Here is a 92,989-nt window from a genome sequence, read left to right as displayed (position 1 = left end):
AACATCAAGCCGGATGTGAAACCAGCGGTTCAGGACCTTGCGCCCAAGGTTCAGGCGGACAGCAATCCAGCGGTGCCGACCCCGGCAACTAACGTCAAGCCGGATGTGAAGCCAGCGGTTCAGGACCTTACGCCCAAGGTTCAGGCGGACAGCAATCCAGCGGTGCCGACCCCGGCAACCAACGTCAAGCCGGGTGTCAACCCAGCAGTTCCGGCGCCGACGCTTAACGTCGCGCCTGAAACGAATGCGTTATCAACGCGACACAGGATCGACCCTGGCTTCCGGCCGGACGCATTCCCGGACAATAGGGTGACTACCAATGTCACCGTTCAAGTTATGAACTGTCCCTGCCCTCATCCCGAGGTGCAACCCGGGTCGCAAGATCGAATGACGCGGCGAGTCGATGGCAAAAAACCGATTACTCCTAACACGTCAGTAACCCCGGGTGTCGATAACCAGACTCCAGTTGTTCCTAACAGGCCAGCAACGCCAAGTGTTGATAACCATGCGCCAGTTGTTCCTAACAGGCCAGCAACGCCAAGTGTTGATAATCAGGCGCCAGTTGTTCCTAACAGGCCAGTAACGCCAGGTGTTGATAACCACGTACCAGTTGTTCCCAACAGGCCAGTAACGCCAGGTGTTGATAACCAGGTACCAGTTGTTCCCAACAGGCCAGTAACGCCAAGTGTTGATAACCGGACGCCAGTTGTTCCCAACAGGCCAGTAACGCCAGGTGTTGATAACCGAACGCCAGTTGTTCCCAACAGGCCAGTAACGCCAGGTGTTGATAACCGAACGCCAGTTGTTCCCAACAGGCCAGTAACGCCAGGTGTTGATAACCAGGCTCCAGTTGTTCCTAACAGGCCAGTAACGCCAGGTGTTGATAACCAGGTACCAGTTGTTCCCAACAGGCCAGTAACGCCAGGTGTTGATAACCGGACGCCAGTTGTTCCCAACAGGCCAGTAACGCCAGGTGTTGATAACCAGGTACCAGTTGCTCCCAACAGGCCAGTAACGCCAGGTGTYGATAACCAGGTACCAGTTGTTCCCAACAGGCCAGTAACGCCAAGTGTTGATAACCGGACGCCAGTTGTTCCCAACAGGCCAGTAACGCCAGGTGTTGATAACCGAACGCCAGTTGTTCCCAACAGGCCAGTAACGCCAGGTGTTGATAACCAGGCTCCAGTTGTTCCTAACAGGCCAGTAACGCCAGGTGTTGATAACCAGGTRCCAGTTGTTCCCAACAGGCCAGTAACGCCAGGTGTTGATAACCAGGTACCAGTTGCTCCCAACAGGCCAGTAACGCCAGGTGTCGATAACCAGGTACCAGTTGTTCCCAACAGGCCAGTAACGCCAGGTGTTGATAACCAGGTGCCAGTTATTCCTAACAGGCCAGTAACACCAGTCGTTGATGACAAGACGCCAATCGCCCCCCGGCCTCCAGTAACGCCGGACGTGACGGCTCCAGGACCTGCCGAGAACGACTTTTTTGAGTCGTCCGGCAACCGCGGGAAACAGGCTTCCAACAACGATTGGCGCTTCAATCCAGGTCGTCGGATAAGTCGATAAAACGGCAACCTCTCAAGGTTTATCAAGGAAATTGCTTCCCGGTCGTCAAGACCGGGGGGCTTCTGGAAAAGAGTGGATTTATGTCTTGTTTACCTATTAGACAAAGGATGCAGGCAAGCACGGAGTATCAGCATCTGGCCTCGTGTCCAGTACGACCAAGGACGGTTTCGACGGACGAGAGGAAAGTTGATAGGGATCCTGTCCCGGCATTCAACAATAACGATCGAGGCGGCATTGGCGATGCAACAAACAACGGCCCGATGCTGACGAAGTTGCTCGAGGTCTTTACGCAGTTCTTTTCCCTGTTGCAACGTGTCCTGGCCGGGACGGATCCGACGAACACGGTTCCGACCCCGGTAACACCGTTGCCTATGCCTCCGGTGACACCCCTTCCGGCAACACCGTTGCCCTCGCCTCCGGTGATCCCCCGTCCTGTTTTACCGCTCCCTGATCCACGTGCACAGGTTCTTCGAGACCTTTCCAGCAAGCGTAATGGCGCAAAGCCCGACAATATCTGGAACGGTTTTCGCCAGGGCCCCGATGGTAACTGCGTGACGATTTCGGCGATCAAGGCGGCGATGATGAAGTTTGGGCAAAGCCCGACCGATATTTTCAAGTCTGTTCGAGGCGTAGGTGATGGCTATCACGTGGAGATGCGTGACGGATACAGGCTGGACCTGAAAAAGGATGAGCTGGAAAAGGCGACAAGGGCTTCAAGGTTTGTCCTAATGACTGACTCCGGCATGCTCAAGGACGCGCACTTCCTGTTTGCTGTCAGTGCCAAACGGGCAATGATGGAAAACAACGACGGGACTGCCGGGAGAAGTATTGAGCATGCCATACACAGCCTTAACAATGGTGAGGATGAATTGGTGGCGGGTGAAGGCTTCTTGCGGCTGGGTTTGCGCCAACACATGCGGACAGTCTCGGTAACAGCCTTTCGAGATAAGTCATTGATAGGGATGGTCAACAGGCAGCGTCACTCGGTGGCTGTGATTGACGGGTGTGAGGAGCTGTACGGCAAGAAGGGGGGGGCGCCGCGTTTCGGAGATGCCATCGCGTTGGTCTGACGTTTTCGCAGGTTCACAACTGGATTCAGCGTGTGGTGGTGTTTCAGAGGATTGTGAACATGAATGTCTTGAACTCCGGTTTTGCGATGAGTGTCGGCCGCAACGTTTTTCATGGCTTGCAGGAAGCACAAGAAAGGCCGGTCGATATCGTCAATGCCTTCAGTTCTACCGAACGTAGATTTGCTGAGCACTTTGATACCAGTACTCATTCGGCGGTCATCAAGATGATGATGGTTACACTCGGGTCTCGCCGCGCCGATATGTTCAGCGAGGTCCGGCACGTCGGCGGCGGCTACGACATCACCCTGAAAGACGGCTACAAGTTGCATCTTGCTGAACATGAGCTGCGCCGCACCACGGCCGCGTCGAGGTTTGTCGGCAGCGATGCAGGGGCAATGGAAAATGCCAATTTTGCGTTGGCGGTCTTTATCAAACGCAAACAGTTGTCCAGCGCGGACAGCAGTATCAACAGCAACTTTGATGCGGCCTTGTCGACGTCTTTACAGGGAGAGACCACCTTTAATCTGCTCAAAGGCATGGGGATGAAGCAGTTTATGCGGCGTATACCTGCGCAGCAGCTCATCGGCAAGGACGCCGTTGGTGTTATGGAAACTCATGACTTTGGCGCCTCATTGATCCGTAATGGGGTGGCGCATCGGTTTGACCGTCAATACCGCCCCGACCGCCATTACGTCTATGTGTTGGACAACGCCGAGCAGGCGAGGCGCAACCCTGAGAAACCCTCCGGCATCCTGAATGGTTTTAATGCGGTTGAACCAAGGTTTGGCGAGTCGTTTGATGTCAGCAGCCACGCCGCCGTGATCAAGATGCTCATGCTGAGATTTGGCCAAAGCCCGGCGGATATGTTTGAGAAAGTCATCCCGGCAGGAGGGGGCTATAACATCACGATGAAGGACGGCTTCGCGATTCACCTTTCCGAACAGGAATTGAACCAGGCGAGCGAAGCGTCCCGGTTTGCCGGACCTGACAGGCAGGCCCTGAACCAGGCCAACTTCATGTGGGCGGCCTACGTAAAACGCAGGCAACTGACCCGTTTTGATCCCGCGCCGGACAAATCATTTGGCAGGGCTTTATCAAACGCTCTGGAAGGCGATACGCCCTACAGGATCTTGAAGGGGCTTGGGATGGTCGGTTTTTTGCGGCTCGTTCCCCCCGGCAAGATGATGAAGCAAGGCGCTGTCGCGGTAATCAATACCTTCGGCTATTCGGGCGCCTTAGTGCTGGATGGCGTCCAGCACAGTGTTGGAAAACCAGCGTCTGTCGCCAGGTCGTATGGCTACATGCTCGCCGAGGAGGTGCCTGCCGGGTTACCGACTGATTCAATCCCCACGGTTTCTCCGACGTCCGATGTCCCGGTGGGGATCAAGCCCGCCAATATCTGGAGCGGATTTTATCAAGGGGTCGAGGGTAATTGCGTCACGGTATCCGCGATCAAGGCGGCGATGATGAAGTACGGTCAAAATCCCCGGGGCATCTATAAAAGCATCATCCCGACGCGCGAGGGTTATACCGTGACCATGCGCGATGCCTGTACGGTGCGCTTGACCCATGAAGAGCTGAAAAAGGCCCGGGAAGGCTCACACTTCAAGGGCGCTGACCCCGGGTTGCTCAAGGACGCGACGTTCTTGTACTCCGTCAGTGCCAAGCGGGCGCAAATGGAGAATCACGAGTTTCGCGCCGCCGTCGGTTTTGAAGCGGCCATGGGCACGCTCAATGATGGCGAGAGCCCCGGTGATGCGCTGCAGCGGCTGGGACTGTATGCCTTTACACGGCAGAGCAGCGTCCAGGAACTGGCCAGTGGCGTGGCCGGCACGCTGGCAAACTTCGGGCACTCTGTAGCGGTGGTTGATGGCGTTTTTGATGATTACGGGGCCAAAACCTCACTGAGGACATCGGGCTGGATGCGTGACGATGGCATCGCACTAAAGTTGGTTTAACTGCAACGGCCCGGCCTGCACCAGCCGTTGCCGGAAACCCTCCATAGGCAGCGGCCGGCTGTGCAAATACCCCTGGTACAAATGACACCCAAGCCCCTGCAAAAACGCCAGTTGCTCGGGGGTTTCCACTCCCTCGGCAATCACCTCCAGGTTCAAGCTGCGGGCCATGGCCACAATCGCGCGGATGATTTCCGCGTCGTTGGGGTCATGGGTGGCATCGCGCACAAACGACTGGTCGATTTTCAGCGCATCCACGGGCAGGCGCTTGAGGTAGGTCAGTGACGAGTAGCCGGTGCCGAAATCATCCATCGCAAAGCTCACGCCGAGCTTTTTCAGGCGGCGCATCTTGCTGATGGTGTCGTCCAGATTCTGAATCACGATGCCTTCGGTGATTTCCAGTTTCAACAGCGTAAAAGGCAGTTGGTGGGTGCGCAGGCTGCGCTCCACCCGCTCGACAAAATCGTTCTGGCGAAACTGCCGTGGGCTGATGTTCACGCACAGGCTGAAATTCAGCGGGTCCACCAGGCCCTCGGCGATCAGTTGCGCGAAGGTCCCGCAGGCTTCATCGAGGATCCAGGTGCCGACTTCCAGAATCAGCCCGCTGTCTTCCAGCACCTTGATGAATTCAGCCGGCGATTGCGCGCCCAACTGCGGGTGCTGCCAGCGCACCAGGGCTTCGGCGCCGACGATCCGGTTACCCCGGGCATCCACTTGCGGTTGGTAGTGCACGCTGAATTCACCGCGGGACAGGGCCAGGCGCAGGTCGGTTTCCATACGCAGCCGCTCGCTGGCGGTTTTCTGCATGCTGTTGTGGAACATCTGGATCGTGTTGCGTCCCGAGTCCTTGGCTCGGTACAGCGCGATATCGGCGCGCTTGAGCAAGTCCGCGGGGGTTGAACCGTGATCGGGAATCAGTGCCACGCCAATGCTCGGCGTGACTTGCAGGCGTTGGCCATCCAGAAACATCGGTTCGGATAACAGTTCGCGCAGGGTGTCGGCCAACTCCGAAACCTGGGCACTGACCTGCTGGCGCGAACCCTCCAGGCCGCTGAGCAGGACTACAAATTCATCGCCACCCAGGCGCGCCACGGTGTCTTCCATGCGCACGCTGGCTTCGAGGCGAGCGGTGACGATTTTCAGCACGGTGTCGCCCACCGGGTGGCCGAGGGAGTCGTTGATGTGCTTGAAGTGGTCCAGGTCGAGGAACAGCAGGGCGCCCCGCAGGTTATGGCGTTTGAGCAAGGCGATTTGCTGGCTCAGGCGGTCCATCAGCAGGGCGCGGTTGGGCAGGTTGGTCAGCGGGTCGTGATAGGCCAGGTGGCGAATCTGCGCCTGGGCGTTTTTCAGCAGGCTCACGTCCCGGGCGGTCAGCAGCAGGCACGGGGTTTCATTGAGGGTGATGGGTTCCACCGACACTTCAACCGCCAGTACTTCGCCGCGCTTGTTGTGCCAGAGCATTTCCAGGTGATGAATGCGGCCCTTGATCTGCAGCTCGGCCAATAACGCAGCGCGCTGGTTTTCGTCGGCCCAGATGCCGATCTGATACAGCGTCAGGCCGATCGCCTCTTCGGCGCGGTAGCCGGTCAAGCGGCAGAAGCCGTCATTGACCTCTACATAGCGCCCGGTATCGCGTTCGGTGATCGACACCGCGTCGGGGCTGGAATGAAAGGCCTTGGCGAACTTCTCTTCGCTGGCCTTGAGCGCCGCTTCCGAGCGTTGCTGCTGGGTGATGTCCCGCAAGGTGGTGACGATGCAGGGTTGGTCGCTGACCTGGATCAGGCGGCTGGAGATCACGCAGTTAAGGGTTTGGCCGTTCTTGTGATGAACGGTGATTGCCACGTTGCTCAGGGACTGTTCGCGAATCACCTGCTCGATGCGTTGCAGGCGCCTGCTGGGTTCATCCCACAAGCCGATCTGTTCGGCGTTGTTATTGAGCACCTCGGCGGCGGTCCAGCCGAAGGTCTGGGTGAAGGCCGGGTTGATCTCGATAAACTGGCCGGTCTCCAGGCGTGTCACGCAGATCGGGTCGGGGCTGGCGAGAAACAGGCTGGCGAACTTTTCTTCCGACGCGGTCAGGCGTTGTTCGCGCTCGACCTGGTCGGTGATGTCGAGCAGCGTGCCGGCCATGCGCAGGGGCACGCCCAAGTCATCGCGATACAGGCGGGCGCGGCTTTCCAGGTAGCGCGAACTGCCATCTTCCAGTTGCACGCGATAGGTCAGTTGGTAGTTGCCCGCCGGGCCTTCGCGCAGGGTCCGGTAGGCGTTGCGCATGCTCTCACGCTCTTCCTGGGGCATGCCTTCAAAAAACGCCTCGAAGGATTCGTGGAACGGCTGGGGTTCCAGCCCGTGCAATTGCGCGGCGCGGGCCGAGCCGTAGAGCATGCCGCTGGGAATGTGCCAGTCCCAGGTACCCAGTTGTGCCGAGTCGAGGGCCAGGTCCAGGCGTTCCTGGCTGTCCTTGAGGGCTTGCTCGGCGTTCTTGCGGTCGGTGGTGTCGAGGAAGGTGCTGATCAGGTAGTCCTCGCCGTCCAGCTCGACTTTCTGGGCGCTGAGGGTGCCATCGTGGATCTGCCCGTTGCTGGCGCGAAACTGCACCTCCATGGTGATGGGGGTGCCTTTGCGCTGGGTGGCCTTGATCAGTAGCGCGCGTTGTTCGGGGTGTACCCAGAGGCCCAGCTCCAGCGTGCTGCGGCCCATGGCATCGGCCAGCGGCCAGCCGAACAGGCTCTCGAAATACTGGTTGGCTTCGCTGATCAGGCCGTCCGCCTGGCGGGTCAGCAGGACCATTAGCGGGCACAAATGAAACAGGGTGGCGAAGCGCTTTTCCGAATGGCTGAGGGCGTGTTCGCGCTCGCGCTGGTGGGTGATTTCGCGGATCACTCCGATCATCCGCCGGCGACCGGCCTTGTCCGGCAGCAGGCTGCCGTTGATTTCCAGCCAGTGCAGGCTGCCATCGGGCCATTGGATACGGTGGTGCATGGCTTGGGCTGCGGGTTCGCCGGCCAGCACCGCATGAAAGGCCCGGACCACCTTGGCGCGGTCCTCGGGGGCCAGCAGGTCCAGGTATTCCAGGTCTTTAGGCAGTGGGTGGTGCGGGTCGAAGCCGAACAGTGCCTGGGTGCCTCGGGACCAGCTTATCCGGCCGGTATCGATTTCCCAGCTCCAGGCGCCCAGCCGGGCAGCGTTGAGCGCCGCCAGCAGTTGCGGCGCGCTGTCCCAGCTTTGCTCCGCCTCCTGTGGGTCCAGGGCGTAGATGCGAGGCAGAGGTGGCACGGAATTGACGGGGTTGCGCATTATCACAGGGCCTTGGCTCGATGGGCGTTCGGCGCGGGTTCATGGTCTACGGGCCACAGCGATTCATGCCTGATTCCCTGGCAGATCGACCTGTGCATCCAATAGGCTCATGAAAGCCCGCGCAGCGTTCGACAGCGTCCTTTCGGTGTGCACGATATAGCCTAGCTGGCGACTGAGCTGTATGCCCGGCAAAGCGATGCGTGCCACCTGATCATCGAGCATCGTGCGCGGCAACACGCTCCAGGCCAGGCCAATGGAGACCATCATCTTGATGGTTTCCAGGTAGTTGGTGCTCATGGCGATATTCGGCGTCAGGCCCTGGGCCTCGAACAGCCGCTGCACGATATGGTGGGTAAAGGTGTTGCCGCCGGGAAACACCGCCGGGTGCCGGGCGATGTCCGCCAGGTTGACGTTGCCATTGCTGATCAGGCTGTGTTCCGGTGCCACCACGAAATCCAGCGGGTCGTCCCACACCGGGGTGGCGCGCACCAGTGTGTGGGGCTCCGGCGCGAGGGTGATGACCGCCACTTCGGCGCGGCCATGGAGGATTTCTTCGTAGGCCACTTCTGAATCGAGAAACTGAATATCCAGGGCGACGTTCGGGTATTCCCGGGTAAACGTTCGCAGTACGGGCGGCAGGCGATGCAGGCCGATGTGATGGCTGGTGGCCAGTGTCAGGCGCCCGCTGACTTCGCCGGTGAGGTTGGTCAGGGCGCGGCGGGTGTCGTCCAGCACGTTGAGAATCTGATAAGCCCGCGGCAGTAACGCTCTCCCGGCTTCGGTAAGGCCGACTTCACGCCCCAGCCGGTCGAACAGACGCACCTTTAATTGCTGCTCCAGGCCGGCGATGCGCTTGCTGATGGCGGGTTGGGTCAGGTGCAGGCGTTCGCCGGCACCGGAGAAGCTGCCAGTCTCGGCGATGGCAATAAAGGCATTGAGGTTGGCCAGGTCCATTGTGCTATTCCAGTTGGTAATCCAAAGCATAAAAAATATGAATTTGAGTTATTTAATGTAGCGCCATACCATCAGCCTCACAAGCCAAAGGGTTATTGAATCGTTCAAGGCCCGGGGCATAGAAACACCTGATGAGGACCGCGTGATGGCCGGCAAAACGCTTTACGACAAGCTTTGGGATTCCCATGAAGTGAAACGGCGCGATGATGGGTCGTCGCTGATCTACATCGACCGTCACATCATCCATGAAGTGACCTCGCCTCAAGCGTTCGAAGGCCTGCGACTGGCCGGGCGCAAGCCTTGGCGCGTCGACTCGATCATCGCCACCCCGGACCACAACGTGCCGACCACCCCGGAGCGTAAAGGCGGGATCGAAGCTATCGTCGACACCGTGTCGCGCCTCCAGGTGCAGACCCTCGATGATTACTGCGACGAATATGGCATCACCGAATTCAAGATGAATGACGTGCGTCAAGGCATCGTTCACGTGATCGGCCCGGAGCAGGGCGCCACCTTGCCCGGCATGACCGTGGTCTGCGGCGACTCCCACACCTCCACCCACGGGGCGTTTGGCGCGTTGGCGCACGGCATCGGCACTTCCGAGGTGGAGCACGTATTCGCCACCCAGTGCCTGGTTGCCAAGAAAATGAAGAACATGCTGGTGTCGGTGGAAGGTGAGTTGCCTTTCGGCGTCACTGCCAAAGACATCGTCCTGGCGGTGATCGGCAAGATCGGCACCGCCGGCGGTAACGGCCACGCCATCGAATTCGCCGGCAGCGCGATTCGCGACCTGTCCATCGAAGGCCGCATGACCATCTGCAACATGTCCATCGAAGCCGGTGCCCGTGTGGGCATGGTGGCGGCGGACGAAAAGACCATTGCCTACGTCAAGGGTCGCCCATTCGCACCGAGCGGTGCCGATTGGGACGCCGCTGTCGAAGCCTGGAAAGACCTGGTGTCCGATGCCGACGCGGTGTTCGACACCGTGGTTACCCTCGACGCCGCGCAGATCAAGCCGCAAGTCAGCTGGGGCACTTCGCCGGAAATGGTGTTGGCCGTTGATCAGAACGTGCCGGACCCGACCAAGGAAACCGACCTGGTCAAACGCGGCTCCATCGAGCGCGCCTTGAAGTACATGGGCTTGAAAGCCAACCAGGCGATCACCGACATTCAGTTGGATCGCGTGTTTATCGGCTCCTGCACCAACTCGCGGATCGAAGACTTGCGCGCTGCGGCGGTGATCGCCAAGGGCCGCAAAGTCGCCTCGACCATCAAGCAGGCGATCGTGGTGCCAGGTTCGGGTCTGGTTAAGGCCCAGGCTGAAGCCGAAGGCCTCGACAAGATCTTCCTCGAAGCCGGTTTTGAATGGCGCGAGCCGGGCTGCTCGATGTGCCTGGCAATGAACCCGGACCGTTTGGAGTCAGGCGAGCATTGCGCGTCCACCTCCAACCGTAACTTCGAAGGGCGTCAGGGCGCCGGTGGCCGTACCCACCTCGTTAGCCCGGCCATGGCTGCTGCGGCTGCCGTCAACGGTCGTTTCATCGACGTTCGCGAATTGATCTGAGGAATACCCGATGAGAGCTTTTACCCAACACACCGGTTTAGTCGCGCCGTTGGACCGTGCCAACGTGGACACCGACCAGATCATTCCCAAGCAGTTCTTGAAGTCGATCAAGCGCACCGGTTTTGGCCCGAACCTGTTCGACGAGTGGCGCTACCTGGACGTGGGCTACGCCTACCAGGACAACTCCAAGCGCCCGTTGAACAAGGATTTTGTGCTCAACGCCGAGCGTTACCAGGGTGCCAGCGTGTTGCTGGCCCGGGAAAACTTCGGTTGCGGCTCCAGCCGTGAACACGCGCCGTGGGCCCTGGAAGAATATGGCTTTCGCAGCATCATCGCGCCGAGCTACGCCGACATCTTCTTCAACAACAGCTTCAAGAACGGCTTGTTGCCGATCATCTTGAGCGATGCCGAAGTAGATGAGTTGTTCCAGCAAGTGGAAGCCAATGTGGGCTACCAGTTGACCGTCGACCTGGCGGCTCAGACCGTGACCCGTCCTGACGGCAAGGTGTATCACTTTGAAGTGGACGCCTTCCGCAAGGACTGCCTGATCAATGGCCTGGACGACATCGGCCTGACCTTGCAGGACGGTGATGCGATTGCAGCGTTTGAAACCAAGCACCGGGCGAGCCAGCCTTGGTTGTTTCGCGACGCGTAACCCACTGTAGGAGCGAGCTTGCTCGCGAAAAACCTGAGATCGCCACGGGGTGTCAGATGCCCAGCGTCATCGTTGGCGACCTTCGCGAGCAAGCTCGCTCCTACAAAAAGCACAACAACGAGGAGCTTCCCATGACCAGCACCGCCCACACCCAAGTCGTGCAAAAACAATTCGGCGAACAGGCCTCGGCCTACCTGAGCAGCGCAGTTCACGCTCAAGGCACCGAATTCGCGCTACTCCAGGCCGAACTGGCCGGGCAGGGCGCTGCGCGACTGCTGGACCTGGGTTGCGGCGCTGGCCATGTGAGTTTCAACGTTGCACCGTTGGTTAAAGAAGTGGTGGCGTACGACCTGTCCCAGCAAATGCTCGAGGTGGTCGCGGCTGCTGCGGTGGACCGTGGCCTGGACAACATCCGCACCGTGCACGGCGCCGCCGAGCGCCTGCCGTTTGCCGATGGCGAGTTCGACTTTGTGTTCAGCCGCTATTCGGCCCACCACTGGAGCGACCTCGGCCTGGCCCTGCGTGAAGTGCGCCGGGTGCTCAAGCCGGGTGGCGTGGCCGCTTTTGTGGACGTCTTGTCACCGGGCAGCCCGCTGTTGGACACTTACCTGCAAACCGTGGAAGTGCTGCGCGACACCAGTCATGTGCGCGATTATTCCGCCGGCGAGTGGATGCACCAGCTCAGCGAAGCCGGTTTGCATGTACGCAACAGCAGCCGCCAGCGCCTGCGCCTGGAATACACCTCGTGGGTTGAGCGCATGCGCACCCCAGAGGTATTGCGCGCCGCGATTCTGGAGCTGCAAAAGGCGATGGGCCAGGAAGTGCGCGATTATTTCGAGATTCAAGCCGACGGCACCTTCAGCACCGACGTGCTGGTGGTGTGGGCCGAACGCTGATTAATTTTTCCCGACCTGCCCACGGGCGGGTCGCTTGATGAAATGAGGAACCCATGAGCAAGCAGATTCTGATTCTCCCTGGCGACGGCATTGGTCCGGAAATCATGGCCGAAGCGGTCAAGGTCCTGGAAGTGGCCAACACCAAGTACAGCCTGGGCTTCGAACTGAGCCACGACGTGATCGGCGGCGCGGCCATCGACAAGCACGGCGTGCCCCTGGCCGACGAGACCCTGGACCGTGCGCGCGCAGCCGACGCCGTGCTGTTGGGTGCCGTGGGTGGCCCGAAATGGGACAAGATCGAACGTGACATCCGCCCGGAGCGCGGCCTGCTGAAGATCCGTGCGCAACTGGGCCTGTTCGGCAACCTGCGCCCGGCGATCCTTTACCCGCAACTGGCGGACGCTTCCAGCCTGAAGCCGGAAATCGTCGCGGGCCTGGACATCCTGATCGTCCGCGAACTGACCGGCGGTATCTACTTCGGCTCGCCACGGGGCGTGCGCGAGTTGGAGAATGGCGAGCGTCAGGCCTACGACACCCTGCCGTACAGCGAGAGTGAAATCCGCCGTATCGCCCGTGTCGGTTTCGACATGGCCCGTGTGCGTGGCAAGAAGGTCTGCTCGGTGGACAAGGCCAACGTATTGGCGTCCAGCCAGCTGTGGCGTGAAATCGTCGAGGAAGTCGCCAAGGACTACCCGGACGTCGAGCTGAGCCACATGTACGTCGACAACGCCGCCATGCAACTGGTGCGTGCACCCAAGCAATTCGACGTGATCGTCACCGACAACCTGTTTGGCGACATCCTGTCCGACCAGGCCTCGATGCTCACCGGTTCCATCGGCATGCTGCCGTCGGCATCCCTGGATGCCAACAACAAAGGCATGTACGAGCCGTGCCACGGTTCGGCGCCGGACATCGCCGGGCAGGGCATTGCCAACCCGTTGGCGACCATTTTGTCGGTGTCGATGATGCTGCGTTACAGCTTCAACCTGACCGACGCGGCGGATGCCATCGAGAAGGCTGTGAGCCTGGTGCTGGACCAAGGCCTGCGCACCGGTGACATCTGGTCCCAGGGTTGCACCAAGGTCGGTACGCAAGAAATGGGCGACGCAGTAGTCGCCGCGCTGCGGAATCTGTAATCTCTCGGGCCCGCTTGCAGATGTTGCTGCAAGGCGGCCCACTTTTGAACAAGGTGTAGTTGCGATGAAACGTGTAGGTCTGATCGGTTGGCGCGGTATGGTCGGTTCCGTGCTCATGCAGCGGATGCTGGAAGAGCAGGATTTCGATCTGATTGAGCCGGTGTTTTTCACCACTTCCAATGTAGGTGGTCAAGGGCCGTCTGTGGGCAAGGACATTGCTCCGCTCAAGGACGCCTATAACATTGAAGAACTGAAGACCCTCGACGTCATTCTGACCTGCCAGGGTGGCGACTACACCAGCGAAGTCTTCCCCAAGCTGCGCGAAGCCGGCTGGCAGGGCTACTGGATCGACGCCGCTTCCAGCCTGCGCATGCAGGATGACGCGGTCATCGTCCTGGACCCGGTCAACCGCAAGGTGATCGACCAGCAACTGGACGCAGGCACCAAGAACTACATCGGCGGCAACTGCACCGTCAGCCTGATGCTGATGGGCCTGGGCGGCTTGTTCGAAGCCGGCCTGGTGGAGTGGATGAGCGCCATGACCTATCAGGCGGCCTCCGGTGCCGGCGCGCAGAACATGCGTGAACTGATCAAGCAAATGGGCGCGACTCACGCTGCGGTCGCCGATCAACTGGCTGACCCGGCCAGCGCGATCCTCGACATCGACCGCCGTGTGGCTGAAGCCATGCGCAGTGAAGCCTACCCGACCGAAAACTTCGGTGTGCCCTTGGCCGGTAGCCTGATCCCGTGGATCGACAAGGAACTGCCTAACGGCCAGAGCCGTGAAGAGTGGAAGGCCCAGGCCGAGACCAACAAGATCCTTGGTCGCTTCAAGAGCCCGATCCCGGTGGACGGTATCTGCGTGCGCATCGGCGCCATGCGTTGCCACAGCCAGGCGCTGACCATCAAGCTGAACAAAGACGTACCGATCGCCGATATCGAAGGGCTGATCAGCCAGCACAACCCTTGGGTCAAGCTGGTGCCGAACAACCGCGATATCAGCATCCAGGAACTGAGCCCGAACAAGGTGACCGGTACCCTGAATGTGCCGGTTGGCCGTCTGCGCAAGCTGAACATGGGGACTCAGTACCTGGGCGCGTTCACCGTCGGCGACCAACTGCTGTGGGGCGCGGCTGAGCCGTTGCGTCGCATGCTGCGGATCTTGCTGGAGCGGTAATCGCTGCTGGTAATTGGAAACCCGCGCTCTGGTGACAGGCGCGGGTTTTTTATTGCGCGCTCGGGCCTCTTCGCGAGCAAGCCCGCTCCCACATTCGACCGAGTTTCTTCAGTTGAAATGCGATCAAATGTGGGAGCGGGCTTGCTCGCGAAGAGGCCATCAGCCACACCACAACCCCCAGGTTAATTGCCTCACCCCCAACCACCCGGTAAAGTGCCGCTCCCCCCGCAATGCCCGAGGCAGCCCCCATGACCCAGACCTTTGATATTGCCGTGATCGGCGCCACCGGCACCGTTGGCGAAACCCTGGTGCAGATCCTCGAAGAGCAGGACTTCCCGGTAGGCAACCTCCACCTGTTGGCCAGCAGCGAGTCGGCCGGGCATTCGGTGCCGTTTCGGGGCAAGAACGTGCGGGTACGGGAAGTCGACGAATTTGATTTCAGCAAAGTCCAACTGGTGTTCTTCGCCGCCGGCCCTGCGGTCACCTTGAGTTTTGCCCCGCGCGCCACCGCCGCTGGCTGCACGCTGATCGACCTGTCCGGCGCCTTGCCGGCCGATCAGGCGCCGCAAGTGGTTCCGGAAGCCAATGCCCACGTCCTGGATGGCCTGAAAAAGCCGTATCAGGTCAGCAGCCCAAGCCCATCGGCCACCGCCCTGGCCGTGGTGCTGGCGCCACTGCGCGGTTTGCTGGATATCCAGCGCGTCAGCGTCACGGCCAATCTCGCTGTTTCCGCCCAGGGCCGTGAAGCGGTCGCCGAACTCGCCCGGCAGACCGCCGAGTTGCTGAACGTGCGCCCGTTGGAGCCAAAATTTTTCGATCGGCAGATGGCCTTCAACCTGCTGGCCCAGGTCGGCAAGCCTGACGCCCAAGGCCACACTGCCCTGGAAAAGCGCCTGGTGCACGAATTGCGCGCCGTGCTGGAAATGCCTTTGCTAAAGATTTCCGCAACCTGCGTTCAAGCCCCGGTGTTTTTTGGCGATAGCCTGACTGTGTCACTGCAATTGGGGGCAGCGGTCGATCTTGCCGCCGTCAACCTTGCCCTGGACTCGGCGCCGGGTGTCGAGCGGGTGGAAGAGGGCGATTACCCCACGGCGGTTGGCGATGCGGTCGGTCAGGACGTGGTCTACGTTGGCCGGGTGCGTGCCGGTGTCGATGACCCGGCGGAACTAAATGTGTGGCTGACGTCAGATAACGTACGCAAAGGCGCCGCACTTAACGCCGTACAGCTGGCGCAGTTGTTGATAAAAGGCCTTGTGTAAAAGATACTTGGCGGCAATTTGTAGATTGATTCTAGCCAAGCGCTATGCTTGGCCCCAAGCTGGAAAGATTGCGCGTCGGTGACCTATCGGCTCGCCATGCCTTATGGCAGCGGTTACCACCCTTCTCGCAGGCCGGGGAGTGTTCAAAAAGGATGAGGCTATGGTTCAAGTTCGCAAACTGGTGTTAGCAATAGCGGCCGCCTCGGCGCTGTCCTCCGGTATGGCGCAAGCACTGCAACTTGGGGAGATGACTCTCAAGTCGAAGCTGAACCAGCCGCTGTCGGTGGAGATCGAGCTGCTCGACGTCGGTGGCCTGACCGCCTCCGAGATCACCCCCAGCCTCGCTTCGTCCCAGGCCTTCGTGGATGCGGGCGTTGATCGCCAGGCTTTCCTGAATGACCTGACCTTCACCCCGGTGGTCAACCCGAACGGCCGCAGTGTGGTGCGTGTCACCTCCAGCCAGCCGTTGCCTGATTCCTATGTGCGTTTCCTGTTGCAGGTGCAATGGCCCAACGGCCGCCTGATGCGCGACTACAGCGTGTTGCTGGACCCGGCCAAGTTCGACCAGTCGACCCCGACGGCCGGCGCGCCTGCACCTGCACCGCGCCTGACGTCGCCTGTGACGTCGGCTCCGCCAGTCACCAAGCCCAAGGAACTCACCACAACTTCCCACGACACCTTGTGGGAAATCGCCGCGAAGAACCGTAACGGCGCCTCGGTGCAGCAAACCATGCTGGCCATTCAGGCACTGAACCCTGATGCCTTTGTCGGCGGCAACATCAACCGCATGAAAACCGGCCATGTCCTGCGCCTGCCAGATTCTGGGCAAAGCACCAGCCTGCCGCAGCCCCAGGCGGTTGCTGAAGTGACTGCGCAAAATGCGGCGTGGCGCGAGGGGCGTCGCGGCGCCAATCAGCCCGCCGGCAAGGCGCAACTCGACGCCACCAAGCGTACCCAGGCCGGTAACGCACCTGCGCAGACCAATACCAAGGACAACTTGAGCCTGGTTTCCGCCGAAGCCGCCAAGAAAGGCGTGAAGGGCGGGGCTGGTGATAGCCGGGCCTTGAACAACAAGCTGGCGGTGACCCAGGAAAGCCTGGATTCGACCCGTCGCGAGAATGAAGAACTGAAAAGCCGCATGGCTGACCTGCAAAGTCAGCTGGACAAACTGCAGCGGCTGATCGAGCTCAAGAACAATCAATTGGCCAAGCTGCAGACCCCAGGTGGCGCTGCGGCGCAGCCTGCTGCCACGGCCGCGATGCCGGCTGAAGTGGCTGCACAACCGGCCGCGCCGGTTGCGGCAACCCCGGCGGCAACCCCCGCGGCTGCGCCGGTCGAGACGCCGATCAAGGCTGACGCGGTGCCTGCTACCACCGAAGGTAAATTCAACGACCTGCTGACCAACCCGATTGTGCTCGGCGTGATCGGCGGCGCGGCGGGTTTGCTGGTGCTGTTGCTTCTGCTGTTGTGGGCGCGTCATCGCAATGCACGCCTTGAAGAAGAAAAGCACCTGCGCATGGCGCGGGCCCTGGCTGAAGAGCCGGAATTTGCGCCGAACATTGATCACGATCTGCCATCCGACAGTTTCGAAGGCCTTGATGTGCCGCCGCCGAACGTCAAGCTGGCTCCAGCTCCAGCTCCGGCAGCAGTGGTTGCTCCGGTGATTGCACCGGTTGTCGCTCCTGTTGCTGCTGAGCGCCCGGCCGACGCCCTGGCTCAAGCCCAGTCGCACATCGACCGTGGCCACCTGAACCAGGCCGCTGAAGTACTGGAAGATGCGATCAAGCAAGAGCCTGCCCGCAGCGACCTGCGCCTCAAGCTGATGGAAGTCCACGGTTTGCAGGGCAACAAGGAAGGGTTTGTCACCCAGGAGCGCCAATTGGTCGCCAATGGTGACAACCATGCCCAGGTTGAACAGCTGAAAAGTCGCTTCCCGGCCATGGCCGTGCTCGCGGCTGGCGTCAGCGCTGCCGTTGCTGCGGCCGCCCTCGACGCCCAATACGTCAAGGACCTGCTCAAGGACGAACCCGCGCCGCCTGCTCCTGCGCCGGAACCTGACGCGTTTGACACCGACTTCGACCTGAGCCTGGACGATCTGGAAGCCGCTTCCCCGGCCGTGGTCAAGCCAGCGTCGGACGACCTGAGCTTTGAGTCGGTGCTGCAACAGCAGACCGAGGCCAAGGCCAGCGAGGAAGACATCTCGGACTTCGACCTGGACCTGCAGCTCGACCCGCCATCGTCGACCCAGTCCGACGACGAGTTCCTCTCCGGTCTCGAAGACCAGATGAAGGGCCAGCCACCGGTAGAGCCGCCGACCCTGACACCAGCCGACCTGGACGACCTCGAGCTGCCGGAAGATTTCGACCTGTCCCTGGCCGACGAACCCGAGGCACCTGCCGCGGCCAAGCCGGATGCATTCGCCTCGGAACTTGACGACGTCAACGCCGAGCTGGATCGCCTGTCGCAAAGCCTGGAGCATCCGCCCATCGAGCCGTCCTTCACCGAGGCAGACGCAGCATTGGGTGGCGATGAGCCGGAATTCGACTTCCTCTCCGGCACTGATGAAGTGGCGACCAAGCTTGACCTGGCCCAGGCCTACATCGACATGGGCGATGCCGATGGCGCGCGGGACATTCTTGGCGAAGTGCTTAAGGAAGGCGACGACGGTCAAAAAGGCGAAGCCAAGGAAATGCTCAGCCGGCTGGCTTGATCCCTTCCCCCTGTAGGAGCGAGCTTGCTCGCGAAGAACTCCCAGGCACCGCGTTCATCCAGGATGGGCGCGTTATCGTTAACGACCTTCGCGAGCAAGCTCGCTCCTACAAAAAGCCCCAAGCTCGGCGCACGGCCTTATAATGGCCGCCTTTGCGCAACTCATCAGGCTCTCAGTTCTTGGCAAATATAGATAACGCGGCCGCCGAAATGGCGGCCGCAGGCTTTTTCAGAATCGCCCTGGGCGTGGAATACAAAGGCTCACGCTATCGCGGCTGGCAGCGCCAGGCCTCCGGCGTGCCGACGGTGCAGGAAACCCTGGAGAAGGCCCTGTCGAAAGTCGCCGACTCACCGGTGTCGCTGATGTGTGCCGGGCGTACCGACGCCGGCGTGCATGCCTGCGGGCAAGTGGTGCACTTCGATACCCAGGCCGAGCGCTCGATGAAGGCGTGGGTGATGGGCGCCAATATCAACTTGCCCCACGACGTCAGCGTCAGTTGGGCCAAGGTGATGCCGGCGGATTTTCATGCGCGCTTCAAGGCCATTGCCCGGCGTTATCGCTATGTGATCTACAACGATCAGATCCGTCCGGCCCATCTCAACGAAGAAATTACCTGGAACCACCGCCCCCTGGACGCCGAGCGCATGGCTGAGGCCGCCCAGCATCTGGTGGGTATCCACGATTTCAGCGCGTTTCGTGCCGGCCAGTGCCAAGCCAAGTCGCCGATCAAGGAAGTCCATCATCTGCGGGTGACGCGCCACGGCAAGATGATCGTGCTGGATATTCGCGCCGGTGCCTTCCTGCACCATATGGTGCGCAATATCGCCGGGGTGCTGATGACCATCGGTACCGGCGAGCGTCCGGTGGAGTGGGCCAAGGAAGTGCTGGAAAGCCGGATTCGTCGCACCGGCGGCGTCACGGCGCATCCGTTCGGCCTGTACCTGGTGGATGTGGAGTACCGCGACGAGTTTGAGTTGCCGCAGCGGTTCATCGGGCCACACTTCCTCACAGGTTTCAGCGAACTTGGCGGCTGACTCCCTCAAAAGCATTTGTTACCATCCGGGACTTTCTCGGACACGCCCTGAGGTTTAATCGACATGTCTGCCGTTCGCAGCAAGATTTGCGGGATTACCCGCATAGAAGACGCGTTGGCGGCGGTCGAGGCGGGGGCCGATGCCATCGGTTTCGTGTTTTATGCCAAAAGCCCGCGGGCGGTGAATGTGTTGCAGGCGCGGGCGATCATTGTCGCGTTACCGCCGTTCGTGACCACCGTTGGATTGTTCGTCAACGCCAGCCGTTGCGAGCTGAATGAAACCCTCGATGCGGTGCAGCTGGACATGCTGCAGTTCCATGGCGACGAAAGCCCTGATGAGTGCGAGAGCTATCAGCGCCCGTATATCAAGGCGTTGCGGGTCAAGGCCGGCGACGATATCGCTGCGGCATGCGCTGCCTACACCGGGGCGCGCGGGATTCTTCTCGACACCTACGTCGAAGGTGTTCCCGGTGGCACCGGTGAGGCGTTTGACTGGACGCTGATTCCCGAAGGCCTGAGCAAGCCGATTATCCTGGCGGGCGGCCTGAATCCGGGCAATGTCGCCAGCGCCATCCAGCAGGTTCGCCCTTACGCCGTTGACGTCAGCGGTGGGGTAGAGCAGGCCAAAGGCATCAAGGATCACGCAAAGATTCGCGCATTCATGCAGGCCGTGCGCGACAGCAGTGGCACGATGTGACGGCTGGCAGTCTGCCGCCGTCCATAACTACCACTGTGTAAAACAGCCCGGCGCCGCCTGTGGGAGGCCCGGAAATGAAGTGGCAACCCTGCACTGCAGGTTGTCTGGAAGGCTGAGGGCACAGGCAGGAAATGGCAGGTCGAACGTCTGACCCCGTCCAGTTTGTGTCATCGCCACATATGAATTTAGCTCAAGGGCATACGCGGGGCTGTGTTCAAGCCACCGGTACTGGAGAAAGAAAGCATGAGCAACTGGTTAGTAGACAAACTGATCCCCTCGATCATGCGTTCCGAGGTGAAGAAAAGCTCGGTTCCTGAAGGTCTTTGGCACAAGTGCCCATCCTGCGACGCGGTGTTGTATCGCCCGGAGCTGGAAAAGACCCTGGACGTTTGCCCCAAGTGCAACCACCACATGCGTATCGGCGCCCGCGCCCGCATTGATATCTTCCTCGACGCCGATGGTCGCGCTGAACTGGGCGCTGACCTGGAGCCGGTTGACCGTCTGAAATTCCGCGACGGCAAGAAGTACAAAGACCGCCTGACCGCTGCCCAGAAGCAGACCGGTGAGAAGGACGCGCTGATTTCCGTCAGCGGCAAGCTGCTGGGCATGCCCGTGGTGGTTTCGGCCTTCGAATTCTCCTTCATGGGTGGTTCCATGGGCGCCATCGTCGGTGAGCGTTTTGTACGTGCCGCCAACTACGCCCTGGAAAACCGCTGCCCGATGATCTGCTTCGCAGCCTCCGGCGGCGCGCGGATGCAGGAAGCGCTGATCTCCCTGATGCAAATGGCCAAGACCTCCGCGGTACTGGCGCGTCTGCGTGAAGAAGGTATTCCGTTCATCTCCGTGCTGACCGACCCGGTCTACGGCGGCGTTTCCGCCAGCCTGGCCATGCTGGGTGACGTGATCGTCGGTGAGCCAAAAGCCCTGATCGGTTTCGCCGGCCCACGTGTTATCGAGCAAACCGTTCGCGAAAAACTGCCGGAAGGTTTCCAGCGCAGCGAGTTCCTGCTGGAGCACGGCGCGATCGACATGATCATTGCCCGTTCCGAGCTGCGTCCACGCCTGGGCAACCTGCTGGCCCAGATGATGGGCCTGCCGACGCCTGTGTACGTCGCGCCTAAAATCGAGCCGATCATCGTGCCGCCGGTGCCTGCAAACATATGACCCAACGTACCCTGGGCGAATGGCTCGCCTACCTTGAGCAGTTGCATCCGTCAGCCATCGACATGGGCCTGGAGCGCTCGCAACAGGTAGCGGCCCGCCTCGGGTTGGGCCGGCCGGCGCCGCGCGTGATCACGGTGACCGGCACCAACGGCAAGGGCTCTACCTGCGCCTTTGTCGCGGCCTTGCTACAAGCCCAGGGCCTGAAGGTCGGCGTGTACAGCTCGCCGCACCTGCTGCGCTACAACGAGCGGGTGCAACTCAATGGCGTCGAAGCCACTGACGAGCAACTCTGCGATGCCTTCGCCGCACTCGATGCCGGGCGTGGCGAGACTTCCCTGACTTATTTCGAGATGGGCACCCTGGCGGCGTTCTGGCTGTTCGAGCGTGCGCAACTCGATGTGGTGGTGCTGGAAGTCGGCCTGGGCGGGCGTCTGGACACGGTCAACGTGGTAGATGCTGACCTGGCGCTGATCACCAGCATTGGTGTCGACCACGCCGACTATCTGGGTAACACCCGTGAGTCCGTGGCCTATGAAAAGGCCGGGATTTTCCGCCAGGGCAAGCCTGCACTGTGCGGTGACCTGGATCCGCCGCATACCTTGCTGGACAAGGTGCGCGAGCTGGACTGTCCGTTCTTCCTGCGTGGACGTGATTTCAATCTCGAGATTGGCGACCTGCATTGGCAATGGCGCGGGCTCGATGCGCGCGGCCAAACCGTTGAATTGCGCAACCTGCCGCTGCTGAACCTGCCAATGGAAAACGCCGCGCTCGCGCTGCAAGCCTATTTGTTGCTGGATTTGCCCTGGCATGCGGAGCAGATTGCCGCTACGTTGCAGGCTACTCGTGTGGTGGGGCGTCTTGATCGGCGCAGCTTCGACTGGAAGGGCAAGCGCCTGAACCTGCTGCTGGATGTGGGGCATAACCCTCACGCCGCCGAATACCTGGCCAAGCGCCTGGCACGTACGCCGCCCGTCGGTCGCCGCCTCGCGGTGTTCGGGTTGCTGTCTGACAAGGACCTGAACGGTGTGGTTGCGCCATTGCTGGGTGACATCCAGGCCTGGGCGGTTGCACCGCTGGATACGTCCCGCAGTCGTCCCGCTGTCGAGTTGCAGGTTGCGTTGCAGAACCTTGGCGCGTCGGTGACGTCCCATGCAAGCGTGACAGCCGCCCTGGAAGCCCAGTGTGCGGTTGCGACGCCTGAGGATGAGATTCTGTTGTTCGGATCATTTTATTGTGTTGCCGAGGCACTCGAGTGGTTGGCCCGGCGCTCCACGGAGGAAGCTGCACATGGCATTACTGGATAGCGCATACAAGCAGCGAATGGTTGGAGCCCTGGTTCTGGTGGCGTTGGCGGTGATTTTTCTGCCGATGCTGTTTTCCCGCCAGGACGAGCAGCGCCAGGTGACCGTCGAGGCCCCCGCTGCGCCCCAGGCGCCCGCGGTGCCTCAGGTTCAGGTTGAGCCGGTGGTGGTTCCCGAGCCGCAGGCGCTGCCGGAAGAAGAGCCGGTGCCGACCGATGACGAAGTGGCTGCGCAGCAGGCGCCGTCGATGCCGATTCAGCCGAGCGTGCCGGTGGTGAAGCCTGCACCGGCTGCACCGGCTGCTCCGGCAGTCGCGGTCAAGCCTGCTGCGCCAGCGCCAGCGCCAAAACCTGTGGCGCCGCAACCGGCTGCACCGGGCAAGCCAGACGTCGGTCAAAGCCGCATTGATCCGAATGGCCTGCCGATCAGTTGGTCGATCCAGCTGGCCAGCCTGGCTAATCGCGAAAGCGCCGAAGCGTTGCAGAAAACCCTGCGCAGCCAGGGTTACAACGCCTATATCCGCAGTGCTGACGGCAAGAACCGGGTATTTGTCGGACCGCTGATCGAGCGCGCCGAGGCGGATCGCCTGCGTGACTCGCTGGATCGCCAGCAAAAACTCAAGGGTTTTGTGGTTCGCTTCCAGCCCGAAAAAGGCTAAGGCTGCAAGGATTCAAGTTGGAATGCGGTCAATGTGGGAGCGGGCTTGCTCGCGAAGGCGGTGAATCAGTCAGCAGATTTATTGGCTGGCCCATCGCCTTCGCGAGCAAGCCCGCTCCCACAGGTGTTTTGGGTGTGCCGCGACACGCCGGTTTCCATTCCCCTATAACTCATTGATTTCAAATGCACAGCCAATCACAGCTTACCGATAGCCCGACGCTCTGCTAAAATGCGCCGCCTCATATGTCTGTAGGCTGAACTGTGCCATTTACCTGGGTTGATTGGGCGATCGTTGCAATCGTCGCCATCTCCGCTTTGATCAGTCTGAGCCGCGGCTTCGTTAAAGAAGCGTTGTCGCTGCTGACATGGATCATCGCAGGGGTTGTAGCCTGGATGTTCGGCGGTTCATTGTCCGTCTACCTGGCCGGATACATCGAAACACCTTCGGCTCGCGTCATCGCGGGCTGCGCCATCATGTTCATCGCCACATTGTTGGTGGGGGCAATGGTCAATTATCTTATCGGCGAATTGATACGCGTCACCGGCCTCTCCGGGACCGATCGATTTCTCGGCATGGCCTTCGGCGCCGCGCGTGGCGGCTTGCTGGTGGTTGTGGCGGTCGGGCTGTTGAGCCTGGGGCCGGTACAGCAGGATTCGTGGTGGCAGGAGTCTGTACTCGTGCCAAAATTTCTATTGGTTGCAGATTGGTCCAAAAACCTCATTTTGGGGTGGAGCAGTCAGTGGCTGGCCAGCGGGATCAGCGTACCCGCTGATCTTCCGTTCAAGGAACACCTCTTGCCGGCCAAAACGCCTCAGTAAGTTGTGTTCAGTCAAGATTCATTAAGTAGGGGTTGCGTCGCATGTGTGGCATCGTCGGTATCGTCGGTAAGTCGAACGTGAATCAGGCGCTGTATGACGCGCTAACCGTCCTCCAGCACCGCGGCCAGGATGCTGCCGGTATTGTGACCAGCCACGACGGCCGGTTATTCCTGCGCAAGGACAATGGTCTGGTGCGTGACGTGTTCCATCAGCGCCACATGCAGCGCCTGGTCGGGCACATGGGCATTGGCCACGTGCGCTACCCGACAGCGGGCAGCTCGACCTCGGCCGAAGCCCAGCCGTTCTACGTCAACTCGCCGTATGGCATCACCCTGGCGCACAACGGCAACCTGACCAACGTTGAACAGCTGGCCAAGGAGATTTACGAATCTGACCTGCGCCACGTCAACACCAACTCGGACTCCGAAGTCCTGCTGAACGTGTTCGCTCACGAGCTGGCCCAGCGCGGCAAGCTGCAGCCGACCGAAGAAGACGTGTTCGCTGCCGTGACTGACGTGCACAACCGTTGCGTCGGTGGTTATGCCGTCGTAGCGATGGTGACCGGCTACGGCATCGTCGGTTTCCGCGACCCCCACGGCATCCGTCCAATCGTGTTCGGCCAGCGTCACACCGACGAAGGCGTCGAGTACATGATCGCCTCCGAAAGCGTGTCCCTCGACGTGCTGGGCTTCACCCTGATCCGCGACCTGGCGCCAGGCGAAGCGGTCTACATCACTGAAGACGGCAAGCTGCACACCCGTCAGTGCGCGCTGAACCCGAAACTCACCCCGTGCATCTTCGAACACGTCTACCTGGCGCGTCCGGATTCGATCATCGACGGTGTTTCGGTGTACAAGGCGCGTCTGCGCATGGGCGAGAAGCTGGCGGACAAGATCCTGCGCGAGCGTCCTGATCACGACATCGACGTGGTTATCCCGATTCCGGATACCAGCCGCACCGCAGCGCTGGAGCTGGCGAACCACCTGGGCGTGAAGTTCCGCGAAGGCTTCGTCAAGAACCGCTACATCGGCCGTACCTTCATCATGCCCGGCCAGGCCGCTCGCAAGAAGTCGGTGCGCCAGAAGCTCAATGCGATCGAGCTGGAATTCCGCGGCAAGAACGTGATGCTGGTGGATGACTCTATCGTGCGCGGCACCACCTGCAAGCAGATCATCCAGATGGCCCGTGAAGCCGGTGCGAAGAACGTTTACTTCTGTTCTGCCGCGCCTGCCGTGCGTTACCCGAACGTGTACGGCATCGACATGCCGAGCGCCCACGAACTGATCGCCCACAATCGTTCAACCCAGGACGTTGCGGACCTGATTGGCGCCGACTGGCTGATCTACCAGGACCTGCCGGACCTGATCGAGGCCGTCGGTGGTGGCAAGATCAAGATTGATGAGTTCGACTGCGCGGTGTTCGACGGCAAGTACGTCACCGGCGATGTCGACGAGGCCTACCTGAACAAGATCGAGCAGGCCCGTAACGATTCCTCGAAGATCAAGACCCAGGCGGTCAGTGCGATCATCGATCTGTACAACAACTGAGTAGACACTGGCCCTGATACCGGTGGCTGATAATGTAGGAGCGAGCTTGCTCGCGAAGGTCATCAACGATAACGCGGGCATTCTGAATGAGCGCGTTATCCTTGAGCTCTTCGCGAGCAAGCTCGCTCCTACAGGTTATCCCTGGGGCGTTTGAATCGTTAAAGCATTCGAGTTGAGGAGTAGAGCATGAGTCAGGAATGGGATGCCGGTCGCTTGGACAGCGACCTCGATGGCGTAGCTTTCGATACCCTGGCTGTGCGCGCCGGCCAGCACCGCACCCCGGAAGGTGAGCACGGTGACCCGATGTTCTTTACCTCCAGCTATGTGTTCCGCACCGCAGCCGATGCGGCCGCGCGTTTTGCCGGTGAAGTGCCGGGCAACGTGTATTCGCGCTACACCAACCCGACCGTACGTGCGTTCGAAGAGCGTATCGCCGCGCTGGAAGGCGCCGAGCAAGCTGTCGCCACTGCCACCGGCATGGCCGCGATTCTCGCGGTGGTCATGAGCCTGTGCAGCGCCGGCGATCACGTCTTGGTGTCGCGCAGCGTGTTTGGTTCCACCATCAGCCTGTTCGAGAAGTACTTCAAGCGCTTTGGCATTGAAGTCGACTACGTGCCGTTGGCGGACCTGTCCGGCTGGGATGCGGCCATCAAGGTCAACACCAAATTGCTGTTCGTCGAGTCGCCGTCCAATCCTTTGGCTGAGCTGGTGGATATTGCCGCATTGTCCGAAGTGGCCCACGCCAAGGGCGCGATGCTGATCGTCGACAACTGTTTCTGCACCCCGGCGCTGCAACAGCCGCTGAAGCTGGGTGCGGACATCGTTGTGCATTCGGCTACCAAGTTCATCGACGGCCAGGGTCGTTGCATGGGCGGCGTGGTTGCCGGTCGCAGCGAGCAGATGAAGGAAGTGGTGGGCTTCTTGCGCACCGCCGGCCCGACCCTGAGCCCGTTCAATGCCTGGATCTTCCTCAAAGGCCTGGAAACCCTGAGCCTGCGGATGAAGGCACATTGCGCCAACGCCCAGGCCCTGGCCGAGTGGCTGGAACAGCAGGACGGCATCGAGAAAGTCCACTACGCCGGCCTTAAGAGCCACCCGCAACACGCGTTGGCCCAGCGCCAGCAGCGAGGTTTTGGCGCGGTGGTGAGTTTCGAAGTCAAGGGCGGCAAAGAGGGCGCGTGGCGCTTTATCGATGCAACCCGCCTGATTTCCATCACCGCCAACCTGGGTGACAGCAAGACCACCATCACGCACCCAAGCACTACGTCCCACGGGCGTCTGGCGCCGCAGGAGCGTGAAGCGGCCGGTATCCGCGACAGCCTGATCCGCGTTGCCGTGGGCCTGGAAGACGTTACTGACTTGCAGGCCGATCTGGCCCGTGGGTTGGCTGCCCTGTGATCGAGTGGTCCATGGAAGCTGCGGGCCCCAGTAACGGGCGCGTCGCATTGGTGACTGGCGCGGCGCGGGGCATCGGCCTGGGGATTGCCGCCTGGCTGATCAGCGAAGGCTGGCAGGTGGTGCTTACCGACCTGGATCGCGAGCGCGGTTCCAAGGTGTCCAAGGTGCTGGGCGACAACGCCTGGTTTATCACCATGGACGTGGCGGATGAGCGGCAGGTTGCCCTGGGCGTGGCCGAGGTGCTCGGCCAGTTCGGGCGCCTGGATGCGCTGGTGTGCAATGCGGCGGTGGCCGATCCACGCAACATCACCCTGGAAAGTCTCGACCTGGCTTACTGGAACCGCGTAATGGCGGTCAACCTCAGCGGGCCGATGCTGCTGGCCAAGCACTGTGCGCCGTATCTGCGGGCCCATGGTGGTGCCATCGTTAACCTGGCGTCGACCCGGGCCCGTCAGTCGGAGCCGGATACGGAGGCTTACGCGGCGAGCAAGGGTGGTTTGCTGGCCCTGACCCATGCGCTGGCCATGAGCCTTGGGCCGGAAGTGCGGGTCAATGCCGTCAGCCCGGGATGGATCGATGCCCGTGACCCGGCTGCACGCCGTGCCGAGCCCCTGACGGATGCCGATCACGCCCAGCACCCGGCGGGCAGGGTAGGCACTGTGGAAGACGTGGCGGCGATGGTGGCATGGTTGCTGTCGCGCAATGCCGGGTTTGTCACGGGGCAGGAGTTCGTGGTCGACGGTGGCATGAGCAAGAAGATGATTTACAGCGAGTAGGGTGGGTCACGGTCTTGAAGTGATTTTGTCTTTTTCAGAAAAACTTCAAGCAGGCTATTGACTTAGGTCCGCTACCTGCGTAAATTTCGCGGCCTCAACGAAGCAAAGGGTGATTAGCTCAGCTGGGAGAGCATCTGCCTTACAAGCAGAGGGTCGGCGGTTCGATCCCGTCATCACCCACCACTTCTTGAGAGTTTTGCCTTCGGGCAAGACGCAACGTTAAAGGTTGCACCGACGCGCAGCGGTAGTTCAGTCGGTTAGAATACCGGCCTGTCACGCCGGGGGTCGCGGGTTCGAGTCCCGTCCGCTGCGCCATATTTTCCAGGTCTGATGTTTCAGATTTGAGATTGAACAGCCAAGGCTGATCAGTCAGATGTTTGAAGACGGTTGAAGGTGACACTTCAGCAGTCTGAGCGATACGCAGCGGTAGTTCAGTCGGTTAGAATACCGGCCTGTCACGCCGGGGGTCGCGGGTTCGAGTCCCGTCCGCTGCGCCATATCTGTTCCAGGGCACACTGAACGCCCTGAGACGCCAAAGCAAGCCGCTGGCTTGGTTGGATCGATAGCAAAGACCCTGGTCGAAAGACCGGGGTTTTTTGTGTCTGCGATTTGGCTCGGAGCATGGTGTGCAGGGCCGGCAAGCCAGCCCTGCGATCCGGGATTAGAACCCCAGCTTGTCCCGCAGCCCGTAGTACCAGGCCCCCAGCGCCGCAAACGGCGTGCGCAACAGTTGCCCGCCCGGGAACGGGTAGTGTGGCAGGTCGGCAAACGCATCAAAACGCTCAGCCTGGCCTCTCAGTGCTTCCGCCAGCACCTTGCCCGCCAAGTGGGTGTAGGTCACGCCATGGCCGCTACAGCCCTGGGAATAGTAGATGTTATCCCCCAGGCGACCGACCTGCGGCAGACGCGACAGGGTCAGCAGGAAATTGCCGGTCCAAGCGTAGTCGATCTTCACGTCCTTGAGCTGCGGGAACGCCTTGAGCATCTTCGGCCGGATGATCGCTTCGATATTCGCCGGGTCTCGCGCGCCATACACCACGCCACCGCCGAAAATCAGGCGCTTGTCGCTGGTCAGGCGGTAGTAGTCCAGCAAGTAATTACAGTCCTCGACGCAGTAATCCTGCGGCAGCAGCGTCTTCGCCAGCTCATCGCCCAGTGGCGCGGTCGTGATGACCTGCGTACCGCACGGCATCGACTTGGCTGCCAGCTCCGGTACCAGGTTCCCGAGGTAAGCATTGCCCGCGACAATAATGAACTTGGCCCTGACCTTGCCGTGGGCTGTATGCACCACCGGATTGGCGCCGCGCTCAATGCGAATCGCCGCCGACTGCTCGTAGATCGTGCCGCCGAGGGATTCCACCGCCGCCGCTTCGCCCAGCGCCAGGTTCAGCGGGTGAATGTGCCCGCCGCTCATGTCCAGCAGGCCGCCTACATAGTTGTCACAGGCGACCACTTCGCGAATGCGGCGCTCATCCAGCAACTCCAGTTGGGTGTGCCCGTAACGCTCCCACAGGCGCTTCTGCGACTCCAAGTGGCCCATGTGCTTGCTGTTCAGGGCGGCGAACACACCGCCGTCCTTCAAGTCGCACTGGATCTGATACTTGGCCACACGCTCCCGAATGATCTTGCCGCCTTCAAACGCCATCGCGCCCAGCAACTGCGCCTGCTTGGGGCCGACACTGCGCTCAATCACATCGATATCACGGCTGTAACTGTTGACGATCTGCCCACCGTTGCGGCCCGACGCGCCAAACCCCACCTTGGCGGCTTCCAGCACTGTCACGCGAAAACCGTTCTCCAGCAGGAACAGCGCGCTGGAAAGCCCGGTATAGCCAGCGCCAATCACACACACATCGGTTTCGACTTCACCTTGCAGCTCAGGGCGAGGAGGTACCGCATTCGCAGACGCGGCGTAATACGACTGGGGGTAGGGGGTGTTCGCCATCCTGGAACCTCTGTTTTATATTTTTTACGAGTGCGCCGATCCTACCTGAGTTGAAAATCCGCTGCCAGCCACCGAAAAAATACCGGCGTGCCGCCCACAAATAAAAAATTCGCATATTCATAGGCTTAGCTGCAAAAAAGGTGTTGACACCCCTCGGGAATTCCGTAGAATGCCGCCTCACAGCAGGCACGTAGCTCAGTTGGTTAGAGCACCACCTTGACATGGTGGGGGTCGTTGGTTCGAGTCCAATCGCGCCTACCAAACAAAATCCGCTCTGCTGGGCGGTCTAGAAGGGCTCACCGAAAGGTGGGCCCTTTTTTGTTGCCTATCGTTTGGGTATGCCGCTACGAAAAGCCAGGCAACCCTTTCAGGTTCGGTTGGTATTCAAGAGGGCGTACATTTCAAAATCCCCGGGGCTGCCCCGCACCATACGGAATGACCTCAGCGTTCCTTCATATTGATATCCGCTTTTTTTCAGGACGTTGGCCGAGCGAGGGTTCGTAACGAGAACGGTGCCTTGTACCCGGACAAAACCATATTCCAGGAATGCCCACTGAGTTATCGCAGCGCACACTGCGCTGGCAATGCCTTTGCCCCAGTAAGCAGGTGAGAGGTCATAGGCTATCTCCGCGCTTCGGTTCGTTTCGGAAATCGTGTGAAAACCGATTGTGCCGATGAGTTCGCGGTCTGCCCCTTGAGTGATAGCCAGACGCCTGTTTGAAGAAGGACGGGACGAGTCCAGTTCGTCAAATAATGGCAAAAGGTCATTCTCGTTTTTCAAGTCCCAGCTTGTATGTTGAATGACTTCTCTTTGTGAAAGGTAGGCATACCACGCGGGAATATCTGATCGCTCCAGTTGTCGCAGGGAGATATCCAGATGGTCCACGGCAGGAGGTTTTTGAATTCGCATGTTGGCGCTGATCCTTAGCCTGGGCGCAAAGCAGTCAGGGTAACGCCGTTGCATGCCATTTATGAAGGCGTACCGCTTTGGCGCTGCCTGACTGGAATCACAGGCAAAGAAAAGCCCGCGATGGGGGCGCGGGCTTTAGAGTTTCACCAGGAGCAGGCAAACCATAGGTGTTCATCTGTGAAAGGAATGTGAAAGGGTTTCAGCGCCCAACGTTTTCGCTCGCCAGAGCCAGGTTACCCAGCACCTCATCAATCAGCCCAAGCTGCCAGTTGAAGTACGGATTGAACGTCAACCGCGCGTGCATCTTGCCCGGCTCGCGATAACCCCAGTCCGAATACCACACCTCTGACCCTTGCTCGCAGGCGCGGGTGGCGTCTTCCGTCTGGCCGTTCCAGCAAAACCGCAGGCTGCCCTGTTCGCCGTAGAGCGCGTTGTCGGGTGAGAACAGCAACCCCATGTGCGAGAACTGGCTGATCCGCAGTTCCGGCACGTAGTCGGTGCGCGCTTTTACCCGCTGTGTGTCCCAGGCGCTCTCCGGCAGTGTTCCGTACCAGGCCAAGCGGCTGTGGGGGTTACTGAAGCGCTGTTGGAAGGTCTCCAGCACATAGTTCGTATCGAGCACTGAGTCGTGGGCTGCGACGGCAATGAACACCGGCTTGTCGTAGGGACGACGCTCCAGGTCCTGGCGGGCCAGCCGGCTGCTGCGGTAGAACTGGGCGAAGCCATTGGTGGGGACGGTCATGTAGCGCACCAGGCTCTGTTGTGGCCGGCTTGCGTCTGGCGCCAGCAGCCACGGGCGTGCCCAACTGATCAGGGGTGTCAGCCAGTCGTAGGTCATGCTGGACTGGAAAGCGGGGGAGAACAGCAGCAGCCCGGCGACGTCGTCGTGTTTGTAGGCGTAGTCGAGAACCAGGTTGGCACCGGTGGAGAAGCCGCCGAGGTAAATCTCGCCCACTTCTGCGCGAAGTATCGCGGCCTGTTCGTCCACCACTCGGCGCCAGTCTTCCATACGTACTTGCAGCATGTCGGCCGGTTGTGTGCCGTGGCCGGGAAGCAGCACGGTCCTCACCAGGAAGCCGCGGGCAGCCAGTGCGCTGCCGATATCGTGGAACGACCACGGAGAGTCGCCCAGGCCGTGCACGAGAATGATCCCGCGTTTGGCTGTTCCCGCCGGGCGCCATTCCTGCGGCGCGTTCCAGTTGAGTTCGGCTTCCCTGTCGGTGCCCTGGAAGTCGCGATGCTCCCGCAGCCATTGCAAGGTATCGAGGCGATATGACTCGAACGATTTCTGGCCCAAAGGCATGGCCGATTCGGCGATGGCGCTATTGGCAAATAGAAGGGCAATGATCGCGAAGGCGGCGCTTCGCAGCATCGTGCGCATGGAAAAGGAGTGGGTGTTGTTCAAGGCGGGTTCCCGGCGTCGCGTAACCGTAAAGTCATGCACGATAATCACCGGGCTGCCGCTGCTGGTAGTGCAAAACCGTCGCAAGACATTTCGCCTGTAACGCTGGCCGGCGCCGTAAAAGGCGCCACCGCAGCGGGCCTGCTCACTGCTGGGAAAGGATCGCCTGGACCAGCCCTGGAAACCGGCTGTCCATTACTTCGGTGCGCAACGAGTTCATATGGGTCGTGCCAACACTGCGGGTGTGTACAAGCCCCGCATCCCTTAACACCCGGAAGTGATGGGAGACGCTGGATTTCGGCCGTCCGCCGTCCAACTCGCCGCAAGTGGCCTCGGTGACGCCAGCCAGGCAGCGAACGATTTCCAGTCGAACAGGGTCACTTAACGCGTAGAGCACGCGTTCGAGAATCAGGTCTTCGGCATTGGGGTGTTTGAAGGCTCGCATGGGGCGAATGATAACAGGGCTATCGCTTAACACCATAGTTCGATTAACATCGAACAATCGAAAGCTAACCTACCTTCGCTTCAGGAGACTTTTCATGGCTGCATTGTTCGAACCCTACAAGCTGAAAGACGTGACGTTGCGCAACCGGATCGCTATCCCGCCGATGTGCCAGTACATGGCTGACGACGGCATGGTCAACGACTGGCACCACGTGCACCTCGCCAGTATGGCCCGTGGCGGCGCGGGTCTGGTGGTGGTCGAGGCGACCGCTGTAGCGCCTGAAGGGCGCATCACACCTGGCTGTGCGGGGATCTGGAGCGACGCGCATGCGCAAGCCTTCGTGCCCATGGTCAACGCCATCAAGGCCGCAGGTTCGGTCCCTGGCATCCAGATTGGTCACGCCGGTCGTAAGGCCAGTTCCAATCGTCCGTGGGAAGGGGATGACCATATCCCGGCTTCCGATGCCCGGTCCTGGCAGACCATCGCGCCATCGGCCATCCCATTTGGCGCACACCTGCCGAATGTTCCCCGCGCCATGACCCTGGAAGACATCGCACGGGTTCGCCAGGACTTCGTCGATGCTGCCCGCCGTGCCCGTGACGCCGGTTTTGAATGGATCGAACTGCATTTCGCCCACGGTTACCTGGGCCAGAGCTTTTTCTCCGAGCATTCCAACCAACGCACCGATGCCTACGGTGGCAGCTTCGATAACCGCAGCCGTTTCCTGTTGGAAACCCTTGCCGCGGTGCGCGAGGTATGGCCAGAAAACCTGCCACTGACCGCACGTTTTGGGGTGATCGAATATGACGGTCGCGACGAGCAGACCCTGACGGAATCCATCGAGCTTGCCCGTCGTTTCAAGGCCGGTGGCCTGGACTTGCTGAGCGTCAGCGTCGGTTTCTCCACGCCCGATGCCAACATTCCGTGGGGCCCGGCATTTATGGGGCCGATCGCCGAGCGTGTGCGTCGCGAGGCCGGTTTGCCGGTGACGTCTGCCTGGGGCTTTGGCACGCCGCAACTGGCCGAAGGCGCGTTGCAGGCCGGGCAACTCGACCTGGTATCGGTAGGGCGCGCCCATTTGGCCGATCCACATTGGGCGTACTTTGCGGCCAAGGAACTGGGGGTCGATAAGTCATCCTGGACCTTGCCCGCGCCTTACGCGCACTGGCTGGAACGTTATCGCTAAGTAGCACCACCAGACGGGCGGCCCCGAATTTGGGTGCCGCTCCGGTCAGAAACGACTCAGCCGATAGGGTTCCAGCGCCGGCAAGCCGTGGCTGAAAGCTCCTGGCGACACCAGTTGGCCAATCAACTCCGCCGTCACCGCCGCCTGCGTCAGCCCCAGATGCTGATGCCCAAACGCAAGCAAGACCTTGCCATCGCACAGCTTGTCGATGATGGGCAGCGAGTCCGGCAGGGAAGGGCGAAACCCCATCCACGGCGTCGCATCTTCAGCACTCAAATCACGACGAAACAGCCCCTGACTCAGCCGGTGCAACTGCCACGCGCGCTCCATGTTCGGCGGGCGATCGAGGCCTGCAAACTCGACGGTACCTGCCAGCCGCAATCCTCCATCCATGGGCGTCATGATGAACTTGCGCTCCAGTGACGTGACGGCGAACGGTAGCCGCCCATGCTCATTGGGCAGCATCAAGTGATAGCCGCGCTCTGTATCCAGCGGGATCTTTTTGCCGGTCAGTTCGGCGGTCAATTTGGCCGAATGCGCACCGCAGGCGATCAACACCTGACGCGCCGCGACCACGCCTTGGTCAGTCCTCAGCGAAACACCATGCTCGCCCAACTGCCCACCCAAAACCGGTTGTTTGAGAAATTGCACACCACAGGCCTTGGCCGCTTCCACCAGTTCGCAAACCACCCGGTAAGGATCGAGAAAATGCCCGGTGCGGGGAAAGAACAACCCGCCCTGAATTCCTTCGCTGAGTTGCGGCGCCACCTCCTGTACCGCACTGGCCTGCCAGTAATCCACCGGCACTGCTTGCTGGCGCATGCGTGCCTGCAAGGCGTCCATGGCCTGACGGGAGTCGGGGCGCTCGAAGATCAGCAATGAGCCGTCTTCGCGCATCAGTTCGGTACGGTCGATACTTTCCAGCAGACGGTGCCAGGCGCCCAGGCTGCTTTCATTCAGCGCGCGGATCCCGGCGACGGTGCGCTGGAATGGCGCCGGGCGCAGGTTCAACAGCAGCCGGGTAAACCATGGCAGGGCGCGCGGCAGGTATTTCCAGTCCAGGCGTAGCGGGCCCATCGGGTCCATGAGCATGGCCGGCAAGCGGCCAAGGATCGACGCATCCGCGATGGGAAACACTTGCTCGGTCGCCAGGTGACCGGCGTTGCCGAACGAAGCCCCGTGGCCGGGTTGCTGTTGGTCGATGACCACCACTCGCCGCCCCTGGCGTGCCAGTTGCAGCGCGCAGGCGACGCCGATGATTCCGGCCCCGACCACGGCGATGTCTGGAATGACGTTATCGGTCATGGCCTAGGCTTCTCTCTGACCGTCGAGCAGGCGCCGCAGCAGCAATGGATTGCCGTGTTGCAGCGCCGTCGGCAGCAAGCTATCCGGGAAGTCCTGGTAGCACACCGGCCGCAGGAATCGCAGGATCGCGGCCGTGCCCACCGAGGTGGTGCGCGAGTCTGACGTTGCCGGGAAAGGCCCGCCATGCACCATCGCATCACATACTTCCACGCCGGTCGGCCAGCCGTTGACGAGCAGGCGACCGGCCTTGCGTTCCAGGGTCGGCAGCAGCGCGCGGGCGGTTTCCAGATCGTCGTCATCCAGATGCAAGGTGGCGGTCAACTGGCCTTCCAGGTGTTCACTGACCTGGCGGACTTCATCGGCATTGGCACATTGCACGATCAAGGAGGCGGCGCCGAATATCTCGGCCTGCAAGCTGTGGTTGGCGAGAAAATCTTGTGCGTGGGTCACGAACAGGTGGGCCTGGCCCTGGTTCGGGCCTTGTGCCGCCAACCCTTTGCCTGCGACATGAGCCTGCTTGGCCAGGGCGCTGACGCCGTCGTCATAAGCCTTGAAGATTCCCGGTGTAAGCATGACCTGGGCAGCGCTGCGCTGAAGCAGATTGGCGGCGTTGTCGATGAAGTGGTCCAGCGCCTGCCCCGCAACGGCAATCACTAGTCCGGGATTGGTGCAGAACTGGCCGGCGCCCTGGGTCAGGGATGCGACAAACCCCTGGGCCAATGCTTCACCGCGCGCGTTCAATGCGGCGGGAAACAGGTAGACCGGATTGATTGAACTCATCTCCGCATACACCGGAATCGGCTCGGGACGTGCCTGGGCTGCCTGGCACAATGCGATGCCGCCGCTGCGCGAACCGGTGAAACCCACGGCCTTGATGCGTGAATCGCACACCAGTGCGATGCCCACTTCGCGGCCCGAGCCGTACAACAGCGAAAACACACCGTCAGGCAGACCACAGTGCTTAACGGCCTTGGCCACCGCGCGACCCACCAGTTCGCCGGTGCCAGGATGCGCACTGTGTGCCTTCACGATCACCGGGCAACCGGCCGCCAGTGCCGAAGCGGTATCACCGCCGGCCACTGAGAATGCCAGCGGAAAATTGCTCGCGCCGAACACCGCCACTGGCCCCAAAGGTACCTGGCGCTGACGCAGATCAGAGCGGGGCAGGGGCTGGCGATCCGGCTGAGCGGAATCAACCCGCACATCCAGCCATTCGCCCGCGCGCACCGTGCGGGCGAAGGTGCGTAATTGGTGACAGGTGCGCCCGCGCTCGCCCTGGATACGTGGGCGGGGCAGGCCGGTCTCGGCCATCGCCCGTTCAATCAGCTCATCGCCCAGGGCTTCGATTTCGTTGGCAATGCTTTCAAGGAATTCCGCGCGAGCCGCCAACGGCGTTTCGCGGTAGCTATCGAAGGCGCTCCATGCCAACGCACAGGCTTGTTCGACATGCTCGGCGGTGCCGCCGGCGTAGGCGGGTTCCAGCGCAATATCGGTGGCCGGATTGATCGCCCGGATTGCCTCGCGGCTGCCTGGAATGGAGTGCTGACCAATCAGCATGGTGCCCGTCAGAGTCATGGCGTAGTCCTGAGAAAGTAAAGAGGGGCAGACAAACAGAATCTCTGTAGGAGCTGTCGAGCCAGAGCGAGGCTGCGATGCAGGCGCTGCGGTCTGGCAGGTACACCGCGTTGATCCCATCGCAGCCTCGCCGGGGCTCGACAGCTCCCACATTTATCTTTGCTGCCTTGAATAGTGTTAGGCGACGTTCTGCTCGGCCGACCAGTTGGCGTACCACTGGCGGAACAGCGCGTACTGGTTCTCGGCATACCGACGTTGGGCATCGCTGAGGGCATCGGTCTCGTTGAAGTGCAGGGTGTATTCCTTGTCGCCGTTGAGCACCATCAGATGTTTATAGAACAGCACCAGGTCGCAGCCTTCGTCGAAGGACGACAACACCGCCAGCGCCGACTCCAACTCCCGTGCCTGGCGGCGCGCGGTGGCGTCACCCTTGGCGGCTTTCTTGCTCAGGGCCACCAGTTGCAAAACTTCCCGTGGCAGCGCGTTGCCGATGCCGGTGATCGCGCCAGTGGCGTTGCAGTTGACGAAACCGTGGACCACCTGGGTGTCCACGCCCACCATCAGGGTCACGTCATCGTCCTTGGACGTGATGTGTTCGGCCGCGTAACGCAGGTCTGCCGCGCCGCCGAATTCCTTGAAGCCGATCAGGTTCGGGTACTCGCGACGCAGCTCAAAGAACAGGTCGGCGCGGGTGGCGAAGCCGTAGTAAGGGCTGTTGTAGATCACCGCCGGCAGGTTCGGCGCCGCCTTGAGGATGGCCGCAAAGTGATCCTTCTGCGCCGTCGCCGAGGCGCCACGGGACAGCACACGCGGGATGACCATCAAGCCATGGGCGCCGACTTTCGCCGCATGCGCCGCGTGGGCCACCGCTTCACGACTGTTGACCGCGCCGGTGCCGACGATGGTCGGTACGCCGGCAGCCACCAGGCGCGCCACGCCTTCCTGGCGCTCGGCTTCCGTGAGCAACGGCCAGTCGCCCATGGAGCCGCAGTACACCACCGCGCTCATGCCGATATCGATCAGTTCGCGGCCCTTGGCGACCAGTGCGTCAAAGTCCGGTTTGCGCTCGGTAGTGCACGGGGTCATCAGGGCGGGGATGCAGCCGGTGAAGATGTTGGTGTTCATGGTTTCAGCTCCAGTTTGATTGTAGGGGCGGGGGCGGTTCAGATGCCCCACGCGAAGGGATCCTGTTCGTCGATCAGCAAGGTGCTGTCGGCGGTCATGTAGGCGCGGCCGGTGATGGAAGGGCGCACACGTTCGCCTTCCCATTCGTAGCTGCCTTCGAATTGGCTGCCGGTGATGCTGGCCTGTACCCACGGCTCACCGGCGGCGAGTTTGCCGTCGGCCGCCAGGCACGCGAGCTTGGCGCTGGTGCCGGTGCCGCAGGGCGAGCGGTCGTAGGCTTTGCCCGGGCACATGACGAAGTTGCGGCTGTCGGCCTGGTCGTCGTCGGCGAACAGTTCGATATGGTCGATCAGCGCGCCTTCTTCACCGTGGATGCCCTGGGCCTCAAGGGCCTTGAGCATCGCCCAGGTGTAATCGGTCAGGGCTTCGACGTTGTCCATTTGCAGCGCTTGCCCGTGCTCGGAAACCAGGAAGAACCAGTTGCCGCCCCAAGCGATATCGCCGTAGACCCGACCATGTCCAGGCACATCCACCGGTACCTGTTGGCGATAGCGGTAGGCAGGCACATTGCGCAACGTCACCGCGCCGTCGGCGTGCAACGCGGCGCTGACCGTGCCCACCGGCGTGTCGATCTTGTGCACGCCCGGCGCGATCCGCCCCAGGTGATGCAACGAGGCAACCAGGCCGATGGTGCCGTGGCCGCACATGCCGAGGTAGCCGGCGTTGTTGAAGAAAATCACGCCGCAGGTGGCATCGGCCGAGACCGGCGCGCAATACAGCGCGCCCACCAGTACATCGTTGCCACGGGGCTCCAGCAGGCACGCCCTGCGCCATTGGTCATGCTGGGTGCGCAGGTTGTCGAGCTTGTCGACCATGCTCTCGCCGGCAAGCTCGGGGAAACCTGTCATCACCAGGCGCGTGGGTTCGCCGCCGGTGTGGGAATCGATGATGTGAACTCGTTTCATAACACTATCCATTCAGGGGTGGGCTGATGTTCAGGAAGCCAACTGCACGCGGCCGATGTCGGGCTCAGGCACTTCACTTTCGTCATCTTCGGTTTCCAGGCGAACCAGATGCGCCGGCACGCCGGTGGCCACGCCCCAGTAATAAATCCCCAGTGCACAAGCGGCGACGACCACGGTGTCGAACGGATGGCTGAGGATGCCCAGGCCACCAAAGCTGCCGAGCTTCGACAGGATGATGGTCACGGCGTAGAAGCCGATCAGCCACGCAGAGGAGCGAACCTGGCGGCCGAGGCTGAGGTGCAGGGTCGGCACAAAACGGCCGCACAGCAGGTACACCACGAACATCAGGATTTGCAGGCCGAGCAGCCACGACACAGTGCTCCAACCAGACCAGTAGACGATCAGCGCGGCGATGATGAACGACAGTGGGCCGAGCACACCCATCCACTTGACCCGGAACGGGCGCGGCAGGTCAGGCGCATTGCGGCGCAGTGCGGCCACGGACACCGGCGCCACGGCGTAGCTCAACACCAGTGCGGCGGACACCACGTTGATCAGCGCTTCCCACGACGGGAAGGGCAGGGTCCAGAACACCGACAGGCCAAAGGTCAGCCACAGCGCCGGGCGCGGGATGCCGGACTTTTCATCGATGCGCGTGAAGATCTTGAAGAAGGTCCCGGTTTGCGCCCAGCCGTAGATCACCCGCGGCGTGGCGTTCATGTAGATGTTGCCGCAACCGCTGGGGGAGATCACCGCGTCGGCCACCACCAGGTAAGCCAGCCAGCCCACACCCAGGGCGAGGGCGATATCGCGGTACGGCAGGGCCAGTTCCTTGGCGACGCCGGCCCAGCCGTTGGCGAGCATTTCGGTGGGAATGCCGCCGAGGAATGCGGTCTGCAACAACACGTAGATTGCGGTAGAGAGCAGCACCGACAGGATCAGCGCAATCGGAATGGTGCGTTGCGGGTTTTTCACTTCGCTGGCCACCGAGATGATCGGTGTCAGGCCCAGGTACGCGAAAATCACCCCGCCGGCGGACACGGCCATTTCAATGCCCGACAGCCCGAACGGCGCGAAGCCCTGGGCGTGGAAATTTTCCGGTTTGAAGAAGGTGAACAGCACGCCGATCACCAGCAATGGCACGATGAACTTGAACACGCTGACCAGGTTATTGGCCATGGCGAAGGTCTTCACGCTGCGGTAGTTGAGGGCGAAAAACAGCGAGAGCAGCGCAAACTGCACGAACCAGCCGAGGACGGTGGGGTTGCTGGAACCCGCCTGCGTCAACTCGGGAAACCAGGCCGCGGCGTATTGGCGCGAGGCGACCACTTCAATCGCCACCAGGCTCGAAAACGCGATCAGCGTGATAAAGCCCATCAGGTAGCCCAGCAGCGGGCCGTGGGAGTAGACCGGATAGCGCACCACGCCGCCGGCGCGGGGCAATGCCGCCCCCAGTTCGCAGTACACAATGCCCAGCAGCAACACGGCGAACCCGCCCAGCAACCAGGAAAAGATCCCCGCCGGCCCGGCGATGGCAGAGACGTGACTGGCGGCGAACAGCCAGCCCGAACCGAAGATCGCTCCCAGTCCGATAAAGGTGAGGTCGATCAATGAAAGCTGTTTCTTGAACTTGCCTTGGGCTGACATGGCGGCGCCTTCTTGTGGGTTATTGGATAGGCATGCAGTGGCCATACAGTGAACCCATCAATGGCGCCGCGATTGATGTTTTGCGCAGGCTGATATGACGAAATCAGCACAGTTTCGAGCGCTCGACATGGCGGCGCCCATGGGGCAATCTGCTCGCCAGGCACCGCCCGCCGGGCGCCTGGCCTGTCCGCTGAAAGCAGGAGAAAGCGTCATGATGCAGAGCGCGTTCGCGACCCTTTGCCAAGGGAGCGAGGCCAACCGCCCGCACACCATCGAAGAATTACTGGCCAGCGTAGGGCTGTTGTTGCCGATGCTGGACGTGATTCCGAATGCCGCGATTTTTATCAAGGACGTGCAGGCGCGCTACGTATTGGCCAACCGCACCTTGGTGCAACGGTGCGGGTTGAAGCACTTGCAACCGCTGCTGGGGAAAACCAGCGCCGAGGTCTTTCCCGCGCAGTTGGGGCCTGGCTATACCGAACAGGATCGACGGGTGCTGGAGCAGGGATTTGTCCTGGAGGACCAGCTGGAATTGCACCTCTACGGCACCCGCGAGCCGGGCTGGTGCCTGACCCACAAATGGCCGCTGTACAGCCGTGACGGTGCGATCATCGGCCTGGCGGGCATCTCGGTCGACCTGCAAACGGCCAGTGAAACTCACCCGGCCTATCAACGGCTGGCGGCGGTGGACGAGCACATCCGGGCGCATTTCAATCGGCGTGTCACCCTGGGTGAATTGACGCGGATTGCCGGGATTTCAGTGGCGCAACTGGAGCGCTACTGCAAGCGCGTGTTCCACCTCACGCCGCGTCAGATGATCCAGAAGGTGCGCCTTGAGCATGCGCACCGACTGCTGCATACCGAGCTGCCGATTACTGACGTGGCGTTGCAGTGTGGGTATACCGACCACAGCGCGTTTACCCGGCAGTTCAAGGCGTCGACCGGGTTTACGCCGCGCCAGTATCGTCAGGCGACCAGTGTGCGGTGATGTCTAATTGATATTGTCTGGGTACAATCGCCCATGGCCAACGTCGGCCGGGCTGTTTTACAGGGAGGTTTTTCTTTGAAAAAGATCTTATTGGCGCTGTGCTGCAGCCTGAGTGCCGGTTGTGTCGGTTTCTATCAACAACCTGCCGCCACTGCGCCCCACGCAACGCTCGAAGCCATCCAGGGACCTAACACCCTGTTGAACGGCGGCGTCCAAATGTACTGGGCCTACTATGATCCGGGTTGCAACGACACGGCAGAAACCGGCGTGCTCGGCACTCGCAAAGGCGAGGTCAGCGAGCGGTTTTTACTGATCCCCGATCGACGGATCTACGTAAATGTCATGAGCAGCGGTGGCGCCAACAAGGAGGGCGCCAACGCTCTTCGCAGTTGCGCAAACCTGGTCAGTTTTATCCCTGCCGTTGGCGCGACTTATCAAGTTATCCAGTCCGTGCCGGTGAGTGGCTGTGTGGCGGATATCACCGACAAAACTACCGGGCGCTCGCCTGATTCGTTCAGAAGAGAAGCGGTCGTGGGTGGGTGTTCGCCTTGACTAGATGAGCTGCGTGCCCGTCTTCAAACGTGGGCGTCTTCAAACTATCAGGAGTTCAGCGAGATGGAATCAGGGATAGAGTTATCTTTCGACATTACCGAGCAAGAGCGCCAGGCCATCCTTCAGCCGCTCCGGGCATACAACATCAGCCAATGCGGCGAGAACCCGTTCGAAACCTTTGGGCTGTTACTGCGTGATCCCGCCAGCCAGGAAGTGGTGGGCGGCCTCTACGGGAAAATTTCCTATGGCTGGATGTTCGTTGAGCTGTTGAGCGTGCCTGAGTCAATGCGCACTCAAGGCATGGGCTCGCGGCTGATGCACGCGGCTGAGGAGCTGGCACGGGAGAAAGGGTGTGCGGGGATCTGGCTGGATACCTTCAGCTTTCAGGCACCCGGGTTCTATCGGAAGCTGGGCTTCAGCGAGTTCGGGCATATTGCCGAGTACCCGCCAGGGCACAAACGCCACTTTTTCGAGAAGCGTCTGGGTTGAGGGCTAGCGTGTCACCGACCGCCAGGTCACCAAGCCGTCCAGCCCCTGATCGGACTTCAAGTACCTGAGCACGTTCTGCGCCTGGGCCTTCTCTTCAAACGGGCCGACAAAGGCGTGAGGCGGCTCATCGAGCACGGTGGGCACATCGAGCGCTCGCAGTTGCGCAACCAGTTCGCCAAACGCTTTGTCGGTATCGGCGGTAAGGCGCACCACCCAGCCGCTGCGATATTTCAGGGCGATAGGTTCCACCTCGGCGCCACAGTGTTTGCATTGCGCGGCGGTTGCTTTGATCGGGCTTTCACACGCGGGGCACGGGCGCAGGTCTTCGTGTACCAGGGCGTCCACACCGGTCTTGGGAACGCGCGGCATCAGCAGGAGGGCGATCAGGGGGATCACCGGCACGAACAGCCCAATCGCAAACCATCTTGGCCCTGACCTGCCGCGCTGACTGGCCAGGTAGGCAGTCACAACGGTGAGTGCCAGCCATAGGGAAAGGTAAATGCTCATGTGCACGTCCTTGTCTTGATTTAGCAGGAGCGATGGCGGCGCTGAGCCTGTTCAGCCCCGCGTCGCCATCGGCAGCGCGAACAACATGGATGCCGCCAGGTGCTTACTGCGCCTTGGCGTTCTTGATGTCCGCAATCACCTGCTTGGCAATCGCCTGGACCTGCTTCTGCGTCATGGCCGACGCCACGCCTTCCCAGGCCGATGACTCGGTTTCATAAGTCCGTGCGCCCAGCGGTGCGCCGGATTTCAAGTCGCAAAAGTCAGCTTTCGAGAACACCCAGGCATTACCCACCAATGCTCCAGCAGCGTAGCGGCTGCCAGCCGTCAGGTAACGAAACTTGCTGACGTTAATGGTGATGCCAACTCCGTCTGCACTGCCGGTGTTGATGGTGGGTGTTTCCTTGAGGCTATAACCGGCCTGTTGCGCCTCGGTTTGCAGGGCCGCGCCCCATTGTTGCTTGAGCAGTGGCCAGTCCTGGTTTTGCTCGACAGTGGTGTTGCCCTTGAAGCTCACGACCAGGTTTTGTTTAGCCGATTCCGGGATGGCCAGGGTGTCTGCACCACCGCTTTTTACCTTGGCTGCGCAGCCACCCAGCATCGAGAGGGCAACAGCGAACGACAGGGCGTAAAGCGCCTTGGAGGTTTTCATTGAATTTCCGTATCCACAACAATTGAGAAAGGGGGAGGCCACCGCATCGGATGGGGCGGCTACGATGCTTGAACCTCCCGCCGTCTGGCAAGCGATGACTGCCAAATGCCCTCTAACGCTTCAAACACCCACAAACTTTATTGGATTGCAGCAACAATTTTTCTTGTTGGACACCTCCCTCCCCAAGCAGCAAAGATGCCGCCACTGACGCTCGACCTTCCAGGTCAACAATAAAAAATCGAGCCGGGCTGCACGCCGTTTTCTTGCAGTGAACCCTTTGTTCACTACCTGCTTTACTGGCGCCGCAGCGCGCACTTAAGGACCTCACCACCATGCAAACTGTTGTGAACCTATGGCCGCTGATTGGCGTACTCGTCATCGTGGTCGGCTTTGTGTTGCGCTTCAATCCGCTGTTGGTCGTCACGGCGGCAGCGATTGCCACCGGGTTTGCCGCCCACTTCCCGCTGGAAAAGATCCTCGCCACCATGGGCGACGGCTTCCTCCAGACTCGCGCCTTGCAATTGATCCTGTTGTTGCCCCTGGCCGTCATCGGCTTGCTCGAGCGCCATGGCTTGCGCCTGCATGCGCAAAACTGGATCGCGCGCTTTGAGCGGGCCACGGTCGGGCGCTTGCTGATCATCTACCTGTTTGTGCGTGAATCCACTGCGGCCATGGGCCTGACGAGCCTGGGCGGGCACCCGCAGATGGTGCGCCCGTTGCTGGCGCCGATGGCGGAAGGCGCGGCGGAAAAGCGCTATGGCAAACTCCCCGACAAGCTTCGCCACAAGGTCCTGGCCATGTGTGCCGCGACCGACAACGTCGGGCTGTTTTTTGGCGAGGATATCTTCGTCGCCTTTGGTGCGATTGCGCTGATGCACACCTTCCTGCTGGGTTCGGGGATTGATGTCGAGCCTCTGCACATTGCGGTCTGGGGCATCCCGACGGCGATCTGCGCCTTCATCATTCACGCCATCCGCTTGCACCGCTTTGACCGAATGCTGACCCGAGAGCTGTCACCGGCCAACAAAGCGGAGGCGGCGCAATGATCATTTCCATTGAATACCTGTACTGGCTGGCCGGCATTCTGCTGGTGATCACCTCCGGGATGATCCTGATGGATCGCACCCACCCCAAGCGCTGGTCGAGTTCGTTGTTCTGGCTGCTGTTTGCCATTCCGTTCCTGGTGGGGGAGCGTCTGCCCTCGGTGGTGGTCGGCGTGGGCGTGGTGGTGATGGCGCTCATTGCGGGCCTGGGCGGCGTAGGCCGCGGCGCGCATGCCCAGTTGCATGACAAGGCCGCACGGGCCAGCGCTGGTCGCCTGGGGCATAAATTGTTTATCCCGGCATTGGCCATTCCGTTGACCACGGTGATCGGCTCGGTATTACTCAAACACACCGAGATCGGCGGCGTGCCGCTGCTGGACCCGAAGAACACCACCTTTGTTTCCCTGGGCATCGGCTGTCTGATTGCACTGGCGCTGGCCTGCTGGCTGACGCGGGACACCCCGGTGCAAGCGCTTCGCGAATCCCGACGCCTCACCGAAGCATTGGGCTGGGCGATGGTGCTGCCGCAGATGCTGGCGATGCTCGGGCTGTTGTTCAACGAAGCGGGCGTGGGCACGGCGGTTGCGCACATCACCACCACCTACATCAACCTGGATTACAAGCTGGTTGCGGTGATGGTGTATGTGCTGGGCATGGCACTGTTTACCGTGATCATGGGCAATGGTTTTGCGGCCTTCCCGGTGATGACTGGCGGCGTCGGCGTACCGGTGCTGGTGGGCATCTACGGCGGCAACCCGGCGGTGATGGCTGCCATCGGCATGTTCTCCGGTTACTGCGGTACGCTGATGACACCGATGGCGGCCAACTTCAATATTGTCCCGGCGGCGTTGTTGGAGCTGCCGGATAAAAACGCGGTCATCAAGGCACAGATGCCGACGGCGTTGATGATGCTGGTGGTGAATATTGTCCTGCTCTACCTGCTGATGTGAGGCTGTAATGCGCACTGTATTGCTGACGGGTTTCGAACCGTTTGACCACGACCTTATCAACCCGTCCTGGGAGGCGGTACGCCTGTTGGAGGGTGTGCAGTTGGGCGCTGATGTGCGGATTGTCACGCGGCAGTTACCCTGCGCCTTTGCCACGGCGGGCGAGCGTCTGGCTCAGCTGTTGGCCGAACATCGCCCGCAGATGGTCATTGCTGTCGGGCTGGGCCCCGGGCGCAGTGATATTTCCATCGAGCGGGTCGCGATCAATCTCAACGACGCGCGGATTCCGGACAACCTGGGCGCGCAGCCTATCGATACGGAGGTGGTGCCCGGCGGCCCTGCGGCCTACTTCGGTACCTTACCGAGCAAGGCCATGGTGAAGGCCGTGCGCGAGGCCGGCATTGGGGCCTGCGTGTCGCAAACCGCCGGTACTTTCGTGTGCAATCAGGTGTTCTATCTCTTGCAGCACGCGCTCGCCGGGTCAGCGGTACGCAGCGGTTTCATCCATGTGCCGTGGCTGCCTGAACAGGTGGCGGGCCGCGTGCCCGAGCCGGCCTCGATGGCATTGCCGATGCAGGTTGAGGGCTTGCGGATTGCGCTGCTGACCGCCTGGAATACCCAGGTGGATATCGCTGAAGCGGGTGGGCAAGTCAGCTGAGGTTTTCGGCTTCGCGTCCCGGGAAAAACAACGCGAAGCACGTCACACCGTCCTCGCTGCTGACGCTGTAGCGCCCGTTGTGCAACTGCATGATGGTCGCGACGATGGACAGCCCCAACCCGTTGGAATGCGCCGATCGCTCCCGGGATTCATCCACCCGATAAAACCTCTCGAACAACCTCGGTAAGTGCTCCGCCGGGATGGTTGCCCCTTGGTTGGTCACTGTCAGGCTGATGCCTTCGGCGCTGGGTGTGGCCTGGATCAGCAGTTCAGAACTTGGCGCACCATATTTGATGGCGTTGGCGCACAGGTTGGCCAGGGCACGGCGCAACAGCATCGGTTCGGCCCAGATCACGCCTTCGCCCTGGGCAAGGATGTGGATGTCGACATCGCCCGCGAGGCCTTCGAAGTAGTCGGCCATGCGCTCCACTTCATCGGCGGCATTCAGTTCCTGGCGTTGGCGCAGGGCGCTGGCGGGGTCGGTACGGGCCAGGAACAGCATGTTGTCGAGCATGCGCGCCAGGCGTTCAAGCTCTTCGACATTGGAGGCCAGCAGTTGCTGATAGGCCTCGACGCTGCGGTGTTGTTGCAACGCCACCTGGGTTTCCCCCAGCAAGTTATTGATGGGCGTGCGCAGTTCGTGGGCCATGTCGGTGGAGACCTGCCCCAGTTGCACAAAACCCTTGGCCAGGCGTTCGAGCATGGTGTTGAACGAGTCAATCATCGGCAGCAGTTCTTTCGGTGCGCCCTGGCTGTCGAGGCGCGCGGCGAGGTTGCCGACACCGATGCCCTGGGCATGCACCGCCAGGCGCCGCAACGGCAGCAAGCCGCGATGCACCATCAGGTAACCGACCACCGCCAGTACCAACGCGGCGATGCTGGCGAGGATATAGACACTCAGCCGGTAGCTGGCGAGCACGGCGGTGCGCTCGGTCATCAGGCGCCCGGTGGTGACTTGCAGGCTGCCCAGGTCGCCGGAATCGATGGTGGCAGCCAGCATGGAGAAGGGCACTCCGTTGACGCCAGGCAAATGCTGCACATCGGAGAAGTCCAGGGCATGGTTCCGGGGCACCGGTGTCACGGCGGGCATATCGATGTTGCCGGGGTTCACCTCCAGCAACGGCTTCTGCCCCGGCGCCGCGATGCTCAGCACCGATTCGCGATTGCCCAGCATGTTCTGGAACAGCTCTGGCTTGGTCTTGATCAGGTCCAGGGTGTTGCTGTCGTTCAGCAGATTGCGCAGTTGGTCGACGCGGTAAATCAACGCGGCGTCATCGCGGCGGATCAGTTCGCGCTCAAGCTCGCGGTACAGCGCCACGCCGAGGGTCGCCAGCAGGGCGAACGCCAGCAAGGCAAAGATCAGCGCCAGGCGCAGTGTCAGGGAGTAATGCCGAGGCTTGCTCATGGCTGCGTATCGAAGCGGTAGCCGATGCCGCGCACGCTGTGGATCAGCTTGAGCTGGAACGGGTCGTCGATTTTCAGGCGCAGGCGGCGCACGGCCACGTCGACCACATTGGTGTCGCTGTCGAAATTCATGTCCCACACCCGCGAGGCGATCAGCGAGCGCGACAGCACCTGGTCCTGGTGGGTGGCAAATAAGTGCAACAAGGCGAACTCCTTGTTGGTCAGGGTGATGCGCACGCCGCCGCGGGTGACGCGGCGCTTGAGCACGTCGATCTGCAGGTCGGCGATCTGCAGTTGTTCTTCTTCACGACTTGGCCCGCGCCGGGTCAGGGTGCGCAGGCGCGCCACCAGTTCGGCGAAGGAAAACGGCTTGATCAGGTAATCGTCGGCGCCCAGTTCCAGGCCCTTGATGCGGTCGGCAATGTCGTCCCGGGCGGTGAGGAACAGCACCGGGGTGTCGGCCTCCTTGCGCAGGCGACGCAACACTTCCCAGCCGTCCATTTTCGGCATCATCACGTCCAGCACGATCACGTCGAACGGGGTTTCCAGGGCCTGGTGCAAACCGTCCACACCGTCGCGGGCGAGGCTCACGGAGTAGCCCAGTTCCTGCAGACCGTTAAGCAGGTAGTTGCCCGCCTTGGGCTCGTCTTCGACTACGAGGATATTCATGGGAGTTGCCCTGATGATGTGCCGGTGTTTCGTGGCGCAAGTGTAGCCCGATCAATTGTCATTGGGGCAGCCGATGCCCTGTACCTGATAGTCCAGCAGGTGTTCGCGGCCCTGGCTGTCGAGGTAGTCGAGGCGGGCGGGGACGATGCCGCACTGGCCGTAGGTGTCGGTGCTCGACAGCACTTTGGCCACGTCCATGTGCATGAAGAAGCCGGGCGTGTCATGGATCACCGAGGTAGCGGCAGTGGTGCCGGCAAAAGCCGAACCGGTGGCGAGGAGGGCAGCAAAGCCGAGGATAAACAGTTTCATGGCGGTATCTCTCTTTAAGGGTTGGCTGCCGGTATCCGGCAGTGAGTTCACAGTAACCAGGCGACACAAACAGCCAACCAACAGGATGATGACAAGGTTGTAATGAAGGGCTTAAGGCTGGCGACCGGAAGCTTCGAGGATCAGGTCGGTGATTTCCTTGGCGTGGGAAACCAGCGACAAGTGGCTCGACGGCACCTCGATGGTGGTGGCGTTCATGCGTTTCGCGAGGAAGCGTTCCAGGTCCGGGTTGATGGTCTGGTCGTTGCTGGACACCGCATACCAGGACGGCTTGGTGTGCCAGGCGGCGTTGACGGTGCGACCGCTGAACAGGGTTTTGGCGATCGGTTGTTGTACGGCGTACAGCTCCATGGCCTTGGCGTGGGGCACGTCGGCGGCGAAGTACTTGAGGAAGGCGTCCTGGTTCAGGGTCAGGTAGCCGTCGTGCTCCACCACACCGGCACGTACGGGTGTGCTCGGGTACTTGGCGGACAGGGCGACGAAGTCTTCGTTGGCGTCCGGAGCGCGGGCGGCGACGTACACCAGAGAGCTGACCCTGGGGTTGACCCCGGCGTCGCTGACCACGGTGCCGGCGTAGGAATGGCCGACCAGCACGGTAGGACCGTCTTGTTGATCGAGTACGCGATTGGTGGCGGCGACGTCATCCGCCACCGAGGTAAGCGGGTTTTGCACGGCGGTCACATGCAAGCCGGCGGCCTGCAGGCGGGTGATCACTTCGGACCAACTGGAACCGTCAGCCCAGGAGCCGTGCACCAGTACCACGTTGTTGGCTTTCACTGGGGCGATCGGGCCGGCCATGGCGGTGCCGGTGCCCAGCATCAACAGGCTTGTGGCGATCAGGCAGAGTTTGCTTACAGGTTTCATCGGGCGGGCTCGCTTCTTTTTCAGTGGGAAGTTGGGTCACCCGCTGTGGGTGACTGACGACTTCACTGTATGAAGTGAGGGTGCTGGCAACACTGACAGCTTGATGACAAGTTTGTAATGCAATGGGCAGCCTGGAGCTGCCCTTGTTGGGCGAAGATTCATCAGACAGTACGGGCTGCCTGCAGGCGTTCAGCGCCACCTTCCGCCAGGCCGCGTTCGTGCAGGCGATCGGCGCCGCCCTCGGCGAGCAGGTGGGATGGCTGGTCCTTGACCGCGGCGGTGTGGGTGTCGGCCGACGCCATGGATGACAGCCCGAGGCCCGCGACGACAGCGAGGCCGAATACCAGGGACGAAGCTTTCGAGAGTTTGAACATGATGAGTCTCCTACGAGTGAGCCAGCCGGATTGGCTGGTGGTCGTAGTTAATCCCCGGGGTGTATCCGCCATGTGTGCCCGGGCGTGGCGAAATGCGGGTTCGCGTATCCAGGCAGGCTTTCCATACAGTCCGATACAAACCACGGGAAGGTTTACAGCGTTTGGGGCGATCCGTAGATTGCATCGGGCAAGTGGTTCGTCAGCACCCAAGTCCGGGTGACGAAAACATGAGGAAGCCGAGCAGTGTCCACCCGTGATTCAGCTGTATTCGCCAACCGTTACCGCGCCTTCCTGTTCGATATGGATGGCACGCTCCTGAACTCCATTGCCGCTGCCGAACGGGTATGGGCGACCTGGGCTGAACGCCACGGGCTGGATGTCGCGGCCTTTCTGAAGACCATTCATGGCGCCCGGGCCATCGATACCATCACCCGCCAGGCATTGCCCGGGGTTGACGCGCAGGCGCAGGCGCAATGGATTACCGAGGCTGAACTCGAGGATGTAGAAGGGGTGGTGGCGATTGCCGGCGCGGTGGAATTTCTCAACGCGCTGCCCGGCGATCAATGGGCGCTGGTCACGTCCGCACCCAAGGCATTGGCTCTGCGCCGTATGCAGGCGGCCGGGATCAACCCGCCGGCGGTGTTGGTCACCGCGGAGGATGTCGCCAGTGGCAAGCCGGATCCGGCCTGTTATGTGCTCGGTGCGCAACGCCTGGGAGTGCCGGTGCAGGACTGCCTGGTGTTTGAAGATGCCAGCGTCGGGATTCGTGCCGGAGAGGCGGCGGGGGCCGATGTGATGGTAGTGACCTCGACGCACCATACGCCTATGGTCACGGAACACCCCTCGATTGCCGGGTACGAGCATTTACAGGTTTTGCGGGACGAAGCCGGGATGTTGCACCTGCAGCGCCTGAGGTAAAAAAGGCCGATCCGGTTAACCGGATCGGCCTTCTTCATAAACGGACGGCTCTACAGACGGTCAGGACGAGGCTTTCCGGCGATCACTGCGATGGGTTCGCCGACACAGCTTTCGATGAATGGCTGCCTGAATGGGCTGGAGACAGAAGACAAACAAGTACGCGCCCAGAAACAGCGTCAGGTCCAGCCAGGTGTAAGCATTCTCGGAGATGCCTTCCATTTCGTACCGCACGGCATACTCCAACCCGAAAAAAACCACGGCGATCAGCCCGGCGATCACCCAGGACTTGGATAAGTAAGGCTGTTTAACAGGACGCCTCATCAACGTGCTCCTCGGCGCGCTGCAGACTGTAGGGGTTTTGTCACGAGTTTCGGCTCTGGAATACTCAACAAGTTCCATTTGTATGCAAGCTGTTTCATGCGTAGAGGGCAGCCAGCGGCTATTACTGTGAAGTGTTCCTGCCGTCCGTCACGCAAAGGGAGTACGCCTTATGTTCGTTCAGTGGTTACTTGCAGCCGTCCATTTACTGGCATTCGCTATGGCGTTGTCGGCCGTGCTCGCCCGGGGCAAGGCGTTGCGCTGCCTGGTGGAGAGTGAACCATCCACCGTGCGCCGCGTATTGATCACGGACAACATCTGGGGAGTTAGCGCCCTGGTGTTGTTGGTAACCGGTGGCCTGCGAGCCTTTGGCGGCTATGAAAAAGGCGGTGATTATTACCTGCACCAGCCGTTGTTTCACGTGAAGATGACGCTGCTGGTATTAATTTTGTTACTGGAGCTCGCGCCGATGATCCGCTTTATCAAATGGCGCATCGCCTTGGCGCGCGGCACGCACCTCGATTTTCACCGGGCAGGTCTTTTTGCGCGCATCAGCCACCTGCAAGCGTTGCTGGTTGTGCTGATGATGATTGCGGCAAGTGGTATGGCACGCGGCGTCAGCTTGGGGTGACGCTGGCCTGGCGTTGGAATAGAGAATAGGACGCGCTGGCCGCGGGAAGCCGCGAGCAGGCTAAAGGAGGTTTTCGCCAGCCGTTACAGTGAACGAAAGGGCTGGCTACTGGAGGCGCTTCAAGGTGTCTGGTTTTTATCCGGAGCCGTCAGGCCCGCCTGGATACGTTGGTAGATCTCCTCGCGATGCACGGCAACGTCCTTTGGAGCATTGATGCCGATTCTTACTTGCTGGCCGCTAACGCCCAGGATGGTGATAGTAATGTCATCACCGATGTTTATGCTTTCACCGACTTTGCGGGTGAGTATCAGCATGGACTTCTCCTTGATTGCTTTGAAGGACACATGTTTCAGACAGGGCAGATGTCGGATGTGTGTAGCTTACTGCGAAGCGCTTCCCTGTGGCTGCCTCTTTTAGGACGCATAGAGGCGGCATTAATTCCCATGGCGCCATCATACAGGTCTGCGATACATGATTCGCATTGTTTAAGCCAACGTTTATGACGGCCAGAATAGACAGTGAATGATAAAGTCGCCTCTTTGATCCTCTAAGGAGCAGGGTAGTGCGTAAAGTAGCGATGGCAATTGCGGTGTTGGCATTGGCCGGTTGCGGTGAAGGTAAAAGTGTCGATGCGCCCAAGGCCAGGCCCTCCGCTGCCGAGGCGCCCGCCCAGGCCCAACCAGCGGTCGGTGCGATCGCCTCTCAAGAGTGGGATGTATGGGTGGGGCCGCCGGATCACAAGCTGCAAGCGATAACTGACCTGACCGCGTGGTTGCTGGAACACGGTTTCAGTTTCTATCTGACGAAGGAAGACGGTAAGGACCAGGTACTGCTGGGGCCGTTCAGCACCAAGGCCGAGGCCGAGGCCAAGCAGGTGCAGTTGACCGAGAAACTGGCCACTGCGAAGAAAAATGACACCGTGTCCGAGGTCATCGAACACAAGGTTGCGCAGTAAAGGACCGGCAAGCGGGAGTCCATGAGGCTCCCGTTTTTACGTTCAGCCGCAGGCTTTCAAGTTCACCGGGCCGACAAATTCATTGCCGCGCCCCATCACGCACGCCACGGTTTGATTGCGCTGGCGCTCCCAGGATTGTACCGGGTAGGTCTTGTTCCAGGCTTCGTACAACTGGCGGTCCTGCTTCGACAAGCGCAGGCCATACTGCTTGCTCATATAAAAGTACGTACGGGCGATCATGCCGCGAATGGACGGGCGGGGCATGACCTTCTTGGCCTTGAAGTCCACCTGGGTCAGGCACGATCCATATTGACCGCTTTGTACCGGCAGCCAGCCAAAACTGAAATTGTTTCGGTCGCCATTGACCTCGCCGATACTCGGCACCAGGTTGTGCAGGTCGGCTTCAGCGCGTTTGTACACCGCATCCTTGCGGGTGCAGTTCTTGCGTCCGCCGTCCTGCCAGCACTGGCGCTGATGACCGATCTGCCAGGCCGGAACAATGTGTTCCCATTCAATACGCGCCGCCCGGTTGGCGTTCTTGCGCGGGACATAGCCGCAGGCTTTCAGGTCAACCCGGTTACCGTTGTATTTGCAGCCGCAATAGAACTCCGTGGATTGCGGTTCATACAGCTTCCAGGCGATTTTCTTGGCTTCGCTGAACGTCTTGGGGGCTTGGGCTTGAGCGGTGACAGCAAAAAATACACACAACAGGCTGATAAAACGGACACTCATTGACTCAATCTTCCTTCGGCACTACCCAGAAAATCTGCACGCCACCGTCATCGCGATAAGCGAGGGTGACGTTGTCGTTTTCTGCGATTTCCTCAAGTAGTCGTGCCCACTCGTCTTCCGGTTCCTCAGGCAAACGGAAGATCAACGCCGCCTTGTTTTTTTGAGCGTTGGTGGAATTGATGATTTTTTGCACACGAACGGCCAGGCGTTGATAGGCGTCAGGCGCTGCTGGTGCTGCGGAAGAGGGCTTTGCCACGGAGTATTCCTTATTAGGCTGTACGTGCATACAGTATTTAACTGTGGGCAATTTCGCAACTGCTTAAAATCCAAGAAGTTCTTCTGACAATGGTTTTGCCGATTTGGTGTAGGAGGGCTTTGTTTTTCAAGGGTTTTTTGCGCGGGGGTAAAGCGGGGTGAATTGCAACCGCTCGCGGTGCGCCACGAGCGGGATGGCCCAACCGTTAATGGTCAGGCCTGTGATCGATCAATATTCCCAGAACATCCGTTGCAGTTCCTTGCTGTCCTGAGTCTTGGTCAGGGCGACCATGGCCAGGATGCGGGCTTTCTGCGGGTTCAGATCATGGGCAACGACCCAGTCGTATTTGTCGTCAGGCTGTTCGGCGTTACGCAGAACGAAACCGCCGGCATTTACGTGGGAAGAGCGAATGATCTGCACGCCTTGCTTGCGCAGTTCCTGCAGGGCCGGTACTACCTTGGAAGACACCGAACCATTGCCGGTGCCGGCGTGGATGATGGCTTTCGCGCCGGCCTGGGCCAGGGCCTTGTAGGCAGTGTCGCTTACGTTGCCGTAGGAGTAGGCGATTTCGACGTCCGGCAGACTTTTGATGGTCTTGATGTCGAATTCCGAGTTCATGGTGTGGCGCTTGGCTGGCAGGCGGAACCAGTAGGATTTGCCTTCAACCACCATGCCCAGCGGGCCCCACGCGCTCTTGAACGCTTCAGTCTTGATGTTGATCATCTTGCTGACGTCGCGACCCGACTGGATCTCGTCGTTCATGGTCACCAGTACGCCTTTGCCGCGGGCGTCTTTGCTGCCGGCGACGGCTACGGCGTTGTACAGGTTGAGCATGCCGTCAGCCGACATGGCGGTACCCGGGCGCATCGAACCGACCACGACGATTGGCTTGTCGGTCTTTTCCACCAGGTTGAGGAAGTAGGCGGTCTCTTCCAGGGTGTCGGTACCGTGGGTGATCACGATGCCATCGACGTCCTTGCTGTCGGCCAGTTCGGCGACGCGGCGACCCAGTTGCAGGAGGTTTTCGTTGGTGATGCTTTCGGAGGCAATTTGCAACACTTGCTCACCGCGAACATTGGCGATCTGACTAAGCTCAGGAACGCCGGCGATCAATTGTTCGATGCCGACTTTGGCGGCCTGGTAGGTCGCACTGTTGGCCGCGCTGGCGCCAGCGCCGGCGATGGTGCCGCCGGTGGCGAGGATCACCACGTTGGACAGTTTTTGCTGGGTTTCAGCTTCTTTTGCCTGAGCGGCAACAGGGAACAGCAGCAGGAGGGCTAACGCGCCCGGAACGAAGGTTTTCAAAGCAGATTTCATTATTCTTCTCTCTAGTTTTTGATGAGTGCTGATGCAGGTTCATCTAGAAACACCCGGGCGGTTCTGAACGCCGCGAGGTGCTGAGTAAGAGCAGGATTTGTACCAGCGGTATTTTGTTATTCAATAGAATTTAACTTATTGATTTATATCTATTTTTATTTGATTTTCAGGCAAGGTTTTTCGTTTCGCGTCCGGCTTTCCGAACAAAGCGCCGGGTTGCTGTTCGGTTGTCCGAAAAGGATGACGGGAAAAAGACGGAGTAATACGGGGCAGGCACACCGCAGCCTGTCGTTTTAGAGAACGGTCAGGCGCCGCTGATGTTTAAGCAGAACACTCAATGGTCGAGAGGGCAGGGCGTAGAGCGGATTCATCAAAAGGCTGTTTTCTTCCGTTGACAAATCCCGACAAGCTTCTCATAGTTTGACCTAACGCAAACGTTTGCGAGATGTTTCACGGGGTGCTCCCTGAGTGTCGTGAAAGCTCGTATCAGCCGCCCGGGTGGGATGGCTGCCGAAGCGTTCTTCGGTGCAAGCGTTGCTCACAATAATCATAAGATCGGAGTGAACCCATGAAGCTGCCATTCGCTGGACGTCTTCTTGCTGTCGCTGTGCTTGCTGCCGCATCCGCTGCCCTGCCTCTTTCCTCTGCATTTGCTGCCGAGACCGCCGCCAAACCCAAGGTCGGCCTGGTCATGAAATCCCTCGCCAACGAATTCTTCGTCACCATGCAGGACGGCGCCAAGTCCTACCAGAAAGAACACGCCGCCGATTTCGACATGATCACCAACGGGATCAAGAACGAAACCGATACCTCTGCGCAGATTGATATCGTCAATCAGATGATCCTGTCCAAGGTTGACGCGATCGTCATTGCGCCTGCCGACTCGAAAGCCTTGGTCACCGTGCTGAAAAAGGCCTCGGACAAGGGCATCAAGATCGTCAACATCGACAACCGCCTCGATGTGGACGTACTGAAAAGCAAAAACCTGGATATCCCATTCGTAGGGCCTGACAACCGCAAAGGCGCACGCCTGGTCGGTGAAGAACTGGCCAAGCACCTCACCAAGGGTGACCAGGTAGGCATCATCGAAGGTGTGTCCACCACCACCAACGCCCAACAGCGTACCGCTGGCTTCAAGGACGCGATGGATGCCGCTGGCATGAAGATCGTTTCTACCCAGTCCGGTGAGTGGGAAATCGACAAGGGCAACGCGATCGCCGCTGCCATGCTCCAGGCAAACCCGAACATCAAGGCACTGTTGGCCGGTAACGACAACATGGCCCTGGGCGCCGTCTCCGCCGTGCGTGGCGCTGGCAAGGCCGGCAAAGTGCTCGTGGTTGGCTACGACAACATCGAGGCTATCAAGCCGATGCTGCAGGACGGCCGCGTCCTGGCCACTGCCGACCAGGCGGCTGCCCAGCAAGCCGTTTTCGGTATCCAGAATGCTCTGAAGCTGGTCAAGGGTGAAAAAGTCGATTCTGTGGATGGCATGATCGAAACCCCGGTCGAACTCATCCTCAAGAAGTAATTCCCCGGCAGCACCAAACAGCGTCCGTTCACTCGAGCGGACGCCTGGAGACGTTCCTATGTCATCTTCCGCACCGAACGCTGTCCTATCGGTCAGCGGTATCGGCAAGACCTATGCCCAACCGGTTCTGTCCGACATCACCCTGACGCTCAATCGTGGGGAAGTGTTGGCGCTTACCGGTGAGAATGGCGCGGGGAAAAGCACCCTGTCGAAAATCATCGGCGGGCTCGTCACGCCGACCGACGGCCAGATGCAGTTCAATGGCCAGGCCTACACGCCGGGCAGCCGTACCCAGGCTGAAGAGCAGGGCATCCGCATGGTCATGCAGGAGCTCAACCTGCTGCCGACCCTGACGGTCGCCGAAAACCTTTTCCTTGATAACTTGCCCAGCCACGGTGGCTGGATCAGCCGCAAGCAATTGCGCAAGGCCGCGATTGAAGCCATGGCCCAGGTTGGCCTGGACGCTATCGACCCGGACACCCTGGTCGGCAGCCTTGGCATCGGCCACCAACAGATGGTCGAGATCGCCCGCAACCTGATCGGTGATTGCCACGTATTGATCCTCGACGAACCCACGGCGATGTTGACCGCCCGTGAAGTCGAGATGCTGTTTGAACAAATCACCCGCCTGCAAGCCCGCGGCGTGGCGATTATCTATATTTCTCACCGGCTCGAAGAGCTCGCCCGTGTCGCCCAGCGCATTGCGGTACTGCGTGACGGCAAGCTGGTGTGTGTCGAGCCGATGGCCAACTACAACAGTGAGCAACTGGTCACGCTGATGGTGGGCCGCGAACTGGGCGAGAAAATCGACCTGGGCCCGCGCACCATCGGCGCGCCGCTGTTGACGGTAAAAGGCCTGACCCGCTCGGACAAGGTCCGCGACGTGTCCTTTGAAGTGCGTGCCGGCGAAATCTACGGCATCTCCGGCCTGATCGGTGCTGGCCGTACAGAGTTGCTGCGCCTGATCTTCGGTGCCGATATCGCCGACAGCGGCACGGTGGCCCTGGGCACCCCCGCCCAAGTCGTCAGCATTCGTTCGCCCGTCGATGCGGTCGGTCATGGCATCGCCCTGATCACCGAGGACCGTAAAGGCGAAGGCCTGCTGCTGACTCAATCCATCGGCGCCAATATTGCCTTGGGCAACATGCCGAAGGTCTCCAGCGCTGGCTTGGTGAATAGTCGTGACGAAACCGCCTTGGCCAAGCGCCAGGTCGACGCCATGCGCATCCGCAGTTCCAGCCCGGCGCAGTTGGTGTCGGAGCTGTCGGGCGGTAACCAGCAGAAGGTGGTGATTGGTCGCTGGCTGGAGCGCGATTGCGAAGTGATGTTGTTCGATGAGCCGACCCGGGGCATCGACGTTGGCGCCAAATTCGATATTTATGCGTTGCTCGGCGACCTGACCCGCCAGGGCAAGGCGCTGGTGGTGGTGTCCAGCGACCTGCGTGAGTTGATGCTGATCTGCGACCGCATCGGCGTGCTCTCCGCCGGGCGCCTGATCGAGACTTTCGAGCGCGACAGCTGGACCCAGGACGAATTGCTTGCGGCCGCATTTGCCGGCTATCAGAAACGTGATGCGCTGCTCAACGACGCAGCGCCTAGGAATACCCCATGAAAACCACTTCTTCCCCCGCAAAACATGGCGGCAACTTCTACGGCCTGGGCACTTACCTGGGCCTGGCCGGTGCTTTGCTGGCGATGATCGCGTTGTTCTCGTTCCTGAGCGATCACTTCCTCTCTTACGACACCTTCAGCACCCTGGCCAACCAGATTCCCGACCTGATGGTGTTGGCGGTCGGCATGACCTTCGTACTGATCATCGGCGGTATCGACCTTTCCGTAGGCTCGGTGCTGGCTCTTGCTGCATCGGCTGTCAGCGTGGCAATTCTCGGCTGGGGCTGGAGTGTGTTGCCGGCAGCCATATTGGGCATGGGCTGCGCCGCGTTGGCCGGGACCATTACTGGTTCCATCACCGTGGCCTGGCGCATCCCGTCGTTCATCGTGTCCCTCGGCGTGCTGGAAATGGCCCGCGGCGTGGCGTACCAGATGACCGGCTCGCGCACCGCATACATTGGTGATTCGTTCGCCTGGCTGTCCAACCCGGTGGCCTTCGGGATTTCGCCTTCGTTCATCATCGCGTTGCTGGTGATCATCGCCGCGCAGCTTGTGCTGACGCGTACCGTGTTCGGTCGCTACCTGATCGGCATCGGCACCAACGAAGAGGCCGTGCGCCTGGCCGGTATCAATCCAAAGCCCTACAAGATCCTGGTGTTCAGCCTGATGGGCCTGCTGGCCGGCGTGGCGGCACTGTTCCAGATTTCGCGCCTGGAAGCGGCAGATCCAAACGCCGGTTCCGGCCTGGAGCTGCAAGTGATTGCGGCCGTGGTAATCGGCGGCACCAGCCTGATGGGCGGGCGTGGCTCGGTGATCAGTACGTTCTTCGGCGTGCTGATTATCTCGGTACTCGCGGCAGGGCTGGCGCAGATTGGCGCCACTGAACCGACCAAACGTATCATTACCGGTGCCGTGATCGTGATCGCGGTGGTGCTGGATACTTACCGCAGCCAGCGCGCCAGTCGGCGAGCCTGAGCCATGGCAACGATCAAGGATGTGGCGGCGCTTGCGGGAATTTCCTACACCACGGTGTCCCATGTGGTGAACAAGACGCGCCCGGTCAGCGAGCCGGTACGGATCAAGGTCGAGGCGGCTATCAAGCAGCTCGACTACGTGCCCAGTGCGGTCGCGCGATCGCTGAAGGCCAAGACCACCGCGACCATTGGCCTGTTGGTGCCCAACAGCCTCAACCCGTATTTTGCGGAACTGGCCAGGGGCATCGAGGATTACTGCGAGCGGAATGGCTATTGCGTGATCCTCTGCAACTCCGACGATAATGCCGAGAAGCAGCGTAGCTATTTAAGGGTGCTGCTTGAAAAACGCATCGACGGTTTGATCGTGACCTCCGTGGGCGGTGATGACAGCGGCCTGGCAACGGGCCTGAAAGCGGTGCGTACGCCGATGGTCATCGTCGACCGCGCGCTCGACGGGATCGATGTGGACCTGGTGCGCATCGACCACGAACAGGGCGCTTACCTGGCGACCCGGCACCTGCTGGATTTGGGGCACCGCGACATTGCCTGCATTGGTGGCCCGAGCCATACCCGCGTGGCGCAGATGCGTATGGCGGGCTATTACCGCGCCCTGGCCGAGGCCGGGCTTGAAGTACCGGCCGGCCGCGTGCTGGAGAGTGATTTCACCAGTACCGGCGGGTATGCGGCGGCGGCGCAATTGCTGGCGGATAATCCCCCCAGCGCGATTTTTGCCGGCAACGACATGATCGGCTTCGGCGTGTTGCGCGCGGCTGCCGAGCGCAATATCCGCGTGCCCGGTGAGCTGTCGGTGATCGGGTTCGATGATATTCAAATGAGTCAGTACGTGTACCCGGCGCTGACCACGGTGGGCCAGTCGATCCTGCAACTGGGAGAGATGGCCGCCGAGCTTTTACTGCGACGAATTGCGACACCCCAATTGCCGATCGATCAACGCATCGTGACGCCGAGTATTGTTCTGCGCGAGTCAACGGCGCCGTTGGCCGGTGTGTTTGCCCAATACCGCTGAACCGAATTGATGAGTACTGATGTATGCCAGCAAAAGTAGTGGTAATAGGCAGCCTGAACATGGACCTGGTCACCCGGGCCAGCCGGCTGCCCCGCGCCGGTGAAACCCTGATCGGCCAATCGTTTTCCACCGTTCCCGGCGGCAAGGGCGCAAACCAGGCGGTCGCTTCGGCGCGTCTTGGGGCCGAAGTCGCGATGGTCGGTTGCGTGGGCACCGATGCCTATGGCGCGCAATTGCGCGACGCACTGTTGGTGGAAGGTATCGATTGCCAAGCCGTCAGCACCGTCGACGGCTCCAGCGGTGTGGCGCTGATCGTGGTGGATGACAGCAGCCAGAATGCGATTGTCATCGTCGCCGGCAGCAATGGCGAATTGACCCCCGCCAAATTACAGACCTTTGACAGCGTGCTGCAGGCTGCCGACGTGATTGTCTGCCAGCTTGAGACGCCGATGGAGACTGTTGGCCATGCCCTCAAACGCGGTCGCGAACTGGGCAAGACGGTGATTCTCAACCCTGCGCCGGCCAGTGGTCCGCTGCCTGAGGATTGGTACGCCGCCATCGATTACCTGATTCCCAACGAAAGCGAAGCCTCGGCCTTGAGTGGCGTAGTGGTGGATTCACTGGACAGCGCCAAGGTCGCCGCCACGCACCTGATCAAGGCCGGTGCCGGTAAAGTCATCATTACCCTCGGCTCCGAGGGCGCATTGTTTACCGATGGCCAAGGCTTTGAGCACTTGGTGGCGCCCAAGGTCAAGGCGGTCGATACCACCGCTGCCGGTGACACCTTCGTCGGTGGTTTTGCGGCGGCACTGGCTAACGGTAAAAGCGAGTCTGAGGCCATTCGTTTTGGCCAGGCGGCTGCTGCGCTGTCGGTCACCCGGGCCGGTGCGCAACCGTCCATTCCTACATTGCATGACGTCCAAGGTTTAGTGTCCTCATGAAAAAGACTCCCTTGCTTAATATCGCGCTGTCGCGGGTGATCGCATCCCTTGGCCACGGCGACATTCTGGTGATCGGTGATGCCGGCCTGCCGGTGCCGCCTGGCGTTGAGCTGATCGACCTGGCGCTGACCAAAGGCATCCCGGATTTCGTCAGCACCTTGCGCATTGTTCTCAGCGAAATGCAGGTGGAAAGCCATGTGCTGGCGGAAGAAATCCTGCTCAAGCAACCGCCGGCCCTGGCTGATCTCAATACCCTGACCGAACAGGCCGCCCTCGGCGAGCGCCGCCTGCTCAGCCATGAAGAGTTCAAGCAGCTCAGCCGCAAGGCGAGGGCGGTGGTGCGCACCGGTGAGTGCCAGCCTTACTGCAATATCGCGCTGGTCTCCGGCGTAACGTTCTAGAATTCCCAACGACAAGGAGTGCGTCATGCAACGTGGTACCCAAACCCTGCGACACCTTTTCCGGAGTGTGCTGCTTTTGTCCTTCCTAACTGCTGCAAGCGCCCACGCGGCGGAAAAAATCGACCTGATCATCGATACCGACCCCGGTGCGGACGATGTGGTGGCCTTGCTGTTCGCCATGGCTTCGCCCGATGAGCTGAACATCCGCGCGCTGACCACCGTTGCCGGTAACGTGCGCCTGGACAAGACCTCCCGCAATGCGCGCCTGGCTCGCGAGTGGGCAGGGCGCGAGGAAATCCCGGTATACGCCGGTGCACCAAAACCGATGCTGCGCACGCCGATCTACGCCGAAAACATCCACGGCAAGGAAGGCATCTCCGGCGTCACCGTGCATGAGCCGAAGAAAGGCCTGGCCGAAGGCAATGCCGTTGATTACCTGATCAAGACCCTGAGCACCGCCAAGCCACACAGCATCACCATCGCCATGCTCGGCCCGCAGACCAACCTGGCGCTGGCATTGACCCAGGCGCCGGAGATCACTCAAGGCATCAAGGAAGTGGTAGTGATGGGTGGCGCGCACTTCAACGGTGGCAATATCACGCCGGTGGCTGAGTTCAACCTGTTCGCGGATCCGATCGCGGCCGAGATCGTGCTCAAAAGCGGCGTCAAGCTGACTTACCTGCCATTGGACGTGACCCACAAGGTCCTGACCAGTGAAGCACGCCTGAAGCAAATCGCTGCGTTGAACAACAACGCGAGCAAGGTGGTGGGCGATATTCTCAATGAATACGTCAAAGGCGATATGGAGCACTACGGTATCCCGGGTGGCCCGGTGCATGACGCTACTGTCATTGCCTACCTGCTCAAGCCTTCGCTGTTCAGCGGCCGTGAAGTCAATGTGGTGGTGGACAGCCGTGAAGGGCCGACCTTCGGCCAAACCATCGTCGATTGGTACGACGGCCTGAAACAACCGAAGAACGCGTTCTGGGTTGAAAACGGCGATGCCCAAGGCTTCTTCGATCTGCTGACCGAGCGTCTTGGTCGCCTGAAGTAAGCGGTTTACCGGTCGGCGTTCGTCGGCCGGGTCTTATTCGCGCTCGGGGTCTGGTGCCCCCATATGATCGGCCGGGTATTTCTCGAATACCTGGCCGATAAATGCCTGCGCGGCCTGAGTTCCCAGTTCCTTGACCAGCAGGTCGATACCGATGATTGCCAACTCCTCCGGGCTGCCCGGGCTATAGGAGCTTTGCCCTTGGGGCCACTTGGCTTTGATGTCGGCGTGGATCGTAACGATGGTCATGGGTGTCTCGCGAGGCTGGAAGGCGGTTGGTGCTGTCTTGCGAGTGGAGTTAACCATTTTGCGCAGCGTTTGGCACTGCTACTTAGGCATGAGGGGAGGGCTGTGCGACACTGTCCGCCTGTTTAATTGCCAGGGCAAACCGCGTGCAGATCGATTTGAACAACCCCGAAAACCTGACGCTGGAGGCTGTGAAACAGTTGCTGGCCTGCGCCAGTGACAACGTTCACACCCAATTGCGCGTCACCAAAGCCGGCATTGCCTACATATCTTCAGGCGTGGTGGGCGGTGTTGATATCGACGGCCTGCTGTTTCGTCTCGAAACCTGGGCGGCGGGCTCCGGTTATGTCGGCAACGTCGCAGCCAGCGACGAGGTGTGGGTGATGCAGATTTTCAATGCGCTCAAGCAGAACTGGCCGACGCCGCCGTTTGATTACATCGACATCTACTGAGCGCGTTCATATCTGGTGACGATTGATTCGCTGGCGCCCAGCGCCGACTCAGGCAGACTGGCCAACGGCCAATTGTGACAATTCGGAAACCAATCGGCCAAACCGCGGTCGCACGGTCTCTGCCCATTTTTTCTTAAAGGAGGCTTCATGCCTTGGAAGCTCGCATCATTCGGTACTTTGTTGGCTGCGCTTGTCTTGACGGGTTGCAGCACCCCGGGTACCTCTGAGCCAGCCAAAGACACTGCCGTGACCGATGCTGGTCATAGCCGCTGTGAGGCGAAGGCTGCCGAGTTCGCAATCGGCCAGAAGGCTTCGCCACAACTGCTGGAACAGGCCCGTAGCCGCGCCGGTGCGCAGAACGCACGCATTCTCAAGCCAGACGACATGGTCACCCTGGAATACCGTTCCGATCGCCTGAACCTTAATACCGATGACAACCTGGTGATCAATCGCGTCAATTGCGGCTGATTGCTTCAACGCTTTTCTCCAGGCCATAAAAAACCCCGTCACATGGACGGGGTTTTTTTAGTTCGGCGCGGAATTACTCTGCGCGAACCTGTGCAGCTTGCATACCCTTTTGGCCTTTCTCAGCCACGAAGGAAACGGTTTGGCCTTCTTTCAGGCTTTTGAAACCGTCGCTTTCGATAGCTTTGAAGTGTACGAACAGGTCGTCACCGCCACCTTGAGGAGTGATGAAGCCGAAGCCTTTTTCATCGTTGAACCATTTAACGGTGCCGGTTTGGCGATTAGACATGGTGTATCTCCAAGAAACATATATTTTCAGTAGTGCTGTGCTGCTCAGGCCAACTGGGCACACCGAGCTATCATAGTCGAAATGTTCGACTTGGGAGCCCCCCCAAGGCATTGTTTGCTAATCAATCGCGTTGTGTTTCATGCCTTGGTTGGCTGAAAGCCCCGATCTACGGGGCTTTTAAGCGAAATATCAGCTAGTAAAAAAAGCCGTAAAAGCTGCGTAATTTGTGAGAAATGGCAGTTTTCAGGGCGTTTTTTGGTCCTTTAGCCGGTCTGCCGGGGTGCGAAAATTACTTTTTCTTCACGACTTTGCAGGACGAAATTGCCGCGACAGCTTTGTTCTTCAGCTCGGGGCTCGCGTTCTGATTGGTCATGAGCTCTTTGATCTCGGCACTGCTCAATTCGGCATTGATCTTGTCCGCGCCACATTCACAATGGTCTTTGGCGGTTTTGGCATCAACACTTTGCTGGGCGGCTGAACTGCAATCCTTGATGAAGCTGTCCCGTGCACCGGCGGGCCAGTTCGACGGGGCTGCGGCGTGCGCACCCAGGGACATGAGGGTCAGGGATGCGGCAAGGGCGAAAGTCGAGGTAAAACGCATAATGAAATGCTCCTGGAGTCATGGACGAACGGTGATTCTCGGTGTGTTTGAGGCCCGCCGTACAGTTCAAGTTCACTTTTGCCCCTAAAAGCAGGGAATTTGCGTTTCGTTAATCGGTGCCGGCACCATGACCGTTCATCTGTGCTAGCATCTTTCGCTTGGCTATTTTCCGGCGCGCCTTATGCCGCCCCGCCAAGCTCTTTTTTGTTTAACTCCAGTCACTCTGGTTCGATTACCGGTTGGCCGAAAGGCTCCTGCCGCTGTAAGGCAGGCGTTCATTATTGAGCGGCCTGGTGTTGGATCTTGTACTGGCTCATCCCAACCCACGTGACCTTTGGTAGGGGTCACCACTAGGAGAGGAGGCGCCATGCCAACTATTACTCTTCCCGACGGCAGTCAACGTTCATTCGATCATTCGGTTTCCGTAGCCGAGGTCGCCGCATCCATTGGTGCCGGCCTGGCCAAGGCCACCGTGGCCGGCAAGGTCGACGGCAAGCTGGTTGACGCCAGTGACCTGATCACCGGCGATGCCAGCCTGCAAATCATCACGCCCAAGGATCAAGAGGGGCTGGAGATCATTCGCCACTCTTGTGCGCACCTGATTGGCCACGCGGTCAAGCAGCTGTACCCAACCGCGAAGATGGTCATCGGCCCGGTCATCGACGAAGGCTTCTATTACGACATCGCCTACGAGCGTCCTTTCACTCCGGACGACCTGGCGGCCATCGAGCAGCGCATGCACGCGCTGATCGAAAAAGATTACGACGTCATCAAGAAAGTCACTCCGCGTGCCGAAGTGATCGACGTGTTCACCGCCCGCGGCGAAGACTACAAGCTGCGCCTGGTGGAAGACATGCCGGACGAGCAGGCCATGGGCCTGTATTACCACGAAGAATACGTCGACATGTGCCGTGGCCCGCACGTGCCGAACACGCGCTTCCTCAAGTCGTTCAAGCTGACCAAGCTGTCCGGTGCCTACTGGCGCGGCGACGCGAAGAATGAACAACTGCAGCGGATCTACGGCACTGCCTGGGCTGACAAGAAGCAGCTGGCGGCCTACATCCAGCGCATCGAAGAAGCCGAAAAACGCGACCACCGCAAGATCGGCAAGCGCCTGAACCTGTTCCACCTCCAGGAAGAAGCGCCGGGCATGGTGTTCTGGCACCCGAACGGCTGGACCCTGTACCAAGTGCTTGAGCAGTACATGCGCAAGGTTCAGCGCGACAACGGCTACCTTGAGATCAAGACGCCGCAAGTCGTTGACCGCAGCCTGTGGGAGAAATCCGGGCACTGGGCCAACTACGCCGACAACATGTTCACCACCCAGTCGGAAAACCGCGACTACGCCATCAAGCCGATGAACTGCCCGTGCCACGTACAGGTGTTCAACCAAGGCCTGAAGAGCTACCGCGAGTTGCCGATGCGCCTGGCCGAGTTCGGCGCCTGCCACCGTAACGAGCCATCGGGTGCGCTGCACGGCATTATGCGTGTACGCGGCTTCACTCAGGACGATGCCCACATCTTCTGCACTGAAGAGCAGATGCAGGCCGAATCCGCTGCGTTCATCAAGCTGACCATGGACGTTTATCGCGATTTCGGTTTCACCGAAGTCGAGATGAAGCTGTCCACTCGTCCGGAAAAACGCGTCGGTTCCGACGAACTGTGGGATCGCGCCGAAGCTGCACTGGCCGCCGCCCTTGATAGTGCGGGCCTCGCGTACGACCTGCAGCCAGGCGAGGGCGCGTTCTACGGTCCGAAGATCGAGTTCTCGCTGAAAGATTGCCTTGGTCGCGTCTGGCAGTGTGGTACCCTGCAGCTCGATTTTAACCTGCCGATCCGTCTGGGAGCCGAATACGTCTCCGAAGACAACAGCCGTAAACACCCGGTTATGCTGCACCGGGCGATCCTCGGTTCGTTCGAACGGTTCGTCGGGATCCTGATCGAGCACTACGAGGGTGCATTCCCTGCGTGGCTGGCTCCGACTCAGGCAGTGATCATGAATATCACTGATAAACAGGCAGATTTTGCCGCTGAAGTTGAAAAAACTCTCAATGAAAGCGGATTTCGTGCCAAGTCCGACTTGAGAAATGAAAAGATCGGCTTTAAAATCCGCGAGCATACTTTGCTCAAGGTTCCCTATCTTTTGGTTATCGGAGATCGGGAAGTCGAGATGCAGACTGTCGCTGTGCGTACTCGTGAAGGTGCTGACCTGGGCTCGATGCCCGTCGCCCAGTTCGCTGAGTTCCTCGCGCAAGCGGTTTCCCGGCGTGGTCGCCCAGATTCGGAGTAATTATTATTAAGCGTGAAATGAGACAAGATAAACGAGCTGCACCGAAAGCCCCGATCAACGAGAATATCTCGGCACGCGAGGTTCGGTTAATTGGCGCTGACGGCGAGCAGATTGGCATCGTCTCGATTGATGAAGCGCTTCGTATTGCTGAAGAGTCCAAATTGGACCTGGTGGAAATCTCCGCCGACGCAATCCCACCCGTTTGCCGGGTGATGGACTACGGCAAATCGATCTTCGAGAAGAAGAAGCAGGTTGCCGCAGCGAAGAAGAACCAGAAGCAGATTCAAGTAAAAGAAATCAAGTTTCGTCCAGGGACGGAGGAAGGGGATTACCAGGTAAAACTGCGCAACCTGGTACGTTTCCTGAGTGATGGGGACAGGGCCAAGGTATCCTTGCGATTCCGCGGCCGTGAGATGGCCCACCAGGAGCTGGGGATGGAACTCCTCAAGCGGGTTGAAGCTGACCTGCTCGAGTACGGTTCGGTCGAACAGCATCCTAAGATGGAAGGACGCCAGCTTATTATGGTCATCGCCCCGAAAAAGAAGAAGTAATCAATAGGGCACGGCAGGCCTTCTGATTATGTTTATCAACTGAATGCGGAGTACCGAACATGCCAAAGATGAAAACTAAAAGTGGTGCTGCTAAGCGGTTTCTGAAAACTGCTAACGGTATCAAGCACAAGCACGCTTTCAAGAGCCACATCCTGACTAAAATGTCGACCAAGCGTAAGCGTCAACTGCGCGGTAGCAGCTTGCTGCATCCGTCTGACGTCGCAAAAGTCGAGCGCATGCTGCGCCTTCGTTAATTTTAGTCAAGAATAGAGGAAGTAACTCATGGCTCGTGTAAAGCGTGGCGTCATGGCGCGTAAGCGCCACAAGAAAATTCTGAAACTTGCTAAAGGCTACTACGGCGCGCGTTCACGCGTATTCCGTGTTGCCAAGCAAGCGGTTATCAAGGCTGGCCAATACGCCTACCGTGACCGTCGTCAGAAAAAACGTCAGTTCCGCGCTCTGTGGATCGCTCGTATCAACGCTGGTGCACGTGTTAACGGTCTGTCCTACAGCCGTTTCATCGCTGGCCTGAAAAAAGCGTCCATCGAGATCGACCGTAAGGTTCTGGCTGATCTGGCAGTGAACGAAAAAGCGGCGTTTGCTGCGATTGTCGAGAAAGCTAAAGCCACCTTGGCTTAAGTACCCCCGACAGTCACCCTGGGTCGCTTCCGCGGCCCAAGGTGTTAAACGTCTTAAATAGGGGAAGAGCCTTCAAGCTCTTCCCCTATTTTGTATCTGGAGTCTGTACATGGAAAACCTGGATGCGCTGGTCTCTCAAGCACTAGAGGCTGTGCAACGCGCAGAAGATATCAATGCCCTGGAGCAAATCCGGGTTCACTACCTTGGCAAAAAGGGTGAATTGACTCAGGTGATGAAGACCCTGGGGAATTTGCCGGCTGAAGAGCGTCCGCAAGTCGGTGCGCTGATCAACGTGGCCAAGGAGCGTGTTACAGAGGTTCTCAATGCGCGCAAGGCGTCGCTCGAGGAGGCCGATCTTGCGGCCAAGCTCGCCGCCGAGTCCATTGACGTAACCCTGCCTGGCCGTGGCCAGACCTCGGGCGGCCTGCATCCGATTACCCGGACTCTGGAACGTATCGAGCAGTTCTTCACCCACATCGGCTACGGCATTGCCGAAGGCCCTGAGGTCGAAGACGACTATCACAACTTCGAGGCGCTCAACATCCCAGGCCACCACCCGGCCCGGTCGATGCATGACACCTTCTATTTCAATGCGAACATGCTGCTGCGCACCCACACCTCGCCGGTACAGGTCCGCACCATGGAATCGCAGAAGCCGCCGATCCGCATCGTCTGCCCAGGCCGTGTGTACCGCAGCGACTCCGATATTACCCACTCGCCGATGTTCCACCAGGTCGAAGGCCTGCTGGTTGATCGCGACATCAACTTCGCCGACCTCAAAGGAACCATCGAAGAGTTCCTGCGGGTGTTCTTCGAGAAGGAGCTGGCGGTGCGTTTCCGTCCCTCGTTCTTCCCGTTCACCGAGCCATCCGCTGAAGTCGATATGGAATGCGTGATGTGCAGCGGTAAAGGCTGCCGCGTCTGCAAACAGACCGGCTGGCTGGAAGTGATGGGTTGCGGCATGGTTCACCCCAACGTGCTGCGCATGTCCGGGATCGACCCGGAAGAATTCTCGGGCTTTGCCTTCGGCATGGGCGTTGAGCGTCTGGCCATGCTGCGTTACGGCGTGAACGACTTGCGTCTGTTCTTCGACAACGACTTGCGGTTCCTCGCGCAATTTCGCTAGTCGTAACGGATCTTTAGGAGAGCAGGATGAAATTCAGTGAACAATGGCTGCGTGGCTGGGTAAGCCCGCAGGTAAGTCGCGACGAGCTGGTTGCTCGTCTGTCGATGGCCGGCCTTGAGGTCGATAGTGTGACGCCGGCTGCCGGTGTTTTCAGTGGCGTGGTAGTGGGCGAGGTGCTGAGCACCGAGCAACACCCGGACGCCGACAAATTGCGTGTGTGCCAGGTCAGCAATGGCGCGGACACCTTCCAGGTCGTGTGCGGAGCGCCAAACGTGCGTCCGGGCCTGAAAATCCCGTTCGCGATGATCGGGGCCGAACTGCCAGGCGACTTCAAGATCAAGAAGGCCAAGCTGCGTGGCGTTGAGTCCAACGGCATGCTGTGCTCCCAGGCGGAGCTGCAGGTCGGCGAAGGCAATGATGGCCTGATGGAACTGCCGGCCGACGCGCCGGTGGGCCAGGACATCCGTGTTTACCTGGAACTGGAAGACGCCAGCATCGAGGTCGACCTGACCCCGAACCGCGGCGACTGCCTGTCCCTGGCGGGCCTGGCGCGTGAAGTCGGTGCGCTGTACGCCGCCACCGTCACCCGTCCGGTGGTTGCCGCCGTGCCTGCGGTGCACGACGAAGTGCGTTCGGTCGAAGTGCTGGCCCCTAACGCCTGCCCACGTTACCTGGGTCGTGTGATCCGTAACGTCGACCTGTCCAAGCCAACCCCGCTGTGGATGGTTGAGCGCCTGCGTCGTTCAGAAGTACGCAGCATCGACGCTGCCGTCGACATCACCAACTACGTGATGCTGGAACTGGGCCAACCGCTGCACGCCTTCGATCTCGCCGAAATCAATGGCGGCATCCGCGTACGCATGGCCGAAGAGGGCGAGAAGCTGGTGCTGCTCGACGGCCAGGAAGTCAGCCTGCGTGCCGACACCCTGGTGATCGCTGACCATTCCCGTGCCCTGGCGATTGCCGGCGTGATGGGTGGCGAGCACAGCGGTGTGTCCGCAACCACTCGCGACATCTTTCTCGAAAGCGCCTTCTTCGATCAGATCGCCATCGCTGGCAAGGCCCGTTCCTACGGCCTGCACACCGACGCCTCGCACCGCTACGAGCGTGGCGTGGACTGGCAACTGGCCCGTGAAGCCATGGAGCGCGCCACTGGCCTGCTGCTGGAAATCACTGGCGGCGAAGCCGGCCCGATCATCGAAACCGTCAGCGAGCAGCACCTGCCGTCGGTTGCACCGATCGTCCTGCGCGCCAAGGCCGTTGAGCAAATGCTCGGCCTGGTGATCGACCCGGTTGAAATCGAGCGCCTGCTGTCGGCCCTCGGCCTCGGCATCTCTGCTGGTGAAGCAGGGCAGTGGCACGTAGAAGTGCCAAGCCATCGCTTCGATATCAGTCTGGAAGTCGACCTGATCGAAGAGCTGGCCCGCCTGTACGGCTACAACCGCCTGCCGGTTCGTTACCCGCAAGCGCGTCTGGCCCCGCAGCCGAAAGCTGAAGCCCGTGCACATCTTCCAGAACTGCGTCGCCTGCTGGTTGCCCGTGGTTATCAGGAAGCGGTGACCTACAGCTTCATCGATCCGAAGCAGTTCGAACTGTTCAACCCGGGTGTCGAGCCGCTGTTGCTGGCTAACCCGATCTCCAACGACATGGCCGCCATGCGCTCGTCGCTGTGGCCGGGTTTGGTGAAAGCGCTTTCCCACAACCTGAACCGTCAGCAAGACCGCGTGCGCATGTTCGAAAGCGGCCTGCGTTTTGTCGGTCAACTGGATGGTCTGAAGCAAGAGCCGATGCTGGCTGGCGTCGTCTGCGGCAGTCGCCTGCCGGAAGGCTGGGCACAAGGTCGCGACACCGTCGACTTCTTCGACGTCAAGGCGGATGTGGAAGCCGTGTTGGGCTTTGCCGGTGCGCTGGATGTGTTCAAGTTCACCCCCGGCAAACACCCTGCGTTGCATCCCGGCCAGACCGCACGTATCGAACGTGAAGGTCGCCTGGTGGGCTTCGTTGGCGCGATTCACCCTGAACTGTCGAAAACCCTGGGGCTGGACCGTCCAGTCTTCGTTTTTGAGCTAGTCTTGGCTGAAGTGGCCTCGGGCAAAATGCCTAAATTCAGCGAGTTGTCGCGTTTCCCTGAAGTACGACGTGATCTGGCGCTGATTGCCGATCAAGGCGTTGCGGCCAGTGCTGTTCTGGACGTAATCCGTGAAAATGCAGGGGAATGGCTGACAGACCTCAGGCTATTTGACGTTTATCAGGGTAAAGGCATTGATCCGCATAGAAAAAGCCTTGCAGTTGGCTTGACCTGGCAGCATCCATCGCGCACTCTTAATGACGATGAGGTGAATACGACGACACAAAATATCCTCACCTCGCTCGAACAAAGGTTAAACGCCACGTTAAGGAAGTGACGTATGGGGGCTTTGACGAAAGCTGAGATGGCGGAACGTCTGTATGAAGAGCTGGGCCTGAACAAGCGCGAGGCCAAGGAATTGGTCGAGCTGTTTTTTGAAGAAATCAGGCACGCTCTTGAAGACAACGAACAGGTCAAATTGTCCGGCTTCGGCAATTTTGACCTGCGGGACAAACGCCAGCGGCCTGGCCGCAATCCAAAAACGGGAGAAGAAATCCCGATCACGGCTCGCCGTGTGGTCACCTTTCGTCCAGGGCAGAAGTTGAAGGCCCGAGTTGAGGCTTATGCTGGAACCAAGTCATAACGACGAACTGCCCGTCATCCCAGGCAAACGCTACTTCACCATCGGTGAAGTCAGCGAGCTCTGTGCGGTAAAACCGCACGTGCTGCGCTATTGGGAGCAGGAGTTTCCTCAACTCAACCCCGTCAAACGCACCGGGAACCGTCGGTATTATCAGCGCCAGGATGTGCTGATGATCCGGCAGATCCGCGCGTTGCTGTATGACCAGGGGTTCACCATCAGCGGCGCGCGCCAGCGTATGTCCGGTGATGAAGCCAAAGACGACACCACCCAATACAAGCAAATGATCCGCCAGATGATCTCCGAACTCGAAGATGTGCTGGTGGTTTTGAAGAAGTAATTCCGGCTTTTAAAATACTTCCACATTTCAAAAGCTTGCGGTATATTCCTGATCGCTTCGTTGCGAAGCGAACCCAGTAAAACGCCTAGTCGGGGCGTAGCGCAGTCCGGTAGCGCACTAGCATGGGGTGCTAGGGGTCGAGTGTTCGAATCACTCCGTCCCGACCATATTTTCTGAGTAAAATCAGTCAGTTAAGCCGATCAGATAGATCGGCTTTTTTGTGCCTGCGCAAAACCCGCGCAAAACTGGCGCAAAACTACCCGGTGATTTCACTGATATTCAGGTCCGGAACTGCTTCGGACCAGATGATTTCGTCATGGTCCCGTTGATAGTTTTTGGTCATGCCCTCGCTCGCATGGCCTGCAATCTTTTGCCCGTCCTTTCCGGCTTTCTTGTACAGGTGCAGCGATAGTGCTCGCACTTCGTGAAAGCCCGGCATCTCCTCTTCCTTCCATCCCGCGTAGCAGTTCGTCACCTCCCTGGCCTCCTTGAATGCTCGCGTCAAATACCGCTCCTCAACCTTCGTCCAGTGGTCCTTTGTCTGTGCCTGCTTCTGTTTCAGCCGATCCGGTTTTCGGTGTACCAGGTACGGCGAGACAACATCGTCTCTGCACCGGCTGATGACTGCTTGAAGCTCCGGCGTCACTCGAAAGCGGATCCACGCGGCGTCGCTGGCCTTGGCGGTCTTCTTCTGCACCACGTAGAGAAACCCATCGCGCACCCCGTCGAAACGCATGTCCAGGATGTCGGTGCGCCTCTGGGCTGTGATCAGTGCCAGGTCGATTGCGTTCTGGAGCCAAGCCGGTGCTTTTTCGCGGATAGCCTTCAGCCCATCTACGGTGTGGCGCTTGCGCAGTTTCTTTTCGATCCGGTTGATCGTGCTCGCTGCTGGGTTATCCGGGCACAGGCCTTTTGCTGCAGCGTGGTTGAAAATGTCCGTCAGGAGTGCTCGGCACTGGTTCGCTGTTCGGGGCGTGAGTGCGTCCAACATTTCCGCAACCATGCGAATTGATATCTGGTCGACCGCCTTTCCCTCGAACTGCCGGCGGAAGCGCCTGAAGTGCACCGCGTACAGGTTGAGCGTGCCCTTGGCCAGCTCGCGCGGAGGCAGGACGTCGCGCTCGTAGGTGTCGAGGAAGGTGGCGAACGACTCAGACGATGCGGACATTACGGCGCCGACCAAGTCAGCGCCGCGCATGAACTCCAGATTCAACTGCTTGGCGGCGTCGATTGCCTTGATGCGATCGGCGCCGAACTGGAACCACTTGCCGTCTGTAGGCCGGCGATACCGGTAGGTGCCGCGCCGCGCATCGTAGTACAGGTTCTGCGGAAGGCTCTTGTTCGCAGCGTTGCGCGGCCGTGGGGACATCATGCAGCTCCTTTCAATACCATTGCGACAAGGTCGTTGCCGTTGGATGCGTTGAACGCAGCCCAATCAACGTACCAGAGTTTTCCGATTTGCTCGCCCGGCACCATGCCGTTGCGGATGTGGTTCCGAATTGCCTGGGGGCAGGGCGGCGTTCCGTTTTCGCCCCAGCGCCGCCGCTGAAATTCGCTGATTTTGATGAGTTCTTTTCGCATAGCTACCTCCCGCCGGCCGCAGTGGGCCGCGCTGTCTTGATGATGTGAATGACCAGGCTGAAGGTGATCAGCATCCAGCCGCAGGTTCCGGCGAAGGCGTAGAGGATGTCGGCTGTTTCGCCGTCGGCCAGAAGGCGTAGGGCGATCCAGAAGAACCAGCAGCCGCTGCCGACCAGGTACAGCAAAGCGCCCAGCAGGATCAGGGTGAGTTTGATTGCGAACATGTGGTGTCCTTGCCGCGCTGGGCGGCATATAGGGGTATGGAGTAATGGCGTTTTGCCGGGATTTCTACTGCTTCAGAAGTGGTGTAAAAAAGGCTAAAACCAGTTCGTGATGAGGCATGGACGTGTCACACAACCTTGATGCCCCGATAGCGCATGCCTACCGGGGCCACGTAATGTTTCTCAAGTTCGACTGGCGACGCCCGAACGACGACGCCCCGGTCGCGGCCAAGATCATCGAGCCCGCTCCAATCGACGGCATGGGCGAAGTTGCCGCTGAACTGGAAGGGCCATGGCCTGATTATCCAGCGGCACTGGACGAAGCTATGGCCGCTGCTGAGCGCTGGATCGACAGCCAACTGCCCTAAGCCCGCTTACCGGCAGGCATGTAGGGGGATTGGGGTCAGGAGGCGATCTTGATGCCGGCGGCGTCGACGGCTTCAAAGCACGCGTTGCGCATTTGGATCTTGGCGTGGTGGGCATCCAGCCAGCTGTCGTCGATTGCGTCTTCGGGCGGTTCCGGCGAAGGGCCGACCGTTGGAAGGTCCACCAACAAGGTTTGGCGAGAAGTCCGCCACCCCCACCATGCCGATGCGACGAGAGGGAAGATGTACTCGCCGTCCACCTGCCTGGAGAAAGCGGCATCCTGAAACGCCTCCTCGCCGTTTCGCCGCCGAACCTCAGCCGCATATGCCGCTTCAAAATCTTCTCGCGATATTTCAGTCATGGCTTAGGCCCTCGGTAGATGAAGACGTAGGCGAACCAGAGGGTGGCGATCATGGCGTCACCCGCTTGAACTCGACCACCCAGACCCACGGGTTGGAGTCCCAGTCGCCACCGGTGGCGTTCCACAGGTTGGCGAACGCCCAGCGCGGACTCCCGAGGCATTCCTCATGGCTGGTGGTTTTGTCCCAGGCCCAGCCGGTGCGCTGCTGGTGGCCGACCACCGCCGGATAGATGCCTATGTCTTTCCAGCCGGTGCCCCCATGGGCGCACTGCTGGCCGTAGTCGGTGAAGAAGCAACCCTCGGCCTGGGCCTGTTCTTCGCTGATGTCCTGCAACCGCTCGACGCGCACGTCGGTGATCTCCAGCAGGATGCGGCAGGCCCAGCGAGGCATGTGGATGCTGGGCTTCCAGGTTGGCTGCTCCTGCTCGTACGGGGCCAGGCCGTCGGCGGCGTAGACCAGTGTCCCGTCGTCGATTGCTTCACCGATGTCCAGGTCATCCGGCTTGAGGTAGGGCCCGCGCATGACTTCGAAGTGATCGCAGTACCAGGTCTCGCGCACCCACAGCCGGTCGCCGGGCCTGCCGTAGGGGCAAAGATCAGAATTGCCAGGCAGTGTCAGAAACGCGGGCTCAAATCCAGAGGCCAGGCAATCCAGCGCCGCCTTTTTCTTCACCTCTCGCCGCGTGACCGTCTTCCGGCCTTCCAGGATGGCGCGCACCATCGGCGCCGAGAACAGGATGGGGCGTTCTTTGGTCTGGCTCACGGCGTAACCTCCCGGCGCGCCCACTGAACATAGGAGCCGTCATCCGTATCGAAGATCCCCATCAGGAACCACTCAGGGCCCGGCGATTCGGGATTCCAGGCGGTGCAGGCGGCATCCTCGTCAGGTAGATCCTCAAGCTCGTCGCCAGAGTGCCAGCCTTTCAGTTCCAGTCCCTGTTCCTTGACCCAGGCAATGTAGGGCGCCGGGTCTTCGCCTTCGCCAAAGCTCGGAATATTCGGGTGATACCACCAGCCGCCTGCATCGCGCTTCACCTCGACCGGACCGAACGGCTTGCTGCCGCTGTGCGCCTCACAGGGAGTGATAAAAAGCACGTCGGAGTACTGACCATCGCCAGAGCTGAATTCCATCTTGCAGCCGCACTTGGCGGGCTCGCTGTTGACGAACGTAATCTTTTGTTCGGGCATGACTTCGTCCTTGCCGCTATAGCGGCTGACTTTGAAGGGGGGATGGGGAGGGGTGGAACGAAAGACTGAGGCGCTAATTCCAGCGAACGTCGAGTTCTGAAATTTGTTGCTGCAGCTGCTCTATGAGTTCAAACCAAGAATCGAAAGCATTTGATTCGTTCTGGACTAGAAACAGGTAATAACCTCCGGTTTCACCTGCGCGGTCATCCTGAATTTCTATCGTCCAACCGGCGTATTCGCCAGTCAAAACTGTTCCAGTACGAATGATCTGCATGTGTTGGTCGGAATCCAGTGAATTTCTGAAATGACAGCTGTACTTTTTACATCAGCTTGGAAAATGTTGGTACTGCGGCATTTTCCCTCGTTACCAGATCATGGGCATTCACAACCGTCATGCCGAGGCGTTCGGCGATCAGGACTTCCAGCTTCGCGCCTTGCGACTTCTCCCAATCGGGCAACAAGGCGACCATTCCGCACAGGCCCAGGCGGGTCAGGTCATAGGCCATGTAGTCGGCCCACTGCGCACCCGCGACGATGCCGTGGTCTGCTGGGTTCTCGACTTCGTAGCCCTGGGCTCGCAGCTTGTCGGCCACAGCGTTGAAGGCGGGGTAGTTGAAGTCGGCGATGCCGGTCATCGGCCCGGCGACGTACACGCGGTTGGCGCGGGCTGCCTGGAGGGAGACGCCCGGTGGTGGGTCATTGCTCAGCACATACCGCGCCGGGTCCGACCCGCACTCGCAAGTGCTAAAGACATCATGGGCAGCCCAAGTTCGCCCATCAGGAGAGGCCTCAAAGCAGGGCGGTGCAAGATAGATCACAGGCGGATTTTTTACTGTAGGCATGGGGAGTCCTTGCCGGGCCATGCCCGGTTGGTGGAGTGGTGGTTTGCTGCGCCGTAGGGCAAAGTGCCGCTATTGTTTGGGAGCGAGCGTTTATGAACTGGAAAAAATTGATCGAGCCAAGCGTTTGGGTGATTTGGGGTTTAATCGTTGGCGGGGCGGGGCTGTGGGTAATCGTGGGCTCTATTGGTTATTTCGGGAAAGAAGGTTGGCTTCCGAATGACACCGCAGGGTGGGTTCAGGCGATAGGAGCCATTGTAGCTATCGGTATCGCAATCTGGATTCCTTATCGACAGCGTAATCAAGAGGCGCAAGAGCGTGCTAATGCCCGGACAGAAAGTGAGATATCCAGGTCTGAGCAGCTTCTTGCCTTATGCAAAGAACTAAGCAATGTCGTGGGTATACTACCTGATGAGTTTCTTATGGCTGACTATCATTTAACTAACGAAATGAGTCGGACCATTTTTGCCGACCTTATTGAACGGCTCAACTATTGGCAGAGAGATGAAACAAATTCAGATCGTCTAAATCTCTCATTAGAGCTTCGGATAAAGCTCTATGATTGGTTAAAATTTTTTAGTGATGAAGCAGATCATGAAGGACTTCGTCTTTACAATAAGACCGAAAGAGAATTGCCTCGCATAGAGTTGCTTCAAACAAAAATTGCAAATGTTGGGCGATCGCTCCGTGGTGAGCCGATTGTAGAGTTGGCAATATCGATACCCTCGGAGGAAGATCTCCCATTTTAGGGTTAAGCAGTGACCATGAGTGCTTCGATGATCCGTTGTCCAGCCAGCGGCGGTACCGCATTGCCAGTCATGTGCATGGTAAGACGGTGATTGTCCGGGCGCAGTGTGTCCCTCGGGAAGGATTGCGCGGCCATGGCCTCATCGGCAGTGATCATGCGCATCCGGTCACCGTCGACCACGGCCCATCGGTCCAGAGTGGTGATGGTGCCGATCGGGCGGTCCAGGCTCCGGCCGGTGAGGCCCGACCCTGAGCCGTAATAGGGCATCACGAACCGCTCGCCGAACCGTTCCCGTCCATTCTTCACGCGGGTCAGCGTGGATTCAGCACGACCTGGCCTGATGATCGGCGACCACTTGCCGACGTTGAAGTCGATAATCTCGCTTGCCGGCACATGCTGGTGTTGATGGAGCTGCAGGTGTAGCGGTGCCTTGCTGCGTGAGCAGACCATGAACAGCCGCACTCGGTGCTGAGGAACCCCGAGGTCGGCGCAGTCCACGATGTGCGGAGCCAGCGAGTAACCCAGGCGCTGCATCGCATCTGCCCAGGCGGGGTAGAGAATCCAGTCCATGAACTCCGGTACGTTCTCGATGATGGCGAAGTCTGGTCGGTTGACCTCAGCGTTCGCCACCGGTGCCCAGGCCGTTGAGCGCGAGTTGTCGTGCTGTGGGTTGCCTGACGCCTTGCCGCGCGCCTTGGTGTGGCCCTGGCAGCAGGGAGAGGCCAGCATCACGTCATGCTTTGGCACCTGCGACCAATCAGCCTGGTGCAGGTCTTGGCACACATGCTGCGTTTCCGGGTTGTTCTTGGTGTGCCACTCCACGGCGGATGGCCAGTGGTTGGCGGCCCAAAGGACATTGAGCCCGGCATCCTTCCCGCTGCGGGTAAATCCGCCGAAGCCGGAAAACAAGTCAATTGCTGTGAGCATAGGTAGTCCTTGCCGGGCCATGCCCGGGCGGTGGTTGGGGAATTACTCGGGACTGATGATATGATCGGTGTAGGGATAGGGAGTCGATCAATGGGATACAGGGCGGCGTTTTACTGTGCAGTGGGATTTCTGATACTAGCTTTAGCGATAGCCATGAATCTGGATTTATGGGGCAGTAAGTCTTTCTGGGATGAGGCTAATAAATATGGCCTTTTCTTTACGATATTCGGGACTTTGTTCGCCGTAGGGACTTTTCTATATGTAGGTATGTATGGCGAGAAGCTGAAACGCCGGTATAGAATTCCTGAAACGCATAAAGAGTTACAGGATTTGCTCATTGAAGTCCGACTAGCTTTAAAAGACTGGAAAGGGCGTGAAAATGATATCGTTGACCTTCTATATAGAATAAACGGACATCTTGAGAACGTTAGCCAAAAGCTAGATGGTCCTGAAAAGGCGCTAGCGAAAAAGCTATCTGCGTCTATTTCTAGAGAATGGCCTGTATATATCTTCAGGCGAAAGCTAACGGAAGGCGTGAGTTGGGATATTCAGAGAAATCTACAAAAGTTTGTTACGCAGCTTGGTGCCAAGCATCAGGATAATGAGGTGGAAAGATTATGAGCGACGCCAGATTTTCAAATATGGTCACCAGGCTGATTGAAGAAACAGCGCGTGGACGTATGATATGGCAGCTAAATGAAGCGCCTGTAAGTATTTCCGACGGGACAGAAGATAAGGTCGGTCTTTACTTTGAGGGGCGTTTTAAGGAAACAAGGTTTTCTATATATGAAGTGCGTTACAAGCACTTCACTGACGAAGAAGCATACTATTGGAGTTCCACGGTTGTATTAGCTATTGTTGATTATGATGATAGGGTGTTGTGGACCCAGAACAACTATCGGGAAATTAATGAGCTATATGATGATGTTCGTAGAAAAGCCAGCGGGGTTGATAGGCTTCTCGACTATTTTCGATAGAGTTGATCAGTCACCGCAGAAACAGGAAATGGCCTCGTCGTGGTCGGCGAACATATCGAATTGAGTGTCGGAGTAGTTGAGCATCTGTTGATAGCTGGGACGGTCGCTGCGGAAGCGGGCGCCGTCGCCGGTGAACTTCCCGCCGGAGACAACTGAGCTCTCCATGCGTGCCCACCAATCGCCCTTGCGGATCGGTTCATTGCGGTCGCTGGCGATGATTGAATAGACCTGCTTGGCACCTTTCAGGAAGCAAAGGTCGCAGTTGCCTTCCAGTGTCCTGCCGTTGATCGTCGGCAGCATCAGGTCGAATGGTTGCCCGGCCCAGAAGTCGGTCACGTCCTGTATGCCGACACCGGCATCGGCCAGCGGCATAACCATGGTGGCCCACTTGCTTTCGCTGGTGCTTTTTCGGTGCCGGATTTTCTCGACACGCCGCGGCTCATCCGCACGGATGCCTGTCATCATGTCCACCGGCGCTTCCTCGGTCGAAAGGCCCATGCTGCGCAGGTACTTGTGGATGATGCGGATCTTCAGGTCGATGGTGCAGAACCTGGTCACCGGATTGGGCAGGTACCTCCGTTTTCTGATCAGGGCTTCGAACGGCTCACCCTGGCGGCTGGCAGTGGCGTAGTCCACCACTGCAAAACCCGCTTCATCATCGCGAAACTCCAGCCAGACAATCGGTACATCCCAGCGCTCAGCGCATTCCCTAACGAACTCCAGAGTGGCCGGGTGTTCCTTCCCGGTATTGGCGAAGGTGACGACCAGATCGCTCAAGTCATCGTTGTTGTCCAGCACCTGGCGCAGCATGTAGGCGCTGGTGCGGCCGCCGGAAAAGCTGACGACCGTCGTCCCGGACAATTTGTAGGGAGACATAGGGGATCCTCGCCGGCTGGCGTGATTCGTTGATATGGGGTATTGGTGCGACTCGCTAAGGAGCCGGTATGGATACGAACAAGCTGCTCAAAATTCTGATTGCCACGAACTTGATAACGCTTATTTTGGCGGGGGTGTCTGCTTACTACGCCATGGATGCCCGGGACATTGCCGATGACGCGTACTCGGCAGCTGAATCCGCCAGTAGTCACGCGAGCAATGTCGAGGACATCCTCAACAGCCGGTGACTTGTTCAGGTGTTGGTGTTTTCATTGATATGGGGTATTACGGGTGACCGGCATGGAGCCGGAAGGAGCAGATAGATTTGAATTGGATGGATGGCCACTCAGGACTAGCATCGTGGGTTCAAGCAATTGGGTCGCTCGTTGCTTTGTTTGTCGCTATAGGAGTTGCATGGTGGCAAGGGCGCCAGTCGCGAAAGTTGTTTCTAGACCAGATTAACCATGAGGCGGAAGAGGCCAGACTTCAACGTATCTCGTCCCTGAGAGCTACAGCTGAGGTGGTTGAAATTGTCGCTAGGCGCGTGATTGGGGTGGCCAGGAAGATGCCAGATATTCTCATGGAAGGGAGCGCCCCCCGCCATAAGGACGCTCTTGAGGTAGCAGCGCTGTGGATTTCAAAGTTACCTATTTATGAGCTCCCTGGAGCTTTGGTTGCCAGGGACGTACAGAACATAGCGCTGTCTGCAAATCGAATACTTAAAGTTCTAGATGCGATTTCCATTGATGGGAATCTTTCAGAGAAGAGCTACAAATCTTTGTGTGGTCTTAGTGATGCCGCCGAAAAGACTTTAGAGGATATGTCTTTTTTTGTGGATGAATATAAGGGCGGGGTCGGCGTCATCAGAGCTGTGGATCTTTAAACCATGCTCAGTTTCAAATAACGAGCGATCGCTGGCTGAGCTTGTATGTTTCGAGTGGCCGGCCCTTAGCGCAATAGGTGAGGGCGGGTCAGGCCTTGATGCGCTCGCCAATCACCTTGGTGGTGAAGTTGACGGAGTACTCGGTTGTCAACTCAAACAGGCCGTTGCAGGTGTCGCATTCCATGTTCTTGTCGCCGTAGTCCTCGGTTTCAATGTGGATCACGGTGGCGCAGTGCGGGCATTTGCATTCGTCCAGGTTGCGATAATCCCACTCGTCATAGTCGGTCTCGGCGACCTTGGCCAGCGCTGCGGCTTTCGCAACGGCGTCTTCTGCGTCCTGGCAAGGTTTGCAGGTGAAGCCGTCAGGATGGCCCCATGGTGTTTCCGTGAGCTTAGAGCGGTGAGTGCTGCACAGGCGGCAAACGTCGTGCATGTCGCAGACGCTGTAGCTGTAACGCTCGCCGCTGCCGGTGCATTTGGCACAGCCAGACACCCAATACCAAGCACCATCGATGCGCTCTGCATACAACCCTTTCTCGGGGGCGGTGAGTTCTACATAAGGCAGGCCATTACGATGCGGCTTTCCGTGCCAGCCGTCATTCCAGATGCACTTCGAACCGCTGCGCGTGCGCTCGGTCCACTCGCCGGGAATTTCCGGGATCAGAATCTTGGTGTCCTTGCTCATGGATTATCTCCAGTCAGGCGCCGCCCTCCGTGATATCGGATGGAGGCGGAATGATTGATGGCGTTACTGGGCGGGGAAATTTACAATTTCTGTTTTATCATGGAGATGAATAGATGTTCCCCAAGTACGTGCGCCCGGTTGGCTATGGTTTGGTGGTAGTAGGGACGATCTCACTACTATTTTCGGCTTTCGAGTTGTTTGCTGGAAGAGATTCTCTGTTCGCCGTGGCTAAATCAGCAGTGTTTGTTCTGTTTGGTGTTTGGATTATCAAGAGCGCAGCGAAGGTCTAGCTACATCCCAAAGTGGCAATTTCACCCAGCCGTGCCCGTCCGTTACCGGATGCTGCGAGTAGGATGGGATTTTGGAAAAGGATAAGGTCTCGATCCACACCTTGGATTTGAGCCTATAAGGAGCACTGATGCGACACGAGATTTTTTGGCGCTTTGTAGCAATGATTTTGTTCAGCTTCACGCTGACCGGGTGTATTCATTACGAACACAAAAGTGCAGAAGGAAAATCAAACTCCGAAATCGCTACGATTCAGCAGTTCGATAAATCTTTGACAATATTTAAGATTGACGACGATCAAACCCTTTATTGGTTGAGCCGCCAAAGCGAATACCGACTGGGTGCAGGCAGGCATAAGATTCAAGTTCGTAAATTCATTACCGCGGAACAACAAACTGCTCCGATCGAAATGACTATTGATCTCGTGGGCGGCCGTACTTATGGTCTCTACGGGATATCTTCGCTGTCATGGTGGAGATATGAGGTTCGTGACATGGAGACTGGGCAGCCGGCAGATGTTGCGGATCCTGTTGCCAACGAAACGCCTTCGACATCAGTTAAATAGATGGGTCGATAATCTCGTCGCCCGGGTCTTTCTGGATGGCGAGAAGGCTTTTGTTTCTGAATTCCCGCGCCACGTTTTCCGATATCTCGATTTCGTGGCGCGGCGGATTCAGTAGTGGCTGGCACTTCGCGGCGCCCATCGCATGCAGGTGGTGGATCATCAGCGTCATCACCTCGCCCTGCTCAGTAATGCCTGACCACTCCATCAATTCGGCCAGCGCCTGTCGGGTGCCAGGGCGAACCCTGAGCCTCAACTCCTCTTCGGCAAGTGCCACGCGCTTCCTGGCAGTTTTGGCCGATCGTTCCTGCACAGTCTTGGCCATGGCCTACCTCTTCTATTCCGCTGGCCGGCAGTGCGAGCCAGGTTTGGCGTTTTCGTTGTTGGATGCGGACTATGCGGCGCATCGAGTGGCCCTCCGGACCAGCTTTGGATAGTCGATCCCGTGCGCCGCGATGATCCGCTCGAAGGCCTTGTTGCCGATCGCCAGCTTCCCGCAGCACTGCCGGCGGGAAATTCCCAGTTCCTTGAAGGCCTTGATGCGCTCGGCGAACTTCGCGTCGCGCTCCTTATCGACCGCGTTGTGCACCAAGTTCCGGGCGCCGCCTCTCGTTGGCGCCTTGAACGTGATGTCGTACCGGCCGGCGTAGTTGTAGATGAGGCGACGGCTGACACCGAGTGCAGCAGCTACTTCGGTTTGGGTGTGAGTGACTCCAAGCTGGCGTATCTGCTCAATCAGCCTGAGGCGCTCCTGGGTGCGGATATCGTCCTTATCGAGGGGCAGGGGAGACGCTTCAACCCGCCGGCGAACAAACGGCTTCGGCGCCGGCGGTTCCTGGGGTACATATACGACGGGCTTCGGTGGCGGTGGAGGCTCGATCTCTTCGATCTCGCCGCCGGCCGCTACAAACTCAGCGACATGGGCCGCTAGTTCATCCGAGGCCGGGCGCAGTTCCTCGATCATACTGAGGTGGTTGCTGATCATGATGGCCTCACTTGATCCGTATCGAACTGTCGCCGCGCTCCAGATGAGCCCAGGTTGGTTCGGGTAGAAGTTCGTGTTCGGCGTCTTCACCAGCGGCCATCCGCTTGCGCACCGCCTCGTTGTGATCGCGGATTTCCTTGAGCTTGGAGGCGATGGCTTTTTTGTCTGGGGTGATGCTTGATTTCACGGAGGTCAACTCATCCGGCACCGCATCCTCGTTATCAACGATCACCCGCTCACTGCCCATGGCCAATGTGATGGTGAACAAGGGTCGTTTGATCGATTTGATGTTGGCGGCTTCCATGTTGCGGCGCAGGTAGTCGCTGATCTGCGACACGCTGTTGGACTTGATCCGCTTGAGTTCGGCCAAACGCTCGATTTCGTTGTCGATTGCCGTCACGTCGCTCTCGATATTGCGGCGCAGCATGACGATGTTGTCGGCCTTGATGTTGAAGTCGCCTTGAACCTCGTCCATGGCGTGCTGCAATGCCTCTTTTAAGCCTTCATCATCGGTGTCGGCCATGGCCTGGAGTTCGGCGAGCTTCCCGGTGAGTGCGTAGAGTTGAGTCATGCTGCGGCCTCCGTGCCTTTTTCAAGCACAGCTTTGCGCTCCTCGAATGCTCGAGTGATTCGCGCGATAAAGGTGGGTTCGTTGCGGCGAGTTGCCTCGCGGATGTACTTCACGTTCAGAAGCTTGAGTTCGTGAGTCGTGACGGCCTTGCCGATGGTTTCGACCGCTGAGGCAAGCCAGTCGACACGCTCTTGTTTTTGGCGAAGCATCTCGGCGTCCTTGTCCTCGGCTTTTTCAAGCTTGAACTCTTCGGTGATGGTGTCGACGTAGGTCGGATCGTCGAACATGCCCATGTAGATATCGGCGGCGAACCCCAGGGGCTGCAGGCATTTACCGATGGCGTCCGTCAGCGATTTTTTCGCCGCGTCCCAGTCGGTAAGAATCTTTCCCTGCTGCAGGTAGATAAATGGCGTATGGCCGTAGTGCTGAACCGTGCATTTTTGCCCGGCGTTGCCCAGGTACCAAAGTTCGATTTTTACGGTGTGCAGCTTCGCGCAGATCATTGGAGCTTCTGGCCACTCTTTTGTGGGCGCCTGAAGCGGTGCACCTTCGTCAAATCGATCCTCAAGGACATTCCAGCCCCAACCCTCACCACATGGTCCGAAAATTTCTGTTGCCTTGCGCATGAGGTAGGTTGGCCTGATCGCAGTGCCCTTAAAGCCACCTGCGCCAGTGTATTTTTTAGTAGCGTCAGGGTCGGTTGTGTTGACCTGGTCCCAAATTCTCGTGTTCTCGGACATTACTTATTCCTCCAGCCGTCAGCACGCTTGACCAGTTCCTTGAAGGAAGCCGCGGGCAGCCTGCTCATGTATTTTTTGTTGTCGCGGTACCATTCTTCCAGGGCAGCTTTGGGCGTCTGGATGGCCACGACGTGGGCGACCTGCTGTTTGTATGAGGTCGAGTTGGCCACTTGCGAGTGGAATGTCCGGCTCACCACTACGGTGTTGGTCATTCCCTGCTTGACCAGGGTGTTCAGCTCTTCCTGGGATTGAACGGCAATGGCGCCCGGGTGTTTCTGCTGGAACAACCTGTAGCAGGCCTCTCTCACCAGTTCGGTGCTGCCGTACTCGACGTATTCAACGTCGGGAATTCCTGCCTCGATCTTCTCCGCCACCTCATCCAGGCGCCCGGTGTCGATCCAGGCGTTTTTGGATACCTGTTTCAAGTCCCAACCGCTGACAGTCTGGCGGTCACGCTCAAGCTGCAGGTATTCGGGGAGGATGTCGTAGCCGTAGGTCAGGTCGGTGTCGCAAACAAACAGCGTGCCGACGTAAAGCTTTCCGGACCGGGAGGGCAGGATGTGGCCGTACTTGGTGCCGATCACGTCGCTCATTGCTGGCTGCATGCGCAGGCACATGCTGCGGATTTCCGCTTCGTCATCATCGGTGAGGCCGGAGACGACGAATTCAACACCCTGATTCTGCCGGTGCGCCGGCGTCTCGTTGATGCATAACACTTCGGCGTCGAACTGATCGCTGTGCCGGAACTCTGGTACCCATTGTTTGTTGCCGTTCAGCACCTTCACGTCGTAGCCATTCCGGGTCAGCACCAGCAGGGCGATTTTGTAGCCCTCGCCGAAGCTGCCGATGGCATCGGTGCGGTCAGACTTGGACGTGCTGCCCAGCACCAGGGTGCTGGCCTCCAGCCTTGCAAAGCGGCTGGTTATGAACAGCTGGCCGTCAGCGAAGGCGTATTCGAAAGGTGACTCACTATCCAGGGCGTTCTGCACCAGCTCCCGGATGGCCTCTTTCAGGCCCCAGTGGCGGACGTAATCGCGGGACAGGGGAAGTTCGTAGGATTTGGAACGGATGCGATCTGCAATAGCTGCGAGCATGACTATCTCCCGCGCCATCCTTGCGGGGCGCTGTGAGGTGTTGGTTATTGAGTGATTCGATCAGCGAGGGCGCTGAGTAACATCAGGAAGGTGAAGAGGGAGAGGACTGGGAAAGAGCCGCGCCAGATGAGTAGGCGCCGGGTGCGCTGGCGGGTGGTCATGGCCAGGGCCTCAACTGCTGCAACACCAATTCGTGCAGCTCCTTACCGTTTCGGCTCATGCGTTGCCCGCGCAACTGCCATTTTTTCGTGCTGGGCCAGCAATCGATCATTCGCCCATCGGGAAGCGTAAGCACGACGTGGTAGCCGTTGTTGTGCTTTTTGTGGGCGATGCCGGTTCGAGACAGCCAACCGTCAAAGCGCTGCATGGCTTCGGCCTTCATGCGTTTTTTGTGGCCTTCGGGGTTTGGCTCGCTGCCTTGGCCGCCACAGTTGCGGCAACACCGCGTGTAACCAACATCCTCTCCGATGAACTCGCAGCAGCTCATGCAGTGGCTGCCGCCTTCGATATTGTCTTCAAAGAAGCTCACGGCCGAACCCTCACCGCGATCCGGCCGCCTTTCATGGTTGGAGCCAAGCGCTGCGGCAGATCCCGCACCAAGTCTTCACGCTTGCGACCGATCAGTTCGTTGAAGGGAAGGCCGAAGCCGAGGATGGCGATGCGGCGCTCGATATCGTCGAGTTGCTCATCAGCCAGCGATTTCACGATTGGCGTGGTCATGCAGCCTCCTTGCGGTGCCTGGTGATTTTCAGCAGGCGCTGGCAGTAGTGGTTGAATTCTTCGACGGTGATCACGTTGCCGGTGAGCATGTTCGTGATCATTCGTTGCACGACCACCTGGGCGCCCGGCTCGCTGGCAGGGTGCTCAAGGCATTCAAGTGCCTCATCGATCAAGATGTGCGGGCTCATAGGTCGGCATCCACATCGTCTTCGCGCTCTTCCCGTTCCGCCGCTATTGCGTCTTCGGCATAGGGCCTCAGCAGCGCCACGGCAATCTTCTCGACCGCCTCAATCGGGCGCTGCTGGCCAAGCAGGTCAGCAGCGTGGGCCCTGGCATCGCTCTGGCTGCCGAGCATTGCCGACAGCAGCAGGCGGGCAAACGAATCACGCTGATCCAAGTCGTCAATCTGACGCTGGTTCAGGTGGCCCTGCAAGACCGTGCAGAACCGGTCGAACGTTACGACCTGCGGCTGGCCGTATCGCCGCTTCCACTTGATGTCGACGCCGCACACCAGGCGCTCCGCCGAATGCTCAAGCCAGTCCGTCACCTCGTCGCTTTCGCTGACATCTGGAGGCAACTGAGCGTCGTAACGCTCCTGGCAAATCTTCAATGCTGCATTCATGGTCGCCTCCAGTGTTCCAGGTCCAGCCACAGGTAATCGACGTGCTGCCCTGGCCCGTTCTGGGCATAGACGCGGTCGCGGTGCTTTAGATTGACGTGCAGCTTTGCCTTTTTCCGCTTGGGCCAGGCACTGCCGCAGATCTTGCAAACGTGAGCTACAAGCTCTTCGGCCATGGCGACCTCCAGTGTTTGGGGTTAGGCGTACAGCGGGACGACATTCACTCCACCGACATGCGCTGCCACGCGGCGGGCCTTCTGCTCATCGGCAGCCTTGTAGACGTCCAGCGTTTCGCCGTTGTCCTTGTCCACCAGCAGAAACGCCGCTGGCGTCTTTACCGATTCGCGAACCTCTGCCGCGAGCTCATCAAGCTTTCGCTGTGATTCGCGGCCTGCTTTTTGGCTTGGCATGACTCTCTCCATTCGTTGGTTCACCTGTATTCGCTCAACACTCATGCCACCCGCTGGTTGCCGATGGGCGCGGGGTGAGTGCTGACGGGTAGAGGCGGGGAAGGAAAGTAGCGTTCTCGATGGTGGCGTTGTGGCATTATTGAGCGGTCAAGCTTTTTTGATGCCCATCTAAGGAGTGATGCAATGCCAAAGTTTTTCATCGATAAAGGCAACCTGAAAGCTACTGCTCAATTGCTTTTTGACGCGAAACGGATGCCAGATGTAGAGGATGCGATATCCGTTGAGCAGGTTCTCATTGAGAGGCTTAAAGAGGAGTTTGTTAATTCTCGGGACGACTTCAATATGTCCGCGTGCCCATGCATTTACGGCCCGGTTTATTGCTTGCCGGCGACGATGCCAAACGAACCTACCGATCACGTTGTTTTAAACCTAACGATTCGTCCTCGTGATGCAGAGATCACACCCTGGACGTTTGAAGCTCTTTAACCAGGCCGGCTCGGGGTGTGATTTGCCCTCACTTACTCAGGGATTCCGGCTGTCCGAGGAATCCTTTCGACAGCGTTTCAGATCACCCCCCGATAAAGCCTGGTTCTTTGAAGTGCCAGGGCCTCGGGCAGTTTGCTACAGGATGTCGTGGTGCTGGTTGTTCAGTGGTGCAGCACGCCCCGGCCAAAGGGCTTGAAGCAGCAGGCGCAGACTGCGATACCTGTCTCCTGCTGGATCTCAATGCTGCGTGCGGTGTTGCGGTACATCACTGCAGCGGACGAAAGGCCGGATCGCTCAGCTTCGTCCGCTACCAGAAGCCATCCTGCGATTGCTGGGTTTGGCGTCGCTGGCGCGGCCAACTCGATTTCGATTTGCATCGTCTTGCCCTCGGTTGATTTCCGATGCCCACCGCTCTGGATGGGCATCAGTGAAAAGGTCCGTCATGCTGCTGGGTGAGGATCGAGGCCGCACTCGGCGTGAAACTTCTGAACGCTCATCTGCGCCCGTCCGTTGCAGCACTTGTCGCGCCAGGCGGTGAAGTTGAAGTGCAGGGTTCTCAGTTCGTCTTGCGAAAGCTTTTCCATCGTCTTGCTCCCAGTTGATTTCCAATGCCGCCTCATAGAAGCGGCATCAGTAAATCTGTGGGTGTTTCATCTCCACCACGCGCATCGCCCGATTCATATCTCTAACCTGCGTCACACATTTCGTACTCGGTGTTCTTCGCAGATCGGCTTGCGTGGTTTCGCGTACTCACATCTGGTGAGCACGGCCAGTTCCAGAGCTGGCATGGGGATCGAATTTGTTTTTCGCGCTGTTCGCCGTATTGGCGATGCCTCAAGGGCTTCCCGTTTCCGGGGATCGATCCGCGAAGATTTCAGGTTGTTAAAGAACGGCGGGCGGAGGCCCTTCGCAGTGGCTGTGTATCGCTGCTATGAGTTAACATTACCGTACGGTAATAAATCTAGTCAATACCAATGGGTAATTAAATTGTGCCGGCCACAAAAAAGCCCGCTCGATGGCGGGCTATCTGTAATATCTGGGGCGCCGATCCTTCAGCACCGCCAGTGTGCAATCTCGCGGATTGCCAGCTCAATGGTGGCACGACGAAGGGCAGAAATAAGAAGACCGGCGTTTTGTCAGGCTCGATGCTGGATGCCTATGATGCTAATTCCAGGGTGTTACCCCTCACAAGCACCCGGATCTTTGTATGCTTCGCACCAGGCGGCCTTCAGAAGGATTCTGCATTCCGCGTCGTATTTTTCACGTAGCTTGGCAGTGCTAGCTGGCGTCATCGGCCCGGGTGTCTCTTTGTGCAAGTCCACCATTTTCTGCGCAACGTCCTCCTGAGCCTTCGGGGTATCGCCAGCATGCACCAAAAGTGCATAGAAGGCTTTTGAGGACTGCTTGCGGCTTATGTCTGGCTGGTCACCAGCTACTGAAAGCACTTCGTAGTACGCCGCGCAGTGGATGTCTCTGTCAGATTGAGTTTCAGCATGGGCGACTAAAGAAATGCTAGCGAAGATGGCGAAGAGGGCCAGCGGCATCGGGGATAGGCGCATGAAAACGAGTCCATTCGAGAGGGGCTCGGATTTTATCAGCTCAGGACGCAGATACAAGAAGCCCGGCGCTGGGCCGGGCTATTCTAAGTCGCTCGATAGTGTCCAGCCGGCTACGTATAAAACATGAGATGAGGGTGGTTTCTCGGCCGATTGCGTGTGGCTATCGATCTTAACCTCTTCGCGCCGGGTTCGTTGAGGTGGAGGGAGAATGCTTTCGACCCCTAAGCCTATTTTTGGCGTTGAGTTTCTCTTTCGTGCAGTTTCCTGAGCAGAGTCAGAGAATGAAGCGCTTCCTTTGAATAGGCCACGGCGATTTGCTTTGCGCCGCTTTTTCTTTGTCTGGGCGATCGATACGAAGGACTCACCCTCGACCTCAATGATTTTCTGATAGTAGCCGAGATGCGCAATAAGCCTACTGGCCAAGACCTCAAAGTCCCCGCCCTTCCTAGTTTCCCTCAGCACTCGGTACAGCTGGCAGAGCTGTTGCCATTCCTTGTCGTCAACATGTGCGGGCCTATGGAAGCCCAGGGCATTAAGAAGCTCAGGAAGCTTCTTGGGTAGCGTCATTTGCTGCAAATCTGCTGGAGTTGGCAATGTCATGATCACCTCCTTGAGATGCACCCCTCTCATAGATCTAGGGTGGGGCGCTACTATCTTAGATCCTTTCCGGTAATTTTCAGCTGAGGAAGATATAGAAACCCGGCGCTTGGCCGGGCTTTTTACGACTATTTATCAGCTATGCGTGTATAAATTTGGCCGCTGTAAACGCGATTACGGCTAGCGCGATTGCCGTACTGATAAACCACTTCGTCTGTGATGTGAAACCTTCAGCTATGGCGGTTTTCAGATCTGCGATATCAGTTTTGGTGGCCGTGGTCTTTTCGAGAGATTCGAGCTTAGTTTCCACGCGCACGAGCTTCTCCCGAATCTCTTGGGATGCTTTTTCAAGTGCTATTACGCGCGCTTCCATTGGATGACCTCCCGGTGGTTCATGCCCACCAGTATTGCCTCCCGATCCAACTTTGTCACCCTTGAGGGCCTGAGGTAGATGGCCGGCGGTAAAAATCTGATGGTCAGACATTTTCAGTGACCTCATCACCTGCTGGGTTTTTATCAAGCCACTCCCTAATAAAGCTTGCCCTGTGCGCCCTCAAGAACCCGCAAACGTTGCATATGATTTTCAGCTCAAGCACTGGCGAATCATCAAGCGTGCGCATACCGCTATCCGAGAGAGAGAGCGGAGAGCCTTCAATCTCAGATGGGAGAGCCCAGGAAACCGATTTGCACATTGGGCACTCGCCGGGACTTGACTGGCTTTTGAAAAATCTTACAGCCTCGTCAAAATAGATAGCCAACTTTTGCGTTTCTGTCTCATCACTTGATGGCATTAATCGATCCTTGAAGCAGATTGGTTAAACTTCTCATTTGGCCTATTCCCGCCCAATCCTTCCCGACTTCACCTCTTCCGCATACCCGGTCAGCCGATCCTCGTCCGCATGAAGCACCGTGCACATCTTCAGCACGGCCTGGGCGTCAGCCTCGTTCCCGGCAAGGCTCAGTCGCTCCGCAATCCTCATCAGCTCTACGGCTGACCATTTGAGGTCGGAGGCGACGCCTTGCAGGTCGCGCTTAAGATCTTGGTTTGGTTTGGTCAGGGACACGGAGCCTCCAGCAAAAATCCACGCAATTTTTACTCCGCTTTAGCTTTGCAAAGTCGCATCGCCACGTTATGAGCACCGCCAAGTCGTTCAACAATTGACTCCCAAGACTTGCTGCTGGCAACGGAGAGAGCTGCCGCGTGCTTTCCTGTATCACGGGATTCAACAGCCTCACGGATAGTCAGCAGAAAGCGCAAGAAGTCGCCGCCACTTAATGGGATCTGGCCAATTTCGGAGGCCATCGTCGCCTCGTATTCGAAAAGGCCGGATAGCCTCGTACACGGCACCCAAATGCCCTGCCAGGACTTTTCGATAATCTTTGGCGGAGGCTGTGCACGATCCCAGTGAGTATCGTTATGGTGCTGCAATATCCTCAGCGGCGTCCTTAGCTGCATAGTCGCGCAGAATTTGAAGTGCTGGATCAGTTCTGCATCATCCCACTGCGGCGCTTCGCTCTTGTACGTCATCCTTGGCATTTTGGTAATCGCCTAAAGCTTCCGGGCATTCCAGACAAGCAGGACGCGAGCCTGGATATGCACTTTGGCGAGCATATCGCCCTCGATCATGATTGCCGGATACACAGGGTTATCTGAAATCATGCGCAGGGAGCCGCCTGTCAGGCGCTGAAGCCGCTTAATGAAAAGCTCGCCCTCCAACGTGAAGACATAGATCGCGTCTGTTCGAATCTCGGTGATGCCGCGATCTACCAGCAGGGCGTCGCCGTTACGGAACGTGCCCTCCATGCTGTCACCATCGCCATCGATGATGGCCAGGTTCTCTAGCTTGGAATACGACAAACCCTGAGTCTTGAGCCAGTCAAGGTGAACGGTGATATCCCTGATCACCTCGATATGGTCAGGTGGCACTCTTCCAGGCCCCATCGAGCCAGCTACATCTAGCTGGGGGATGGTGATGAAGTTGGCGTCCCGAGACTTCCTTCGCGAATCAATAGGAATCACGTTGCTCTCCCTGGCGTCGCGTTCACCAATCGGGGCATCTAGCGCGTATCTGGCAAGGCCGAATTCGCTTTCTATTTCCCGCGCGAAGTCCTCTCCAATGGTTTTTGCGCCGTTTTTTTCCGGCTCAAAAAGACATCTGGAGATGAAGTTCTGAGGCTTCTTCAGCTTTTCTGCGAGGCGCGACTGTGCGCCGCGAGCGCCAACCCCGTATTCGGTGTCCATCAGCTTTTTTAGGTTGTGCCTGCGCACTTCGCGAATATCCATCTTGCGATTCTCTACGGGTCATTACTCATTGGTAAATGACCATTCGGTATTGATTAAAAGGTTACCGTGCGGTAATAATTGCGCATCACAGAGGAGAACCGTGATGCGAACTAAGCACACCCAGCTTTTGGAGTGGCTCAAAAGCGCTTCCGACGATGCCGTCGAGCGCACCGGGACCTCTCGCGGCTACCTGAAACAAATTGCCTACGGGAACAAGCAAGCCTCCGCTGCGCTTGCGGTTTCGCTTGAGCGTGAATCGGCAGGCGCCCTAAGTCGCCGGTCGTTACGCCCTGCTGATTGGAATTTGATCTGGCCAGAGCTTGCCTCTGCCGCCTGACATCCCTGTTCGCCGTTCCATTGAAGCCAGATTAGAAGAGAGCAGCCCCCATGCAAACGTCCAGTTCCAGACACACCGTACAAACCCGTGATCAGGTGCTGGTCGCCC

General features: G+C 59.2%; 113 protein-coding genes, 5 tRNA genes and 1 pseudogene (1 of these 119 running past the window's edge). 60 read left to right on the top strand and 59 right to left on the bottom strand.

The window, feature by feature from the left end; genetic code table 11:
- Positions 1 to 856: 856 nt before the first annotated feature.
- Positions 857 to 1,069 (bottom strand): hypothetical protein, encoded by a 213-nt coding sequence (locus tag HBJ59_RS25700; protein WP_167665180.1) that lies wholly within the window; start codon positions 1,067 to 1,069, stop codon positions 857 to 859.
- 760 nt (positions 1,070 to 1,829) lie between these two features.
- Between HBJ59_RS25700 and HBJ59_RS25695 the strand changes: the two genes are divergently transcribed.
- On the top strand, positions 1,830 to 2,639 hold the full coding sequence (locus HBJ59_RS25695; RefSeq protein ID WP_167665179.1) for a hypothetical protein: 810 nt from the start codon (positions 1,830 to 1,832) through the stop codon (positions 2,637 to 2,639).
- A 59-nt stretch (positions 2,640 to 2,698) separates the two neighbouring features.
- The gene (locus tag HBJ59_RS25690; protein ID WP_167665178.1) at positions 2,699 to 4,597 is read left to right on the top strand and encodes a hypothetical protein; all 1,899 of its coding nucleotides are present in this window, start codon (positions 2,699 to 2,701) and stop codon (positions 4,595 to 4,597) included.
- Here HBJ59_RS25690 and HBJ59_RS25685 read toward each other — a convergent pair.
- Both HBJ59_RS25685 and HBJ59_RS25680 read right to left on the bottom strand, forming a co-directional pair.
- Positions 4,583 to 7,891 (bottom strand): EAL domain-containing protein, encoded by a 3,309-nt coding sequence (locus HBJ59_RS25685; protein WP_167665177.1) that lies wholly within the window; start codon positions 7,889 to 7,891, stop codon positions 4,583 to 4,585. The genes HBJ59_RS25690 and HBJ59_RS25685 overlap by 15 nt on opposite strands.
- Before the next feature lie 63 nt (positions 7,892 to 7,954).
- Positions 7,955 to 8,845 carry a LysR family transcriptional regulator gene (locus HBJ59_RS25680; protein ID WP_076014707.1) on the bottom strand — a complete coding sequence of 297 codons (891 nt, stop codon included), beginning with the start codon at positions 8,843 to 8,845 and terminating at the stop codon, positions 7,955 to 7,957.
- A gap of 145 nt (positions 8,846 to 8,990) precedes the next feature.
- Here HBJ59_RS25680 and leuC point away from each other — a divergent pair, with 145 nt between their 5' ends.
- A complete protein-coding gene (gene leuC, locus HBJ59_RS25675; protein ID WP_167665176.1) occupies positions 8,991 to 10,409 on the top strand; it encodes a 3-isopropylmalate dehydratase large subunit in 1,419 nt (472 codons plus the stop codon).
- A gap of 10 nt (positions 10,410 to 10,419) precedes the next feature.
- On the top strand, positions 10,420 to 11,064 hold the full coding sequence (gene leuD / locus HBJ59_RS25670; protein ID WP_167665175.1) for a 3-isopropylmalate dehydratase small subunit: 645 nt from the start codon (positions 10,420 to 10,422) through the stop codon (positions 11,062 to 11,064).
- A gap of 2 nt (positions 11,065 to 11,066) precedes the next feature.
- Here leuD and HBJ59_RS31715 read toward each other — a convergent pair.
- A pseudogene (locus HBJ59_RS31715) lies at positions 11,067 to 11,156 on the bottom strand (outer membrane lipoprotein carrier protein LolA); the annotation flags it as partial.
- A gap of 39 nt (positions 11,157 to 11,195) precedes the next feature.
- On the opposite strand from HBJ59_RS31715, the gene HBJ59_RS25665 reads away from it, so the two are divergent.
- The 17 genes from HBJ59_RS25665 to HBJ59_RS25585 all read left to right on the top strand — a co-directional run bounded on the left by HBJ59_RS25665 (position 11,196) and on the right by HBJ59_RS25585 (position 28,131).
- Positions 11,196 to 11,960 (top strand): class I SAM-dependent methyltransferase, encoded by a 765-nt coding sequence (locus HBJ59_RS25665; RefSeq protein WP_076014704.1) that lies wholly within the window; start codon positions 11,196 to 11,198, stop codon positions 11,958 to 11,960.
- 53 nt (positions 11,961 to 12,013) lie between these two features.
- Entirely contained in the window at positions 12,014 to 13,096 is a 1,083-nt protein-coding gene (leuB, locus tag HBJ59_RS25660; protein WP_076014703.1) for a 3-isopropylmalate dehydrogenase, read from the top strand.
- Between the two features lie 64 nt (positions 13,097 to 13,160).
- Entirely contained in the window at positions 13,161 to 14,273 is a 1,113-nt protein-coding gene (gene asd / locus HBJ59_RS25655; RefSeq protein ID WP_010175747.1) for an aspartate-semialdehyde dehydrogenase, read from the top strand.
- Between the two features lie 248 nt (positions 14,274 to 14,521).
- Positions 14,522 to 15,532 (top strand): aspartate-semialdehyde dehydrogenase, encoded by a 1,011-nt coding sequence (locus tag HBJ59_RS25650; protein WP_167665174.1) that lies wholly within the window; start codon positions 14,522 to 14,524, stop codon positions 15,530 to 15,532.
- A gap of 160 nt (positions 15,533 to 15,692) precedes the next feature.
- Entirely contained in the window at positions 15,693 to 18,242 is a 2,550-nt protein-coding gene (locus tag HBJ59_RS25645; RefSeq protein ID WP_167665173.1) for a FimV family protein, read from the top strand.
- 209 nt (positions 18,243 to 18,451) lie between these two features.
- On the top strand, positions 18,452 to 19,276 hold the full coding sequence (truA, locus tag HBJ59_RS25640; protein WP_017478802.1) for a tRNA pseudouridine(38-40) synthase TruA: 825 nt from the start codon (positions 18,452 to 18,454) through the stop codon (positions 19,274 to 19,276).
- Positions 19,277 to 19,339: 63 nt separating this feature from the next.
- Entirely contained in the window at positions 19,340 to 19,972 is a 633-nt protein-coding gene (locus HBJ59_RS25635; protein WP_167665172.1) for a phosphoribosylanthranilate isomerase, read from the top strand.
- A 243-nt stretch (positions 19,973 to 20,215) separates the two neighbouring features.
- Positions 20,216 to 21,136, top strand: coding sequence for an acetyl-CoA carboxylase, carboxyltransferase subunit beta (gene accD / locus HBJ59_RS25630; protein ID WP_076014699.1), 921 nt, complete (start codon positions 20,216 to 20,218; stop codon positions 21,134 to 21,136).
- Positions 21,133 to 22,440 carry a bifunctional tetrahydrofolate synthase/dihydrofolate synthase gene (gene folC, locus HBJ59_RS25625; RefSeq protein ID WP_167665171.1) on the top strand — a complete coding sequence of 436 codons (1,308 nt, stop codon included), beginning with the start codon at positions 21,133 to 21,135 and terminating at the stop codon, positions 22,438 to 22,440. Before accD ends, folC begins: the two co-directional genes overlap by 4 nt.
- Complete coding sequence (locus HBJ59_RS25620) at positions 22,424 to 23,095, top strand: SPOR domain-containing protein (protein ID WP_167665170.1); 672 nt, start codon at positions 22,424 to 22,426, stop codon at positions 23,093 to 23,095. Before folC ends, HBJ59_RS25620 begins: the two co-directional genes overlap by 17 nt.
- Before the next feature lie 260 nt (positions 23,096 to 23,355).
- Complete coding sequence (locus tag HBJ59_RS25615; protein WP_003212681.1) at positions 23,356 to 23,913, top strand: CvpA family protein; 558 nt, start codon at positions 23,356 to 23,358, stop codon at positions 23,911 to 23,913.
- 41 nt (positions 23,914 to 23,954) lie between these two features.
- Positions 23,955 to 25,460, top strand: coding sequence for an amidophosphoribosyltransferase (purF, locus tag HBJ59_RS25610; RefSeq protein ID WP_017478807.1), 1,506 nt, complete (start codon positions 23,955 to 23,957; stop codon positions 25,458 to 25,460).
- Positions 25,461 to 25,646: 186 nt separating this feature from the next.
- Positions 25,647 to 26,858 (top strand): O-succinylhomoserine sulfhydrylase, encoded by a 1,212-nt coding sequence (locus HBJ59_RS25605; protein ID WP_167665169.1) that lies wholly within the window; start codon positions 25,647 to 25,649, stop codon positions 26,856 to 26,858.
- Positions 26,859 to 26,869: 11 nt separating this feature from the next.
- The gene (locus HBJ59_RS25600) at positions 26,870 to 27,634 is read left to right on the top strand and encodes an SDR family oxidoreductase (RefSeq protein ID WP_167665168.1); all 765 of its coding nucleotides are present in this window, start codon (positions 26,870 to 26,872) and stop codon (positions 27,632 to 27,634) included.
- Positions 27,635 to 27,741: 107 nt separating this feature from the next.
- A tRNA-Val gene (locus tag HBJ59_RS25595) sits at positions 27,742 to 27,817 on the top strand.
- A 55-nt stretch (positions 27,818 to 27,872) separates the two neighbouring features.
- A tRNA-Asp gene (locus HBJ59_RS25590) sits at positions 27,873 to 27,949 on the top strand.
- A gap of 105 nt (positions 27,950 to 28,054) precedes the next feature.
- Positions 28,055 to 28,131 (top strand) — tRNA-Asp (locus tag HBJ59_RS25585).
- A gap of 164 nt (positions 28,132 to 28,295) precedes the next feature.
- Here HBJ59_RS25585 and HBJ59_RS25580 read toward each other — a convergent pair.
- Positions 28,296 to 29,579, bottom strand: a complete 1,284-nt coding sequence (locus HBJ59_RS25580; protein WP_017478810.1) for an FAD-binding oxidoreductase — start codon at positions 29,577 to 29,579, stop codon at positions 28,296 to 28,298.
- Between the two features lie 184 nt (positions 29,580 to 29,763).
- Between HBJ59_RS25580 and HBJ59_RS25575 the strand changes: the two genes are divergently transcribed.
- Positions 29,764 to 29,840: transfer RNA gene (locus tag HBJ59_RS25575), tRNA-Val, on the top strand.
- Between the two features lie 106 nt (positions 29,841 to 29,946).
- On the opposite strand, the gene HBJ59_RS25570 is transcribed toward HBJ59_RS25575, so the two are convergent.
- The 3 genes from HBJ59_RS25570 to HBJ59_RS25560 all read right to left on the bottom strand — a co-directional run bounded on the left by HBJ59_RS25570 (position 29,947) and on the right by HBJ59_RS25560 (position 32,372).
- Positions 29,947 to 30,489, bottom strand: a complete 543-nt coding sequence (locus tag HBJ59_RS25570) for a GNAT family N-acetyltransferase (RefSeq protein ID WP_167665167.1) — start codon at positions 30,487 to 30,489, stop codon at positions 29,947 to 29,949.
- 199 nt (positions 30,490 to 30,688) lie between these two features.
- The gene (locus HBJ59_RS25565; RefSeq protein WP_218585971.1) at positions 30,689 to 31,861 is read right to left on the bottom strand and encodes an alpha/beta fold hydrolase; all 1,173 of its coding nucleotides are present in this window, start codon (positions 31,859 to 31,861) and stop codon (positions 30,689 to 30,691) included.
- A gap of 175 nt (positions 31,862 to 32,036) precedes the next feature.
- On the bottom strand, positions 32,037 to 32,372 hold the full coding sequence (locus tag HBJ59_RS25560; protein ID WP_167665187.1) for a helix-turn-helix transcriptional regulator: 336 nt from the start codon (positions 32,370 to 32,372) through the stop codon (positions 32,037 to 32,039).
- Positions 32,373 to 32,430: 58 nt separating this feature from the next.
- Here HBJ59_RS25560 and HBJ59_RS25555 point away from each other — a divergent pair, with 58 nt between their 5' ends.
- Positions 32,431 to 33,522: an NADH:flavin oxidoreductase/NADH oxidase gene (locus tag HBJ59_RS25555; RefSeq protein WP_076014637.1), complete on the top strand. Its 1,092-nt coding sequence runs from the start codon at positions 32,431 to 32,433 to the stop codon at positions 33,520 to 33,522.
- A 45-nt stretch (positions 33,523 to 33,567) separates the two neighbouring features.
- Here the strand turns inward: HBJ59_RS25555 and HBJ59_RS25550 are convergent, their stop codons facing one another.
- The 5 genes from HBJ59_RS25550 to HBJ59_RS25530 all read right to left on the bottom strand — a co-directional run bounded on the left by HBJ59_RS25550 (position 33,568) and on the right by HBJ59_RS25530 (position 40,139).
- Positions 33,568 to 34,827 carry an FAD-binding oxidoreductase gene (locus HBJ59_RS25550; RefSeq protein WP_167665166.1) on the bottom strand — a complete coding sequence of 420 codons (1,260 nt, stop codon included), beginning with the start codon at positions 34,825 to 34,827 and terminating at the stop codon, positions 33,568 to 33,570.
- Positions 34,828 to 34,830: 3 nt separating this feature from the next.
- Complete coding sequence (locus HBJ59_RS25545) at positions 34,831 to 36,402, bottom strand: aldehyde dehydrogenase (NADP(+)) (RefSeq protein WP_167665165.1); 1,572 nt, start codon at positions 36,400 to 36,402, stop codon at positions 34,831 to 34,833.
- Between the two features lie 177 nt (positions 36,403 to 36,579).
- Entirely contained in the window at positions 36,580 to 37,527 is a 948-nt protein-coding gene (locus HBJ59_RS25540; RefSeq protein ID WP_167665164.1) for a dihydrodipicolinate synthase family protein, read from the bottom strand.
- Positions 37,528 to 37,565: 38 nt separating this feature from the next.
- A complete protein-coding gene (locus HBJ59_RS25535; protein WP_167665163.1) occupies positions 37,566 to 38,492 on the bottom strand; it encodes a 4-hydroxyproline epimerase in 927 nt (308 codons plus the stop codon).
- 30 nt (positions 38,493 to 38,522) lie between these two features.
- Positions 38,523 to 40,139 carry an APC family permease gene (locus tag HBJ59_RS25530; protein WP_167665162.1) on the bottom strand — a complete coding sequence of 539 codons (1,617 nt, stop codon included), beginning with the start codon at positions 40,137 to 40,139 and terminating at the stop codon, positions 38,523 to 38,525.
- Positions 40,140 to 40,350: 211 nt separating this feature from the next.
- Here HBJ59_RS25530 and HBJ59_RS25525 point away from each other — a divergent pair, with 211 nt between their 5' ends.
- The 3 genes from HBJ59_RS25525 to HBJ59_RS25515 all read left to right on the top strand — a co-directional run bounded on the left by HBJ59_RS25525 (position 40,351) and on the right by HBJ59_RS25515 (position 42,168).
- Positions 40,351 to 41,127: an AraC family transcriptional regulator gene (locus HBJ59_RS25525; RefSeq protein WP_178124291.1), complete on the top strand. Its 777-nt coding sequence runs from the start codon at positions 40,351 to 40,353 to the stop codon at positions 41,125 to 41,127.
- A gap of 33 nt (positions 41,128 to 41,160) precedes the next feature.
- Positions 41,161 to 41,679 (top strand): hypothetical protein, encoded by a 519-nt coding sequence (locus HBJ59_RS25520; protein WP_256670899.1) that lies wholly within the window; start codon positions 41,161 to 41,163, stop codon positions 41,677 to 41,679.
- Positions 41,680 to 41,742: 63 nt separating this feature from the next.
- The gene (locus HBJ59_RS25515) at positions 41,743 to 42,168 is read left to right on the top strand and encodes a GNAT family N-acetyltransferase (protein ID WP_076014631.1); all 426 of its coding nucleotides are present in this window, start codon (positions 41,743 to 41,745) and stop codon (positions 42,166 to 42,168) included.
- Positions 42,169 to 42,171: 3 nt separating this feature from the next.
- Here the strand turns inward: HBJ59_RS25515 and HBJ59_RS25510 are convergent, their stop codons facing one another.
- Both HBJ59_RS25510 and HBJ59_RS25505 read right to left on the bottom strand, forming a co-directional pair.
- Complete coding sequence (locus HBJ59_RS25510; protein ID WP_167665161.1) at positions 42,172 to 42,675, bottom strand: SPOR domain-containing protein; 504 nt, start codon at positions 42,673 to 42,675, stop codon at positions 42,172 to 42,174.
- A 103-nt stretch (positions 42,676 to 42,778) separates the two neighbouring features.
- Complete coding sequence (locus HBJ59_RS25505) at positions 42,779 to 43,324, bottom strand: DUF4410 domain-containing protein (RefSeq protein WP_076014629.1); 546 nt, start codon at positions 43,322 to 43,324, stop codon at positions 42,779 to 42,781.
- Between the two features lie 332 nt (positions 43,325 to 43,656).
- Here HBJ59_RS25505 and HBJ59_RS25500 point away from each other — a divergent pair, with 332 nt between their 5' ends.
- From HBJ59_RS25500 to pcp, 3 genes are read left to right on the top strand one after another with little or no spacing between them, the layout of a single operon-like run.
- The gene (locus tag HBJ59_RS25500; RefSeq protein WP_076014627.1) at positions 43,657 to 44,370 is read left to right on the top strand and encodes a DUF969 domain-containing protein; all 714 of its coding nucleotides are present in this window, start codon (positions 43,657 to 43,659) and stop codon (positions 44,368 to 44,370) included.
- Entirely contained in the window at positions 44,367 to 45,317 is a 951-nt protein-coding gene (locus tag HBJ59_RS25495; RefSeq protein WP_063031687.1) for a DUF979 domain-containing protein, read from the top strand. Before HBJ59_RS25500 ends, HBJ59_RS25495 begins: the two co-directional genes overlap by 4 nt.
- A gap of 7 nt (positions 45,318 to 45,324) precedes the next feature.
- Positions 45,325 to 45,972, top strand: coding sequence for a pyroglutamyl-peptidase I (gene pcp, locus HBJ59_RS25490; RefSeq protein ID WP_167665160.1), 648 nt, complete (start codon positions 45,325 to 45,327; stop codon positions 45,970 to 45,972).
- On the opposite strand, the gene HBJ59_RS25485 is transcribed toward pcp, so the two are convergent.
- The 5 genes from HBJ59_RS25485 to HBJ59_RS25465 all read right to left on the bottom strand — a co-directional run bounded on the left by HBJ59_RS25485 (position 45,965) and on the right by HBJ59_RS25465 (position 49,610).
- Positions 45,965 to 47,377 (bottom strand): heavy metal sensor histidine kinase, encoded by a 1,413-nt coding sequence (locus tag HBJ59_RS25485; RefSeq protein WP_167665159.1) that lies wholly within the window; start codon positions 47,375 to 47,377, stop codon positions 45,965 to 45,967. The two genes, pcp and HBJ59_RS25485, sit on opposite strands and share 8 nt — an antisense overlap.
- The gene (locus HBJ59_RS25480) at positions 47,374 to 48,045 is read right to left on the bottom strand and encodes a heavy metal response regulator transcription factor (RefSeq protein ID WP_063031680.1); all 672 of its coding nucleotides are present in this window, start codon (positions 48,043 to 48,045) and stop codon (positions 47,374 to 47,376) included. The genes HBJ59_RS25485 and HBJ59_RS25480 overlap by 4 nt, the downstream gene beginning before the upstream one ends.
- A gap of 51 nt (positions 48,046 to 48,096) precedes the next feature.
- Positions 48,097 to 48,354, bottom strand: a complete 258-nt coding sequence (locus HBJ59_RS25475; RefSeq protein ID WP_167665158.1) for a DUF2790 domain-containing protein — start codon at positions 48,352 to 48,354, stop codon at positions 48,097 to 48,099.
- Positions 48,355 to 48,465: 111 nt separating this feature from the next.
- Positions 48,466 to 49,236, bottom strand: a complete 771-nt coding sequence (locus HBJ59_RS25470; RefSeq protein ID WP_167665157.1) for an alpha/beta fold hydrolase — start codon at positions 49,234 to 49,236, stop codon at positions 48,466 to 48,468.
- A gap of 161 nt (positions 49,237 to 49,397) precedes the next feature.
- Positions 49,398 to 49,610, bottom strand: coding sequence for a phage infection protein (locus HBJ59_RS25465; RefSeq protein ID WP_167665156.1), 213 nt, complete (start codon positions 49,608 to 49,610; stop codon positions 49,398 to 49,400).
- Between the two features lie 243 nt (positions 49,611 to 49,853).
- Here HBJ59_RS25465 and HBJ59_RS25460 point away from each other — a divergent pair, with 243 nt between their 5' ends.
- Positions 49,854 to 50,528, top strand: a complete 675-nt coding sequence (locus HBJ59_RS25460) for an HAD family hydrolase (RefSeq protein WP_167665155.1) — start codon at positions 49,854 to 49,856, stop codon at positions 50,526 to 50,528.
- 60 nt (positions 50,529 to 50,588) lie between these two features.
- Here HBJ59_RS25460 and HBJ59_RS25455 read toward each other — a convergent pair whose 3' ends face one another.
- Complete coding sequence (locus HBJ59_RS25455) at positions 50,589 to 50,849, bottom strand: hypothetical protein (protein ID WP_076014619.1); 261 nt, start codon at positions 50,847 to 50,849, stop codon at positions 50,589 to 50,591.
- A gap of 169 nt (positions 50,850 to 51,018) precedes the next feature.
- Here HBJ59_RS25455 and HBJ59_RS25450 point away from each other — a divergent pair, with 169 nt between their 5' ends.
- Positions 51,019 to 51,477: a DUF2214 family protein gene (locus tag HBJ59_RS25450; RefSeq protein ID WP_076014618.1), complete on the top strand. Its 459-nt coding sequence runs from the start codon at positions 51,019 to 51,021 to the stop codon at positions 51,475 to 51,477.
- Positions 51,478 to 51,596: 119 nt separating this feature from the next.
- Here the strand turns inward: HBJ59_RS25450 and csrA are convergent, their stop codons facing one another.
- A complete protein-coding gene (gene csrA / locus HBJ59_RS25445) occupies positions 51,597 to 51,791 on the bottom strand; it encodes a carbon storage regulator CsrA (RefSeq protein ID WP_003192511.1) in 195 nt (64 codons plus the stop codon).
- A gap of 263 nt (positions 51,792 to 52,054) precedes the next feature.
- Here csrA and HBJ59_RS25440 point away from each other — a divergent pair, with 263 nt between their 5' ends.
- Positions 52,055 to 52,432 carry an SPOR domain-containing protein gene (locus tag HBJ59_RS25440; RefSeq protein WP_178124290.1) on the top strand — a complete coding sequence of 126 codons (378 nt, stop codon included), beginning with the start codon at positions 52,055 to 52,057 and terminating at the stop codon, positions 52,430 to 52,432.
- Between the two features lie 42 nt (positions 52,433 to 52,474).
- Here the strand turns inward: HBJ59_RS25440 and HBJ59_RS25435 are convergent, their stop codons facing one another.
- The 3 genes from HBJ59_RS25435 to HBJ59_RS25425 all read right to left on the bottom strand — a co-directional run bounded on the left by HBJ59_RS25435 (position 52,475) and on the right by HBJ59_RS25425 (position 54,737).
- A complete protein-coding gene (locus HBJ59_RS25435; protein WP_076014616.1) occupies positions 52,475 to 53,164 on the bottom strand; it encodes an endonuclease in 690 nt (229 codons plus the stop codon).
- Between the two features lie 4 nt (positions 53,165 to 53,168).
- On the bottom strand, positions 53,169 to 53,420 hold the full coding sequence (locus tag HBJ59_RS25430; RefSeq protein WP_008438695.1) for a DUF1654 domain-containing protein: 252 nt from the start codon (positions 53,418 to 53,420) through the stop codon (positions 53,169 to 53,171).
- Positions 53,421 to 53,648: 228 nt separating this feature from the next.
- Positions 53,649 to 54,737 (bottom strand): asparaginase, encoded by a 1,089-nt coding sequence (locus HBJ59_RS25425; protein ID WP_076014615.1) that lies wholly within the window; start codon positions 54,735 to 54,737, stop codon positions 53,649 to 53,651.
- Positions 54,738 to 55,305: 568 nt separating this feature from the next.
- On the opposite strand from HBJ59_RS25425, the gene HBJ59_RS25420 reads away from it, so the two are divergent.
- The 7 genes from HBJ59_RS25420 to HBJ59_RS25390 are packed head-to-tail and all read left to right on the top strand — an operon-like array spanning position 55,306 to position 62,273.
- Positions 55,306 to 56,265 (top strand): sugar ABC transporter substrate-binding protein, encoded by a 960-nt coding sequence (locus tag HBJ59_RS25420; protein ID WP_076014614.1) that lies wholly within the window; start codon positions 55,306 to 55,308, stop codon positions 56,263 to 56,265.
- Positions 56,266 to 56,323: 58 nt separating this feature from the next.
- On the top strand, positions 56,324 to 57,877 hold the full coding sequence (locus tag HBJ59_RS25415; protein WP_076014613.1) for a sugar ABC transporter ATP-binding protein: 1,554 nt from the start codon (positions 56,324 to 56,326) through the stop codon (positions 57,875 to 57,877).
- Entirely contained in the window at positions 57,874 to 58,851 is a 978-nt protein-coding gene (locus HBJ59_RS25410; RefSeq protein ID WP_017478838.1) for an ABC transporter permease, read from the top strand. The genes HBJ59_RS25415 and HBJ59_RS25410 overlap by 4 nt, the downstream gene beginning before the upstream one ends.
- A gap of 3 nt (positions 58,852 to 58,854) precedes the next feature.
- Positions 58,855 to 59,877, top strand: a complete 1,023-nt coding sequence (locus HBJ59_RS25405) for a LacI family DNA-binding transcriptional regulator (protein WP_003219958.1) — start codon at positions 58,855 to 58,857, stop codon at positions 59,875 to 59,877.
- Positions 59,878 to 59,900: 23 nt separating this feature from the next.
- Complete coding sequence (gene rbsK / locus HBJ59_RS25400) at positions 59,901 to 60,818, top strand: ribokinase (RefSeq protein ID WP_076014610.1); 918 nt, start codon at positions 59,901 to 59,903, stop codon at positions 60,816 to 60,818.
- Complete coding sequence (gene rbsD, locus HBJ59_RS25395; RefSeq protein ID WP_017478841.1) at positions 60,815 to 61,219, top strand: D-ribose pyranase; 405 nt, start codon at positions 60,815 to 60,817, stop codon at positions 61,217 to 61,219. Before rbsK ends, rbsD begins: the two co-directional genes overlap by 4 nt.
- Positions 61,220 to 61,244: 25 nt before the next feature.
- Positions 61,245 to 62,273, top strand: a complete 1,029-nt coding sequence (locus HBJ59_RS25390; RefSeq protein ID WP_076014609.1) for a nucleoside hydrolase — start codon at positions 61,245 to 61,247, stop codon at positions 62,271 to 62,273.
- Between the two features lie 33 nt (positions 62,274 to 62,306).
- On the opposite strand, the gene HBJ59_RS25385 is transcribed toward HBJ59_RS25390, so the two are convergent.
- Positions 62,307 to 62,519, bottom strand: a complete 213-nt coding sequence (locus HBJ59_RS25385; RefSeq protein ID WP_076014608.1) for a hypothetical protein — start codon at positions 62,517 to 62,519, stop codon at positions 62,307 to 62,309.
- A gap of 143 nt (positions 62,520 to 62,662) precedes the next feature.
- Between HBJ59_RS25385 and HBJ59_RS25380 the strand changes: the two genes are divergently transcribed.
- Positions 62,663 to 62,968 carry a hypothetical protein gene (locus HBJ59_RS25380; protein WP_076014607.1) on the top strand — a complete coding sequence of 102 codons (306 nt, stop codon included), beginning with the start codon at positions 62,663 to 62,665 and terminating at the stop codon, positions 62,966 to 62,968.
- 147 nt (positions 62,969 to 63,115) lie between these two features.
- A complete protein-coding gene (locus HBJ59_RS25375) occupies positions 63,116 to 63,436 on the top strand; it encodes an I78 family peptidase inhibitor (RefSeq protein ID WP_017478844.1) in 321 nt (106 codons plus the stop codon).
- 73 nt (positions 63,437 to 63,509) lie between these two features.
- Here HBJ59_RS25375 and HBJ59_RS25370 read toward each other — a convergent pair whose 3' ends face one another.
- Both HBJ59_RS25370 and HBJ59_RS25365 read right to left on the bottom strand, forming a co-directional pair.
- Complete coding sequence (locus HBJ59_RS25370; protein ID WP_007905882.1) at positions 63,510 to 63,722, bottom strand: cold-shock protein; 213 nt, start codon at positions 63,720 to 63,722, stop codon at positions 63,510 to 63,512.
- 289 nt (positions 63,723 to 64,011) lie between these two features.
- Complete coding sequence (locus tag HBJ59_RS25365) at positions 64,012 to 64,326, bottom strand: hypothetical protein (protein ID WP_083676663.1); 315 nt, start codon at positions 64,324 to 64,326, stop codon at positions 64,012 to 64,014.
- A gap of 364 nt (positions 64,327 to 64,690) precedes the next feature.
- Between HBJ59_RS25365 and thrS the strand changes: the two genes are divergently transcribed.
- The 9 genes from thrS (at position 64,691) to HBJ59_RS25320 (ending at position 72,144) form a co-directional block, all read left to right on the top strand.
- Complete coding sequence (gene thrS, locus HBJ59_RS25360; RefSeq protein WP_003219944.1) at positions 64,691 to 66,613, top strand: threonine--tRNA ligase; 1,923 nt, start codon at positions 64,691 to 64,693, stop codon at positions 66,611 to 66,613.
- Entirely contained in the window at positions 66,613 to 67,164 is a 552-nt protein-coding gene (infC, locus tag HBJ59_RS25355) for a translation initiation factor IF-3 (protein ID WP_015884933.1), read from the top strand. Before thrS ends, infC begins: the two co-directional genes overlap by 1 nt.
- A gap of 59 nt (positions 67,165 to 67,223) precedes the next feature.
- The gene (gene rpmI, locus HBJ59_RS25350; RefSeq protein WP_002553160.1) at positions 67,224 to 67,418 is read left to right on the top strand and encodes a 50S ribosomal protein L35; all 195 of its coding nucleotides are present in this window, start codon (positions 67,224 to 67,226) and stop codon (positions 67,416 to 67,418) included.
- 28 nt (positions 67,419 to 67,446) lie between these two features.
- Positions 67,447 to 67,803 (top strand): 50S ribosomal protein L20, encoded by a 357-nt coding sequence (gene rplT / locus HBJ59_RS25345; RefSeq protein WP_003219940.1) that lies wholly within the window; start codon positions 67,447 to 67,449, stop codon positions 67,801 to 67,803.
- 109 nt (positions 67,804 to 67,912) lie between these two features.
- Positions 67,913 to 68,929, top strand: a complete 1,017-nt coding sequence (gene pheS / locus HBJ59_RS25340) for a phenylalanine--tRNA ligase subunit alpha (RefSeq protein ID WP_063031643.1) — start codon at positions 67,913 to 67,915, stop codon at positions 68,927 to 68,929.
- Positions 68,930 to 68,955: 26 nt separating this feature from the next.
- Positions 68,956 to 71,334, top strand: a complete 2,379-nt coding sequence (gene pheT, locus HBJ59_RS25335; RefSeq protein WP_167665153.1) for a phenylalanine--tRNA ligase subunit beta — start codon at positions 68,956 to 68,958, stop codon at positions 71,332 to 71,334.
- A gap of 3 nt (positions 71,335 to 71,337) precedes the next feature.
- Entirely contained in the window at positions 71,338 to 71,640 is a 303-nt protein-coding gene (ihfA, locus tag HBJ59_RS25330; RefSeq protein ID WP_002553164.1) for an integration host factor subunit alpha, read from the top strand.
- Complete coding sequence (locus HBJ59_RS25325) at positions 71,621 to 71,977, top strand: MerR family transcriptional regulator (protein WP_003219935.1); 357 nt, start codon at positions 71,621 to 71,623, stop codon at positions 71,975 to 71,977. Before ihfA ends, HBJ59_RS25325 begins: the two co-directional genes overlap by 20 nt.
- Positions 71,978 to 72,067: 90 nt before the next feature.
- Positions 72,068 to 72,144, top strand: a tRNA-Pro gene (locus tag HBJ59_RS25320).
- Positions 72,145 to 72,233: 89 nt separating this feature from the next.
- Here the strand turns inward: HBJ59_RS25320 and HBJ59_RS25315 are convergent.
- Genes HBJ59_RS25315 through HBJ59_RS25305 form a run of 3 tightly spaced genes read right to left on the bottom strand, consistent with a single transcriptional unit; the run spans position 72,234 to position 73,782 of the window.
- Positions 72,234 to 73,346 carry a phage integrase Arm DNA-binding domain-containing protein gene (locus tag HBJ59_RS25315; protein WP_167665152.1) on the bottom strand — a complete coding sequence of 371 codons (1,113 nt, stop codon included), beginning with the start codon at positions 73,344 to 73,346 and terminating at the stop codon, positions 72,234 to 72,236.
- Entirely contained in the window at positions 73,346 to 73,558 is a 213-nt protein-coding gene (locus HBJ59_RS25310) for a hypothetical protein (RefSeq protein ID WP_046068904.1), read from the bottom strand. Before HBJ59_RS25310 ends, HBJ59_RS25315 begins: the two co-directional genes overlap by 1 nt.
- 2 nt (positions 73,559 to 73,560) lie before the next feature.
- A complete protein-coding gene (locus HBJ59_RS25305) occupies positions 73,561 to 73,782 on the bottom strand; it encodes a hypothetical protein (protein ID WP_167665151.1) in 222 nt (73 codons plus the stop codon).
- Between the two features lie 173 nt (positions 73,783 to 73,955).
- Between HBJ59_RS25305 and HBJ59_RS25300 the strand changes: the two genes are divergently transcribed.
- A complete protein-coding gene (locus tag HBJ59_RS25300) occupies positions 73,956 to 74,147 on the top strand; it encodes a hypothetical protein (protein ID WP_256670898.1) in 192 nt (63 codons plus the stop codon).
- A gap of 35 nt (positions 74,148 to 74,182) precedes the next feature.
- Here the strand turns inward: HBJ59_RS25300 and HBJ59_RS25295 are convergent, their stop codons facing one another.
- The 5 genes from HBJ59_RS25295 to HBJ59_RS25275 form a co-directional block, all read right to left on the bottom strand.
- Complete coding sequence (locus HBJ59_RS25295) at positions 74,183 to 74,506, bottom strand: hypothetical protein (RefSeq protein WP_167665150.1); 324 nt, start codon at positions 74,504 to 74,506, stop codon at positions 74,183 to 74,185.
- Positions 74,507 to 74,555: 49 nt separating this feature from the next.
- The gene (locus HBJ59_RS25290) at positions 74,556 to 75,269 is read right to left on the bottom strand and encodes a hypothetical protein (RefSeq protein ID WP_167665149.1); all 714 of its coding nucleotides are present in this window, start codon (positions 75,267 to 75,269) and stop codon (positions 74,556 to 74,558) included.
- Positions 75,266 to 75,694: a hypothetical protein gene (locus HBJ59_RS25285; RefSeq protein WP_256670897.1), complete on the bottom strand. Its 429-nt coding sequence runs from the start codon at positions 75,692 to 75,694 to the stop codon at positions 75,266 to 75,268. Before HBJ59_RS25285 ends, HBJ59_RS25290 begins: the two co-directional genes overlap by 4 nt.
- Before the next feature lie 73 nt (positions 75,695 to 75,767).
- Positions 75,768 to 75,968, bottom strand: coding sequence for a hypothetical protein (locus HBJ59_RS25280; protein WP_167665148.1), 201 nt, complete (start codon positions 75,966 to 75,968; stop codon positions 75,768 to 75,770).
- 46 nt (positions 75,969 to 76,014) lie between these two features.
- The gene (locus tag HBJ59_RS25275; protein WP_372241504.1) at positions 76,015 to 76,404 is read right to left on the bottom strand and encodes a DUF4406 domain-containing protein; all 390 of its coding nucleotides are present in this window, start codon (positions 76,402 to 76,404) and stop codon (positions 76,015 to 76,017) included.
- Between the two features lie 224 nt (positions 76,405 to 76,628).
- Between HBJ59_RS25275 and HBJ59_RS25270 the strand changes: the two genes are divergently transcribed.
- Complete coding sequence (locus tag HBJ59_RS25270; RefSeq protein ID WP_167665146.1) at positions 76,629 to 77,282, top strand: hypothetical protein; 654 nt, start codon at positions 76,629 to 76,631, stop codon at positions 77,280 to 77,282.
- A gap of 2 nt (positions 77,283 to 77,284) precedes the next feature.
- Here HBJ59_RS25270 and HBJ59_RS25265 read toward each other — a convergent pair whose 3' ends face one another.
- Positions 77,285 to 78,208: a DNA cytosine methyltransferase gene (locus HBJ59_RS25265; RefSeq protein ID WP_167665145.1), complete on the bottom strand. Its 924-nt coding sequence runs from the start codon at positions 78,206 to 78,208 to the stop codon at positions 77,285 to 77,287.
- Between the two features lie 153 nt (positions 78,209 to 78,361).
- Between HBJ59_RS25265 and HBJ59_RS25260 the strand changes: the two genes are divergently transcribed.
- Together HBJ59_RS25260 and HBJ59_RS25255 are read left to right on the top strand one after the other, a co-directional pair.
- Positions 78,362 to 78,829, top strand: coding sequence for a hypothetical protein (locus tag HBJ59_RS25260; RefSeq protein WP_167665144.1), 468 nt, complete (start codon positions 78,362 to 78,364; stop codon positions 78,827 to 78,829).
- Positions 78,826 to 79,185: a hypothetical protein gene (locus HBJ59_RS25255; protein WP_167665143.1), complete on the top strand. Its 360-nt coding sequence runs from the start codon at positions 78,826 to 78,828 to the stop codon at positions 79,183 to 79,185. The genes HBJ59_RS25260 and HBJ59_RS25255 overlap by 4 nt, the downstream gene beginning before the upstream one ends.
- 6 nt (positions 79,186 to 79,191) lie before the next feature.
- Here the strand turns inward: HBJ59_RS25255 and HBJ59_RS25250 are convergent, their stop codons facing one another.
- Positions 79,192 to 80,061 (bottom strand): phosphoadenosine phosphosulfate reductase family protein, encoded by an 870-nt coding sequence (locus HBJ59_RS25250; protein ID WP_167665142.1) that lies wholly within the window; start codon positions 80,059 to 80,061, stop codon positions 79,192 to 79,194.
- A 68-nt stretch (positions 80,062 to 80,129) separates the two neighbouring features.
- Here HBJ59_RS25250 and HBJ59_RS25245 point away from each other — a divergent pair, with 68 nt between their 5' ends.
- Entirely contained in the window at positions 80,130 to 80,309 is a 180-nt protein-coding gene (locus HBJ59_RS25245) for a hypothetical protein (protein WP_034120927.1), read from the top strand.
- A gap of 77 nt (positions 80,310 to 80,386) precedes the next feature.
- Positions 80,387 to 80,944 carry a hypothetical protein gene (locus HBJ59_RS25240; protein ID WP_167665141.1) on the top strand — a complete coding sequence of 186 codons (558 nt, stop codon included), beginning with the start codon at positions 80,387 to 80,389 and terminating at the stop codon, positions 80,942 to 80,944.
- An 88-nt stretch (positions 80,945 to 81,032) separates the two neighbouring features.
- On the opposite strand, the gene HBJ59_RS25235 is transcribed toward HBJ59_RS25240, so the two are convergent.
- Complete coding sequence (locus HBJ59_RS25235; protein WP_167665140.1) at positions 81,033 to 81,629, bottom strand: hypothetical protein; 597 nt, start codon at positions 81,627 to 81,629, stop codon at positions 81,033 to 81,035.
- 418 nt (positions 81,630 to 82,047) lie between these two features.
- Here HBJ59_RS25235 and HBJ59_RS25230 point away from each other — a divergent pair, with 418 nt between their 5' ends.
- Positions 82,048 to 82,482 carry a hypothetical protein gene (locus HBJ59_RS25230; RefSeq protein ID WP_167665139.1) on the top strand — a complete coding sequence of 145 codons (435 nt, stop codon included), beginning with the start codon at positions 82,048 to 82,050 and terminating at the stop codon, positions 82,480 to 82,482.
- Here HBJ59_RS25230 and HBJ59_RS25225 read toward each other — a convergent pair.
- From HBJ59_RS25225 to HBJ59_RS25175, 11 genes are all read right to left on the bottom strand, one after another.
- Entirely contained in the window at positions 82,475 to 82,804 is a 330-nt protein-coding gene (locus HBJ59_RS25225) for a hypothetical protein (protein ID WP_167665138.1), read from the bottom strand. The genes HBJ59_RS25230 and HBJ59_RS25225 overlap by 8 nt on opposite strands.
- A gap of 69 nt (positions 82,805 to 82,873) precedes the next feature.
- Positions 82,874 to 83,464 carry a hypothetical protein gene (locus tag HBJ59_RS25220; protein WP_167665031.1) on the bottom strand — a complete coding sequence of 197 codons (591 nt, stop codon included), beginning with the start codon at positions 83,462 to 83,464 and terminating at the stop codon, positions 82,874 to 82,876.
- Between the two features lie 7 nt (positions 83,465 to 83,471).
- Positions 83,472 to 84,035 (bottom strand): siphovirus Gp157 family protein, encoded by a 564-nt coding sequence (locus tag HBJ59_RS25215; RefSeq protein WP_167665137.1) that lies wholly within the window; start codon positions 84,033 to 84,035, stop codon positions 83,472 to 83,474.
- Positions 84,032 to 84,775, bottom strand: coding sequence for a hypothetical protein (locus tag HBJ59_RS25210; protein ID WP_167665136.1), 744 nt, complete (start codon positions 84,773 to 84,775; stop codon positions 84,032 to 84,034). The genes HBJ59_RS25215 and HBJ59_RS25210 overlap by 4 nt, the downstream gene beginning before the upstream one ends.
- A complete protein-coding gene (locus HBJ59_RS25205) occupies positions 84,775 to 85,869 on the bottom strand; it encodes a hypothetical protein (RefSeq protein ID WP_167665135.1) in 1,095 nt (364 codons plus the stop codon). Before HBJ59_RS25205 ends, HBJ59_RS25210 begins: the two co-directional genes overlap by 1 nt.
- A gap of 157 nt (positions 85,870 to 86,026) precedes the next feature.
- On the bottom strand, positions 86,027 to 86,398 hold the full coding sequence (locus HBJ59_RS31710) for a hypothetical protein (protein ID WP_256670896.1): 372 nt from the start codon (positions 86,396 to 86,398) through the stop codon (positions 86,027 to 86,029).
- A complete protein-coding gene (locus HBJ59_RS25195; protein WP_122736695.1) occupies positions 86,395 to 86,589 on the bottom strand; it encodes a hypothetical protein in 195 nt (64 codons plus the stop codon). Before HBJ59_RS25195 ends, HBJ59_RS31710 begins: the two co-directional genes overlap by 4 nt.
- Complete coding sequence (locus HBJ59_RS25190; RefSeq protein ID WP_167665134.1) at positions 86,586 to 86,777, bottom strand: hypothetical protein; 192 nt, start codon at positions 86,775 to 86,777, stop codon at positions 86,586 to 86,588. The genes HBJ59_RS25195 and HBJ59_RS25190 overlap by 4 nt, the downstream gene beginning before the upstream one ends.
- A complete protein-coding gene (locus tag HBJ59_RS25185) occupies positions 86,774 to 87,211 on the bottom strand; it encodes a hypothetical protein (protein WP_167665133.1) in 438 nt (145 codons plus the stop codon). The genes HBJ59_RS25190 and HBJ59_RS25185 overlap by 4 nt, the downstream gene beginning before the upstream one ends.
- Positions 87,208 to 87,384 (bottom strand): hypothetical protein, encoded by a 177-nt coding sequence (locus HBJ59_RS25180; RefSeq protein ID WP_167665132.1) that lies wholly within the window; start codon positions 87,382 to 87,384, stop codon positions 87,208 to 87,210. Before HBJ59_RS25180 ends, HBJ59_RS25185 begins: the two co-directional genes overlap by 4 nt.
- Positions 87,385 to 87,405: 21 nt before the next feature.
- A complete protein-coding gene (locus HBJ59_RS25175) occupies positions 87,406 to 87,618 on the bottom strand; it encodes a hypothetical protein (protein ID WP_167665131.1) in 213 nt (70 codons plus the stop codon).
- 183 nt (positions 87,619 to 87,801) lie between these two features.
- On the opposite strand from HBJ59_RS25175, the gene HBJ59_RS25170 reads away from it, so the two are divergent.
- Positions 87,802 to 88,104 carry a hypothetical protein gene (locus HBJ59_RS25170; RefSeq protein ID WP_167665130.1) on the top strand — a complete coding sequence of 101 codons (303 nt, stop codon included), beginning with the start codon at positions 87,802 to 87,804 and terminating at the stop codon, positions 88,102 to 88,104.
- Positions 88,105 to 88,265: 161 nt separating this feature from the next.
- On the opposite strand, the gene HBJ59_RS25165 is transcribed toward HBJ59_RS25170, so the two are convergent.
- From HBJ59_RS25165 to HBJ59_RS25125, 9 genes are all read right to left on the bottom strand, one after another.
- A complete protein-coding gene (locus HBJ59_RS25165; RefSeq protein WP_167665129.1) occupies positions 88,266 to 88,529 on the bottom strand; it encodes a hypothetical protein in 264 nt (87 codons plus the stop codon).
- A 15-nt stretch (positions 88,530 to 88,544) separates the two neighbouring features.
- Complete coding sequence (locus tag HBJ59_RS25160; protein ID WP_167665128.1) at positions 88,545 to 88,688, bottom strand: hypothetical protein; 144 nt, start codon at positions 88,686 to 88,688, stop codon at positions 88,545 to 88,547.
- Between the two features lie 594 nt (positions 88,689 to 89,282).
- Complete coding sequence (locus HBJ59_RS25155; RefSeq protein WP_167665127.1) at positions 89,283 to 89,663, bottom strand: hypothetical protein; 381 nt, start codon at positions 89,661 to 89,663, stop codon at positions 89,283 to 89,285.
- A 78-nt stretch (positions 89,664 to 89,741) separates the two neighbouring features.
- A complete protein-coding gene (locus HBJ59_RS25150) occupies positions 89,742 to 90,263 on the bottom strand; it encodes a hypothetical protein (RefSeq protein WP_167665126.1) in 522 nt (173 codons plus the stop codon).
- Positions 90,264 to 90,399: 136 nt separating this feature from the next.
- Positions 90,400 to 90,744 (bottom strand): hypothetical protein, encoded by a 345-nt coding sequence (locus HBJ59_RS25145; RefSeq protein WP_167665125.1) that lies wholly within the window; start codon positions 90,742 to 90,744, stop codon positions 90,400 to 90,402.
- Positions 90,737 to 91,051, bottom strand: coding sequence for a hypothetical protein (locus HBJ59_RS25140; protein ID WP_167665124.1), 315 nt, complete (start codon positions 91,049 to 91,051; stop codon positions 90,737 to 90,739). The genes HBJ59_RS25145 and HBJ59_RS25140 overlap by 8 nt, the downstream gene beginning before the upstream one ends.
- Before the next feature lie 42 nt (positions 91,052 to 91,093).
- Positions 91,094 to 91,324 (bottom strand): hypothetical protein, encoded by a 231-nt coding sequence (locus tag HBJ59_RS25135; protein ID WP_167665123.1) that lies wholly within the window; start codon positions 91,322 to 91,324, stop codon positions 91,094 to 91,096.
- Positions 91,325 to 91,353: 29 nt separating this feature from the next.
- A complete protein-coding gene (locus HBJ59_RS31705; RefSeq protein ID WP_256670893.1) occupies positions 91,354 to 91,788 on the bottom strand; it encodes a hypothetical protein in 435 nt (144 codons plus the stop codon).
- Positions 91,789 to 91,809: 21 nt separating this feature from the next.
- Positions 91,810 to 92,544 carry a S24 family peptidase gene (locus HBJ59_RS25125; RefSeq protein ID WP_167665122.1) on the bottom strand — a complete coding sequence of 245 codons (735 nt, stop codon included), beginning with the start codon at positions 92,542 to 92,544 and terminating at the stop codon, positions 91,810 to 91,812.
- A 103-nt stretch (positions 92,545 to 92,647) separates the two neighbouring features.
- On the opposite strand from HBJ59_RS25125, the gene HBJ59_RS25120 reads away from it, so the two are divergent.
- Together HBJ59_RS25120 and HBJ59_RS25115 are read left to right on the top strand one after the other, a co-directional pair.
- A complete protein-coding gene (locus tag HBJ59_RS25120) occupies positions 92,648 to 92,881 on the top strand; it encodes a hypothetical protein (protein ID WP_073842711.1) in 234 nt (77 codons plus the stop codon).
- Between the two features lie 50 nt (positions 92,882 to 92,931).
- Positions 92,932 to 92,989 carry the 5' end (the start) of a hypothetical protein gene (locus HBJ59_RS25115; RefSeq protein ID WP_167665121.1) on the top strand. It continues 557 nt past the right edge of the window, so 58 of the gene's 615 nt are visible here — the first part of the coding sequence; it begins with the start codon at positions 92,932 to 92,934; its stop codon lies beyond the right edge, outside the window.

This window comes from Pseudomonas sp. AN3A02, assembly GCF_011765255.1.
GTDB lineage: Bacteria > Pseudomonadota > Gammaproteobacteria > Pseudomonadales > Pseudomonadaceae > Aquipseudomonas.
Note: the sequence above shows the minus strand (reverse complement) of the source record. Positions and strands in the feature narration are given on the sequence as shown.

Coding starts and splice junctions, on each gene's coding strand:
- HBJ59_RS25570 (WP_167665167.1), bottom strand. CDS start 30,489: ATGCGAATTCAAAAACCTCCTGCCGTGGACCATCTGGATATCTCCCTG.
- HBJ59_RS25650 (WP_167665174.1), top strand. CDS start 14,522: ATGACCCAGACCTTTGATATTGCCGTGATCGGCGCCACCGGCACCGTT.
- truA (WP_017478802.1), top strand. CDS start 18,452: ATGGCGGCCGCAGGCTTTTTCAGAATCGCCCTGGGCGTGGAATACAAA.
- HBJ59_RS25470 (WP_167665157.1), bottom strand. CDS start 49,236: ATGAAACCTGTAAGCAAACTCTGCCTGATCGCCACAAGCCTGTTGATG.
- HBJ59_RS25530 (WP_167665162.1), bottom strand. CDS start 40,139: ATGTCAGCCCAAGGCAAGTTCAAGAAACAGCTTTCATTGATCGACCTC.
- HBJ59_RS25385 (WP_076014608.1), bottom strand. CDS start 62,519: ATGACCATCGTTACGATCCACGCCGACATCAAAGCCAAGTGGCCCCAA.
- HBJ59_RS25510 (WP_167665161.1), bottom strand. CDS start 42,675: ATGAGCATTTACCTTTCCCTATGGCTGGCACTCACCGTTGTGACTGCC.
- HBJ59_RS25480 (WP_063031680.1), bottom strand. CDS start 48,045: ATGAATATCCTCGTAGTCGAAGACGAGCCCAAGGCGGGCAACTACCTG.
- HBJ59_RS25635 (WP_167665172.1), top strand. CDS start 19,340: ATGTCTGCCGTTCGCAGCAAGATTTGCGGGATTACCCGCATAGAAGAC.
- HBJ59_RS25170 (WP_167665130.1), top strand. CDS start 87,802: ATGCCAAAGTTTTTCATCGATAAAGGCAACCTGAAAGCTACTGCTCAA.
- HBJ59_RS25285 (WP_256670897.1), bottom strand. CDS start 75,694: ATGCCCGAACAAAAGATTACGTTCGTCAACAGCGAGCCCGCCAAGTGC.
- pheS (WP_063031643.1), top strand. CDS start 67,913: ATGGAAAACCTGGATGCGCTGGTCTCTCAAGCACTAGAGGCTGTGCAA.
- HBJ59_RS25420 (WP_076014614.1), top strand. CDS start 55,306: ATGAAGCTGCCATTCGCTGGACGTCTTCTTGCTGTCGCTGTGCTTGCT.
- HBJ59_RS25230 (WP_167665139.1), top strand. CDS start 82,048: ATGCGACACGAGATTTTTTGGCGCTTTGTAGCAATGATTTTGTTCAGC.
- HBJ59_RS25440 (WP_178124290.1), top strand. CDS start 52,055: ATGGCAATTGCGGTGTTGGCATTGGCCGGTTGCGGTGAAGGTAAAAGT.
- rplT (WP_003219940.1), top strand. CDS start 67,447: ATGGCTCGTGTAAAGCGTGGCGTCATGGCGCGTAAGCGCCACAAGAAA.
- HBJ59_RS25405 (WP_003219958.1), top strand. CDS start 58,855: ATGGCAACGATCAAGGATGTGGCGGCGCTTGCGGGAATTTCCTACACC.
- HBJ59_RS25560 (WP_167665187.1), bottom strand. CDS start 32,372: ATGGTGTTAAGCGATAGCCCTGTTATCATTCGCCCCATGCGAGCCTTC.
- HBJ59_RS25235 (WP_167665140.1), bottom strand. CDS start 81,629: ATGAGCAAGGACACCAAGATTCTGATCCCGGAAATTCCCGGCGAGTGG.
- leuD (WP_167665175.1), top strand. CDS start 10,420: ATGAGAGCTTTTACCCAACACACCGGTTTAGTCGCGCCGTTGGACCGT.
- HBJ59_RS25565 (WP_218585971.1), bottom strand. CDS start 31,861: ATGCTGCGAAGCGCCGCCTTCGCGATCATTGCCCTTCTATTTGCCAAT.
- HBJ59_RS25120 (WP_073842711.1), top strand. CDS start 92,648: ATGCGAACTAAGCACACCCAGCTTTTGGAGTGGCTCAAAAGCGCTTCC.
- HBJ59_RS25280 (WP_167665148.1), bottom strand. CDS start 75,968: ATGCAGATCATTCGTACTGGAACAGTTTTGACTGGCGAATACGCCGGT.
- HBJ59_RS25295 (WP_167665150.1), bottom strand. CDS start 74,506: ATGACTGAAATATCGCGAGAAGATTTTGAAGCGGCATATGCGGCTGAG.
- HBJ59_RS25195 (WP_122736695.1), bottom strand. CDS start 86,589: ATGACCACGCCAATCGTGAAATCGCTGGCTGATGAGCAACTCGACGAT.
- HBJ59_RS25270 (WP_167665146.1), top strand. CDS start 76,629: ATGAACTGGAAAAAATTGATCGAGCCAAGCGTTTGGGTGATTTGGGGT.
- HBJ59_RS25150 (WP_167665126.1), bottom strand. CDS start 90,263: ATGACATTGCCAACTCCAGCAGATTTGCAGCAAATGACGCTACCCAAG.
- HBJ59_RS25160 (WP_167665128.1), bottom strand. CDS start 88,688: ATGGAAAAGCTTTCGCAAGACGAACTGAGAACCCTGCACTTCAACTTC.
- HBJ59_RS25155 (WP_167665127.1), bottom strand. CDS start 89,663: ATGCGCCTATCCCCGATGCCGCTGGCCCTCTTCGCCATCTTCGCTAGC.
- asd (WP_010175747.1), top strand. CDS start 13,161: ATGAAACGTGTAGGTCTGATCGGTTGGCGCGGTATGGTCGGTTCCGTG.
- HBJ59_RS25260 (WP_167665144.1), top strand. CDS start 78,362: ATGAATCTGGATTTATGGGGCAGTAAGTCTTTCTGGGATGAGGCTAAT.
- HBJ59_RS25125 (WP_167665122.1), bottom strand. CDS start 92,544: ATGGATATTCGCGAAGTGCGCAGGCACAACCTAAAAAAGCTGATGGAC.
- folC (WP_167665171.1), top strand. CDS start 21,133: ATGACCCAACGTACCCTGGGCGAATGGCTCGCCTACCTTGAGCAGTTG.
- HBJ59_RS25425 (WP_076014615.1), bottom strand. CDS start 54,737: ATGAAATCTGCTTTGAAAACCTTCGTTCCGGGCGCGTTAGCCCTCCTG.
- HBJ59_RS25410 (WP_017478838.1), top strand. CDS start 57,874: ATGAAAACCACTTCTTCCCCCGCAAAACATGGCGGCAACTTCTACGGC.
- HBJ59_RS25305 (WP_167665151.1), bottom strand. CDS start 73,782: ATGTTCGCAATCAAACTCACCCTGATCCTGCTGGGCGCTTTGCTGTAC.
- HBJ59_RS25665 (WP_076014704.1), top strand. CDS start 11,196: ATGACCAGCACCGCCCACACCCAAGTCGTGCAAAAACAATTCGGCGAA.
- HBJ59_RS25680 (WP_076014707.1), bottom strand. CDS start 8,845: ATGGACCTGGCCAACCTCAATGCCTTTATTGCCATCGCCGAGACTGGC.
- HBJ59_RS25300 (WP_256670898.1), top strand. CDS start 73,956: ATGTTTCTCAAGTTCGACTGGCGACGCCCGAACGACGACGCCCCGGTC.
- HBJ59_RS25500 (WP_076014627.1), top strand. CDS start 43,657: ATGCAAACTGTTGTGAACCTATGGCCGCTGATTGGCGTACTCGTCATC.
- HBJ59_RS25225 (WP_167665138.1), bottom strand. CDS start 82,804: ATGGCCAAGACTGTGCAGGAACGATCGGCCAAAACTGCCAGGAAGCGC.
- HBJ59_RS25455 (WP_076014619.1), bottom strand. CDS start 50,849: ATGAGGCGTCCTGTTAAACAGCCTTACTTATCCAAGTCCTGGGTGATC.
- HBJ59_RS25375 (WP_017478844.1), top strand. CDS start 63,116: ATGCCTTGGAAGCTCGCATCATTCGGTACTTTGTTGGCTGCGCTTGTC.
- HBJ59_RS25525 (WP_178124291.1), top strand. CDS start 40,351: ATGATGCAGAGCGCGTTCGCGACCCTTTGCCAAGGGAGCGAGGCCAAC.
- HBJ59_RS25685 (WP_167665177.1), bottom strand. CDS start 7,891: ATGCGCAACCCCGTCAATTCCGTGCCACCTCTGCCTCGCATCTACGCC.
- HBJ59_RS25580 (WP_017478810.1), bottom strand. CDS start 29,579: ATGGCGAACACCCCCTACCCCCAGTCGTATTACGCCGCGTCTGCGAAT.
- pcp (WP_167665160.1), top strand. CDS start 45,325: ATGCGCACTGTATTGCTGACGGGTTTCGAACCGTTTGACCACGACCTT.
- HBJ59_RS25555 (WP_076014637.1), top strand. CDS start 32,431: ATGGCTGCATTGTTCGAACCCTACAAGCTGAAAGACGTGACGTTGCGC.
- HBJ59_RS25265 (WP_167665145.1), bottom strand. CDS start 78,208: ATGCTCACAGCAATTGACTTGTTTTCCGGCTTCGGCGGATTTACCCGC.
- HBJ59_RS25390 (WP_076014609.1), top strand. CDS start 61,245: ATGCAACGTGGTACCCAAACCCTGCGACACCTTTTCCGGAGTGTGCTG.
- HBJ59_RS25180 (WP_167665132.1), bottom strand. CDS start 87,384: ATGGCCGAAGAGCTTGTAGCTCACGTTTGCAAGATCTGCGGCAGTGCC.
- pheT (WP_167665153.1), top strand. CDS start 68,956: ATGAAATTCAGTGAACAATGGCTGCGTGGCTGGGTAAGCCCGCAGGTA.
- purF (WP_017478807.1), top strand. CDS start 23,955: ATGTGTGGCATCGTCGGTATCGTCGGTAAGTCGAACGTGAATCAGGCG.
- HBJ59_RS25250 (WP_167665142.1), bottom strand. CDS start 80,061: ATGTCTCCCTACAAATTGTCCGGGACGACGGTCGTCAGCTTTTCCGGC.
- HBJ59_RS25620 (WP_167665170.1), top strand. CDS start 22,424: ATGGCATTACTGGATAGCGCATACAAGCAGCGAATGGTTGGAGCCCTG.
- ihfA (WP_002553164.1), top strand. CDS start 71,338: ATGGGGGCTTTGACGAAAGCTGAGATGGCGGAACGTCTGTATGAAGAG.
- HBJ59_RS25505 (WP_076014629.1), bottom strand. CDS start 43,324: ATGAAAACCTCCAAGGCGCTTTACGCCCTGTCGTTCGCTGTTGCCCTC.
- HBJ59_RS25515 (WP_076014631.1), top strand. CDS start 41,743: ATGGAATCAGGGATAGAGTTATCTTTCGACATTACCGAGCAAGAGCGC.
- leuB (WP_076014703.1), top strand. CDS start 12,014: ATGAGCAAGCAGATTCTGATTCTCCCTGGCGACGGCATTGGTCCGGAA.
- HBJ59_RS25415 (WP_076014613.1), top strand. CDS start 56,324: ATGTCATCTTCCGCACCGAACGCTGTCCTATCGGTCAGCGGTATCGGC.
- HBJ59_RS25645 (WP_167665173.1), top strand. CDS start 15,693: ATGGTTCAAGTTCGCAAACTGGTGTTAGCAATAGCGGCCGCCTCGGCG.
- HBJ59_RS25325 (WP_003219935.1), top strand. CDS start 71,621: ATGCTGGAACCAAGTCATAACGACGAACTGCCCGTCATCCCAGGCAAA.
- HBJ59_RS25690 (WP_167665178.1), top strand. CDS start 2,699: ATGAATGTCTTGAACTCCGGTTTTGCGATGAGTGTCGGCCGCAACGTT.
- HBJ59_RS31705 (WP_256670893.1), bottom strand. CDS start 91,788: ATGACGTACAAGAGCGAAGCGCCGCAGTGGGATGATGCAGAACTGATC.
- HBJ59_RS25550 (WP_167665166.1), bottom strand. CDS start 34,827: ATGACCGATAACGTCATTCCAGACATCGCCGTGGTCGGGGCCGGAATC.
- HBJ59_RS25315 (WP_167665152.1), bottom strand. CDS start 73,346: ATGTCCCCACGGCCGCGCAACGCTGCGAACAAGAGCCTTCCGCAGAAC.
- HBJ59_RS25140 (WP_167665124.1), bottom strand. CDS start 91,051: ATGCCATCAAGTGATGAGACAGAAACGCAAAAGTTGGCTATCTATTTT.
- HBJ59_RS25370 (WP_007905882.1), bottom strand. CDS start 63,722: ATGTCTAATCGCCAAACCGGCACCGTTAAATGGTTCAACGATGAAAAA.
- HBJ59_RS25535 (WP_167665163.1), bottom strand. CDS start 38,492: ATGAAACGAGTTCACATCATCGATTCCCACACCGGCGGCGAACCCACG.
- csrA (WP_003192511.1), bottom strand. CDS start 51,791: ATGCTGATACTCACCCGCAAAGTCGGTGAAAGCATAAACATCGGTGAT.
- HBJ59_RS25495 (WP_063031687.1), top strand. CDS start 44,367: ATGATCATTTCCATTGAATACCTGTACTGGCTGGCCGGCATTCTGCTG.
- HBJ59_RS25695 (WP_167665179.1), top strand. CDS start 1,830: ATGCTGACGAAGTTGCTCGAGGTCTTTACGCAGTTCTTTTCCCTGTTG.
- HBJ59_RS25435 (WP_076014616.1), bottom strand. CDS start 53,164: ATGAGTGTCCGTTTTATCAGCCTGTTGTGTGTATTTTTTGCTGTCACC.
- HBJ59_RS25220 (WP_167665031.1), bottom strand. CDS start 83,464: ATGATCAGCAACCACCTCAGTATGATCGAGGAACTGCGCCCGGCCTCG.
- HBJ59_RS25310 (WP_046068904.1), bottom strand. CDS start 73,558: ATGCGAAAAGAACTCATCAAAATCAGCGAATTTCAGCGGCGGCGCTGG.
- HBJ59_RS25475 (WP_167665158.1), bottom strand. CDS start 48,354: ATGAAACTGTTTATCCTCGGCTTTGCTGCCCTCCTCGCCACCGGTTCG.
- HBJ59_RS25485 (WP_167665159.1), bottom strand. CDS start 47,377: ATGAGCAAGCCTCGGCATTACTCCCTGACACTGCGCCTGGCGCTGATC.
- HBJ59_RS25545 (WP_167665165.1), bottom strand. CDS start 36,402: ATGACTCTGACGGGCACCATGCTGATTGGTCAGCACTCCATTCCAGGC.
- leuC (WP_167665176.1), top strand. CDS start 8,991: ATGGCCGGCAAAACGCTTTACGACAAGCTTTGGGATTCCCATGAAGTG.
- HBJ59_RS25520 (WP_256670899.1), top strand. CDS start 41,161: ATGGCCAACGTCGGCCGGGCTGTTTTACAGGGAGGTTTTTCTTTGAAA.
- HBJ59_RS25450 (WP_076014618.1), top strand. CDS start 51,019: ATGTTCGTTCAGTGGTTACTTGCAGCCGTCCATTTACTGGCATTCGCT.
- HBJ59_RS25255 (WP_167665143.1), top strand. CDS start 78,826: ATGAGCGACGCCAGATTTTCAAATATGGTCACCAGGCTGATTGAAGAA.
- rbsD (WP_017478841.1), top strand. CDS start 60,815: ATGAAAAAGACTCCCTTGCTTAATATCGCGCTGTCGCGGGTGATCGCA.
- HBJ59_RS25145 (WP_167665125.1), bottom strand. CDS start 90,744: ATGTCTGACCATCAGATTTTTACCGCCGGCCATCTACCTCAGGCCCTC.
- rpmI (WP_002553160.1), top strand. CDS start 67,224: ATGCCAAAGATGAAAACTAAAAGTGGTGCTGCTAAGCGGTTTCTGAAA.
- HBJ59_RS25465 (WP_167665156.1), bottom strand. CDS start 49,610: ATGTTCAAACTCTCGAAAGCTTCGTCCCTGGTATTCGGCCTCGCTGTC.
- HBJ59_RS25605 (WP_167665169.1), top strand. CDS start 25,647: ATGAGTCAGGAATGGGATGCCGGTCGCTTGGACAGCGACCTCGATGGC.
- HBJ59_RS25215 (WP_167665137.1), bottom strand. CDS start 84,035: ATGACTCAACTCTACGCACTCACCGGGAAGCTCGCCGAACTCCAGGCC.
- HBJ59_RS25185 (WP_167665133.1), bottom strand. CDS start 87,211: ATGAATGCAGCATTGAAGATTTGCCAGGAGCGTTACGACGCTCAGTTG.
- HBJ59_RS25540 (WP_167665164.1), bottom strand. CDS start 37,527: ATGAACACCAACATCTTCACCGGCTGCATCCCCGCCCTGATGACCCCG.
- thrS (WP_003219944.1), top strand. CDS start 64,691: ATGCCAACTATTACTCTTCCCGACGGCAGTCAACGTTCATTCGATCAT.
- rbsK (WP_076014610.1), top strand. CDS start 59,901: ATGCCAGCAAAAGTAGTGGTAATAGGCAGCCTGAACATGGACCTGGTC.
- HBJ59_RS25210 (WP_167665136.1), bottom strand. CDS start 84,775: ATGTCCGAGAACACGAGAATTTGGGACCAGGTCAACACAACCGACCCT.
- HBJ59_RS25165 (WP_167665129.1), bottom strand. CDS start 88,529: ATGCCCATCCAGAGCGGTGGGCATCGGAAATCAACCGAGGGCAAGACG.
- accD (WP_076014699.1), top strand. CDS start 20,216: ATGAGCAACTGGTTAGTAGACAAACTGATCCCCTCGATCATGCGTTCC.
- HBJ59_RS25600 (WP_167665168.1), top strand. CDS start 26,870: ATGGAAGCTGCGGGCCCCAGTAACGGGCGCGTCGCATTGGTGACTGGC.
- HBJ59_RS25175 (WP_167665131.1), bottom strand. CDS start 87,618: ATGCCAAGCCAAAAAGCAGGCCGCGAATCACAGCGAAAGCTTGATGAG.
- HBJ59_RS25190 (WP_167665134.1), bottom strand. CDS start 86,777: ATGAGCCCGCACATCTTGATCGATGAGGCACTTGAATGCCTTGAGCAC.
- HBJ59_RS25205 (WP_167665135.1), bottom strand. CDS start 85,869: ATGCTCGCAGCTATTGCAGATCGCATCCGTTCCAAATCCTACGAACTT.
- HBJ59_RS25245 (WP_034120927.1), top strand. CDS start 80,130: ATGGATACGAACAAGCTGCTCAAAATTCTGATTGCCACGAACTTGATA.